The sequence below is a fragment of the Tepidicaulis marinus genome, from assembly GCF_000739695.1.
Classification (GTDB): domain Bacteria; phylum Pseudomonadota; class Alphaproteobacteria; order Parvibaculales; family Parvibaculaceae; genus Tepidicaulis; species Tepidicaulis marinus.
The window spans coordinates 167,050-273,455 of sequence record NZ_BBIO01000003.1; the positions used below are offsets into that span (position 1 = coordinate 167,050).

The window sequence follows — 106,406 nt, forward strand, 5'->3', positions numbered from 1 at the left end:
GGAAAAGCTTGTTCGGATTTTCCCTCATAGATTGTATACTATTTTTCATGCTCTTATTGGTTTACGCTTTCTTAGGCGATAACCGGTAGGCTTGCGGCTGGGTGGAAATGACGTTTATCCGCGCTGCAATGGCAGGCGCGGAGACGCAGCAAGAATGTGAGTGTTCATTCCATTCCCGGCTGCGGAAATAACGGCGTTTGGGCGGCGGGCCCGGGCTTTTGAAGCACGGGCCATGAGGCGGCGACAGGACGTTCGTCATGAGCCCAATTTGCCTCTGCTTCCGGTTCTGCTTCTGCTTTTGGCCATTGCCGTGCCGTTCGCCCGGGCGCGCTGCGCATCTGCTCCGCGGGGCCGGCACCGTTCCGCTTTTCCTCATGCTTCTTTCACTGCCTCAGCCGCTGCGCGCGGCGACCGATAGTGACACGTTTCAGGTAACGGCGAGTGTGCTTGCCGCCTGTTCCATCACCGCGAACGACCTCAATTTCGGCAATTACAATCCCGTCTCGGGCACGCCGCTCAATGCGGCAACGACGCTCGAGATTACCTGCACGAACGGCGCGGCCTATGAAGTGGGCTTGAGCGCCGGGCTCGGGGCAGGGGCAAGTGTCGCCACGCGTTTCATGACGAATGGAGGCAATCAGCTCGCCTATTCGCTTTACAGCGATGCGGCCCGCACCAGTATCTGGGGGGAGACTGCGGGGATCGATACCGTGAGCGGCACGGGCAGCGGCGCGCTGCAAGTGCTGACCGTTTACGGCCAGATACCCGGCGGGCAATCCGTTCCCGCCGGTCTTTATACCGATACCGTCACCGCGACCATCACCTATTGAGGGGGAAAAGATGATCAGGTTCCTTTGTTCCTGGCTGTGCGGCCTGCTTGCCGCCTTGTTCTCGGCGGGGTCTGCTTTTGCCTTCGAGATCGGCCCTGTCTCTCTCGTTTTGCCGCGGGACAATCCGGTCGGCGTTTTCCATGTGGCCAACAATAGCCCGGCGTCTATCAGCATCGAAATGCTGGGCTACCGCTGGCATCAGCAAGACGGGCGTGATTTTTACGAGGAAGAGCCGGCGCTGATCATTACGCCGCCGCTTTTCACTCTGGCGCCGGGCGAGCGGCGGCTTGTGCGCGCGGGTATTATGGAGGCAGGCGATTGGGGGGAGGAAGAAACCGCGTTCCGCGTGCTGGCGCGCGATATTTCACCGCTGGATACTTCCTCGGGCTTGCGCGTGCGCTTGCAGATGCTGCTTCCTGTTTTCCTCGAAGCGGCAAGTGACAAGAGCGCATTGTCGCTCGCGCTTAGCCCGCGCGGCGATGGGGCACTCTGTCTTCATGCGCGCAATGAAGGCAATATTCACGAAAAACTGCTCTGGCTTAAAGCGCCCTCCGGCGCGCGGCTCATGATGCAGCAATATTATCTGCCCGGCGCAGCGGCCCGTGAATGTGTGCCGTGGAACGGCGATGGTGCGGAAGCGCCCTTTCAGGCGGCGCTCATATCCGCCGGCGATACCTCTCCCCGTTTTTACGATCTGGTGCCCGGTGATGATGCGCGCCGTCTTGTCCATAAGTAGCGCGCTAATGCTTGCGGGATTTCTCTTTGCAAGTGCCGGTCTTGCCTCGGGGCTGCAGCGCGTGCCGCTGAGAGGCGCGCTTGATGCGCAGCTTGAAGACGTGACGGGCAGCGCCCCTGAAAGCGGCCAGGAAGAAAAGCCACAGTTCCATTTTCTTCTGCCCGTCATCGATGGCAAGGCCCGTGCGGCGGCGGCCGGCGTGCTGGTTCAGGGCGGCATGCTCTATCTCCCGCTCGAGCTTTTGCGCCGGGAAGGTATCGCGTTTAAAGGCGCGCCCTTGCAGCGCAGCGGCAAGGCATTCGTTGCCGTAGGTCAATTGACGCAGATGCGCGCCTCTTTCGATGCCGAAAAAGGCACGCTCGATCTCATCTGTATTGCCGGGTGTGAAAAGCGGACGCAGCTTTCCGTTCAGCCTTCAACGGCGCGCGCGGCACTTACGGAAGGGGCGGGCGCGTTTTTCAATTACGATGTGTCCGCCGATTGGCGCGAGGGGGAAGGCAGCGGCGGGCTTCTTGGGGAAGGGGTGGTCTTTTCCGGCCTTACCAATGCCCGGACGGTTTTCACCTGCGCTTATGGCGCGGCGCGGCGCTGTACGCGGCTTGAAACGCATGCCACCCGTGATGATCCGGAAAACCTCACGCGGCTAACCTTGGGCGATACGCTGACGCAGCCGCAATTCGGGGAAGCGCCGCTGCGCTTTGGCGGGATAAAGTGGGGCACGGAGTTTTCGCTGCAGCCCGGTTTCATCACGTTCCCGACGCTCGACTTTGCCGGCGATGCGCAATTGCCGGGTGCGGTCGATCTTTTCATCAATGGGGTGCGCCGCTTCCAGGGTGAGCTGCCCGAGGGACCCTTTTCGCTCGGCGATATCCCGGCCGTGCAGGGAAGCGGCGAGGTCACCGTCGTGCTGCGCGATGCGCTTGGCCGGGAGCGGCAGATCACGCAAGCTTATTATGCAAGCCCGCAGCTTCTGCGCCCCGGTCTTGGCGCCTACTCGCTTGAAGCGGGCCTTCTGCGCGAGGGGTTTGCCCGCCGCTCGAATGCGTATGACACGCCCTTTGCCGCAGCGCTCTACCGGCGCGGGCTGACGGCCAATCTGACGCTGGAAGGGCGGGCGCAGGCAGCCTCGTCCTTCCGGTCTTTCGGCGGCGGGCTATCCGCGGCGCTTGCCGGTCTCGGCGCGCTCGACCTTTCCGCCACGCTCAGCCGTTCAAGGGCCGGGAACGGGATAAGGGGCGTGGGGTTTTATGAATGGCGCGCGCGCCCCTTCAGCGCCGCCTTTTCGTATGAGACGGCAACACCCGGCTTCAGGCGGCTTGGGCAGGACGATGCGCCGCCGCGCGCCACGGCGCGGGGCCAGTTTGCCGTGCAGGGCGAGGGCGGACACAGTCTTTCGCTCTCGTTTCTCGATAGGGACGAGCGGGGAAGTGCTGCCGGCTCATTTCGTTCCGATTTCAGAAGCGCGGGGCTTACGCTTTCGGGGCCCATCGGAGGTGCCACCTACCGGCTTTCCGCCTTGCGTCTTCTCAAACCGGAAAAGGATTTCTTTTTCGGCGCCTTTCTTTCCTTTCCTTTGGGCGGGGGCAGTGCCTCGCTTGGCGCCGATTACGACGGGGAAGGCTGGACGTCCGATCTGCGTTACAGGCAACATGCCCTTTCCATCGGCGAGGCGGGGTATTCCGCGCGTCTTTCACGCGGGGCCACGCAGCGGGAGGAAGCGGGGATCGAATACCGTTCTTCCGTTGGTGATGCCGCGCTTTTGGTTACAAGATTTGACGGCACGAGCGCGCTGCGCCTTTCAGCGCGCGGCGCAGCGGTTCTGGCAGAGGGGAAAGCCGCGCTGGCACCGCCCATTACCGGCAGTTTTGCGATTGTCGATGTGGACGCGGGAAAAGACGTGCGTATCTATCAGGACCGGCGGCTTGTCGCCCGCACGGACAGCGCGGGCCGGGCGGTGCTGACCTCGCTGCGCGCTTATGAAGAAAACCGTCTTTCCATCGATCCGCACGATTTGCCGCTGCGCGCAAGTTTCGATGCACTTGAAAAAACCGTCGTGCCGGGCGCGCGCACCGGCCATCTCGTCGCCTTCGAGAAGACCGGACAGAACGGCGTGGTGATTTACCTTGCCCGCGCCGATGGAACGCCCTTTCCGGAGGGCTGGCAGATCACACGTCTTGATGACGGTAAAACGGCTCTCCCGGTGGGGCGCGGCGGGCGCGTTTTTCTTGAAGCGGGGATCGGGCAAGAGATTTCCTTTCAAACGCCGGAAGGAAGATGCCGGATCGCGCCGCAGCCGCAGAAGAAGGACGGGGGCCGCCGTTTTCACCGCTGCGCGGCGCAAAGGCGGGCAGGCCGATGAAGCATTTTCTGAGCGCTGTGATTTTGACCGCCCTGCTTTTCCTTTATCCGGCCGATAGCCGCGCAAGCTGCGTGGGGCTTGGCTGTACCTGCGAGGTGACGGGCGGCGCGCTTACCTTCGGCATGTATAATCCGCTGGCGCCCGGCCCGCTGGATGCGGTGGGTACTGTCTCCGTGCGCTGCAGCGCGCTGGTGCTGGGGGCCGTGGTTTCCTATGACGTGGCGCTCAGTCCCGGCTTGAGCGGGGTCTATGGCGCGCGGGCCATGCAGGCGGGCGGCGAAGCACTTTCCTACAATCTTTATCTCGATGCCGCGCGCAGCCAGGTCTGGGGCGATGGCACGGGCGGCACGGGCCAGGCCGCCAATGCCTATCTGCTCGATGTACTGTTTTTCCGGGTGACGGATTTCCCGGTCTATGGCCGCCTTCCCGCCGGGCAGAACGCCCCGGCGGGCGCTTATAGCGACACGCTGTTCGCAACGGTTATTTTCTAAGGAAGTGGCTCCTTTACCAATGAGGTAATTGTTTCCTGTTTTCGCCCCTTTAGCCTGAGTAAACTTCGTCAAGGAGGATGAGAGATGGGCAAAGCGGCAGCGAAACCGGCAGAAAAGAACGTTTCCGCGATCGGGAAGTACCTTAAAAACTGGCGCACCACGCGGCGGATGAGCCAGCTCGATCTGGCCTGCGAGGCGGATATTTCCGCCCGCCATCTCAGCTTCATCGAGACGGGGCGCGCCGAGCCGAGCCGGGAGATGGTGATCACGCTTTCCGAGGCGCTGGAAATTCCGCTGCGGGACAGGAATGCGCTGCTTTTGGCGGCAGGCTATGCGCCGCTTTACTCGGAAACGGATATTGATGCGCCGGAAATGGCGCATATCCGCACCGTCATCGATTTCATGCTGGAAAGTTACAATCCTTACGGCGCCGTCGCGCTCGATGCGCATTGGAACGTGCTGAAAAGCAACCGGGCGTATGACAAACTTGCCGAAACGTTTTTCCCCGGCCTTTCCGGCGCGCCGGGCGAGCGGCCCAATATGCTGCGCCAGATTTTTTCCGATGAAGGCATGCGGCCCTATATCGCCAATTGGGATGAGGTCGCCTATTACATGATCCAGCGTATGCACCGCGAGGCGATGCACGCGCAGGTCGGCGATCCGACCATGCAGCTGCTCGAAGACCTTCTGAAGCGGGACGATGTGCCCCGCCGCTGGCATCTTTTCGATGTCAGCGCCCCGGCGGAGCTTTTGATCCCCGTGCATTTGAAGATCGGCGATCTCAATGCGCGGCTTTTCTCCGTCATCACCATGCTCGGCACGCCGCAGGACATTACGCTGCAGGAATTGCGCATCGAGGCTTTCATGCCGGCGGATGAAGAAACGCGTCAGGTGATTGCCGCGCTGATGGACGGTTAAGTCTCTTCACTTACCTTCAAGAGAATTGGTTTTCTTCTGCCCTGCGCCAAACTCATCTCCGTCCTTGATGAAAACAGGAGCGGACTGATGAAACTGATCGACGCCTGGGCCGGGACGGCCCCTTTCGATATGCGCAGCCGGCTGCTGCGCCGCGTTCTTCTTTGCAATGCCGGGTCCTCTTTCCTTTTTGCCGTGCTGCTGCTCGGCGCTGGGAGCTGGACGGCAGGTCTTATCGGCGCGCCGGAGGCCGGCCCGCTGCTGCAGGTGCTTGGCGGCGGGCTGTTGGTCTTTGCCCTTGGGGTGGAATGGGTGGCAACGCGTCAGCCCCTTCAGCCCTCTCACGGCTGGGCCGTTGTTGCGCTCGATATTTCCTGGGTTGCGGGCTCGGCGGTTCTGCTGCCCTTCCTGGCCAGCCATATCAATCTCTTGGGCGAGGCGGCCATTATCGCGGTGGCGCTCGTCGTTCTGGGCTGGGCACTCGGCCAGATCCGGGGCTTGAGGCAATTGGAAGGAACGGCGCCGGTGGGCGCGTAAATTTCGGGAACTTCTTTTTGTATTATGCGTTTTTCTGAAACAGCCGGTTTTACGGCGGGCTTGTCCGCCAGCCGTCTATCGCTCCGGCAGTTTCAGGCACGCCCTATCCCCTCGGACCCCGCCGAAAGCCTGAAACAACCGGACATAAAAAGGCCGCCCGAGGGCGGCCTTTTCTTTTGGTCTTTCGCCAAGTTTTAGCGCTGGGCATCCAGTTCCAGGCTCGCCGCCGCTTCAAGCTGGGCGCGGGTCAAATTGACGGTCGGCCCGCCAGCGCCCTGTTCCACGGTCATGTCGTCATAATCGACGGCGACGATTTTCTCGCCCATGTCGAGGAAACCGCCCGTGCCGAGCAGCACATGGCGCGGGGCACCGGTATCATCGATATAGATGTCCTTGACCTCGGCAATTTCCTCACCTGCATTGTTGGACACTTCCTGGCCGGTCAGCTCCAGAATGCTGGTGCTGGAAGCGGCCATCAGTTCGGCATTCGCCGCCTCAGCGTTGTCCTGCGCATAAACGAAGGCCTGCTTTTCCTTCAGCTCCTGCGCCGTGGCCGCCAGGGTGAAGTGATCGAGGCTGCGGTCCTCGAAGGACGGCGTCAGCGAGGAATAGGACACCGCCGTCAGACGCGGGGCGACACCCAGAATGCCGCCGTCGCTCAGGATGGCCTGCGCTTTACCTTCGGCGAGAACCACAATGTCATGCACCGTGGCGATTTCTTCACCGGCGCTGCCAATGACGCTTTTGCCGATGGCATTGCTGCTGCTCAGTCCGCCTTCGGCCTGAAGCTCGGCAACAGTGCGCAATTCGGTTTCACCCGTCAGGGCGTTATCCACGGCTTCGGCGGTTTCTTCCGCGCCTGCCTCGATGGCATTACCGGTGGCTTCCACGCCCTCGCCAATGTCACTACCCAGTTCGTCAAGCGTGTAGTTCTCGCTCGGCTGGGCCTGCGGGGCTTCGGCCCCTTTGCCAGAGTCCATGTCCGCCACGGCCATGGCCGGAACCATAAGGGCGAACGCCGAGACACTCGTGATCAGAAAACGTTTCATCGTCTGTTCCTTTCGTTCATCTCTCTCGTCTCGTACCGGCGCCCCGGATATCCGAAGCAACCTTGCTCCATCAACGGCATCGATGAGTAAAGAGTTTCCGCTCTCTACGAATATTTCCGCCCCCGGAGGAATTGGGCGGAAGTTGGAAAATCAAGGCGGAAAAAAGACAAGCCCTTGCCATCTTCATTTTCAGGCTCGGCGCGGTATATTCATTGCAAAATGAGAAGAGGGTGAGATGGCGAGACTCCAAGAAGATCTTTATGGCGTGCTTACCGGAGACGATGAAGGCCGTGTGTGCCGGGACATTCCGGAAGCTGCGTGCGACGAGCAGCCGGGAAACTTTTCCGCGCATCTTTTCTCTCTGGCTTTGACGAAAATCGGCGACGGGCTCTCCGACCCCAAGATCATTTTGGCTTGGCTGTTGCAGGCGCTGGGCGCGCCCGCCTTCATGGCCGGGTTCCTCGTGCCCATCAGGGAAGCGGGCGCGCTTCTGCCGCAGCTTTTCATTGCCGCCTATATCCGCTCGCTCCGCCGGCGCAAATTCGTCTGGGCGGCGGGCTCTGCCGTTCAAGGGGCGGCGGTGCTCGGTATGGGCGTTTCGGGTCTCTTTCTTAAGGGGGCATGGGCGGGGATATCCATTCTCGTCCTCCTTGCGGTATTCGCCCTGGCGCGCTCGGCCTGTTCCGTCGCCTATAAGGATGTGCTGGGCAAGACGGTTACGAAATCGGCGCGCGGCACCGTGACGGGCACGGCAAACAGTCTGGCGGCAGGCGCGGTGCTGCTTTTTGGGGTGGCGCTTGCCAGCGGGTTTTTGGAGCGCAGTTTCACGGCCGTTCTGGGCGCGCTTTTTCTTGCGGGTCTTTTGTGGCTTACGGCGGCCATTACCTTTCTGCGGCTGAAAGAGGTACCCGGCGCAAGCGAGGGCGGGCGCAACGCGTTTGATGTCGCCCTTTCGCAGATCGGCCTTTTGAAAAGCGACGCGCCGCTGCGCCAGTTCATTCTGGCCCGCGCTTTCTTGATGGCCAGCGCGCTGTCACCCCCCTTTTTGTTGATGCTGGCGCCGGAAGAAGGAGAAACCTTCGGCGCGCTTGGCGCCTTTATCAGTGCCTCGGCGCTGGCGGGTTTTTTGAGCAGTTATGTGTGGGGGCGCCTTTCCGACCGTTCAAGCCGCAAGGTGCTGTTTCTGGCCGGGCTCTTGACGGCCCTTTCTCTTGGCTTGGCCTATGCGGCGCATACTTATGGTCATGTTTTGGGCGATACCGGCTTTCTGCTGCCGTTCTGGCTTTTCGTGCTCATGATCGCGCATCAGGGCGTGCGGCTCGGGCGCTCCACGCATATTGTCGACATGGCGAATGAGGAAACACGCGCGGCCTATACCGCACTCTCAAATACCATTATCGGGTTGTTGCTGGCTGCTGGCGGTGTGTTCGGCCTGCTTGCCGCTATTGCAGGGCCCGCTGCGGTGGTGCTTATTTTCGCGTTGATGGGCGCGGCAGGCGCGCTGAGCGCGCTGCGGATGAAAGAAGTGCAGCGCGATTAAAGGACCGGGCCTTGGGCGGCACCTGGGGCGGCGCCTGGGGCTGGCGCCCGGAAGCGGCGGGCGGCCTTCACCAGGGCGCGGAAAAGTTCGTTCTGATAGCGGTCGAACACCAGAAACTCCGGGTGCCATTGCACGCCGATGAGAAAGCGTTTCGTCGTCGCTTCGATGGCCTGCACCATGCCGTGTTCGTCCCGCGCGGCGACCTGCAATCTTTCTCCCAGCCGGTCGATCGCTTGATGATGGAGCGCGTTGACGCGGCGGCGCTCCTCGCCCTTGAGCAAGTGCTGCAGGCGCGTGCCGGGAACCAGCGAAACGGTTTTGCGCGGCAGAATGGTTTTCTGTTTTTTCAGGCCCGCGTAAACCGCGTAAATATCCTGATGCAGATTGCCGCCGCGCAGCACGTTGATCATCTGCGCGCCGCGGCAAATGCCGAGTACGGGCAGCTTTCGCTCTTCGGCCTCCGCCAGCACGGCTTTCTCAAGCATGTCGCGCGCCGGATCTGTCTTGACGGCAAGGGTCGCTTCGCCTTTGTAAAGTTCGGCGCTGATATCGTCGCCCCCGCCGATGACCAGACCGGTGCATTTGGCGATCTCGGCCCGCGAGGTTTGGGGTGTGACGCGCAATGGTTTTCCGCCTGCCCGCCAGACGGCAAGGCGGTTGAGCTGCCACATCAGCCAGCCGCGCTCATGGGCGCCGGTTATGCCGATCAGGGGCCGGCTCATGTGGCTGCCAATTCCTTGATCCAGGCGGTGCCGGCCTCCGCCCAGCGTTCAGGAGACGGGCTTTCGGCGAGATATGCCGCGGCAAGCCGGGTAAGGCTTTCCCCGTCGGCTGCAAGATGTTCCACGGCGAGCCAGCGCTGCCATTCGCGTGTTACCGGCGCAGGGTGCTGGCCAAGCCGGGAATCGGGCAAACGATAATGAAAAGTCGGCCGGGCTTTGATCAGCGCGTCGCCGACTTTGCGTTTCACCCGGGCTTCGTCCAGATGCGTGAAAAGCGGCAGAAGGTCGAGCTCGCGGTTCCGTGTCGGGTTGGCTTCCAGATAATCGTCGATCAGCCTGTCCAACTCCGGCGCGTAATGAGGATCCAGAATATGCCTGACGTATTCAGGCTCGAAAGGGTCCGCGAAAGGCAGGAACTGGCGCAGCCGGTCTACGTCGATCTCTGCCCGCAGCCAGTCGCGCAAGAGGCAGAAGGCGCGCAAATGCGCCAGGATATAAGAGGCGCTTTCTTCGGCGACTTCGGGGTTGAGTTGCAGGCCGAACGCATAAAAGGGCGAGCCTTTCGTGCCTTGCGCGCCGGCAGCGGCGAGCGCGCCCGTCAACTCGTCGATTTCACCGAGCGCGGTGAAGGGAATGGGCGGGCAAGTGATTTCATTCGGTACGACGGCTTTGCTGACTTCGCCGATCACCTCACGAGCGTTCTTCTGAAGTTTGCCGAGCAGCGGTTCGAGCCCTTCCTGCGCCTCTTCATCGGCAAGCAGTTTTCCCTCTCCATGCGCGTATTGGCTGTCGAGCTCCAGGGAAAACGTGCCGTATTTTGTCTCTTCCACCTGCCAGTAAAAGCGTTCGGCTTCGCATATTTTTCCGCCGAATAGGCGCTGAACGATATGCGCGGCCTCTTGCAGAGGCAGCGCGCCGAACTCGATTTCCACACCGACACGGCGCAGCGCGCCGCTTTTTGTGCGCGCAAAAGGGGGCTGACTGGGAAGTTTCATAAAAAGAATATGCCGCTGGGTGGAAGAGGCGGTCAAGAGAACGCGCCGGCGAAAATCTTCCGCGCCCGCCTGCATGGCCGATAAGGGGCAATCGGGCGGCAGGCAGGCGCGGGAGAGATTTTTAGGAGGCGTAGCTGCCGTGAGCCATACCCGTTTGCGGAACCAGCCGGGTGCGCTGCACGGCGGCGCTTTCAAGCTCGCGCAATTTACGCCGCGCGCGGAAGAGCCGGCTCTTCACCGTGCCGGTGGCAATGCCGAGCTCGCTGGCGACTTCATCATATTGAAGCCCGTCGATGGCAATCAGTTTGAGGATGTTGCGTTCATCCGATTTAAGCTGATTGAAGCAGCGCTGAAAATCGCGCAGCTCGATGGCCCAATGCTGATGCGGTTCGACGGACAGGCCCGACTGCCAGTCTTCCACCGGAACCGTTTCGCCGCGGCGCTTCTGCTTGCGGCAATTGTCGATATGCACATTGTGCAGAATCGTGAAAAGCCAGGAACGCAGATTGGTGCCGGCCGTGAATTGCTGCTTTTTGGCAATGGCCCGTTCCAAGCAATCTTGAACGAGATCGTCGGCTCTCGTTACTTCCCGCGTCAGCGAGCGCGCATAGCGGCGCAGATGGGGGATTTCGGTTTCCAGAGCGTCGAGTTCGAAGTTCTTCATGGGGGGTAAGTCCTTCTCTCGTGTGTCGTGTCATCTCGTTCCGACGCTTTTGAGGCTATCGCCTCTCAAATCTCCTTCAAGTAAAAACGCATGAATTACTTTGTCATGTTAAGTAACGTGATGAAGAGATGTATGTTGATCATTTTTAGTTTCTTATGTTTATTGAGGATAATGATTGAGAAGTGTAACTGACGTATTTTGAGTAAGTTGTGCCGGTGCGGCGTTTGAGCTAGGCTGAGAGCCAGTTACCGCATGATCGGCGCGGGGGCGGGACTCAACTTGACGGTGAATTGACACGGGCTGCGGCGGGGTGAGCGGCAGTCTCGTGCCTATGGGTCAAGTACGTATTGGCCGCACACGTCTGGGGCGTGATAGGAAAAGTCATGGCTGAGAACCGTAAGTTGCACAGAACCGAAAGATTGCAGGTCATGCTGGATGAGCGTGAACTGAACCTGATTGACGAATGGCGTTTCGATAAACGTATTCCCACCCGTGCTGCTGCCATTCGCGAGCTGATTGCCCGGGGTTTGAATGCCCAAAATCTCGAAGACCCGGAGCAGCGCGCGCGCAGCACCGATTACAGCGTGATGGGTGAGAGCGGCGGTCTCTAAACACCAAAGAACCCGTCAGATGCCGTTTCGCCGATAAAAGACGGAACCGGCTGCGCTACATGACGTTTTCTGACATGTACCCCAAGCGTATCGAGTGGCACATGACGGAGAAGCATACGATCAGCTATCAGGACCTATGGGACTATCTGGACGGATTGCTGGACACGCCGCAGGCGCGCCAGGTAATCGAAGCCACGCTGATGCGTGATGAAGCGCTCGCGGCGGAATTCTCGCTGATGCGGGCTCAGCACCGGGTGCTGACGCAAACCTCCGCTTCTGTCGAACACGAGGCGGTTCCTGAACGATTGCTCGAGGTGATCCGCCGCGCGCGCGGCCGGTGCCCGGGCGATATGTGCAGCAACGACAATACGGGCAATGGCTGCACGGGTAATGGCAGCGTGAAAACCGGATAGTGATACCGCGCTGCCATCGCCGGCGTCCATCCGGCCTTCATTGCGCCAGTTGGACGAAGAACTTGCCTGCCGGCTACAGCACATTGCCTCTCATAGCAGGGTTTTATCGGCGCAGCGGTTTCGTTTTCTCCCTCCGGCCCCTATATCTGCCGGAGACCATTTCTCACTCTCCAATGCGTATCTGAAGGAGGACCATATGACTTTCGAGCTCCCCGATCTGCCTTATGCCAAGGACGCGCTTGAGCCGGCCATGTCTGCCAAGACGCTCGAGTTCCACCATGGCAAGCACCATGCCGGCTACGTGAAAAAGCTTAATGCCGCGATCGAAGGCACCGATTACGCGGGCAAGGATCTCGTGGACATCCTGCTGGCCGCCGACAAGAAGGGCGATACGGGTGTTTTCAACAATGCCGCGCAGTCCTGGAACCACGAGTTCTTCTGGAATTGCATGGCCCCGGAAGCAGGCGGCGCGCCCACCGGTAAAATCGGCGCGGCGATCGAAAAGGTGTTCGGCAGCGCCGACAAGTTCCGCGAGGAATTCGTCAAGGCGGGGGCTGGACGCTTCGGCAGCGGCTGGGTCTGGCTTGTGGCCGATGGCGACACGCTGAAGATCGTCTCCACGCCCAATGCCGAAACGCCCCATCTGAAAGGCCAGACACCGCTCCTCGTCTGCGACGTTTGGGAGCATGCCTATTATCTCGATTACCAGAACCAGCGCGACAGCTTCCTGGAAACGTTCCTTGAGAAGCTCGTCAATTGGCGTTTCGTGGAAGCGCAGCTGGAGGCGACGGAGGCGGGCAAAAAGCTCGCCGCTTAAGCGCCAATCCACGCTTTTGACAGAAACGCTCGGGCAAGGCCGCAACGTTGCCCGGGCGTTTTGCATATTTGAACGGCTTAGTGTCTGGACATCGCGACCGCCTTTGCCATGCTTAGGCAAAGCCAAGGGAGGACCGGATGCTCGCCGCGACAGATTTTATCGTCTCTAAAAACGACCTGCATGATTTTGCCTTTACCCCTTCGCAGACAGATGAACTGAAGGAGGGTGAGGTTTTGTTGAAGGTGGAGCATTTCGCTTTCACGGCGAACAACGTGACCTATGCCGCCTTCGGCGAGGCCATGTCTTATTGGTCATTCTTTCCGGCGGGCGCGGAAGACAAGGGGCGCATTCCGGTCTGGGGGTTTGCGACGGTTGCCGCCAGCCGGCATCCGGAGATTGTCGAGGGCGAGCGGCTTTACGGCTACCTGCCCATGTCCACGCATTTGAAGGTCAGCCCCACGCAAGTGAAGAAGGGGTCCTTCTTCGACGGGGCCGCGCACCGGCAAAGGCTTGCCGATGTTTATAATCAATATACGCGCTGCGCGGGCGATCCTTCCTATGAGCCTGCGCAGGAAGCCTATCAGATGCTTTTCAAGCCGCTTTTCACCACCTCCTTCCTGATCGAGGATCAGTTGCGCGATCAGGATTTCTACGGCGCCAAAGCTGTGGTGATTTCCAGCGCCTCGGCGAAAACCTCAATCGGCCTTGCCTTTCTGCTTAAGAAGAACGGCCTGCTCAAGAAAAACGGCGGCATCCGCACCGTGGGGCTCACTTCGCCGGGCAATGCGGATTTCGTGCGTGCGCTCGGCTGCTATGACGCGGTCGTGACGTATGACGGGATCGGCAGCATGGAAAAAGAAAAAGCCGTCTTTGTCGATATCGCTGGCAATGGCGATGTGCGCCGGGCCGTGCATGAGCGCCTTGGCGGCGATCTCGCCTATAGCATGCTGGTGGGCGGCGCGCATTGGGACAAGGGGGCGGGCGGCGCAGGCGATTTGCCGGGGCCGGCGCCGGAATTCTTTTTCGCGCCGACACAAATCGCCAAGCGGCTCGCGGATTGGGGACCGGCCGGATTTCAAAACAGAATTGCCGAAGCGTCGGCTGCTTTCGCCGCCTTTGCGCAAGGCTGGATGAATGTGCGCGAGGGTAAAGGCGAAGAGGCGATCGTGAAAACCTATCGCGCCGCGCTCGATGGCACGATCCGCCCCGACGAGGGACATATTCTTTCGTTCGGATAAAACCGTATTAGGCGGCTTCGACCTGGGAGAGGAATGTTTCGATCTCTTCCTGCAAGAGGCTCGATTGGCCGGTGAGCGTCTGGGCGGCTTCTTCCAGACGCGCCGCTTCGCTGCCCGCCGCATCGGTATCGTTTTTGGCTTCGACGGCGGTGCGCTCCAGAGAATGGGCGGTATCCGTCAACTGCGCCATAAGCTCGTTGATTTCACCTGCCGCACGGTTTTGATCTTCGATGAGATTATGGGTCGCATCCAGCGCGGAATCGATTCGCGTGATCGCCATGCCGACACCCGACATGCCTTCCACCGCCCCGCCGACCGCGTCTTGCACCGCACCGACCTGCGCTTCGATGGACTGAGTTGCCTCGCGGGTTTGAAGCGCAAGGTTTTTCACTTCCCGGGCAACAACGGCAAACCCCTTGCCGCGCTCGCCCGCCCGTTCCGCCTCGATCGTGGCATTGAGGGCGAGCAGGTTCGTTTGGTGGGCAATGGCTGCGATGGTCGTCACGATCTCGCCAATTTCCTCTGAAAGCTTGCCGAGCGTGCCCACTTTGGCGCCGGCTTTTTCCATCCGGGTAACGGCGTCGCTCGAGTGAGCGCGGCAATCGCCGATCTGATTGCCCATTTTACCGGCGCTCTCCATCAGGCTGCGTGTTTCGCCTGCCACTTTCTCAACGGCGCTGCGGGAGGTTTGCGCGGCTATTTCCGCCTCGCGGGTGCGTTCGGCGGATTGGCGCGCTTGCCCGCTCATGCGCTCGGCCGTGCCGCGCAATTGGCCGGCCGCTTCGCTCAACACACCGAACCGCTTTTCCGTTGCCGCATTGAAGGCCTGGATCAGTGCCGCCACCCGGTTTGCCCGGTCTTCCAAGGCTTTCTCGCGCCGTTCCTGTTCGCCTTCCAGATGCCGGCGTTTTTCATTGGCGTTTTTCAGGTGGCTGAGCGCGCCTGCCAGCGCGCCGATTTCGTCCCGCCGCCCGATATAGGGTACCTCCGCCTCCTCGCGGGCGATCAATTTTTGCGCGCTGAGGGAAAGGCGGACAAGCGGCTTCGTGACGATATGGCGCGCGGCGAAGTAAACGGCTGCCGTGGCCGCGAGCGTGACAACAAGGGTGGAGACGACAAGAAGCCAGCGAATGAGCGCAGCGGTTGCCTCTGCCGTCTTGGCCTCTTCGGCAATCTCAGCCATGGCGGTGGACATCTCAGCGCGGGCCTGTTCGGCGGAAAGACTGTCTTCGGCGATCTTCAAATTAAGCGCACTGATTTTCTGCTGAAGCGCGGCGGGATCCGCCATGGCGTTTGCGAACGTCTCCGCTTTTGCTTTTACCTCGGAAAAGGAAGCGTTCTGCAAGATATATTCGCGCGCCGAGGACTGGTAGCGCCCTTCTTCGAATATACCCACGGACACTCGGACGGTGCCGTCCATTTCTTCGACAACGAGGCGGCCGAGGCGCAAATCGCGGCGTTGAGATATTTTCTTGTACCGCGCGGAGAGAGCGCTGCGGCCTTCATGCAATTTCTCCTCGGCCGAATGGGTTTCCATGACCCAGGCGCTCATGAGTTTCAGCGGATCGGCTTCAAGCCTTTGGGGCACGCTGCGATAGGCGGCCTGTAAGTCGAAAATCTCGGCGCGCAATCTGGCGTTCAAACTCTCTAGCGCATCGGCGCGTCCTGCTTCGATTGCCGTAACACGGTCGAGAAAAAGGAGTGTGGTCCCTGCAAAGAGCGCGAGAAGAAGAAAGAGAACGCTGCTCATTACGGTCAGCAGCTTGACGTCGATACGCATCGTCATGCACCCCGGAACTATCTATCATTTACGGACGGTTGGAAATTTGCGCCCTGGCCGACAGCGCCGATTAAGAGCGCAGAGTCCTAACAGCTTATGACTGTCATAAATAATTCACGGGATAATAGCGGGCGCAAAAAAGCCGCTCTCAAGGAGCGGCTTTCTTCGCGTTTGATTTGCCTTTTAATCGGCAGCGAGCGCAATTTTTTCAGATACTTTGCTGAATGCATAATCGTTGGGATGCAGGCGGCGCGTCTCGTGCCAGTAGCGCATGGTAAAGCTCGGCCAGAGCGTGGTGTTCTTGCCATCCTCACGCTGATACCAGCTCGTGCAGCCGGAAGACCAGACGGTCGTCTTGATTTCCTTTTGCAGTTTCTCGTTGAATGCGTCCTGCACGTTCTGGCGCACATCGAGCATATCCGCGCCGCGTTTTTCCACCTCGTCCAGGCATTGGAGAATGTAATTCACCTGCGCTTCGATCATGAAGATGATCGAATTATGCCCAAGGCCGGTATTGGGGCCGGAGAGGAAAAAGAGATTGGGATAGCCGGAAACGGAAATGCCGTAATAGGCCTCCGCCCCATTCTTTTCCCAATGGGCATGCAGATCCTTTCCGTCAGGGCCGATGAACTGGCCCGGATTGATGGGATCGGCCGCTTCAAAGCCCGTGCCATAGATGATCGCGTCGACCTCGATCTCGCGTCCGTCATTGGTGATGATGGAGCTGGCGCGCACTTCTTTGATGCCATCCGTTTCCAAGGTAACATTGGCGCGATTGAGGGCGGCGTAATAATCGTTGGAAATCAGAAGCCGCTTGCAGCCGGGCATATAATCCGGCGTCAGTTTTTCGCGCAAAGCCGGATCGTCGATTTGGGAGGCGATATATTTGCGCCCCATCTCGGCGATTTTGTTCATCAGCTTCGGGTTGACGGTAAAGCCGAGGGCGCGGCTTTCCATGCGCAGATAAATTTGCGAGCGGAAAAGCCGCTGCAGGAAGGGCAGAGCTTTGAAGAGCTTCTGCTCCCAAGGCTTCATGTCCCGGTCGGCTTTGGGCAGAACCCAGGGCGGTGTGCGCTGGAAAAGATGAAGTTCTTCTACCTTTCCTGCGACTTGCGGCACGAACTGAATGGCGCTCGCCCCGGTGCCGATTACCGCGACCCGCTTGCCGGTGAAATCATACTCGTGGTCCCAATGGGCCGAGTGAAAGCTCTTGCCTTTGAAGGTCTCGAGCCCGGCGATTTTCGGATAGACGGGTTTGTGTAACGGGCCCATGCCCGAGACGAGATAGCGGGCGGTGATGATCTCGCCCGTGCCGGTATGCACATGCCAGAGCGCGCTTGCGCCGTCGAATTCGCAGCGCTTCATTTCCGTGTTGAAACGGATATGGGGGCGCAGCCCGTATTTCTCCGTGCAATGGCGGATATAGCGCTGGATTTCCGGTTGCGGGGAATACATCCGGCTCCAATCCGGGTTGGGCTCGAAGGAGAAGGAGTAAAGATGCGAGGGTACATCGCAGGCGCAGCCCGGATAGGTGTTCTCCCGCCAGGTGCCGCCCACATCCTCCGCCTTTTCGAGCAGCATGAAGGAATGCCGCCCCGCCTTTTGCAGCTGAATGGCCATGCAAAGGCCCGCAAAGCCGGTGCCGATGATCAAGGTTTCGACATCGGGAGTAACGGGCGCGGCAGGCGCGTTGAAATAGGCCGGTGCGTTCACGGGTCTCATCCTCCAATTATGACATTTTGTCAGTTATGGTGGATTGACGCCGCGTCTGTCAAGCATTTTGGGTTTTCACCCTAAATATCGGTCAATCTGCTGCGGCCCGCCGGCCGGTGCGCCGGCGCACAATGGGATGGGCCCGCCGCTCGATATGCTGGATGATGAGATCGGCAATGTCTTTGTTGGAGACGGATTCGATCCCTTGCAGGCCGGGGGAGGAATTGACCTCCAGCACTTTCGGGCCGGAATTGGAGCGCAGGAGGTCGACGCCTGCGACCTCGAGGCCGAGAATCTTCGCAGCGCGGATGGCGGCATCGCGTTCTTCTTTGGTGATGCGCACGGAGCGCGCCGTGCCGCCCCGGTGAAGGTTGGAGCGGAAATCGCCGGTCTGAGCTTCCCGGCGCATGGAGGCGACGACCTTGCCGTCCACCACCAGGCAGCGGATATCAACCCCTTCTGCCTCCTTGACGAATTCCTGAACGAGGAAGTTGGCGTTGAGATTGCGGAAAGCGCCGATCACCGATTGAGCGGCTTTTTTCGTTTCGGCCAAAACGACGCCGCGCCCTTGCGTGCTTTCCAAGAGCTTGATGATGATCGGGGTCTGGCCGACCAGCTCGATGAGATTGTCGGAATCCTTCGGTGAAGAGGCAAAAGCCGTTGTGGGCATGCCGATGCCGTGCTTGGCGAGCAACTGATGCGCCAGCAATTTGTCGCGGGAATTGCCGATGGAGGTCGACGTGTTGACGCAATAGGTGCCGAGCGCCTCGAACTGGCGCACGACCGCCATGCCATAGGAGGTAAGCGAAGCGCCGATGCGCGGGATTACCGCGTCGAAACGGGGCAGCGGCCGGCCGTCATAATAAACTTCCGGCGAAAAGGCGTTGATATTCATATAGCAGCGGCGCGTATCGATCAGCTCGACGACATGATCGCGCGCCGTTGCCGCCTCGATCAGGCGCTGAGTGGAATAATTTTCCGGCTCGCGCGTTAGGATCGCGATGCGCAGCGAGCGCTGGACTTCCGGCTTGGAGGCTTGGGGTTTGTAAACATCATAGGAAAGCTCGCCTTGAATGAACGAGCGGCGCGGCTCTACGGCGTCGTCCTTCATCAAGGCATGGCGGCCGATCAGCATGCGGTACTGCATGGATTCGCGGTTGGTGAGCGAGATCTCGATCGGCCATTCGCGCCCGCCGATATTGACCGGGGTTTCGATGATATAGCGCATTTCCGCTTCGCCATTGGAGCTGGTGATTTCCCGCCGGTCGATGACGCGCGCCGAGCAATAAATCTCCACTTCCGGCCGGTTGGGGATGGGGTGCAGGCCAAAGCGCACACGGGGCCTGTCCGGAGAACCGAAGGGCTCGACAGCAAAGGCATGGAGCGAGGAGGTGCGCGCGCCCGTGTCGATCTTGGCTTTGATGGCTGGCAGGCCGAGGCGCGGCAAGCTTGCCCATTCTTCCCAGCCCAGTGTCAGTTTTTCCGTCATATCCGGCCAATCCTTCAAGGTCTTCTGGCGTTGTTTGTGCCCCGTCTAGCTCAGTTCGCTGCTGCTACAAAGGGGAAAGCGGGGAGGGTGCGCGGATTTCGCTTCATCGTCATAAACGCGCCGCGGCGGGAGACGTTTCGCCGCATCTTCCGGCGCTTTTGTCCATTGAAGCCCAGCCTATCGGTATCAGATAATAGGTATTCAAAATGCTTCTTAAAGGTGTGCCGATGCATGTTTCCCCTTCTCCCCAAGCCGGGGCCGTAACGGAGACCATGATACATGATCTCGTGCATGAATTTTACCGGCGGGTCCAGGCGGATGAAGTGCTGGGACCGGTCTTCGCGCGCGCCATCGGCAACCAAGAGAACTGGGGCCCCCATCTGGCGAAAATGTGCGACTTCTGGTCGTCCGTCATGCTGATGAGCGGGCGCTATCACGGCAGGCCGATGGCGGCGCATATGAAGGTCAAAACCATAAGACCCGACCATTTCACCCGCTGGCTGAAGCTTTTCGAGGAAGCTGCTTATGATGTGGCCGGACCCGAGGCGGGCGCGCTTTTTACGGTAAAGGCGCAGCGTATCGCCCATAGTCTGCAGCTCGGGCTTTTCTTCCGGCCGGAAGAGGCGGACGGGGAGCGCCAAACCTAGCCGAGAACAAGCTGAGCATTTGGGATTTATCCAATAAAAAAGGCCGGTGTTTGCGCACCGGCCTTTTCTTTTGCCTCCGGGGAGGCTGGTCGATTAACGCACGCCGAGCTGGCGGATGGCGGCCGGCGTGTACCGGTTCACATCCAGTTCTTCGGCGCCGTAGTTGATCGGCTCACCTTCGTTCTGCAGAGCCAGAGCGAGGTAACGGCCGGCCTGCAGGTCATAGACGATTTCCGCGCCTTTGTTGCAGAGCGGTACGCCATAGTCCTGGCGGCCATGCAGCTCCTGAACGCGCCAGAGCTCGCCGCGGCCGTCATAAAGTTCCGCACCCGTAATGGTCCAGCTGTCCTCATCGAGGTGAGTCACACGGCGCGAATAGACGTGGCGGGTGCCGCTTTTCAGGTTGGCCTCGATGCTCCATACCCGGTGCAGCTCATAACGGACATGGTCCTGATTGAGGTGCAGGGGCTTGAGGTAATCGGCATAGGACGCAAGCGAAGCGTCATAGGCATTGGCCGCAACGAATTTCTCGGACTTGCCGAGAACGGTCCAGTCATAGCGGTCCGGGGCGCCATTGTAGCCGTCGAAGCTGTCCGAAGTGGACAGGCCGTCGGAGTTGGTGCCCGGGTTATCGTAAGCAATGTTCGGGGCGCGGCGCACACGGCGGGTACCGGGCGAATACTGCCAGGCTTTGCGGTCTTCAAGGGCACGGTTCAGCGTTTCGTGCACCAGGATCACGCTACCTGCCGAACGGGCGGGCGCCACGGTGTTGGCGATGTAGTAGAGCGAGATATTGTTCAGCTCTTCCGCGCGTTTTTTGCTCGGGTCCGACCATTGCAGAATGGCTTCATCCTGCACGGTCTGCAGCTCATATTCGCCCGAACGGGTGACTGGGGCCGCGGTGAACTCGCGCGTCAGTTTGAAGGCGCGGTAACGCAGCGTGTGGTTCCAGATGATTTCCAGCGCGTTGTTCGGGATCGGGAAGGGCGAACCCATGATCCCCTCGGACACACCATTGCCGCCCGGCGTCAGTTCGGAAACCTGCGCATTGCGCTTGTTGGCTTCATAGACGAATTCCGGGAAGGCGCAGGAGCGGCGGGTCTGATAGACCTTCATCTTGTAGGTCGGGTAGGTCGACAGCATGGCTTTGTAGCCTTCCGTCAGCTGCCCGTCATACTGCGCCATGTTGCCTGCGGTGACTTCGAACTGAACCGCATCGCCCTTGAACGGGTTCGGCATCAGTTTGTCGGCTGAATATTCGCCCTGCACGCTGGCCGGGACGCTGGACAGGCCGCCGGTCCATGCCGGGATCGCCCCGCCATTGCCTGCTTTTTCCGAGCCCATGGGCGTCAGGTCGGCGCCGAGGCGGTTGACCTGAGCCTCGGGCACCTTGGCCAGAGCCGATCCGGCAACCGTGCCGGCGACCAAGGCAGATACCAAGGCTAAGCTCTTTCTCATTTTCATTATTCCCTCCGTGATTATCGCCGCAGACCGAAGGGAAGAGGAGTGCCAGCACACGGCGTTCTTCTGCCCATTTTATCTGTCTTCTGGCGCGGGCCTCCCCCTTGAAATCCGAGACCCATTTCCATGAGGACGTTACCCTTCTTTCCTGGTTACCTTTCATTAAATGTTTGTAAGGTCTCCGCGCGCCAGCCTTTGCCAATCGTTTGCCTTAAGACAATCTGCTCTAGGATGATCGGGACTCTTATTGATTTGAGCGCCTTAGCAAAAGAAAAGCCGGCTCCCCGAAGGAAGCCGGCTTCAAGCCATTGTGACAGGCTTGCGGTTTAGCGCACGCCGAGGCGGCGAATCGCAGCCGGTGTGTAGCGGTCGGCATTCAGCTCGTCGGCCGCATAGTTAATCGGCTGACCTTCGTTCTGCAGCGCCAGAGCGAGGTAGCGGCCGGCCTGCAGGTCATAGACGATTTCCGCGCCCTTGTTGCAGAGCGGCACGGCATAGGACTGGCGGCCATGCAGTTCCTGCACGCGCCACAGCTCGCCGCGGCCGTCGTAAAGCTCGGCGCCCGTCATGGTCCAGCTGTCCTCATCGAGATGTTTGACCCGGCGCGAATAGACGTGGCGGGTGCCTTCCTTCAGCTTCGCCTCAATGGTCCAGACCCGGTGGTTTTCGTAACGCACATAGTCCTGATTGAGATGCAGCGGCTTGATCAGCTGATCATAGGTCGCAAGCGTCGCATCGTAGGAGTTTGCCGCGACGAATTTCTCGGACTTGCCGAGAACGGTCCAGTCATAGCGGTCCGGGGCGCCGTTATAGCCGTCGAAGCTGTCCGAGGTGGAAAGCCCGTCGGAGTTCGTGCCCGGATTGTCATAGGCAATGTTCGGCGCGCGGCGCACACGGCGTGTGCCGGGCGAATATTGCCAGGCCTTGCGGTCCTCGATGGCGCGGTTCAGCGTTTCGTGCACCAGGATCACGCTACCTGCCGAACGGGCCGGGGCCACGGTGTTGGCGATGTAGTAGAGCGAAATGTTGTTCAGCTCTTCGGCGCGTTTTTTGCTCGGGTCCGACCATTGCAGAATGGCTTCGTCCTGCACGGTCTGCAGCTCATATTCGCCCGAACGGGTGACTGGGGCCGCGGTGAACTCGCGCGTCAGTTTGAAGGCGCGGTAACGCAGCGTGTGGTTCCAGATCACTTCCAGCGCGTTGTTGGGGATCGGGAAGGGAAAGCCCATGATCCCCTCGGACACACCATTGCCGCCCGGCGTCAGCTCGGCGACCTGGGCATTGCGCTTCGTCGCTTCATAGACGAATTCGGGATACGCGCAGGTGCGCCGCGTCTGATAGACCTTCATCTTGTAATCGGGATAGGTCGTCAGAAGCGCTTTATAGCCTTCGGTGAGCTTGTCCGAATATTGGCCCATATTGGCCGAGGTGATTTCGAGTTTGGGCTGGTCGCCGGCAAACGGGTTCGGCATCAATTCGCCGGCCTTGTATTCGCCTTTGACATTGTCGGGGACGCTGGTCAGCCCGCCCGTCCAGGCGGGAATGTCCCCGCCATTACCGGCTTTTTCCGCGCCGATCGGCGTCAGATCGTTCCCAAGCCGGTTCGTTTGAGCTTCGGGCACCTTGGCTGCCGCCGTTCCGGCGAGCGAGCCGGCGAGAAGCGCCGAAGCCAGAGCAATGCTCTTTTTCATGGCTTATTCCTCCAATTTAGTCCCGGTTTCTCCTTTCTCTTTTTGCAGTCTGATCCCCCTCAAACCGGGTGGTTGAGTCTTTGCCGACTGCAAGCGCGGCGCAAATGGCGGCGCGCTGCGGGCTGTTTGATCACGAATTCGTGCCCGCCCTTCATCCTAACCAACCAGAGTGCGCGGCTGCATGAAGAGGGAGTTAAAACTTCGTAATGTTGAAAGGGCCGGAAAAGTGCGATTCAGCGCCGTTTTTTGGTGGAAATATCGGCGTAAAAGCCTTCCACCAGGGTGAGGAAGACCTCACGTCCTTCAGGCACATAAGCGCCGATGGTCAGCAGCATCTGAAAGACGCCGCGATGGATGAGGTCCGGCCCGTCTTCTTCCGGATGGCGCACGGCCCGGTCGTTCATCCAATAGGTCATGAACAGCGTCAGCCGTTCGGCAAGATGGATATGCTCAGTGTCGCCCAGATGGATGAAATCGCGGCCCGCCAGCTCGCGCAGCAAGGCGCCGAGCGCGCGTTCCTTCAAGGCGAGAAGATCGCGGAACCGGCGGGCAAGCTGGGGATAGCGCTGCAGAAGATCGGAGAGATTGCGGTAGAAGAAGCGGAAATCGTAAATTTCCTCGAAGACCACGTAGAGATAGAGCCAATTATCCTCGACCGATAAAGGCTTGGCGACGGGCGCTTCGAGGACGATGTGCATCTCTTCTTCGAAGGCATCGAAGAGCGCTTCGATCAGCACTTCTTTTCCGCGGAAATGATAATAGAGATTGCCGGGGCTGATGCCCACTTCATTGGCGATGTCGACGGTGGAAACGGAAGGCTCGCCCTCTTCGTTGAAAAGGGCGAGCGCCGATTTGAGAATCCGGTCGCGGGTTTTCATGCCGCTTCAGCTTCCCCGCTTCGCATCAGCGTTTCTTCGCGGCGGTTTTCTTTTTTGCCGCCGCTTTTTTTGCGGGTGCTTTTTTCTTTGCGGCAGGCTTTTTTGCTGCCGCTTTTTTTGCCGCCGGTTTCTTCGCCCCAGCTGCACCGAGCGCATCGAGTTTGGCGGAAAGCGCATCGACCTTGGCGGTCAACGCATCCACCTTGCGGGCAAGGTCCGGGTCGTTGCCGCTCATGCCGAACATGGCGCGCATCCTTTCAAGGCGCTCCTCCAGCGAGGCGAGGGCTTTGTCCGACTGCTGGGTCACGCGCTCACGCGCGGGCGCCAGTTTCTTTTCCAGCGTCTCGCCGCGATTGACCAGCTCCTCGAAGACTTTGCTGGTTTCCTCGTTCACCCGTGACATCTGTTCCTGGGCTTCGTCATAGGCCTGGCCGTAGGCGCCGACACCGGCAAGCCAGATACGGCGGGCGAGTTCGCTGGCGCGGTCCACGGGGGTTTTCTGTCGCGTCATGAAGGCCTCCTTTAAAGGTGAATGCGCGGACTAGAGCGCGGGCGCTCCAGCCCCTTCGAATTCCTCGGGTGTATCCAGAAAATCCTGCATGACCGGAATGATTTCATCGGCCCGGCTGACAAGGAAGAGATGCCCGCCGCCGTTGACGACATAGAGGCGGGAGCGGGGAATGAGCGTCTTGAGAATATGCCCGTTGGCGAGCGGCACGATATTGTCCCTGTCGCCCATCATGATCAGCGTCGGATGCGGCAGGAAGGGCAGGAAGGGCACCGAGGTCCAACCCGCCATGGCAAGCAGCTGGAACATATAGCCGCGCGCGGTGGGCGGCAAAATGCTGATGGCGTGTGTTTCGGCCATATCGGGATCATCGCCGTAAAGCTGCTCGAAATTGCGCATCAGATAGGCCGGGTCGAGATAGCGGCGCGGATGGGCGAGTTTGGAAAGCGCCTTGGGTTTGCCCGGCACCATCACCATGCCCGCGGACGTGGCCGCCAGCATCAGCTTGCCGACACGGCGGCGGTACTGCATGGCAAATTGCTGCGCCATCGCCCCGCCCCAGGAAACGCCGAGCACGTCCACTTCGTCATAGCCGTATTCATCGAGCACCTTGCGGGCAAGCCGCGCGGCCTGCCAGGCCCGGTAGGGCCAGCGCGGGGCCGGCGACTTGCCGATGCCGGGCATGTCGAAGGTGATGACGTCGCGGTCGGTAAAAGCCTCGCCCAAAGGCGCTGCCAGTTCCAGATTGGCGCCGATGCCGTTGAAGAAGAGAATTGGCCGGGCCCGTCCCGATCCTTCCCAGATCGCCACGCGCAGCTTTTGTCCGCCGATGGTCGGATAGCGCATCTTCGGCAGATGCGGCGTATGAGACGGGGTTTTGCCTACCGGCATATACTCATCCTTTTCTATTCGAACACATAGCTGCCGGGCGCCGCCTCGATCGGGGGATATTTACGGTTTCCCAGTTTCTTGGGCGCGGGCTTCGGGGCGCCGGAGCGTTCGGAAAGCCAAACCGCCCATTCGTCCCACCAGGAGCCTTTCTTCTCGCTTGCGCCAGCCAGCCATTCTTCCGGATTGTCCGGATTGTGTTCGTTCCAATAAAACTTCGCCTTTGGATTCAGCGGCGGGTTGAGAAGCGCCTGAATATGTCCGCCTGCGGACAGAACGAACTTCACATTGCCGCCCATCAGATGGGTCGTGCGGTAACAGGCTTTCCAGGGGGTGATGTGATCGGTCATGCCGGCAACGATGAAGGTGTCGGCTTTGACTTTGCGCAGATCGATCTTGTTCCCCATGAAATCAACCGTTCCCTGATTCGCAAAAGGCTGTCTTTCATATAGTGCCAGATAGTCCGAATGCAGCGCAGCGGTAAGATTGGTAGAATCGTTGTTCCAGTACAAAATATTGAACGCGGGCGGGTCTTCGCCGAGCAGATAATTGTTGACCACGTAGTTCCAGACGAGGTCGTTAGGGCGCAGCCAGGCGAACATGCGGGCCAGATCGCTGCCTTCCAGAACGCCTTTCTTGGCCGAGCGCTTGCGCGCCAATTCCAGCCCGCGCTTGTTGACGAGCGAGCCCATTTCGCTGTCCGTGCGGCGCGGATCGAGAACGCAGACTTGCAAGGTGACGGTGTTCACGCGCTCGTCATTTTCCGCGGCAAGGTTCGAGAGCAATGTCGAAACCGTGATGCCGCCGGAGCAGGCGCCGGTGATGTTGAGTTTCTTCTGGCCGGTGATCTTCATCGCCACATCGGAGAGCTCCGTCACCGTGCGGATGTAATCGGCCAAGCCCCAATGGGCATGTTCCTTCGTTGGGTTGCGCCAGGAGATGATGAAAACCTGATGGCCGAGCTGGGTGAGGTAATTCACCAGTGACAGTTCGGGGCAAAGGTCGGAAACGTAGAACTTGTTGATCTGGGGCGGCACCATGAAGACCGGGATCTCGTAAACTTCCGGCGTCTGGGGCTTGTATTGAATGAGCTCGGCCATTTCCGTGCGGTAGACGACCGCGCCTTCGCTCAAGGCCAGATTTTCACCCACTTTGAATGGGCGCTTGTCGACCTGGGAGGGCATGCCGCCATTATGAACGATGTCGCTATAGGCGTTTTTCAGCCCTTTGACGAGGGAAAGCCCGCCCGTTTCATAGGCGCGTTTGAGGGCGGCCGGATTGCCGATCAGCGAGTTCGTGGGAGAGAGCGCATCGGTGATCATGTTGAGCACGATCTGCGCGCGGGCCCGTTCCAGCTCGGCAAGTTCCAGATCGTCCACCCAATTGTTCAGGCCCTTTTGCAGCGCCATCCAGCTTTGCATGCCGGCGCGGTAGACCGGGTTGAAGGCCCAGGTCGGGTCTTTGAAGCGCTTGTCCTTCGGCTCGGGGCCGAGCTCGGATTTCCCGCGCACGATATCGACGACATCCTTGCCGAAAGTGCCGGCATGGCGCGCGAAATTTATCGGATGGCGCGCCGTTTCCTTCAGCACGGTGCCGATGGCCGCCAGCAGCTCCTCGCGCGGCAGGCCCACCAGCGGGCTCATGGCAATGGTGTTTTCGTCGGCCTGTTTGCCAAGGTTATGATCCGTGTTCGCCATAGATTATCCCTCCTCACTTGCGCCGGTATTCCGGTCGCTGGCCGCCGGGGCGGCGCTCCTCCGGGATTAAGTAGAACGCATAATCGCCAGTAAATAGAAGTGAAAAACACGCGAGGACCTGTAAGGGTCCTGGTAACTTAAGGTGCAGTGCACAATAAACGGCTTAAAAAAAGGCCCCGGACTTTAGTAAGGCCGGGGCCAGTTTCAGCTTGCGTCAGGGAGGACTCACGCAGCCTTTTTAGCGGTGCGCGGCTTGGCGGCAGCTTTCGGCGCCGCCGGCTTCGCGGCCGTTTTGGCGGCGGCCTTCTTGGCGTTCAGCGCGTTGACTTTGCGGGTCAGGGCATCGACTTCCGCTTCCAGTTCTTTGATCCGGGCATTGGCCGGGAAAACATTGGCGGGAAGCTGGGGAACCGGCAGCGCGTCGCGCAGCTTGGCGATGCGTTCTTCCACCGTGGTCTGCACCTGGGTGCGGGCGGCTTTCAGATTGTCGGTTGCTTCCTTCTGGGCGCGGGTCAGCGTGGAGCGGGTTTCTTTTTCCACTTCCTCGCCTTTGGCCACGAAACCGCTAAACAGGGTCTGGGCGCGTTCGCGCGGCTGTTCGGCGCGCTTCAGCGCTTCGTCATAAAGGCGGCCATAGAAGCCGAGGCTTGCCAGCCACAACGTGCGGGCGGCGGGAAGGGTTGCGAAAAGTTCGCGGGTTTCGGTTTTCTTCGCCATGGTCACTCTCCTGTCCATTGGGGGGAAAGGGCCGGGGCCGCTCGGGCCCCGCCTGGAACACCAGGTTGGGGGGCACCCTTTCCGTTGACCGCAGGTGTAGGACAGGAAGTCTAGAAAGCGCATACTAATCCCGTAAGCGCTTGATTCTTATGGCTTATCCGATGATCGCGGTGGCGGTCCAATAGGTGATGCCCGCGGCCAGATAGGCAATGGCGGTCAGATAGCCTGCCATGAAGAACATCCAGCCCCAGGAGTTCGTCTCGCGCTTGGCAACGGCCAAGGTGGCAAGGCATTGCGGCGCATAGACATACCAGGCCATGACGGCAAGGGCTGTGGGCAGCGACCAGGCGTTTTGCAGGCGGGAGACGAGGCTCGTGGCGATCTGGTCTTCGCTTCCAGAGAGCGCATAGACCGTGCCGAGCGCGCCGACGAAAACTTCCCGCGCGGCCATGCCGGGCACGAGCGAGATCGCGATCTCCCAGGTAAAGCCGATGGGCGCGAAAAGGATTTCCAGCACCCGGCCGATCTGCCCGGCATAGGAATAATAAATATCCGGCAGCGCGGCATCGGCGGGTGCGGCGGGATAGGAGGCCAGCACCCAAAGCACGATCATGGTGGTCAGGATGAACTTGCCCGCCCGCGCTATGAAGATTTTCACGCGCTCGTAAAGGCCGAGCACCAGATCGCGCAGATTGGGGAGCTGGTATTTCGGCAGTTCCATAAGCAGCGACTGGGAAGCGCCTTTCGTGACGGTGCGCTTCAAGACACCGGCCACGATAAGCGCGCTGACGATGCCTGCCAGATAAAGCGCGAAAAGCACCATGCCTTGCAGGTTGAAGACGCCGCCCACGGCCCGGTTGGGAATAAAGGCGGCGATGAGCAGCGTATAGACCGGGATGCGCGCCGAACAGGTCATCAGCGGGGCGATCATGATGGTGGTCAGCCGGTCGCGCGGATTGTCGATGGTGCGCGTTGCCATGATGCCGGGAATGGCGCAGGCAAAGCTGGAGAGCAGCGGAATGAAGGCGCGGCCATTGAGCCCGACGCTTGCCATGATGCGGTCCATCAGGAAGGCGCCGCGGGCCATATAGCCCGAGGCTTCCAGCGCCAGAATGAACGCAAAGAGAATAAGGATCTGCGGCAGGAACACGACGACCGAGCCGACACCCGCGATCACGCCGTCCACAAGCAGGCTGCGCAAGGCATTGTCCGGCAGGCTGGCGATGAGCCAGTCGGCAAGCGCGCCGATGCCCATATCGATCCATTCCATCGGCGTTTCGGCCCAGGCGAAAACCGCCTGGAACATGACGAAGAGCATGGCAAAAAGAATGACGGGCCCGGCGATTTTGTGCAGGAACAAGGCATCGAGGCGGCGCGTCATGACATGTTCGATGCCTTCGGAACGCGTGGCCACTTTGGCGATGCGCCCGGCTTCTTTTTGCAGGGATTTCAGGTCCTGCGGCTGCCAGGCAGGCAGCGGTTTCGTCTTGGCGGCTTCCTCGACAAGATCATTAAGATGGTTTGAGAGTTCGACGCTCAGTTCCTTCACACCGGAGCGGCGCACGGCGACGGTCGGAATGACGGGAATGCCGAGCGCGCTTTCCAGCGCGTCCACATCGATGTCGATCTTATCGCGCGTGGCCAGATCGATCATGTTGAGGGCGATCAGCATGGGCCGGCCGAGCTGTTTCAGCTCCAGGACGAGGCGCAGATGGAGTTTGAGGTTCGTGGCATCGACCACGCATAAAATGACGTCCGGCAGCGGCTCGCTGTCGCGCTGGCCCAGCACCACTTCGCGGGTAACGACCTGGTCGGGACTTGTCGCGGAGAGCGAATAGGTGCCCGGAAGATCGACGACATTCACTTCCAGCCCGTGCTGCGTTTGAAAGCGCCCGGCGCGGCGCTCCACGGTCGTGCCCGGATAGTTGCCGGTCTTCTGGCGGCTGCCGGTCAGAGCGTTGAAGAGAGCGGATTTGCCGGCATTCGGATTGCCGACCAGCGCGAGACGCAGGGCCGAGTTCATATTAGTTTCCGTTCAGGCGTTCGATGATGATGGTGCCGGCATCGGCGCGGCGCAGGGCGATGATGGTGCGGTCGACTTTCACCGACATGGGATCGCCGCCGAAAGGCGAGCGGTGCAGAGCCTCGATCTCCGCCCCTTCCATGATACCGAGTTCGAGCAGGCGCGCGGCCAGGCCCGCATCGTTTTCAGCCGTTTGGCTGGCGATGCTGGCAATACGGCCTTTCTCGCCGTAGCGCATGTCGGCGAGCGTTACCTGGTTTTCAGCAGCGGTCGAAATGTCCGGCATGGTTCACACATCCCTTAGCGCCGCAGCTCTTCAAGCTGGCGCGTTGTTCTTTGCACCATTAATATTGCTACTCACTCGCACTATGCAAGGAAAGTCCGCGTGAGCGGGCAAAGAGTTGGTGCGGCGAAAGCGCCCGGCTGGCTTCTAAAGGCCTCTCAGATCGCTTCTCAAGCCGCTTGGGCGGCGGCCCAGCCATGGATAATGTCCACAAGCGCATCGAGGCCATCGGTCAGCGCGGCGGGGCCGGGCTGCAGGATGATGGTGGATTTGACCTCATGGAGGGCGCCCGCGCGCACCGCTGTCAAGGCCTCGTAGCCGGGTCTGGCGCGCACCGCCTCGGGCTGAAATTTCTTGCCGCACCACGAGCCGATGAAGATATCCGGGTCGGCGGCAAGCAGATCGCTATGGCTGATGATGCGGTTTGACGCGGAAGGCTCTTTGACGAGATGGGGGAAGCATTCCTCGCCCCCTGCAATGCCGATCAGCTCCGACACCCAGCCGATGCCGGTGATCATGGGCTCGTCCCATTCCTCGAAATAAACCTTCGGACGGCGGGGGAGCTTTGCAGAAGCGGCGCGGATGTCGGCAAGGCGCCCCTCAAGGCGCGCGCAGAGCGCTTCGGCTTTTTCCGGCTCGCCGATCAGGCCGCCCAGCATGCGCAGCATGTCGAAGATGCCGGCAATGTCGCGCTGATTGAAGGCATGCACGGCAATGCCCGCTTTCACGAGATCGGCGACGATGTCCGCCTGCAGATCGGAAAAGGTCAGAACGAGATCGGGTTCGAGCGCCAGGATCTTGTCGATCTTGGCGGAGGTGAAGGCGGCGACGCGCGGTTTTTCCCGGCGCACTTGCGGCGGGCGCACGGCATAGCCCGAAACGCCGACAATGCGCGCGTCTTCCCCCATCAGATAAAGCGCTTCGACGGTTTCCTCGGTCAGGCAGACGATACGCCGGGGCGGATACATGGGCACAGTTTCCTTAATTCATGTGCGGGCTTTATTCAGGCGGGCCAGCATAAGCACCCGCGCGCGTGAAGGCCAATGGCGCGGCCTTTTTTGACCGGCGGTTTCTCTGCGCGGGCGCCTCACTTGCTCTTTACCTGCCGCGCTGTTACGCCCATCCTGTCAGGCGCGGCATCTGGCTTGATGTGCGGTACGATATCAGCGGCTCTATGGGAGGCTCGCCACATTATGGGCGCCAAGAAGAAGCACTATCAGACGATCTATGAGAATTTCGGCGCGCCGATTTCCAAAGCGCATGATTGCGGCAAATATTGCGCGCCTTTGAATGGCGGCCAGCCGGTGTGCTGCGATCACGATCATGCCATTCCCGCCGCCTCGCCGCCGGAATGGAAAGTGATGAAAAAGCGCACCGACATGTGGAAGCGCTACAAGCCCAAAGACGCCCACGCAAAAAAGGAAGTCGCGGAGATCGAAGAGACCTGCGTCGCCATCGTCTGCAACGGCGCGAAATATTGCGAGCGCGACAATCGCCTGCTCGCCTGCCGGGCCTTTCCCTTCTATCCCTATTTCACCAAGGACGGGGAATTTGCAGGGCTCGCCTATTACTGGGTTTTCGAGGACCGCTGCTGGGTCATCTCCAATATCGAGGCGGTGGACAAGGCCTATGTGAAGGAGTTCATCGAGGCTTACGATACGCTCACCGATGTGGATGAGGGCGAGTATCTGGCCTTTCACGAACAGTCGGCCAATATGCGCCGGGTCTTTTCGCGCCGGAACGCGCCCATTCCGCTGATCGGGCTGGAGGGGGAATATCTGCAGGTGCTGCCCAAATCCGGCGGCAAGATCGTGCCTGCCGATCCCAAAAAATACCCGAAATTCGGCCCCTACCGCTCGCGCAAGGCCTATGAGAAGGCCGCGAAAGAGGCAGAGGAGATGTACGGGCCCGCCGAATGGGGCGAGATGCCGCCATTTCCGGCCTAAAGCCTTGACCCAGCCTGGGCTCAAACCGGGCGCAGGCTGGGGGCAACCAAAAAACCTATGGTTTTTCACCGATTTTGACCCGTTTGGGCTTGGCCTCGGCGGGCTTTCGATGTGTAATCCGGCCAAACCGAGCCGGGCAAACCGGCCTATACCAATAATCAAACTGTTGCAGGGAGTTTCCCCATGAGTGAAACGGCCGCCAATTCCGCGCCGTGGCCTGCCATGTCGATCGCCGATGCCCATGCGCTGCTGACCGGCGAGGGCTCGCCGCTTGAGATGGAAGAAAAAGAGATCCGCGGCGTGAAGATGCGGGTCTGGAAGAATGCGCCGGGGAGCCTGCGCGAAGTGCTCGAAGTGAGCCGCGGGCACGGCAATCTGGATTTTCTCGTCTATGAAGGCGAGCGCGTCACCTTCGAAGCGCATTACCGGGCGGTGGCCAAGCTCGCTACCGCGCTGCAGAACAAATACGGCATCGAAAAAGGCGACCGTGTCGCCATCGCCATGCGCAATTATCCTGAATGGGTGATCGCGTTCTGGGCGGCGGCGGCCGTCGGCGCCATTGTCGTGCCGCTCAATTCCTGGTGGACGGGTGAGGAGCTGGAATACGGCCTGTCCGATTCCGGCGCCAAGCTGGCGGTGGTCGACGGTGAGCGGCTGGAAAGCATCAAGCCGCATCTGAAGAACCTCGATCTCGGCGGGCTTCTGGTCGTGCGCGGCGTCGGCGATCTTGCCGGCGGCGATGATTGGGAAGAGGTGGTTGCGCCTTATGGGGCCTATGCCGATCTGCCCGACACGAAAATGCCCGATGTTGCGCTCGAGCCGGAAGACAATGCGACGATCTTCTATACGTCCGGCACAACGGGCAAACCGAAAGGCGCGCTCGGCACGCACCGCAATATTTGCGGCAACCTGCTCTCGCTTGCCATCGGTACCGCGCGCTCGATGATGCGCCGGGGCGAGATTCCCCAGCCGCCGGACCCGGATGGGCCCAAGCCCTCGACGCTGATCTCCGTGCCGCTTTTTCATGCCACGGGCTGCCACGCCATTTTGTGCGGCACGACCTTCAGCGGCGGCAAGCTGGTGATGATGTATAAATGGGATCCGCTGAAAGCCATGCAGCTGATCCAGGAAGAAAAGATCAAGGCGTTCGGCGGCGTGCCGGCCATGGTCTGGCAGGTGCTCGAACATCCTCATTTCAAGGATTACGACCTCTCCTCAGTGGAAAGCATTTCCTATGGCGGCGCGCCTTCCGCGCCCGAGCTTGTCACCCGCATCAAGGAAGAGTTTCCCCAGGTGCAGCCCGGCAACGGCTATGGGCTGACCGAAACGTCGTCCGTGACGAGCCAGAACTCGGCGGAAGATTACGTCAACCGGCCGAACAGCGCCGGGCCCGCCATTCCCGTGTGCGACATCAAGGTCGTGGATGCGGAAGGCAAGGAGCTCGGCCCCAATGAAGTGGGCGAGCTTTGGATCAAGGGGCCGAATGTGGTCAGCGGCTATTGGAACAAGCCCGAGGCGACCGCCGAGGCGATTACCGATGGCTGGCTCCATACAGGCGATCTCGTGCGGGTGGATGAGGAAGGTTTCATCTTCATCCTCGACCGCGCCAAGGACATGTTGATCCGCGGCGGTGAGAACGTTTACTGCGTGGAAGTGGAAGATGCCCTTTATGCGCATGAAGACGTGATGGATGCCGCCGTGGTGGGCATTCCCCACAAGGTGCTGGGCGAAGAGGTTGGCGCGATCGTGCAGATCAAGCCGGGCGCCAAGGTGACGGAAGAAAAGCTGCGCGCCTTCGTGGGCGAGCATATTGCCGCCTTCAAGGTGCCGGTGAAGATCGAGCTGCGCACAGAGCCTCTGCCGCGCAATGCCAATGGCAAGATCCTCAAGCGTCAGCTCAAGGACGAGTTCCTGCAAAGCCTCGGCGTCGCCTGAGGTTTCTTGCAAAAGACGAGCAGCCCCGCCCGGTCCGCCGGGCGGGGCTCTTTTTTGACCGGCCTCTCGGTCTTTCGGGCAAAATCGCCTAAACTGGGCCGGTTCTTCTGAAAAGGTATGCGTAACGATGAAGATGAAGGAGCTGGAGCAGGCAGCGGGTGTGGGCCGGGAGACGATCCGCTTCTATATCCGCGAAGGGCTTTTGCCGGAGCCGGAGCGCCCGAAGCGCAATGTCGCGCGCTATGGCGCTGAGCATGTGGAACGGCTGAAGCTGATCAAACAGCTCCAGCAGGAACGCTTTCTGCCGCTCTCCGTCATCAAGCACGTCATCCATGCCCAGGAACAGCGCCGGGGCGGCCAGGTGGAACCGCTGATCGGGCTCGAAGAAGCGCTTTATCCGCTGCTCTCCAATCCCGAAGGCTTGAAGGAGCGCCCGCTTTCGGAGGTTTCCGCGAGCCTTGATGTGCCCGATGCCGATATCGAGGAATATATCGATATGGGGCTCATCCATGTCGAGGAGCGCGATGGCACGCGCTGGATCGATCACCGCAATGCCAGGCTCCTTCAGCTTTGGGACGAAGTGCGCGCGGCCGGCTATACGGACGATATCAGTTACGGCGTGCGCAGCTGGCAGCGCTATGCCGAATTCATCAAGTTTCTGGTCGATGATGAGGTGGCGACCTTCTACCGCAATCTCGGCGACCGCTATGACCAGAAAGATGCCGCCCGCCTTGCCGCCGCCGGTATCCGCCTGATCAACGAAATCCTGCCGCTGATGCGCACCGATGCGATTTTGCGCGAAGTGCGCGCGATTTCCGAACGCGGGAGCCTCGAGCCGGACGAGCAGGAGTAACCTGCCCGCCCGGATGCGCGTCAGGCAGGGACGGCTTTCGCCCCGCGCGGGCGGCGCCCGAAGAGCCAGATCAGGCTTAGAAAGATGACGATCTGCCCCAGCACGAAATAGGGAAAGATGGCCGGGTTCTCCGCGAGCAGGTTTTCCGATCCCTCGAGGTTTGGAAAGTACGAAGTGATCGAGACGAGATTGCCGATCACGATGAGCGCAAAGAGCTTCCAATTGCCTTGCGCGATCCACCAGCAAAAAAGCGCATAAAAGATTTCGGCGGCAAAAGCCCATTGCGGATGGGAGCCGTAAAGACCTGTGCCGAGCATCGGCCCGTCAATGAGCGGGGCGAGCGCCATATCGGGCGCATGGACCGCAAGGTCGAGCAGTGTGTGGGAGAAGACGCCAAGCGCCAGCGCCAGGCCGATGCGCGGGTTCTTGGTAAAGTATATCGCGGCGGCATAAAAGAGCGCGGCAAAGCAAAGACCTGCCAGCACCGAGTGCGACCAGGGCATGTGCACGAGATGCATGTCCATCACGCTTTTGAACGGCACGGCGATTTCCGTGCGTTCGATACCGGCAATGTTGAAGCCGACAAAGGCGATCTCCACAGCTTCGGTGGAAACGAGAAGCCAGCCGAGATTGGCTTCCGGGAAGGCCTTTTTCAGCACGATGGCGGTGATGCCGTGTCCGATTGCATTCATGGGGTCCTCCTGTGCGGTTGGTGAGCAAATGCTAACTCACGGGGTAAATAAAAAGAGACGCGGGGGGACGAGGCTCAGCTCAAGGAGCGCAGCAAGAGTTTCGATAAAGGCTTTGCCCATTTGCCGGCAGGTCTTGCCAGCCCGCCGAGATAGATCATGCGGGAGAACTGCGCGAGCGTGCCGGCAACAAGGACGACGAGCAGTTCTTCTTCTTGCCCGTTCGTGACCGCGCCTTCTTTGCGCCCTGCCGCCAGGATTTCCCGGTAGCGGGTGATGAGTGTGCGCTTCTTCTGGGCGGCGGGCATTTTCGGCCAGAAGGCGGCAAGGTTCTCGTTCACATAGATCGAGGCTTCCGGGCATTTATCGAGGAGCCCGGTATAGGCCGCGATGAGCTTTTCAAAGCGTTCGGGAAAAGGGCCTTCCGTATCGGCAAGGGTGCGGTCGAGCCAGGCGCTCATTTCCCCGTAGCAGCGCTCGAAAAGCGCGAAGGCGAGCTCTTCCTTGCTGGCGAAATGTTTGTAAAGGGCCGGGTTGGAATAGCCCGCTTTTTCCGCCACGTCGCGGATGCTGGTGCCTTCGATGCCGCGCGCGACGAACAGATCGAGGGCCGCCAGCATGATCGCCTTTTTGGCGGGCGGGTCTCGTGTTTCGATCAGAAAGCTCGGCGCGTTTGTCACGGGTTTCTCCTTGAGATAAGCAAGGGTTAGCAAATGCTAACTCACCTGTCAAGAAAAACCGGCAGGCGTGCCGGACGAAGAAAACCGGAAAGCGGGGCTTTCCGGTTTCAGTATCTAAAGAGGTGACGAGCCTTGGCTTTACGAGGTTAGCACCAGCGTGTCTTCGGCCCGCCAGCTTACCCAAAGCTTTTCTCCATTTTCAAAGCCGGGGCCCATGCTGCGCTCGGCATTGGTGATGTCGGCAAGGACGGGCTCCTTCGCGCCGATATCGACAAAGACTTTCGAGTAGCCGCCATAATAGGCGATGTCGGTGACGGGGCCTTGCGCGGCAAGCAAATTGCCGCTCGGTTTTTCCCGGCTGACGCGGACTTTTTCCGGGCGCACGCCGAGCGAGACGGGACCATTGGCATCGCCGCCGAATTCGACTTTTCCGAGCACGGGCGTCTCCACCAGCGTCTTGCCGTTGCCGTTCGCTTTTGCCTGGCCGTCGAAGAGATTGATCTTGCCGATGAAGTCGGCAACGAAACGGCAATTGGGGCTTTCGTAAAGCTCGGCGGGGCCGGCGATCTGTTTTACGACGCCCTGTTCCATCACCGCGATGCGGTTGGCCATGGAAAGCGCTTCGTCCTGGTCGTGGGTGACAATGACGAAGGTGATGCCCACGGTCTTTTGCAGGCGCACGAGTTCGATCTGCATGGCCTCGCGCAGTTTCGCATCGAGGGCGGAAAGCGGCTCGTCGAGCAGCAGCACGCTCGGCCGCTTGATCAGCGCGCGGGCGAGCGCGACGCGCTGGCGCTGGCCGCCGGAAAGCTCGTCCGGCATGCGCCCGCCCAGATGGCCGAGCTTGACGAGGTCGAGCGCTTCTTGCACCCGCTCGGCGATTTCCTTTTTGGGGCGGCCTTCGATTTTCAGCCCGTAGCCGACATTCTGCGCGACGCTCATATGCGGGAAAACCGCATAGGACTGGAAGACCATATTGACGGGGCGCTTGTTGGGCTGCACATCCGCCATGTTCTGCCCGTCGATGAGAAGCGTGCCGCTGGTCGGAATTTCAAAGCCCGCCATCATGCGCAGCAAGGTGGTCTTGCCGCAGCCCGAAGGCCCGAGCAGCGCGAAGAACTCGCCCCGGTTCACATTGAGCGAGACATTGTTCACGGCCTGAACGCCGCCCGGATAGGTCTTGCAGATATTTTCGATGCGAATAATCGGGTCTTGCATGTCTGCCATAATCGTCACGCTTGCATGTTCATATTGTTGCGGTTCTGGAGCCGGAGCGCGATGGCGGTGAGCACCAGCGTCAGACCGATGAGGATGGTCGAGGCGGCGTTCACTTCCGGCGTCACGGAGAACCGGACCATGGAATAGACCTTCACCGGGAAAGTGACGGTGTTGGGGCCGGCGGTGAAGAAGGTGATCACGAAATCGTCGAGAGAGAGCGTGAAGGACAAGAGCGCCCCGGCGATCAGCCCCGGCTTCATGTGGGGCACCACGATGTCCCAGAAGACGCGGGCCTCGGAGGCCCCCAGATCGCGCGCCGATTCGCCCAGTTCCCGGTTGAAACTCTCCAGCCGCGCGCGAATGACGATCGCGGCGAAGGGGAAGGAAAAGGCGATATGGGCGATGGTGATCTGCGAGAGCGAGAGCGGCCAGGGCAAGTCCGAGGGCCAGCCGATGCGCGCGAAGAACGCCATCATCGCCACGCCCATGCAGATTTCGGGGATCACGATGGGCAGCGCGACCGCGCCTTCATAGGCCGCTTTGAAGGGAAAGCGGAAGCGCCAGAGCACATAGGCGGCAAGAGCTGCCAGGATCACCGAAACGATGGTGGTGAAAAAGGCGATGGTAAGCGAATTCGTGAAAGCCTCGATCAACTCGTCGTTTTCCAGTGCCTTTTCGTAATATTTCAGCGTGAAGCCGCGCCAGACGATGTTGCGCCGGCTGTCATTGAAGGAAAAGGCGATGAGCGTCGAAATCGGCCCGTAGAGGAAGATAAGCGTGCCGATCATGATCAGCCGCAACCAGAGCTTGCGGTAATAATCGAGCGGGCCGATGGGCTCGCGCCGGGCACGCAGGCGGGAGAGCAAAGCCATTAGCGGATCCCCCTTTGTTCATTGCGCGACATCAGCGCGCGCACGGCGAGGCCGAAAAAGGTTGCATACATCAGAAGGAAGGAAAGCGCCGAGCCGAAGGGCCAATGATTGGCCGATTTGAACTGGCGCTCGATCACATTGGCGATCATCTGGCTGTCCGGCCCGCCGAGCAGGTCCGGTGTCAGGAACGAGCCGAGTGTGGGGATGAACGTAATGACGATGCCGCTGGCAATGCCGGGCAGGGCGAGCGGCACGACCACGGACCAGAAAGTGCGGATGTGCCCGGCGCCGAGATCGAGGCTCGCCTCGATGTAAGAGCGGTCCAGCCGGTCGAGCGCGGCATAAAGCGGCAGCACCATGAAGGGCAGGCCCACATAGACGAGGCCGATGACCACGGCAGTGTTGTTATAGAGCATCTGCAGAGGCTCGAAGCGTTCGCCCAGCAGGCTGAAACTGCCAAGCCCGATCAGCGTCAGGAAGGAGTTGGCGTGATCCCACATCCATTCCAGCGCGAAATTGACATGGCCGCGGGTGCGCAGCACCGCGATCAGCGCGTAAGTGCGGATCAAGAGGTTCGTCCAGAAGGGAAGAATGACCAGCAGCAAGAGCCACATACGCATTTTGGGCGGCGCGAAGACGATGCCGATGGCGACAGGAAAGCCGACAAGCAGGCAGATGAAGGTCGTGATCGTCGCCATCCAGAGCGACTTGGCGAAAATGCCCAGATAAAGCGGCTCGAGCGCCCGGGCATAATTCTCGAATGTCCAGACGAGGTCGATGTCGATGATGCCGGACTTTTCGCCGAAGCTGAATGCCCAGATCAGGGACAGGGGAACGAAGAAAAAGGCCAGGAGCCAAAGAGTGGGCGGAAGAAAGCCTGCCCAGAAAGCGCCCGCGGATTTACGCCAATGTTCCATTCTCGCCCTTTGCCCCGGCGTGCCTGATTGAAATCGGGCGCCCCCAGAGCGCCGCTAAAAAGGTTTAGAACGAAAGCGGGGCGGATGTTTTCCATCCGCCCCGATTTGCGGCCGCCTTAGGCTGCAAAGATACGCGTGCAGGCTTCTTCAAGCTGCCCGACGACATCCTCACCGAGATATTTCGCCGTCTGCGCTTTGGCAAGCGCTTCTTCGGGCGGGAAGATGGCGGGATTGTCCTTATAGGCCGGGTCCATGCCTTCCACCGCGGTTTTGTTCGGCGATGCATACTGGATGAAGTCGGCGATGAGCCGGTTCACTTCGGGCTCATAGATGTAGTTGATGAAGGCATGCGCGTTTTCAGGATGCGGCGCGTCCTTCGGAATGGCCAGCGCATCTTCCCACAGGAGCCCGCCTTCGGTGGGCAGCACATAGCCGATATCGTCGTCCTCGGCCATGACCTGCGAAATATCGCCGTTCCATTCCATCACGATGTCGCATTCGCCTGAGGCAAGCAGGTCCTGGCCATTGTCTTCGGCGAAGGACTTGATATGCGGCTTCTGCTTGATCAGCAGTTCTTCTGCGGCTTTGAAATGCGCCGGATCGGTGGTGTTGATGTCATGGCCGAGATACTGCATGGCCATCTGCATCAGCGTGCCGCATTCGCCCATCAGCGCGATCTTGCCGGCATATTTGTCCGAATCCATCAGCCATTTCCAGCTGTCCGGCACACCGTCCACGCGCGACTTGCGGTAGCCGATGCCGATCGTGCCCCACATGTAAGGGAGCGAATATTTCCGGCCCGGATCGAAGGACACGTCCTCGCCCAGGAAGCGCGGGAAAAGATGCTTGGTGTTCGGAATCTTCGAATGATCGATTTCTTCCAGCATGCCCGCTTCGGACATGCGCGCCACATAGTCGTTCGAGGGCACGATCACGTCATAGCCCGGATTGCCTTCGCGCAGTTTGGCGAAAAGCTCCGTATTGTCGGCGAAAAGGTCCATCGTGACTTCAATGCCCGTGGCTTCCTTGAAGTCGTCGAGGGTGGTTTCCCCAATATACGTATCCCAGTTGTAGAAATTCAGTTTCTTTTCTTCTGCGGCGGCGAATTTCGGCATGGCCGTGATGGTCACCCCCACAGCCGCTGCGCCGGTCACGAACTGACGGCGCGAAAGCGCCTTCAGCAGACCCGACATGCCTCTGTTGCCATTATTGCGCGTCATAATCCCAATCCTCCGAATTTGCCTGGCTGACCCCCGCCCGCCATAGAAAAAGGCGGGAATTCAACAAGTCTTTCTCTCTTTTGGATTGCGTGCAAGGGGGATGATTGAGCCTAGTTCATGAAAATGTTGATAAAAATGAACAAGTGGCGGCCCTTTCGGGCCGGCAGGCACATCGATTGCGTGAGGGCGTGCTTCACGGCCAAGTGAGCGGGTTTCCGGTGCCTGGTACCGGGCAAATGGTTGCGCTTTAGCCAGGCACCGCCAATATCGACGGCACTTGCATAATCGGCGGGCATGACAGACGAGCCCTCTTCTGCCCGGCTTCACAGAAAACCCGCTCAAGACAACCTGTTTTCGGGGAACTCAAGGAAAAACCCATGATCGATCTTTATACCGCCTCCACGCCCAATGGCTGGAAAGCCTCCGTGACGCTTGAAGAACTCGGCCTGCCTTATGAGGTGAAAGCCATCGACATGCAGTCGGGCGAGCAGAAGCAGGACTGGTTCCTGAAAATCAACCCGAACGGGCGCATTCCGGCGATTGTCGACCGCGAGGAAGGCGATTTTGCCGTCTTCGAAAGCGGCGCGATCATGCTCTATCTCGCCGAAAAGACCGGCAAGCTTCTGCCTGCCGATGCCAAGGGCCGTTCGCAGGTGATCCAGTGGCTGATGTTCCAGATGGGCGGCATCGGCCCGATGATGGGTCAGGCCAATGTCTTCAACCGTTACTGGCCCGAAAAGATCCAGCCGGTGATCGATCGCTATCAAAACGAGTCGCGCCGTCTTTTCGAGGTGCTGGAGCGCCGGCTGGGTGAGAGCGAATGGCTGGCGGGCGATGCCTATACGATCGCCGATATCGCCAATTGGTGCTGGGTGCGCACCCATGCCTGGTCGGGCGCCTCCGTCGAAGGGCTGGATCACCTGCAGCGCTGGATCGACAAGATCGCCGAACGGCCCGCCGCGCAAAAAGGCATCAAAGTGCCGGTCGATATCGACGCGATCCGCCAGGGCAATGGCAAAGAGGCGGAAGAGTTTGCCAAGCGCGCCCGCACGATGGTGCAGCGCTAAAGGGCTGGGCAAGCGGCAGGATCCGCGCCGCATTGCCCGTTTCTCTTCCCTGCTTTAACGGGTTAAAAGAGGGCGCCTTTACCGGGCGCCCTTTTTCGTTGGGAAGCTGTTCTTGAACTACCGCCATATCTACCACGCCGGCAATTTTGCCGATGTCCTCAAGCACAGCGTGCTGACGCTGGCGCTTTCCTATCTCACGCAGAAGGAAAAGCCGTTTTTCGTACTCGACACCCATGCGGGCATCGGGCTTTACGATCTGTCGAGTGAGGAGGCGCAAAAGACCGGCGAGTTTCAGGGCGGCATCGCCAAGCTGCTGGCGGATCCGGCCTGCCCGGAAATTTTCCGCCCCTATCTCGATGCCGTGCGCGCGCTGCAGCCGGAAGGGACGGGCGAGGGCGTGCGGATTTATCCCGGCTCGCCATTCATCACCCGCGGCTTTTTGCGGGCAGGGGATGAGGCGAAGTTCTGCGAGCTGCATGAAAAGGACAAGGAGGTTTTGCTCTCCCGCTTTGAGGGGGACAAGCAGGCGCGGGTTTACGGGCTCGACGGCTATCTGGCGCTGAAATCCTTTTTGCCGCCCAAAGCGCGCCGGGGGCTCGTGCTGATCGATCCGCCCTTTGAAAGGCGCGATGAGTTTTTAGCGCTTACCGCGCATCTGAAAGAAGCGCTCTCCCGCTTTGCCACGGGCACTTACATGATCTGGTATCCGGTGAAGGAGCGGGGCCCTGTGGACCGCTTTGCCCGCGAGGCAGCGGGGCTTGCGGCGGGAAGCTGGCTGCGCGCCGAGCTGATGCTGTACGGGGAGGCGCGCGCGGACCGGCTCAATGGCTGCGGGCTTTTTATTCTCAACCCGCCCTACACGCTCAAAGCCCAGCTTGAAAAAGAAATTCTGCCTTACCTTGTGGCGCGGCTCGGCATTGCGCGGGCGCGCTTTCTTTTGGAGGCGGGCGGGGACTAGGCGTCAGCTTGCTTGCCTCAGCCGTGTGCGCACGGCGATGAAGCGCAGGCCCCGCCGGGCCGTTTCGCCGTCCAGCGCGCGGAATTCTTCCAGCCATTGTTCGGTAATGCTGTCTGGCAGTTTCAACCTTTCGCAGCGCGCCAGGCAGAGCGCGCGGTAGGTCTCTTCCTGCATGCCGAGGGCGCGGCACAAAAGCGCGGGCGCTTCGTTCGCGCTTTTTGCCAGAATGTTGATGACGACTTTTTCCTCGATCCCGGCAACGCTGGCTAGCAGGTGCGCGAGGGCCAGCATCCAGTTTTTTTCACTATATTGGCGCACGATCGTGTCGAGAGAGCGCCGGCCCGCCTTGATTTCCTTGGCGGCAATTTTCGCATGAAGCCGGCGGCGGCGGTATTCGGGCGTGTTGCGTTTGGCGATCTGGGCGGCAATCGCCAGAAGATTTTTGGCCGCCTCCTCGCTTGCATTTGTCAGCTTTTCGAAAATCGCCCGGTGACCTTCCGGCAGGACCGAGATGATATTGGCGAAGGCCTTGCCGCCCTGTTCAGCGCGCATCCAAAGCGCATTCCGCACAAGCGCGTCGTTTTCGGCAAGTTCGGTGAGGTGCTTGCCGCCCCATTCGGAAAATTCCGCATTCGTGTTCGCAGCAAGGGTTTGCTGCACCGGCGCTTCGCCCTTTTCAAGGAGCACGTCCGTCAGCCCGCTTTCCAGATGGGCGCGCCGCGCAATGGCCTGCAAATGCGGCTGACCTTTTGCTTTGGCAAGTTCGATGAGATCGTCCGTCGTCAGCACCGGAGAATATTGCAGCATGGGCGCGGCGATATCGGCCTCGTCATGGGCAAGCTGCAGGGCGAGGCTGCGCGGAGTTTGGCAGAGCGGGGCCAGTTTTTCCGACGTTTCGCGGCGGCCTTCCCGCTCGATCTGGTTGAGCAGGTTCGCCATGATCTCGCCGAATAGCGTGAGTTCCCGGCTTGAATAGGTTTCGGCATTTTCGGTGAAGATATCCGCGACTTGCCCCATCAGTTCGCGGCGTTTGTCGCTGGAAGGTTCCTGGGCGAGGGCAATGAGACGCTGAAACACAGTGACACCTGCATTCTTATATAACCCCACCCTCAACGCGGATCATGTGCGTGAGCCGTTCACGGACGTTTAAAATTTTAGGTAAAGCGCGGTTAAGGTAAGCGCCGTTTTAACGGACCGGAGGGCGCCCGGCCGGTGCGGCAGGTTGAGCGGGCCTGTGCCCGTCTCCCCTCCCCTCACAAGGGTCTCCCCTTACAAGGTAAGGTTTCTTGTTGACAATGGTTCTCAAAAACTATATTTTGAAATCATTCTAATTCGCATAATGGAGCTTGCGATGAGAGACCTGATCAAAACCGCCACTTTCGCCGTCCTGCATTTCGGGGTGGGCTTCGGCGTGACCTTCGCGCTGACAGGCTCTGTTGCCATTGCTACGGGCGTCGCGATGATCGAGCCGACGGTGAACACGCTGGTCTTCTATTTCCACGAAAAGGGCTGGAACGTTTTCTGGCCGGCGAGCGCTGCGGAAAAGGCCGTGCAAGCGGCAGCGCCCGAAAGTGCCCGCGCCCATAATCACGGCTTCAGTCATATCGCCTTCAGCCCGCGCTGAGCTTATTTCCAGGCCCAGACCGGCTGTTCGTAATGGGCGACGCGGGTGACGCGCCCATGCAGCGCAAGCTCCAGAAATTGATACAGCACGGCGGCGGTGGGCGCGTGAATGTTACTGTCTTCGAAATAAAGCCGGATCACGGGCCGCTCGCTTTCGGGGATATTGATGAACTCGGGCGAATCCGGCCGGTCGAATGCTTCAAGGGCAATCGGATGGAGTGAGGCGACTTCTCCTGGATTGGGGCGCATCGTGCCCGTCTCCTGCGCCCAGAAGACGAAAGGCGAGATGAGATAGCCGGAGCGGGTTTCATAATCATCGAGCCGGCCAAGGCAGTGCGTATCTTCCAGATTGAGATTGACCTCCTCGCGCAGTTCCCGGCGCGCGGCCTCGAGCGGGCTTTCGCCTTTATCGATGCGCCCGCCCGGCAGCGCCCATTGCCCGGCATGGGAACTGAGACGCGGCGCGCGCCGGGTGAGCAGAAGCGAGGCCCGGTCCGTTTGCTCCGGGTGGGAGAGAAGCGTCAGACAGACCGCGGCATGTTTAAGATGTGGGGCATCTGCGAGTTGATGCTGAAAGGCGCCGAGGCCCGTTGCCAGCCTGTTTTTGAGAGTGTCGTTGAATTCCGTCATCTTCTTCGTCCGCTGCGCTTTTTCCGCGCGCCTTCATTTCGCTTATCATTTTAAACGCGGGAACAAACAGCCCGCCGGACCGCTCTTGGAGAGCGGGGTTTTTCGCGCCTAGACTTCCTCCATGTTCAGGGCGCGCGCGCCTTCCGGCTCCCGGCGCGGCCCCTCAAGCTTTCAAGAGCTCAAGCTTTAGGAGAATGAGGCCATGCGCATCGGTGTCCCCAAGGAAATCAAGGTTCACGAATACCGGGTCGGCATGACCCCGGCAAGCGTGCGTGAAGCGGTGGTGAACGGCCATGAGGTCGTGGTGCAAAAAGATGCGGGCACCGCGATTGGGCTGTTCGATGAGGCCTATGAGCAGGCGGGCGCGAAGATCGCGGCCAGCGCCGAGGAAGTTTTTGCCGAAGCCGACATGGTCGTGAAGGTGAAAGAGCCGCAGCCTTCCGAAACGAAAATGCTGCGCGACGGGCAAATCCTTTTCACCTATCTCCACCTTGCCGCCGATCCCGACCAGACTCAGGCGCTGATCGATTCCGGCTGTGTGGCGATCGCCTATGAAACCGTGACGGACCAGCGCGGCGGCTTGCCGCTGCTCGCCCCGATGAGCGAGGTGGCCGGGCGCATGTCGATCCAGGCGGGCGCTCACTGCCTTGAAATGGAGCAGGGCGGGCGCGGCCAGCTTCTGGGCGGGGTGCCGGGCGTGCCGGCGGCGAAAGTCGTGGTGCTCGGCGGCGGCGTGGCCGGCACGAATGCCGCGCGCATGGCCATGGGGCTTGAAGCCCATGTCACGGTCATCGACATCAATCTCCACCGGCTTTACGAGCTCGATCTGCAATTCGGGCCGATGCTCAACACGATCTTCGGCACGGTGCAGTCCATCGAGGAACATGTCTTGGGCGCCGATCTCGTCATCGGCGCGGTGCTGGTGCCGGGCGCTGCCGCGCCCAAGCTCGTGACCGAGGAAATGGTGCGCAAGATGAAGCGGGGCTCGGTATTGGTCGATATTTCCATCGACCAGGGGGGCTGTTTCGAAACCTCGAAAGCCACCACCCATGCCGATCCCACTTTCATCAAGCATGACGTGGTGCATTACTGCGTGGCGAATATGCCGGGCGCGGTGGCGCGCACCTCCACCTTCGCGCTTAATAATGCGACGCTGCCTTTCACGCTGGCGCTCGCTAATAAAGGCTACCGCAAGGCGCTGCAGGACGATCCGCATCTGCTGGCCGGGCTCAATGTCCATCAGGGCGAGCTCACATACCGGGCCGTGGCGGAGGCGACGGGGCACCGTTTCATGGAGCCGGCAAAGGCCGTGGCGGCGTAAGGGCCCAGCTGCTTTCAAGGTTAATATTTACTTAAAGAGACGAAAACGCGCTGTGCGGTTTGCAACAGCGCGTTTTGCATTTTAATAAATTGGTACCGATTGGCCGTTAGAGTGGCGGTAGAAATTGAGACGAAACCGCGACTCCGGGGGGACCCATGCGGAACCAGACGACGAAATTCATGCAGATCGTGACGGGCGCGGCGCTGGCCGGCCTTCTTGGCGCAGGCGCAGCGCTTGCTGCCGAAGACACGCTGAAATCCTATGACCGGGAAAGCATGCAGCGCCTCTTCGAACAAATGTCCGAAGGCGGCGCGGCCGGGATCAGCGAAGACGATCTTCTGGTGACCGGCACCGTGAAGTCCGACAAGAAGAGCGACAAAAAAGAAGACGACAAGCGCTAAACTTCTGCATCTGCGCTTACGGCGCAGCGCTCTCGGCCAGGTCGGCAATCAGATCGACCAGCGGCTCCGCATCGTCTTCATAGACGGCGCCCAGCATCACCAGCACCATGTCCTCGCTGGGAAAGATCGCCACAAGCTGGCCGCCGAAGCCTCTCGCCATGAACACATCCGTTGGCAGCCGGTCCGAAAGGGCCGGCTTGCCTGTTTCAGGATTGGGCGCATTCAGCCAGAAATGCGCGCCGTAAAGCCCGCCTGAATGGCGCGCCGGGCGGCGGGCATGGTCTGCCCAGCCTTCCGGCAAGAGCCTTTGGCCGTTCCATTCGCCGTCGCGCAGATAAAGATAGCCGAAGCGCGCCCAGTCCCGCGCGCGCATATGCACGAAGGACGAGCCGATAAAAGTGCCGCTCGCATCGAACTCGGGCACGGCGTTTTCAATGCCGATGGGCTTGAAAAGCTCGTCCTGCATGAAAGCGTTGAAGGCGGCAGCATCTTTCGTGCCTGCCGCCTCTTTCAGGATGCGGGCGACAATATTGCTGGTGCCGCTCGAATAGGACCAATGCGTGCCCGGGTCATGGGCAAGCGGCAAGCTGGCGGCATAGTGGCCCATATCCTTGCGCCCCGAACCGAAAAGCATTTGCAGAGCATGGGATTTCGAGGGCGTTTCGTAATTTTCCAGGAAGGTGAGGCCGGACTGCATGCGCAGCAAATCCTCCAAACGGATCTGCGCGCGCGCATCGCCGTCCCAGCGCTGCCATTCGGGCACGGGGGCAGGCGCCGCGATGTCGAGCTTGCCTTCCCGGCTTAAAATGCCGGTGAGCGCATGGGTAATGCTTTTGGCCATGGACCAGGATTGAAAATGGGTCTCCTGGCCAAAGCCCGCGCGGTAGCCCTCCCCGATCAGTTTGCCGCCGCGCACGACAAGAAGCGCGCGTACGCCTTTCAGATGCGGGTCTTCTTCGTTTGTCAGTACCTCGCGGATGCGGGTTTCAAGCGCTGCAGGTCCCGCCGCTTCCGGCCAGCCGCCATCGGGCCAGCGCGTTTCCTCGGGCTGGTCGGGAAGGGGCGGGAGTTCTGCCTGTGCAGGGGCTGCGGCCAGCGCCAGAAACCAGAGAGCGGCGATCAGCCCTTTTAGGGCGGGCGGGGCAGCGGGAATGGACAGGGCTGGCACGGGCGGGTACTCCTAATCTTGGCCGAAGCAGCCTAAGGATGTGTCCGTGAATATCAAATATCTCGTTTCGGCGGTGGTCCTCGCCGTCCTGATCGGGCTGGTGCTGGGCCCCGTCCGCCGCATTGCCGGGGATGCGGAAGTGGGCGCGCGGGCCGTCGCCAAAACCGCCTGTTCGTGCGTTTTTATTGCGGAGCGCTCTTTGGAAGACTGCCGGAAGGACGATCCGCCGGGTTTCGAGCTGGTCCGGGCCTCGGTGGATGAGCAAGAAAAGCGCATTTCCGCTTCGGTCTTCTGGCTGATCCGGGCGGAGGCGCGCTACCGCGGCGCGGAAGGCTGTCTTCCGGATTGAGGCGCGGGCAGACTGAGGTGTGCGGAAAGGGGCGCGCGGAAAAGGGGAGCGCGGCGCGGTTTTTTGCCGCGAGCCCATAGACGCGGGCCCCATTTGCCGCTATAACGCGCACCCAATGGGGCGCTGGCTCGGATTTGCCGCGCCCTGAATTATTTAAGTCCTTGAAAGATTTGACAGTTTCGGGCCGGACCTGATGCCGGTGTTGAAACGGGAGCGATGAGATGGCTGTTCCCAAGCGGAAAACCACCCCTTCCAAGCGCGGCATGCGCCGTTCCGCCGACGCGCTGACCGCGCCGGCCTATATGGAAGACAAGGAAACGGGCGAGTTGCACCGCCCGCACCATATCGACCTGAAGACGGGCATGTATCGTGGCCGCCAGGTTCTGGAAGCCAAGGACGACATCTAAGTCCTTCGCCTTTTCAGCGATTTATTGAAAAGCGCCGGTTTTCCGGCGCTTTTTCTTTATTCTGGGCTGGATTCTGGGCCCGCTTTTCCGGCTTTTTCTGTCGTAAATAGTTTAAGGGCCTGAGTTTACATGGCCTTGACGGGCACTGCTTGCTACACTTTGGCCAGTGGAGGCCGACCATTTGTAAGGGGGAACAAATATGGGCTCGATGCCGCTTATGGCCATTATCGTCATTGCCTATAACATTATCGCTTTTCTGACCGGACCCAGCCTCGATGCCGAGCTGTTCACCGTTGCGCTCATCTCGGGCGCAAGCTGGGGGGTGGCCGTGAGCGATGCGCTGCTTTCCGCCGGGCTGGTTCTTTTGTTTCTGGAACTTGTCAGCGCCACGCGCACCGGCACGACCTCGATCATCAATCATGCGCTTTCGCTGATCGTGCTGCTTGTCTGCCTGATCGAATTCATCGCGCTGCCGGCCTTCGGCAATTCGACGTTCTTCCTGATCACGCTTCTGGTGCTGCTGGATGTGGTGGCAGGGTTCACCGTCACCATCACGACGGCGCGGCGGGACTTTTCCGTCGGCGAATAAGCCCCGCGCTTATATTCGAGAATTTGGAGACGGCGTCCCGGCAGCGGGGCGCCGTTTTCATTCGCCGTCCGGTTCCTTTGTCGCTTCTTTTTCGAGAAGCGCCAGGTAAGCGGCTTCAAGCTGCCCGGTCAGAGCGTGGTCGGGCAGGGCCTCGCCGTCCACTTTCCGGATGCGCTGCAGGCCGGCCAGCGAGTTCGTCAAAAATGCGCCGTCGCAGCCGCGCAACGTATCCGGCTCGAGCGGTGCCTCGCGGCAGGTAAGCCCTTCTTTCTCGGCAAGCGCGATGATTTGCGCGCGGGTAATGCCGGGCAGCACGCCTTCATCCAGAGACGGCGTAAAAAGCGCCGCGCCTTTCCAGAGAAAAAGATTGCCGATCGTGCCGCAGGCAAGCCGGCCCTTGGTGTTCAGCATTAGCGCTTCGCCCGCGCCTTTCGCATTCGCCTCGCGCCGCGCCAGAATATTGTCGAGATAGGCAAGCGTTTTCATGCGCGCGGCGGGGGAGGTGTCGTTACGCCGGATGGCGGCGGTGATGGCCGTTACGGTATCGGGCGCTTTGCCGAGCGGGGCGGCGGTGATGAGCAAAGTGGGATGCGGGTCTTCAGGCAAAGCAATGCCGCGCGCGCCCGGCCCCCGCGTCAGGGTGAGGCGCAGGCTCGCCCCGCCTTCATCCAGCTTATTGGCGGCAAGAAGCGCGCTCATGCCTTTGCGGATTTTCTTGCGGCTTGCGGGCAAGGGCAGGGCGAGCTCCTCGGCGCTCCGCTCCAGCCGGTCCAGATGCGCATCGAAGAAAAGCGGGCGCCCTTCGCGCGCCAGCAGCGTTTCGAAGAGGCCGTCGGCCAGCAGAAAGCCCCGGTCCGAGGGTTCGATCACGGGCACGCCGGAGCCGGTGAGCGCGCCGTTCAGCCAGACGGTCATGGGGCAGGCTCCTCATGGCGCAGGCGCGGCGCTTTTGAGGGTTTGAGCCCCGAGGCGGCAAAGAAATTGGCAAGCAGCTTGTGGCCGAGCGGGGTGAGCACCGATTCGGGGTGAAATTGCAGGCCCGTTACGGGCAGGCTCTCATGGGCAAGCGCCATGATCTCTCCATCGTCTTCGGCGCGGGCGGTTTCTTGCAACACTCCTCCTTCCGGCAGATCGACGGCGAGGGAATGGTAGCGCGCCGCTTCAAAAGGATTTGGCAGGCCGGCAAAGACTAACGCGCCATTGTGACGGATCGGTGAGGCGCGTCCATGGCGCGGCGCGGCGCGGCGCACGGCGCCGCCGAATGCCTGCGCGATGCATTGATGACCAAGGCAGATGCCGAGAATGGGAAGCTGCGGGGCAAGACGCTTGACCGCCTCGAGGCAAATGCCCGCTTCATCCGGTGTGCAGGGACCGGGCGAGAGGATAAGGGCCTTCGGGCGCATCGCTTCGATCTCGGCAATTGTCACCGCATCGTTGCGCAGCACGCGGCGTTCATAGCCAAGCTCGCCCACATAGCGGGCCAGATTGTGAACGAAGCTATCGTAATTGTCGATGAGCAGGATCATGAGCGCTGCTCTGCTCCTCTGCTCTCTTCTGGGCGTTCTTCGGGCCGGATGCCGAGAAGCGCGGCGCGCATGGCGCTCGCCTTGGCAAGGCTTTCCTCGTATTCCTCCTGCGGATCGGAATCGGCGACGATGCCGCCGCCCGCATTGAAACGCGCCTTGCCGCCCGTAATGCTCATGGTGCGGATGGAAATGTTCATGTCCATGCGTCCGTCAAGGCCGAGATAACCGAAGCTGCCGCAATAGAGGCCGCGCGGTTTTTGCTCGAGCTCCGCGATCACTTCCATGGCGCGGATTTTCGGCGCGCCGGTGATCGAGCCGCCGGGGAAGGCTGCTTTCAAAAGATCGAGCGCGGTTTTTCCCTCGCATAGCTCGCCTTCCACGGTCGAGACGAGATGATGGACATTCGCGTAACTTTCCAGCGCGCAAAGGGCAGGCACGCGCACGCTGCCATCCTTGCAGACACGGGAAAAATCATTGCGCATCAGATCGACGATCATGACGTTTTCCGCCCGGTCCTTGCCGCTTGCCTGAAGCGCGGCGGCAAGGGCGGCGTCTTCTTTCGCAGATCCCCCGCGCGGACGTGTGCCTTTGATGGGTTTCGTCTGCGCGGTTTTGCCGTCCGAGGAGAGAAAGCGTTCAGGGGATGAAGAAAGCAGCGCGCCTTCTTCCAGATTGAAGAATCCGGCAAAGGGGGCGGGCGAATGGGCGCGCAGGCGCCGGTATAGCAGGAAAGGCGTTTCGCCGGGCGTCAGATCGCTTTCAAAACGCTGGCTGAGATTGGCCTGGAAAATATCGCCTGCATGAATATAGGCGATGACCCTGGCGATATCGGCTTTATAAGCATCCGGTGTTTTGAGCGCTCTGACGGAATGGGCAGGCAGCGGGCTGAGCGGCCAGTGCAAGGGGGCAAGGGCGGGATTGAGCGCGATGCGGGCGCGCCATTTGGCGGCCCGCGCTTCGGCCCGCGCGGCGCGGGCAGGCGGTTTTTCCTCACCAAGGCCGGTGGAGATGAGAAAGAGCCTTTGGGTTTGATGATCGAAGGCAAGCACCACGTCGTAAAGCCCGAGGGCGAGTGCGGGAAGTTCATCCCGTGAAAGCGCAGGCAAGTCCTCAAGCGCGCGGGCCATTTCATAGCCAATCGTCCCGGCAAGTCCGCCGGTAAAGGGAATGGCGCGGGCGGCTTCCGGCAGGTCTTCTTGTTCAAGCCGGTGGCGGGCAAGGAGGCGGGCAATGAGATCGAAGACGGGCTCCTGGCACGGCGACCCGTCCAGCAAGGCTCTGCCATCCGGCTCCGCTTTCAGCGTGCAGACGGGATCGGCGGCAATGAAACTCCAGCGGCCATGCAGCGCGGCCTCACGGCCCGGCCCGGCGGTGGCGCTATCGAGGAAAAGCGCGAAAGGCTCATGGGCAAGCGGCGCAAAAAGCGCCAGCGGGTCCACCCAGCCCAGCTCCTCCAAAATCACGCCTTTGTCGCTGATGTCCTTGATCACGGTGCTTTGCCTTGAAACCTCTATGCCCCGCATAGATGGGCGCGCAGGCCTCTTTCTTCCAGTTTCCCGGTTCTAGGCGTCTTCGCGGCGTGCGGCAAGCGGCCCGGTTTTACCCGTCCTTGGCAGGCGGCGCCGGGCTTTGCGCCCCGGCGGCGGGCACATGGCAATCACATTCGCGCGCCTGCATCCGTGCGGCGGGGCCGCGCGGTTTGGCGCCGATGCCGCCGGGGCTGAGGGCGACGTGATGGGCGCGGATATGCTCCAGAATGAGCGGGGTTATTTTTTCCGGCGCGCTATAGGTCAGGGAGTGATCCAGCTGCGGGAACGAAATCAGTTTTGTCTGCGGGGCAAGGCGGGTGAGCGCGGCAGAATGCGCGAAGGGCACCACCTCGTCCTTCTCACCCCAGATGGCGAGCACCGGTACGCTGCTTTCGCCCACGCTGCGGAAGGCGCCCGGCGCGCCGTCCAGCATCGGATAATGGCGCATGGTGGAAATCAGCGCATTCGTATAGCCGCGATATTCCATCTGTTTGGCAAAGCGGGCGGTGAAGGCCTCGCCGCCTTCGCGGGTCTTTTCTTCTTCCGCCAGCCTATTATAGAAAATTTCCTTGCCGAAGACGCGGCCTATCCAGTCGCCTGCGAGCGGCGTGCGCAGCAGATTTACCGCGCCGGAAGGTTCGATGGCTTCCACCCCTGCAGGCGCGATGAGGGTGAGGCTGCGCACACGCTCCGGGTGGCGGGCGGTGAAAAGCCCGGCGGCCGCTCCGCCCATGGAATAGCCGACGAGGTGGATTTTACCTGCGATGTTCAAATGCGCGAGAAGATCGGTGATGAGGCGGTCCGTGCGCGCGGCATCATAGGGCCCGTCCGGACGGTCGGAAAAGCCGCGCCCGTAATTGTCGAAGGCAAGCACCCGGTAACCGGCCTCTGTGAGCGGTGCAAAATGCGCATCCCAGACGAAGGAAGGCACGGAAAAGCCATGCACGAGGAGGATGGTGGGCGCGCTTTCCGGCCCTTCCAGGCGGTAATGCACGGTGCCCTCGCTCAAGGGCGCAAAGTCATGGGCAAGCCCGTCCGCCTTGAGCTGCGCGCGCTCGGCTCCGCTTAGCTCTTTGAGATCTTTGCCCGCCCACCAATAGGCGATGCCGGCCAGAAGAATAAAAAGCGCGAGAAGCACGATGGCTGATTTGAGAATCTTCATGGAAGCCGGCCTTGGATGTGGAACTGTTGGCGGGGAGAGTATGACCGAAAGCCGTGATGAACCCAACTGAGAACCCAACTGCGAACCCGGCATTCCCCTGCGCCCCCTTGCGTCAAGCGTGCCAGGGGCATCATGGCGGCTTGCAAGAGCGCTTCTTGCCCGGTTTAGTGCCTATAGATTTCAACAACAGCAGCTCAAAACGGGGAGAGACACATGGCCAGCATCATCAAGGAAAAGGCGCTTGAAGGGAAAGTCGCCTTCATCGCGGGCGCCTCGAGCGGCATCAATCTCGGCATTGCACAGCATTTCGCCGAACATGGAGCGAAGGTCGCCGTCATCTCGCGCAGTCACGAGAAAATCGCCGCCGCTGCCAAGACCATGACCGACAAGGGGCATGAGGCGATCGGCATGGCGGCGGATGTGCGCGATTTTGACAGCGTCGCTAAAGCCTATGAGGAAACGGTCAAACAGTTCGGCAAGATCGATATCGTCATATCGGGGGCGGCGGGTAATTTCGTGGCGCCCGCGCTCGGCATGTCTTCCAACGGTTTCAAGACCGTTGTCGATATCGATCTCATCGGCACGTTCAATGTGCTGCGTGCCTCTTTCGAACATTTGAACCGGCCGGGCGCCTCGCTCATTTCCATCACCGCGCCGCAGGCGGTGAATGCGATGATGTTCCAGTCGCATGTCTGCGCGGCGAAAGCGGGCATCAACATGCTTACCAAATGCCTTGCCATGGAATGGGGCCCGGCGGGCGTGCGCGTCAATGCGATCTCGCCCGGTCCCATTGCCGATACCGAAGGCATGGCGCGTCTTGCGCCGACGCCGGAAATGGAAGAGGCGGTGAAGTCGCGCCTTGCACTGCGCGATTATGGCACAAAGAAAGATATCGCGGAGACGGCGCTTTTCCTTTCCTCCGATAATGGCGCTTACATCACCGGCACGATCATCGATTGCGATGGCGGCTCGAAGCTCGGCGATGCAAGCGCCGATGCGCTGGCCGGTAATTAAGGCGGGCGCGGGCGTAAAGAGCAGGGGAGGAGAGATGGCGTCTTACAAAATTCACCCGAAAGACTTCGAGTGCGTGCGCTATGAGGTGGACGATCATATCGCAACGCTCACCCTCAACCGGCCGGAGCGGCGCAATGCGCTGAACCGGCGCGCCTATGATGAGGTGGAAGCAGGCTTCCGCTTTGCAAGCCAGGATGAGGCGGCGCGCTGCCTCATCGTGACGGGCGCCGATCCTGCCTTTTGTTCGGGCGAGGATGTGAAGGAAATGATGACGGGCGAGCAGAAGGAAAAAAGCGTCGCCCGGCTGACCGCCGTGCGGCCCGAGCCGACGCCTGCCGCCGTTGCCGCGCTTGAATGCGAAAAGCCCGTCATAGCCGCCGTCAATGGGGCGGCGGTCGGTTGGGGCATGGAGCTGGCGCTTTTCGCCGACATGCGCATTGCCTCGGAAAAAGCAGCCTTCGGGGAAATTTTCATCAAGCGCGGGCTGATTTCCGATATAGGCGGGCTTTGGCGCCTGCCGGCGCTGGTCGGCCCGCAAAAAGCGGCGGAACTGCTTTTCACCGGCGATGTCATCGATGCGGGCGAGGCGGAGCGGATCGGCCTCGTGCTGCGCACCGTGCCTCATGACACGCTTTTGAGCGAGGCGCGGGCGCTTGCCGCGCGCATGGCGGTTAACGCGCCGCTTGCCTTGCGTTATATGAAGGAGGGGCTGCGGCGCACGGCGTATGGCGAACTGCGTGAGATCGGCGGATGGGTGTCGCAGACGCTCGGCACGCTTTTCCAGAGCGAGGATCACCGGGAAGGTGTGGCAAGTTTTCTGGAAAAACGCGCGCCGCAATTCAAAGGCCGCTAAGGCGGCATAAGAAAGGGTGCAAGGGTGGCGCTTTTCTTCGATCAGGACTGGTTCAACACGCGCCTGCGCGCGCTCGGTAAAAACCAGATGGATGTGGCCGCCGTCCTTGGCCTGAGCCCTTCTCAGGTTGCTGAAATCTGGAAAGACCAGCGCGAGCTGATGCCGCAGGAAGTCGCCCAGCTTGCCAAGTTCTTTTCCGTGCCTGCCGCCGAGATCGCCGACAGGGCGGGGGTTTCCACACCGCTTCCTCAAGAAGCGCCCGGGGAGGGCGATATGGGCGCGGTGATGGAAAAGCTCGACGAGCTTGGCGGGCGCATGATGCGCATCGAACGCGCCATTGTCGATTTGAAGGCCCTTATTCTCGATCTGTCCCGCAAGGAGTAAGTTATGCGCGATCTGCATTTCCCGGGCCGCTCACCGGTCTATGCCGTGAACGGCCTGTGCGCCACCTCGCAGCCTTTGGCGGCGGAAGCTGCGATCGCGATCCTGCGTGCAGGGGGCAATGCGGTCGATGCGGCGATTGCCGCTTCCGCCGTGCTTTGCGTGATCGAGCCTTATAATACGGGGATCGGTGGCGACTGTTTTGCGCTCCTTTCCAAAAAAGGCGGCGGGGAGATTATCGGGCTGAACGGTTCGGGCCGCGCGCCCAAATCCCTTTCTCTTGAAAAGCTGCGCGCCAGGGGCGTCGAGCAGCTTTCGCTTAACAGCGTTCATTCCGTCACCATTCCAGGGGCGGTGGATGCCTGGGCGCGGCTTGTGGAAGATCATGGCACGATGGAGCTTGGCCGCCTTTTGGAGCCGGCCATTGCCTATGCCGAAGAGGGCTTTGCCGTTGCCCCGCGCATTGCCATGGAATGGCAATTTCTGGAAGGGCATTTGGCCCATGATAGCGATGCCCCGCGCCAGCTTCTGATCGATGGCAAAGGCCCGCAGGCAGGCGATAAGTTCCGCCTGCCGGTGCTGGCCGAAACGCTGCGCCGGATCGCGAGAGAAGGCCGGGACGGGTTTTACAAAGGCCCTGTCGCCGAAGATATGGTCGCCAAGCTGCAGGCGCTCGGCGGATTTCATGAGCTGGAAGATTTCGCGGAGAACGCGCCCGATTATGTGACGCCCATCAAAACGTTGTACCGGGGCCGCGAGATCCACGAAATCCCGCCGAACGGGCAGGGCATTACCGCGCTCTTGATGCTGAATATTCTCTCGCGGCTCGATATGGGCAGGCTCGATCCGCATGGGGCCGTGCGCTTCCATTATGAAATGGAAGCCGCCCGCCTTGCCTATGATATGCGCGATAAATATGTCGCCGATCCCGATTTCGGCGAAGTGCCGGTGGACCGGCTTTTATCGGACGGGCTTGCGGATGAGCTAGCCGCGCGGATCGATGCGAAGAGCCGCATTTCCGATCTCAGCACGCTGCGCGATCCTTTGAACCGCGAGACGATTTATCTGACAGTGGTCGATAAAGATCTCAACGCGGTCTCCTTCATCAATTCGCTTTTCTTCGGTTTCGGCTCGGGCATTCTTGCGCCGGGTTCCGGCGTCATGTTTCAGAACCGGGGCTCGGGCTTTGTCATGGAAGAGGGGCATTTGAACTGCGTTGCCGGCGGCAAGCGGCCCTTGCACACGATCATTCCCGCGATGATGAGCGAGAAGGGCAAGACGGTGATGCCCTTCGGTGTGATGGGCGGGGCCTATCAGGCGGTGGGGCACGCCCATGTCGTCACGAATATGCTCGATTACGGCATGGATGTGCAGGAAGCGCTGGACAGCCCGCGCGCTTTTCCCGGCGCAGAGACGCTCGATATCGAAAAGGGGCTTTCGGCAGAAACCCGCAAAGGGCTTGAGGCGCGCGGCCATAAACTTGCCGATGCTTTCCTGCCCCATGGCGGCGGCCAGGCGATTTTCATCGACCATGCGCGCGGCACCATGATGGGCGGCTCCGATCCGCGCAAGGACGGCGCGGCGGTCGGCTATTGAGCCATGTTTGCGGGAAGGGCCTAAAGGTCTTTCAGGCGGATGCTGACGGGATAGGGCGAGAGCTCTTCGGCGCTGCGATAGGCGCTGCCGGCATTTGCCTGTTTGCGGGCCGCCTCTTCCTGGCTGACCGGACGGGGGGAGTGCTGATCGACATATTGGGCAAGAAAGGGCGCGGAGGGGCGGTTTGCCCGGCGCTGTGCGAGCGGGGCATTTCTTCCGCGGTTGGCCGGACGGCGTGGTGCAAGAATCTCCACCGGCTTATCCTCAGCACTTCCAGTTGCATGCGCCTCGCGTCTCCGCGCCGGTAGGGCGGGAAAGGCGCTCTGCGTTATGTGCGTTACCCTCGTCATGGTAATCCAGCCGCAAGAGTGCGGCCAGATTTTCCGTTCCGGTTTAATACAAAATCGCAGAATTTTGAGGGCCGGCGGGGCTAAATCTTAACGCTGTGGATCGTTCTGTGCCGGAATGAAACGCTTTTGGAGGCGTCAGTTCTTGTCGGCGAGCTTTTTCAGCATGGACTGCATTTCCGCCATTTGCTTTTTCAGCTCGTCGAGTTCGGCTTTTTCATCGCCGCGCGGCTCCTGTTCGGCCGGGGCTTCGGGCGGCGGGGCGTCTTCGGTTTTTCGCGGCGTGGGCCGGTACTCGCTCCGGTAATCGCCGGTGCTGCGCCCGGCGCCGGCAAAAGGCGCGAACATGCGCATGAACGTGTCTTCGAAAAGCGACATGTTGCGGCGGATCTGTTCTTCCCACTGGTTCATGCGCTCCGGCCCGCCAAAAGCGTCGGTAAAGCGCTCGCGCATACGGTCCTGCTCGCGCGAGAACGTATCCATGGACATGTCGAGATAGGACGGCACGAAGCTCTGCAAACTGTCGCCGTAAAGCGTGATCAGATGCCGCAGAAACTTGATGGGCAAAAGGTTCTGACCTTTCGCTTCCAGCTCGAAAATAATCTGTGTCAGGACGGAGCGGGTAATGTCGTCGCCGGTCTTGGCGTCATGCACGATGAATTCGTCGCCGTCGCGCACCATCTGCGCCAGATCTTCGAGCGTCACATAGGAACTCGTTGCCGTATTGTAGAGACGGCGGTTCGCGTATTTCTTGATTTTGATAACGTCTTTGTCCGTATCGTCCTGCCGTGCCACCTGACCCCCAGTTCACCCTTGCCGCCCGGCTGCTGAAGCCCGGCGTTGGTGTGCCTTATGTTTCTCTAGGTTTGGCGAATTGTCGCAAGGGCCTGTTGCGATGCGCAAGCTTTTTGTGCATTGCAAGATGATAAGTCCGTGAGGAAATCAGCTTTTTGCCTTGGGTGCCGTTTCCGCGTTGCCGCGCTCAACGTCCACCGCGCGCCCTTCGCGGGGCTTTTCCGGCCAGCGCCAGAGGTCTTTCGGGCCGACATCCACATGCACGAAGGGGCGTTTGGTGGGGTAAAAGCCAGCGCCGCCGCGCCCCAGTTTTTTCGCCACCAAAAAAAGCGCTTCGGGATCGCGGAAATCCTGGGTCAGGTCCATGGCCATGCCGCGCATATGGAAACTGGCTTCATCGACGCCTTCGCTCGTCGCCGCCAGCATGGCGTTGGTTTCGGGCGAGCGGTAGCCGGACATCGTATAAAGCGGGTTGTTTGAGCGCGTGTTTTGGTCGATCTCCCAGAGAAGATCGAGCAGGCGCACATCCATTTTGAAACTTTCATGGGTGCGCAGATCGCGCATGAACCAGTTGATGCGGGGCAGCGCGTCCTCGATGTAAGCGCCGTCGGCCCAATAGGTGATGGTGAGTTTTTCACCGGAATTGAGGCTCTGCATTTTCAAGATGCGCTTGTAAGGCGCTTCGGCGCGCACGAGCGCGGGCGTGACAAGCGCGCTTGCTGCAGCTGCCGTGCCCCATTGCAGCGCTTTGCGGCGGCTCAACCCGGATTTGCTGCGGATCTGTTTTTTCATGGGCCAAACGTTAGTCAATCGCTTGCCGGGCGGCAAGTTAAGGTGCGGTGACGGCTTTTTCCGGCAAACCGGCCAGCGTATCCGGGGGTTTTTTGGCGCGCATATGAGCGGCCTTGAACCCCCGGCGCGCCAGCTCGTCGAGGATCATCGGCAGGGCGCTCGCCGTGCGTGTCTTGGTGTCATGCAAAATGACGATGCCGCGCCCCATATAGGCGGCGTTGCGCATCGTGCGTTTATAAACGCTCCAGGCGGAAATGCGCCGCCAATCGTCGCTGCCGAAATCGCAGGAAAAAACGGCGATGTCTTGCGCGGCCAGCCAGGCTTTCAGCCGCGCGCTGTCGTTGAGGCCCGGAAAACGGAAAAAGGGGGCAAGTTCTGCCTCTTTCGTATCCTCTGCCCCTTGCAGGGCGGCTGCAATGGCTTCCTGGCCGCGGGTGATCTGCGCGCGCGCATAAGAGGGCGCGAAGCGGCGCAAATTATTCGGGTGGGAATAGGTGTGGGTTGCAATCGTGTGGCCGCGCCGCCAGGCCTCGCGCACCAGTTCCGGATAGCGCTCGGCGCGCAGGCCGGTAAAGAAGAATGTCGCTTTAAGGCAATGCCGGTCGAGCGTGTCGAGAATTTGCGGCGTCACTACGGGATCCGGGCCGTCATCGAAGGTGAAGAGAATTTCTTTTTCGGCAAGATCGAGGCTGCGGGCATATTGCAGCGTGCCGTAAACGCCGCCGCCTTGCGTCTCCACTTCAATGATGCGGGCAGGGCCGAGCGTTTTACCGGAGGGCGCGCCGGAACAGGGTATTTCCGCGCGGGCGGGCAAGCCCGCCAAAAGCGCCGTGCCAAGGGCTAGAAGCGCGGCGATGGCGCGGGCATGGTTCATTGACCGGGCGTCCAATCTTTGGCGGCAAGTTCGAAGCCGGCAAAATCGAAACCGGGCGCGACGGTGCAGCCGACCAGCGTCCACTCGCCGCAGCTTTCCGCCGCCTGCCAGGCATGGGCGGGCACCACATGCTGCGGGCGCTCGCCATGCACGAGATCGTTGCCGAGCAGAAATTCAGACGCCGGTTTTGCCTCATCCTTGGCAACGCGAAGGCGGAGCGGGGCACCCGCATACCAATGCCAGATTTCGGTGGCATCGACCTTATGCCAATGGGATTTCTCGCCCTTGCGCAGGAGATAATAGATCGCGGTGGAATGGGCGCGCTTGCCGGACGGCGCCTCATCGCGGAAGACCTCCTTGAAATGCCCGCCTTCCGGATGCGGCTCAAGGCCGAGCAGCAGAATGATTTCTTCCGATGACAGCATGAGTTCCCCCTTCTCAGCCGCTTGCTTTTACTGCGCGCCTAGAAACTGTCCTTGCGGGCGCGGGTTTCGGCGAACACATCGACAAGCGGCGCGCCGACAAGGTTCAATGTCTTTTGCACCTCCTCGCTCATCGGCCGCAAAAACGGATTGGTCGCTTTTTCAAGGCCGATCGTGGTGGGCACGGTGGGTTTGCCTTCCGCGCGTTTGGCGTCGATCTCTTTAATGCGCGCTTGCAACGCCTCGTTCGCCGGTTCGATGGTTGCGGCGAAGCGGGCATTGGCTTGTGTATATTCATGGGCGCAGTAAACCACCGTCTCATCCGGCAGGCCCATCAGCTTTTGCAGCGAGCCCCACATCTGCTCCGCCGTGCCCTCGAAGATACGCCCGCAGCCCAGCGCAAAAAGCGTATCGCCGACAAAGGCAATACCGTCTTGCGGGAAGTAATAGGCGATATGGCCGAGTGTGTGCCCGCCCACTTCCAGCACCTGCGCCTTACGGCTGCCGAACTCGCAGATGTCACCGTCCCCCAGCGCGATGTCGATGCCGGGAATGCGCGGTGCTTCGCCTTTCGGGCCGATGATGGTGCAGCCGGTCTTTTCTTTCAGTTCCAGATTGCCGCCCGCATGATCGAAATGGTGATGGGTGTTGAGAATGTGTGTGAGCGTCCAGCCCTTTTCCTCCAGCGCTTTCAGGATGGGGGCGACTTCCGGCGTGTCGATGGCGCCGGTCGCGCCCGTTTCCGGGTCGTGCAGCAGATAGCCGTAATTATCCGAAAGGCACGGGAACTGGTGAACGATTAGCTTGGACATGAGGACCACCACTGGCTGAATGTTTGCCGGGCCAGCCTAGCGCGTCGGGAGCCGGATTTGAACCGGTGCGTGCCGCCCGAAATAAGGCAGAAGGAATACAGAAAGAACCTCCGCCTTTTCGCCGTTTCTGCTAGGCTTTCAGGCATGCATATGGATGTGGCCGACCTCAGGGATTTTTATGCCCGCCCGCTCGGGCGGATGACCCGCCGTCATTTGTCCCGGCGCATCCGCGAAATCTGGCCGGATGTGCGGGGCATGGATGTGGCCGGGTTCGGCTATGCCACGCCCTATTTGCGGCTCTTTCTGGATGAGGCCGAGCGGGTGCTCGCGCTCATGCCGGCGCAGCAGGGCGTGATCTATTGGCCGAAGGAAGGGCCAAACCGCACCACGCTGGTGGAGGAGACCGACTGGCCGCTGCCCGATGACAGTCTCGACCGGTTGCTGCTTGTTCACACGGTTGAAAGTTCCGAGCCGCTCGGCACCATGCTGCGCCAGGCCTGGCGGGTGCTCAAACCCGGCGGGCGGCTGCTTATCGTCGTGCCGAACCGGCGGGGTGTCTGGGCGCGGCGGGAGACGACGCCCTTCGGCCATGGACGCCCGTTCACGCGCGGCCAGCTCATCCGGCTGTTGCGCGATGCGATGTTCAGCCCGACCGACTGGTCGACGGCGCTTTTCTTTTTACCGTTCGATTGGCGTGCGCTTTTGCGCTGGGCTTCCGCCTTCGAGCGGGGCGGGCGGTTTTTCGGCCAGCGCCTTGCCGGGGTCATGCTTGTGGAAGCGGCCAAACAGTTTTATGCAGGCACACCGGTGCCGGTGCGCCGCGCGTCTACGCGGGCCGTGTTGCCCGGCTTGCGGCCCGTTGCCGTGCCGCGCACATCCGCTTCGTCCAATGACTGAAGTTTGAAAAGACGCAGGAGATCGACATGAAACTTGTAGTGGCCATCGTAAAACCTGCCATGACGAATGCTGTGATGGATGCGTTGAGCGCAATCGGCGTGTCCGGCATGACGGTGACGGAAGTCAAAGGGCATGGGCGGCAAAAAGGCCAGACCGAGATTTACCGCGGCGCGGAATATCAGGTCACGCTGGTGCCGAAAGTGCGCTTCGATATCGCGGTTGCCGATGACATTGCCGATAAGGTGGTGGAGACGATCGGCAAGGCTGCGAAGACGGGCAAGATCGGCGACGGCAAGATTTTCGTGCTCGATCTGGAACAGGCCGTGCGTATCCGCACCGGCGAGCGTGACGCCGAAGCCGTGGCGACGTAAGCGCTACTTATTTCCGGTAAAGCAGGAAGACCGCCTGTTCGGCGCGCAAATTGGCGCGGGCGCCGGGATTGTGCTCGGTCCAACTCTTTTCCCCTGCCAGCATCAGCGTTTTTTCGATGGCAAGGTGCTCGGTCTCGCACAGATCGAGAAAATCACGCACGGTGCAAAGATGGATATTGGGCGTGTCGTACCATTCATCCGCCAGCGTCCGGGTGACCGGCATGCGGCCTGAAAGAAGAAGCTGCAGGCGGATTTTCCAATGGCCGAAATTCGGGAAGGAAACGACGACGCGCCGCCCGATCCGTTTCATTTGGCCCAGCACTTCGCGCGGGTTGCGCGTTGCCTGAATGGTCTGGCTGAGAATGACGTAATCGAAGCTGTCATCGGGATAATCCCCGAGGTCGCGATCCGCATCCCCTTGCACGACGGAAAGTCCGCGCGCCACGCAGGCATTGACGCCGGCCTGGCTCAGTTCCACGCCGCGCCCGTCCACTTGCCGTTTATCGCGCAAAAGCTCCAGTAACTCGCCTTCCCCGCAGCCCACATCGAGCACGCGCGATCCTTCCTGCACCAGATCGGCGACGGCGATGAGGTCGATACGGGTTTGGGTATTCGTGTCCAGCGTCATGGCTCTGCCTCCGCTCTTTCTCAGGTCAGCCCGCGCTGGCGTGCGGCGGAGGCGATGAAACCGGCCAGCGTATCGTCCATCACCGGTTCGTCGAGCAGGAAGGCGTCGTGGCCCTTGTCGGTCTCGATTTCCACGAAACTCACATTGGCGCCCGCGGCGATCAGCGCGTGCACGATCTGCTTGTTATAGGCGGTCGGGTAATGCCAGTCGCTGGTGAAAGAGACGACGCAGAAGCGTGTCTTCGTTCCCTTGAAGGCATTGGCAAGCACACCGCCATGGACCGCCGCCAGATCGAAATAATCCATGGCGCGGGTGATGTAGAGATAGGAGTTCGCGTCGAAGCGGTCCACGAAGGTCATGCCCTGGTGGCGCAGATAGCTTTCGATCTGGAAATCCGGCGCGCCGAAATCATAGGTCAGCGTATCGCGGTCCTGCAGATTGCGGTCGAATTTGCGAAAGAGCGCGGTCTCCGACAGATAGGTGATATGCGCGGCCATGCGCGCCACGGCAAGACCTTTGGTCGGGCGCGTGCCGTGATCGAGATAGGTGCCGCCATGCCAGTCGGGGTCCGCCATGATGGCCTGGCGTCCAACTTCGTGAAAGGCAATGTTCTGAGCCGAATGGCGCGCCGCCGTTGCCATGGGAATGGCGCTGAAGACGCGCTCCGGATAAGCGCTTGCCCATTCGAGCACCTGCATGCCGCCCATGGAGCCGCCAATGGCGCAGAAGAGCGTTTCGATGCCCAGATGGTCGAGCAGCATGGCCTGGGCGCGCACCATGTCGGCAATGGTGATGACGGGAAAATCGAGCCCGTAGGGCTTGCCGGTTGCAGGGTTCGTCTCGGTCGGGCCGGAAGAGCCCTGGCAGCCGCCGATCACATTGGGACAAATGACGAAAAACCGGTCCGTGTCGATGGTCCGGCCGGGCCCTACCATGCGCAGCCACCAGCCGGGTTTGCCGGTCTGGGGATGGGCGTTGGCCACATGCTGGTCCATGGTCAGCGCATGGCAGATCAGCACCGCGTTGGACTTGTCGGCGTTGAGCTCGCCGTAAGTGTTATAGGCCAGCGTTACCGGGCTCAGATTCTCGCCCGAATCCAGCCGGAGCGGTTTGTCCGGGCCGAACGTCACCGTCTCGAGGCGCGCTTCGGGCGCTTCAAGGTGGGGGTCTGGCGGCGCGGTGCCGGTATGTGCTCCGGTGGCGGCGGACATGGGCGGTTCCCAGCTCTGCTTTTGCCTGAATTCAGGTCCCGGTCCCGGTTTTCCGGGCCATCTTGCCCGGTCTGCGGCTTTTGGCCGGCAGGCGACGGGCGGCTTGAATAAGCTCGTTAGATGGGGCAGAGGTGCCTGAAATGTCAATGTTTTCTTTGATTTTGGCCGTGTTCGTCCTTATGAATACCGCTCATTTTGCACGGGCTGGGAGACGGGCCGGGACATGGGCCGGGAGAGGCGCGAAACGCCTCCACGGGGTCTGGAAGAAGGCCCGCGATGCGGGAAGCAGGGATGGCGGATCAGGATAGAGGCGAGGTCAAGCAGCTCGGCGATGTGCGCCGCGAGATCGATGCGATCGACGCGCAGATGCACGGCTTGCTTATGGAACGCACCGAGCTCGTGCGCCAGGTGGCCGAAGCCAAAGCGCAGGCGGCGAGCGATGCGGGCGAGGGCAGTTTCATCGCCTTCCGTCCGGGCCGGGAGGCCGAAGTGCTGCGCGCCCTTGCCGCGCGCCATCAGGGGCCCTTGCCGCTTGCCGTCATCTTCCGGCTGTGGCGGGAAATCATGTCCGCCAAAACACGCCTGCAAGGCCCGCTCCGGGTGGAGGTTTTCGGCGGCGCCGACCCGCTGCGCCTGTGGGATTTGGCGCGCGGGTATTATGGCTCGTTCACGCCCATGAACCTGCGTGAGGAAGCAATGGACGTTCTGCGCCGGGTCTCCAAGGACCGCTCGGTGATCGGTGTCCTGCCCGCGCCGCAACCGGATGACGGCGATGCCTGGTGGGCGATGCTGGGGCGCGGGGATACGGCGCCGGTGCGTGTCGTTGCCTGCTTGCCCTTCCTCACCGAGGAAGGCGTGTTGCCTGAAGCTTATGCGGTGGCGCAGGCCGATTTTGAGGAAACAGGCGCGGATACGAGCTTGGTTGTGCTGACCTTCTCAGAAGCGGTGAGCGCGGGCGCGGTGGAGGCGCAGCTGCAGGAGGCCGGGCTTGCCGGCACGCTTTATCTGCGCAAAGAACAAAACGGGCAATATTATGCGCTGATTGGTCTCACCGGTTTCATAAGTGCCGGGGACGGGCGGCTTGAGACTCTCTATAACCAGGACGGCATCGATGGGGTGCAGCTGATCGGCGGCTATGCCGATCCCGTGCGCCTTGCCGGCTGTCTTGAAAAAGGAGAGTAAGCGATGAGCCCCGTTCAGCCCCGGCCCGGCATTCTCGACATCGCCCCTTATGTGGGCGGGCGCGAGAAAGTGGAAGGCACGGCCAAGCAGTACAAGCTGTCGGCGAATGAAACCCCGCTTGGGCCGAGCCCCAAGGCGCGCGAGGCGGCGATGGAAGCGCTCGGCGCCATGGAGCGCTATCCCGATGGCGGCGCGCTGGAACTGCGCAAGGCCATTGCCGGCGTTTACGGGCTCGATCCAGAGCGTATCGTTTGCGGGGCGGGATCGGACGAGCTTTTGCATCTGCTGGCCCAGGCCTATATCGGCCCCGGCGACGAAGCGATTGCGACCCGGCACGGCTTTCTGATCTATCCCATCGTCACGAAAGCGGCGGGCGGAGAGATCGTGCAGGTGCCGGAGAAGAACCTCACCGCGGATGTCGATGCCATTCTGGCGGCGCAGAACGAAAAGACGCGGATCGTTTTTCTTGCCAATCCCAACAATCCGACGGGCACTTATCTTTCTTTCTCCGAGATCAAGCGCCTGCGCGAGGGATTGCGGGAGGATGTGCTTCTGGTACTCGATGCCGCTTACGCTGAATATGTGCGCAGCAACGATTATGAATCCGGGATCGAGCTGGTTGCGACCCATGACAATGTGGTGATGACGCGCACCTTCTCGAAGGTGTACGGCCTTGCCGCGATCCGGCTCGGCTGGGCCTATTGTCCGGCAAGCGTCGCGGATGTGCTGAACCGCATTCGCGGGCCCTTCAACGTCAATGTGCCGGCGATGAAAGCGGGCATTGCCGCGATAGAAGATAAAGAGCACACGGCCAAAGCCGTCGCCCATAACGAAAAGTGGCGTGCCTGGCTGAGCGAGGAGATTTCGGCGCTCGGGCTCGAGGTCGTGCCCAGCGTGACGAATTTCATTTCCTTCCGCTTTCCGCCCGAAACGGGTAAGAGCGCGGCGGAGGCGGATGAGTTTCTCTGCTCGAAAGGGTTGATCCTCCGGCAGATCGCTTCCTACGGGCTGCCGGATTATCTGCGCCTGACGGTGAGCACCGAGGAAGCCAATCTGAAGGTGGTAGCCGCGCTGAAAGAGTTTTTGGGGAAGGCATGAGCAAGAGCGAACCTCTTTTTGGACGCATTGCGCTGATCGGGCTCGGGCTTATCGGCGGCTCCATCGGCCATGCGGTCAAGCGCGCGGGGCTCGCCGGGCATGTTGCCGGCTTTGCCCGCTCCAAGGAGACGCGCGCGCGGGCGCTTGAAATCGGGTTCATCGACAGCGCTCATGAAAGCGCGGCGGAGGCGGCGCAAGATGCCGATCTCGTCATTCTCTGCGTGCCGGTGGGCGCGCTCGGGCCTTCTGCCAAAGAAATCGAACCGGCCTTGAAAAAAGGCGCGATCCTGACGGATGTGGGCTCGGTGAAAACCGCCGTCGTGCGCGATGTCGGCCCTTATGTGCCAAGCGGTGTGCATTTCATTCCCGGCCACCCGATTGCGGGGACCGAGGAATCGGGTCCCGACGCAGGCTTTGCCGAACTTTTCGACAATCGCTGGTGCATTCTCACGCCGGTGCCGGGCACGGAGGCGGAGGCCATCAAAGCGCTGACCGCGTTCTGGGAAGGGTGCGGCTCGAATGTGGATGTGATGGAGTCCAAGCATCACGATCTCGTCTTTGCCATCGTCAGCCATTTGCCGCATCTCATCGCCTATAACATCGTGGGCACGGCGACGGATCTGGAAAAGGTCACGCAGTCCGAAGTGATCAAATATGCGGCGAGCGGCTTTCGCGATTTCACACGCCTTGCCGCCTCGGACCCCACCATGTGGCGCGATGTCTTTCTGAATAACAGGGAAGCGGTGCTGGAAATGCTGGGCCGCTTTTCCGAGGACCTTGCCGCGCTGCAGCGGGCGATCCGCTGGGGTGACGGGGACATGCTGTTCGATCTTTTCACCCGCACGCGTGCGGTGCGCCGCTCCATCATCGATGCGGGCCAGGATACGGATGCGCCGAATTTCGGGCGCAATCCCACCCATGCGAAATCCGTTTCCAAGAAATAAGGCGGCTTAATAAAGCGGCTCGAGGCGGCCGATAGAGACGGGCCCCAGAAACACCACGCCTTCATGGAAGGCAAGCGGCAGATGCATGCGCCCGTCCTGCGGCTTACCTTGCAGGGCGGAGATGATGCCGGCGCCGGCAAAGATGACGGGTGCGCTTTCTTTCTTCACGATGCCGGTTTCAACGAGCCGCGCGATCAGCTCTTCCACCTTGCCGAAGCTCGCCTCGATGCGCCCGCTCGGGCGGCCTTTGGCATCGAGCGTCAGCTCGCCCTGGCCCTTCATGTCGATGGGGCCCCAGAGAAGCTGAAGATCGGAAATGGTGATGCGCCCGCCTGAAGCTGCCCAGGCGCGTGCGCCGGTATCGAGATCGGCAGGCAGGCGCCCCGGCACTTCATAGCCGCGCATTTGGGCTTCAAAGAGCGCGATTTCCGGCTCGAGCCAGCCTGTGACGGGGCCGAAATCCCAGGCAATATCCGTGGCTTTGAGCGCCAGGTCGTAGGTGCGGGGCAGCGGCGGCGCGTCTTCTTCGGTGGCCTCAGGGTCGGGCGCCGGGCGGGTGTGGAGCTGCAGGCTGCCCGCGCTTGCCGAGCCGATAAACGTGCCGCTGTCTTCGCTCAGGCCGGAAGCCGCCCAATCTTTTATTTCGATGGCAAGCCGCCCGGCGCTTTCCTTGCCCGCAACATAGCTGCCCCAAAGGGTTTCGGCCTTCGAGATGAAACGCCGCTTGCCATCCGGGCCTGTCAGCGTCAAATCCTGTTCGCCGTTCACATCGACGATGAAATGGCCGGGCCTATAGGGCAGCATCTGGGCGCTGATTTCAGGCAGGGCGAGCGACCAGGCGGTCTTGCCGCGATCGCGGGTAAGCGTTGCCTCTTTCAGCGTCACGCCCATGCGGTAGGGAAAGCCGTGCATCTCATGGGCGCGCCAATCGGCCTTCACCCCGTTCTCCTGCACGCGGCCTTTATAGGCGAGCAGTTCTTCTTCCAGATTGCCTGCAAGCGTGAACCAGAAAATGCTATAGGCCCCTGCGATCAGCGCTAGCGCGCCGAAGGGGGCGGCGATTTTCCAGGGGAAACGGGGGGCTGTGTCGGCGCTTTTTGCCATTTATGAATCGGTCCGGCTTTTATTGCTGCCCTCAAGTCTGCCCGCTAGGGTCTGGCGGAGCAAGTAAGAGGTATCATGCAAGATCTCTGGGTATTTGGATATGGCTCGCTGATGTGGCGGCCGGGTTTCGATTTCGTGGAACGGCGCGATGCGCGCCTTTACGGCTATCACCGGGAGTTCTGTGTTTTCTCCCATGTCCATCGTGGCACGCCGGAAAAGCCGGGCCTTGTCTTCGGCCTCGACAGGGGCGGGGCGTGCCGGGGCGCGGCCTTCCGCGTGGCCGGTGAAAAGGCCGCCGAGGTCTATGCTTATCTGCAGGAGCGCGAACAGGTCACGAGTGTCTATCTCGATGTGATGCGCCCGGTGCGGCTTTTGGAGACGGGCGAGAAAGTGACCGCGCTTTGCTTCATCGTCGACCGCGCGCATCTGCAATATGCAGGCAAGCTCTCTTTCGACGATCAGGTCCGTCTCATTGCGGAAGGGAAGGGCCAGTCCGGGGCCAATCCCGATTATCTTTTCGGCACGCTCACGCATCTGCGCGAGATCGGCATCAAGGACGCCCGTCTTGAAGCTTTATGGCACGCCGTATTGCAGCGTCTGTCTTGACCGTCTCTGCGCCTGAAAATTTGGCAAGCCGCGCCAGCGCCTTGCGGAAGGCTTCTTCGCGGGCGCTTGTCCATTTGACGCCGGGCTCGAGCCAGAGGCCCTTCACTTCCAGAACGCCTTCCTTGCGGTGGACCTTCATATCCGCGCGGCCGGTAAAACGCGCGCCTTCTAAAATGGGCAGGACATAATAGCCATATTGGCGTTTCTTTTCGGGGACGAAAATCTCGATCCGGTAATCGAAGCCGAAAATGCGCTCGGCTCTTTTCCGGTCCCGAAGCACGGGGTCGAACGGGCTGAGAAAGCGCAGGCGCGTGGGCGGGGCGGGGGCCTCCAGGCGCTCTTCGATATCTTTGAAAGCCAGGGCGGCGCGTTTCGTCCCATCCGCACCGGTGATTTCCACCTCGCACAGCGCGCGCGCATTCTCCGCCAGCCATTTTTTGACTTCCGCCGGCGGCAGGCTGTCCCAAAAGGCGGCGATTTCTCCAGGCGTTGCCGTGCCCAGCCGTTTCAGGGCCTCGCGGCATTTCCAGTCGCGGATTGCCGCAGCGCTCGGGGTGTGCGTGCGGTGACCCTCCGGGATAACGCGTTCGGCCAAATCATAGACTTTCTGAAAGCCCTCGCGCCGGGAGATGGCAAGATCGCCCGTGCGCCAGAGAAATTCCAGCGCGGTTTTGGACGGGCCCCAGCCCCACCAGCCGCCCGCGCCTTTGTCTTCAAAGTCGCGGGCCATGAGCGGGCCTTCTTTCTCGATCCGCTGTTTGACGTTTTTGATGATCTTGGGGCCGTGCGGGCCGAGCCGCGTTTTCCAGGCCCCGTCTTTCAGTTTCTGCCGGGCGGCTTTGAAGCGTTCCTGCCAGTAAGGATAAAACTCGATGGGGATGAGGCAGGCATCATGGGTCCAATGTTCGAAAAGCGCCCTGTCGCTTTCATGCAGCCCGTGCAAATCCTCGCGTTTATATTTTTCCGCGCGCGAGAAAAGCATCATGTGATGGGCGCGCTCGACGGCATTGACGGAATCGAGCTGCAAATAGCCGAGCTTGCCGATCAGGGCACGCAGCTCTTCTTTTGGAAGCGGCGCGGCGGGTTTGCGCGTCAGGCCCTGCAGGTCGAGAAGCAGATGGCGGGCCTGACGGTTGGTGATTTGAAGCGGCATCAGGCAGCGTAAGGTTCGTAGACGAATTCAAGCTTCAGCCCGTCGGGATCGGCGAAAAAGACGGCGTAATAATCCGGGCCGTATTCGGGATAGGCGGCGGGGGCATCCAGAATTTCCGCGCCGATTTCTTGCAGCAGCGCATGGAGCCCGTCGACGTCTTCCCGGCTTTGCGCATGCCAGGCGACGTGATGAAGGCCGGGCGCATAGCGGTTGTGTTTTTGCCCCGCGCTTTCCGCTTTAGCGCGCAAAATGCCGATGGAGATATAAGCGCCTGCGGGCCGCGCCGCCCAATCGACGCTGTCGGCGTCTTCATCGACGCGGGCATAGCCCATAAAACCCAGAACGGCATCGTAAAAGGGGGCGGAGATGGCGGGGTCTTTAACGGTCAGGTCGAGATGATGAATGGCGCCGCGCATTATCGTTTTTGTCCTTTGCCCTTAGCTGCATTTGGAATAGCCGCAGGAGGTGCAGGTATCGCAGCCTTCCTGACGCACCAGCCCGCGCTCACCGCAGCGCGGGCAGCCTTTCATCCCCGTTACCACCGCCCCTTCAAGCAATTTGCCCTCGCTGAGCGGTTTGCCGTCTTTTTTGGTGATAAAGCCGATATCGATCATGTGCCGTTCGATCGTCTCGCCGATGGCGGCCAGAAGCGAGGGTACATAGCGCCCGTTCATCCAGGAGCCGCCGCGCGGATCGAACACGGCTTTCAATTCTTCGACGACGAAAGTCACATCGCCGCCGCGCCGGAAGACGGCGGAGATCATCCGCGTCAACGCCACGGTCCAGGCATAGTGCTCCATGTTCTTCGAGTTGATGAAAATCTCGAAGGGCCGGCGGCGCTTGTCCTGAATGATGTCGTTGAGCGTGATGTAAATGGCATGATCGCTTTCGGGCCATTGCAGCTTATAGGTATAGCCGGGCAGTACCGCATCGCGCTCGAGCGGTTTGGACATATAGACGACGCCGTCTTTGACCTCGAAAACGGGCGCGCCGCTTTCTTCCTCCGCCGGGCTTTCGGAAGGGCTAAGCGAGAGCACGGAGCCGCGCACCTCGCTCGGGCGGTAAGTGGTGCAGCCTTTCAGGCCTGCTTTATAGGCGCTGGTGTAAATATCCTTGAACGCCTCGAAACTGATATCGGCGGGGCAATTGATCGTTTTGGAGATCGAGCTGTCGATATAAGGCTGCACGGCGGCCTGGACGGCAATATGGGCGTCCGGGGTCAGGTCCTGCGCGGTGGTAAAGGCCTCGGGCAGCGGCGCATCCGCGCCATGCAGGGCGCGGTATTCGGCAAGGGCGTAGTCCACCACCTCTTCCTCGCGCGTGCTGCCATCGGCAAGGCGCACCTTGCGCCTGTAGCTCGGCGCGAAAATCGGCTCGATGCCGCTTGAGACATTACCCGCGAAAAGCGAGATCGTGCCGGTGGGCGCGATGGAGGTCAAAAGCGCGTTGCGGATGCCGTGATGCGCAATCGCATCCTGAAGATGCTGGGGCAATGCCTTGATGGTTTCCCCTGCCAGATAGGGCTCCTTCTCGAAAAGCGGGAAGGGGCCCTTTTCCTTGGCAAGCTCCACGGAGGCGGCATAAGCGGCGTGTTGCAGCCGGCTCATCCAGCGGTGAATGAGCGTCAGGCTTTCCGGCGCCCCGTAGCGCGCGCCGCACATCAGGAGCGCATCGGCAAGGCCCGTCACGCCAAGGCCGATGCGGCGCTTGGCTTTTGCCTCATGCTCCTGCTCGGGCAGGGGAAAGCGCGAAACGTCGATCACATTGTCCATCATGCGCACGGCGGTATGGACGAGATCGGCAAGCTCGTCTTCATCGATATGGGCTTCGGCGCCGAAGGGGTGTTTGACGAGAGCGGCCAGGTTGAGCGAGCCGAGCAGGCAGGCGCCATATGGCGGCAAGGGCTGCTCGCCGCAGGGGTTCGTCGCCTGAATGCTTTCGCAATAATAGAGGTTGTTGCGGGCATTGATGCGGTCGATGAAGATCACGCCGGGCTCGGCATAGGCGTAGGTCGAGGCGGTGATGTGGTTCCAGAGCGCGCGGGCGCGCAAGGTTTTGTAGACCTTGCCTTCGAAAGTGAGCTGCCAGTCGCCGTCTTCTTCCACCGCCTGCATGAAGGCGTCGGTGACAAGGACGGAAAGATTGAAATTCGTCAGCCGTCCCGCTTCGCGTTTCGCGTCGATAAAGTCTTCGATGTCCGGATGATCGCAGCGCATCGTCGCCATCATCGCGCCGCGCCGCGCGCCCGCCGACATGATGGTGCGGCACATCGCATCCCACACATCCATGAAGCTCAAGGGACCGGAGGCATCCGCCCCCACGCCTTTGACCGGCGCGCCCTTGGGGCGCAGCACCGAGAAGTCGTAACCGATGCCGCCGCCCTGCTGCATGGTCAGCGCGGCTTCCTTCAAATGATCGAAGATGCCCGCCATCGTGTCCGGGATGGTGCCCATGACGAAGCAGTTGAAGAGCGTGACGTCGCGCCCGGTCCCCGCGCCCGCCAGAATGCGCCCGGCGGGCAGGAACTTGTAATCCTCCATCGCCTGATAGAAACGCGCCGCCCAGCCCACCCGGTCATGGGGTTCGGCCAGCGCCAGGGCGGAGGCGACCCGCGCCCAGCTGTCAGGCACAGAGGCATCGCCCCTGCCGTCTTGGGGATTTTCCTCCGGGGTGCGGAACCGGTATTTCAGGTTCCAGATTTCCTCTGCAATGGCCGGGCGTTCACCCATTTCATTCTCCTTGCGCGGGCTCTCCCGCAGGGCCCTATAAGCTAGGGAGCCGGACCCTTATCGTCAATGAATGTTCTTTTAATGTTCACGGGTTTGCGGCCCGCCTGCGCCAATCCCTTTTCCTGGGGCGCGATAGGCGGGCTTAAGTTTAGGCCGGGAGAGTTGCAGGGGTGTTACTTTAGGCGTGTCGCCGCCGCGCGGCTTCAGCCGGAAAACCCTGCCTCGGCCAGAAGCTTATCGGTCGCAGGCTCGATGCGGCCTTCAAGCTCGGCCATGAAGGCTTTCCGGTTCATACCCGGCGGGATGGGGGGCAGGAATTCCAAGACGATGGTGCCCGGCCTGCGCAGGAACTTGCGGCGCGGCCAGTAGAGGCCGGAATTGAGCGCCACGGGCACGCAGGCAATGCCGAGCTGGCTGTAGAGCCCGGCCACGCCCGGCTTATAAGGGTTGTGCGATCCGGGCGCAGCGCGCGTGCCCTCGGGAAAGATCACCAGGTGGCGGTTCTGCGCCAGCGCGTTCTTGGCATGGAGGATGAGATTGCGCAGGGCGCTGGCGCCCGAGGTGCGGTCCACCGGCACCATCTGCGCTTTGATCGAATACCAGCCGTAATAGGGGATATAGAGCAGCTCTTTTTTGAGCACGATGGCCGGGTCGTTCAAAATCGCCGCGTAGATGATCGTGTCCCACATGGACTGGTGCTTTGAGGCGATAAGCGCCGGTTCTTTCGGCAGGTTTTCAAGTCCCCGCACTTCATAGCGCGTGCCCGCGATGACGCGCAGCAGCCACATGGTCCAGCGCGACCAGGCGCGCATGCAAAAGACGATAACGCCGCGCGGCAGAATGAAAGCCGGTGTCACCGCAATGCAGATGATTGCCGAGGAAACGTAAAAGGTCAGGTTGAAAAGAGCCGAACGCAGAAAGAGCACGGGAACCGTCCTATGGAATGCGCCTTAAGAGCCGGGCACCGGCGGGGCAAGGTAAGTACGGGCGAAGGAAACAAGATATTTCGTATATTCGGAAACGAGAAGCTTTGCCGTCCCGGGATAAGCCCACCAATCATCGAGGCGGACCTGATCCTGGAAGACGGGATAGCCGGTCAGCTCGGCCTCCGGCATGGCGCTTTGCAGCTCGCGCAGCGCGCGGGGCAGATGATAGGCGCTGGTAACGACGATGAGGCGCTGCATGGCGTTTTCCTGTGCCCAGGTTGCTGTCTCGATGGCATTGCCGATGGTGTTCTCCGCCCGCCAGTCGAGATCGACGCAGCAATCGAACAGCGCTTGGTCGGCTTTCAGCGCGGCGCGCAATTCCTCGCGGGTGACTTCCGGATTGACGCCGGAGACGAGCAGCCGCTTCGCCTTGCCGCTGTCGAGGAGGCCCATGGCTTCGGAAAGCCGTTCGGGTGTGCCGGTCAGCACGACAATGCCGTCCGCCGGGGCAAGGGCTGCGGGCGCTTTCTTTTCCAGGGACTGAATGAAACCGATCAGGCCGATGAGATAGGCCAGAAGCGCGGCAAGCAGCAGCGTGCCTGCCAGGCGCAATAGCCAGACTGCCGTCTCGTTCCTTGCTTGCCGGCCGGCCGCCGCCATTTCCAGCTCCTCCACTTCGTCTCCCGGTGTCCCGTGCGGGCCTCTGGGAGCCCTGACCTTTTCAGCCTATTGCGGGTGAGTATACAGGGGCTGAACGGGCCGCGTCACATCATCCGTCCGAGCACCCTAAGCACGGTAAAGCGGGCCGTGGCGGCCACCACAAGGGCAAGGGCGGCGGGCACCACCATCAGCCAGAGATAATGCAGGGCGGAAAGCGAAGGAAGCGGCACCAGAAAGAGCGCCCCGTCCGCCGCCAATATTTCCATGAGTAAGAACGTGAAAAGCGCAAGAGCGAAGCCGATCAGGCCGCCCCGCCAGCCCAGATCGAAGAAATGGCGCTGGATTTCGGCGGCGATGAAGCCGTCCCGCGCCCCGCACAGATGCAGCACTTCCACTACTTCCTGATTGGCTGAGAGCCCCGCCCGAGAGGCGAAAATGACCAGCGCAATGGTGGTCGCCGAAATGATCACCAGCACCGCAAAGGCAAGAAAACGGGCCGCCGAGGTTGCCCCCAGAAGATCTTCGAGCCATTGGCGGTGCGTGTCGAGGACAAGGCCGGGGGCGGCACCGGCAAGGCGCGCGGCAAGCGCTTCCATATCGACCGGGACGCCTTTTTCAAGCTCCACATCGATGAGGCGCGGCAGCGGCAAGCTCTCGGAAATCGTGCCGGCGCCGAGCCAGGGCTCGATCAGCGCGGCGGTCTCCTCGGCTCCCAGCGCTTCGGCTTTCACGATGCCGGGGGTGGCGAGCAGAATGGAGCGGGCGGCGGCGATCTGGTCTTCCGCGCTCACGTCATCTGAAGGTTTGACCTGCACGGTCAATGTGCCGGTGAGATCGCTTTCCCAGCCGCTGGCCGCTTTGGAGACGATGAGCGAGGCCCCGAGCGCGAGACATGCCAGAAAGCTCATCGCGGCAATGACGAGCACCAGCGTCGGCCCGGTCGTGCCGGCGGCGGGCATGACGCCTTTTTGCGGCGCGGCCATGCGGTGCAGCTGCTCGCTCCAGGATGGGACTTTTTCTTCGCCCGGGGTGCCCGCGCTTTCAGCCATGATAGACAAGCTCCCCGTTTTGAATGAGGAGGACGGGCGCGCCGACCTGTTCGACCAGCGAATGGTCGTGGGTGGCGAAGAGGATCGAGGTGCCGAGCCGGTTCAGTTCTACGAAAAGCCGCATCAGGCGCTGGCCCATTTCCGGATCGACACTGCCGGTCGGCTCATCGGCCAGCAAAAGCTCGGGCTGGGCGACGACGGCGCGGGCAATGGCGGCGCGCTGTTTTTCCCCGCCTGAAAGCGTGGGCGGTTTGGCATCCATGCGCTCGCCCAGGCCCACCCAGGCCAAAAGTTCGCGCACATCGGCCCGGTAGCTGGCTTCCTCGCGCCCGGCCACTTTCAGCGGCAGGGCAATATTTTCATATGTTGTAAGATGGTCCAGCAGCCGGAATTCCTGAAAAACAATGCCGATGCGCCGGCGCAGGCTTGGCAGATCCTTGCGGTCGGTGGTTGCGATGTCGTGCCCGAACATGGAAATCAGCCCGCGCGAGGGCTTGTGCGCCAGAAACATGAGCTTCAAAAGCGAGGTCTTGCCCGCCCCGGACGGGCCGGTGAGAAAATGGAACGACCCCGGCTCCAGGTGAAACGAGACATCGCGCAACACTTCCGGTCCCATGCCGTAACGCATGCCCACATTTTCGAATCGCACCATAAAGGGTCTCCGGCTGTGTTTTGGGTTCTACCTTAACCCCCTCTTAACCGTGTATGGTCGTTAAATAAAGGGCTTGGACCTTTGTCCGGCGGGCCGTTCCGGCGCCGGTTTTCCGTGCCATCCGCGTATCCTGGATGGCAGGGCTCCGCTTGTTTCACCACGCACTGTGTGCGAAGAACATATAGGCCACTCGCTAGTCGAATCGCATGATTATAACGTGCCCATCCTGTGATACGCGTTACAACGTGGATGCCGCCGGTTTCGAACCGTCGGGCCGCAAGGTCCGCTGCGCGAAATGCGGCGAGCATTGGCATCAGGAACCGGAAAGCGCGCAGGCCAAGGAAGACGCCGAAGAGCTGGAGAGCGCTGCTGCCGTAGAAGCGGAGAGCGGCGATGCAGAGAGCAGCGATGATGTACCGCCGCCCCCGCCGCCGCTCGATCCCGATTTCGGCAAACCGGCCAGGAAATCCCAAAGTGCCGATGACGAGGAAGACGAGCCTGCGCCCGCGCGCAGCCGTCCGCGCCACCAAATGCCCATCAAGGCGCGCGGCAGCCGCACGCTGCAGGTGGCAGGCTGGGTGGCGCTTATCGCGTTTGTCGCGGGCTCCGCGCTTGGCGCCGCCGCCTTCCGCAGCGAGATCATCCGCCTTTGGCCGGCCACGCAGACGCTTTATGCCGCCTTCAACGATCCCGTCGATATCGACGATATGGCGTTTCAGAACGTGTCCTATGAATACCAGTTCGAAAACGGGCTGCCGGTGCTCTCCATCCGCGGGGAAGTGATCAATGAAGGCGAGGCGCGCATTCCGCTTCGCCCGGTTCAGATCGATCTGCGCGGGGAAAACCGCGAGCGGCTTTATCATTGGACGTTCCGTCTGCCCGAAACGGCGCTCGATCCTGCAGAGCGGGCCGAATTCGTCACCCGTCTTTCCAGCCCGCCTCTTGAGGCGCGCGATCTCGTCATCCGTTTCACCGAAGAAGAGGACGCTACGCCAGAGGCAGGGGCAGAGGCGGAAAAAGGCGGTGCGGAAAAAGATGAGGCGGCCCGGTGAGCAAGGGCGCCGCAGACGGCATGCCCCGCATCGAAGTGCTTTTCAGCGCCGCTGAAATCGGCGACCGGCTGGGCGCGCTCGCCCGCGAGATCGTGGCCGATTTCGGCCCGGATTTCCTGATCGTGCCCGTGCTCAAAGGCAGTTTCATTTTCGCAGCTGATCTCGTGCGCGCGCTGCATTTTGCGGGCGCCAATCCGCGTGTCGATTTCCTGTCGCTGGCCAGCTACGGCGCGGCCACGTCTTCGTCCGGTAAGGTCGAGGTGCTGCGCGATCTGGAAGCGGATGTCGGCGCCGACAAGGTGCTGCTGATCGACGATATTTTGGAATCGGGCCGCACGCTGGAATTTGCCGCGGGGCTTTTGACCGGACGCGGCGCCGCCAAAGTGGCGTCCTGCGTGCTGCTCGATAAACCGGGCAAGCGGGCGGCATCGTTCCAGGCGGATTATGTGGGCTTTGAGTGCCCCGATAAATTCGTCATCGGCTATGGCATGGACCTCGCTCATGCCTATAGGGCGCTGCCCTATATCGGCTATCTGCCGGATGCGTAATTAAAAGCGCCGCAGCAATCTTTCCAGATAATCAAGTTCGATTTGCGGGCGGCCCATTTCGGCGGCGCGGCGGCGCAGCTCGTTCAGGATTTCCCGCGCGCGCTCCGCGTCGATTTCGTCGGGCACTTGCACGTCATCGCCGAAATCGGGTCCGGCGGAGCGGGTCGGGCGGCCCAGGGGATCGGTATTGGCATTGCCGCTGCCTTGCCCGGAATTGCCGGAGCGGGCCATGCCGCCTGCCATGCGCTCCAGCATCTGGTTGGCCATGGACTGGGCGCCCGCGCGCAGCTGGTCGATGGCCTGGCCTTGCGCGCCTGTCGCCCGTTCGGCCCGGCCCTGTTTCAAGCGGTCGTCCGCCTGATCCATCGCGCGCTCGGCATGTTCAAGGGCGGAGGGCACTTCCTCACCGCTATTGTGCAGTTCTTCCATGAGCGCGCGCAGCTTGTCGCGCAGCGCTTGCTGGCGCCCGCGCAGGTCCGGATAACCGCCCGTGCCGCTGCCTTGCTGCGCGCCTTGGCGGGCGCCGCCCTGCTGCGTGCCGTTTTGCTGGCTGCCGCTTTGGCTGCCACCGCTTTGCCCCGAGCCTTGCTGGTTGGAGCTGAGGCCCTGGCGGCCTTGCTGATCGAGCGGGCGGGCCTCTTCCTTCTTGGCCTCGCCGAACGTGTCGTCCATGAGCTCGCGCTGCTCGCCGATCATCTCGCCCATTTCATTCAGCGCTTCGGAAAGGGCGGAAGGGGCCTCGGCGTTCTGGTTCTGCCCATCGCCGGTTTGCAGGTTTTCCAGAATATTGCCGAGCTGGGAGAGCATGTCCTGTGCCTGCTCGCGCGCGCCGGTGCGGGCGAGATCGCCGATCGCCTCCAGCATTTTTTCAAGGTCCGAGCGCTCCAGCGCCTGGGTCTCGGGGTTCTGCGGCATGGCGGGCAATTGTTCGGCCATATTGCCCATCTTTTCCGAAAGCGCATCGAGATAGCGGGCGAGCGCCGATTTCAGCGCCTCCATGGCCGCTTCGATTTCTTCATCCGAGGCGCCTTCGGCCAGCGCTTCGGCCAGCTTCTCGCGCGCATCGCGCAGATCGCGCTCGGCAAGCGAAAGATCGCCGTCCTCGATATGAAGCGCCAGATCCCAAAGGAGGTCGAGCACGCCGTCCAGATCGGCCAGATGCCGCGCCTTGGTCAGCCGCCAATAGGCCGCGCGCAGGCCGAGAAAGACGGTCATGTCGCCGCCATGGCGCTCCAGATCCTGGGAAAAGGCGCTGAGAAATCCGGCAATATTCATGCGCGAATCCGGATAAAGGGCAAGGCGGCGGCGCTGCTCGGCAATGGCGGCGGCCAGCGGCTCGTTGAACTGGCGCGCGGGCAGCACCAGGCTGCGTGTTTCGCTTTTCCCCGTTTGGCCTGCATCGTCTTGCGCAATCAGCCAAAGCTCGACGGGCAGTCCCGCCCAGGGATGGGCGGTCAGATCGCGGAAAACTTCCTGGGAAACTTTTTTGGGCCGCAGGCCCGGCAAGGGCAATTCGACCAGAGGCGGGGGCATCAGCACATTGTTTTGTGCGCTTGCGTCTTCTTTCTCTGCCGCGTTTTCAGCCCGCTCGAACAGCGGATCGCTGCCTGCCGTTTGAAAGAGCGTGCGCTCCTGCAGGACGACGGAGGGCCCGAGCGCCATGCGCGCCTGAACCGATTTCAGGCCGTAGTCGTCGCTTGCCTCATAACCAAGGCGCAGCGCCTTGCGCAGCGTGTCTTCGAGCGGGCCGTCGAATGCGATCTCGGGCGCATCGTCCGGAATGATCTTGAAGTCCCAGCTATAAAGATCGTTGCTTGCCCGGCTGAGGGTGAGCGAGGTGTCCTCGCTAAGCGTTACCTGCGCTTCATAGGCGTTTTCGCCGAGCGTCTTGAAGGCGGTCTCGCTGGCGCCAGCAAGCTCATAGGCGGGCCGGGGGCCGGGGCCATGTACGCGCAAGGTCAGGACGGAGCCTTCGGGAATCTCGAATTCGGTTTTACCCTTGGGTGCGCCTTTGGCACCGGCCAGAAAGAGCGGCGGGCGGCCGGTATAGGCTGGCGGGTTCACCCAGGCATCGACGCTTGTTGCGGTGTCCGGCATGCCAAGGCCTGGCCAATAGGTGCGCGCCAGCCGCTCCCCCGTTTCAGGGCCGAGGATGACCGTAAAAACAAGAAGGGCGGTGACGAGCGCGGCGCGCAGCGCATATGGGTCGGCGGCGGCAAGGCTGGCGCGGGGCAGGCCGACACGGGCTTTGACGACTTTTTCCGCGATCCAGGCGCGGTGGGCGGCCCAAAGCGCGGCTTCACCCGTGCCCTCGGCGGCTTCATCATTGAAAGCGGAAAGCGGGCGGTGGGAGAGGCCGGAGATATGCTCCATCCGGCGCAGCGCTTCCTCCCGGCTTGGCGGGTAAAGCGCGGTGCGGCGCTGCCAGAGCAAAAAACCGGCAGCGGCGAAACTCGCGCACCATAAAAGCCAATGGGCGGCGAGCGGCAGGCTGCTTAAAAAGCCGCTGAGGCCCGCCAGCGTGAAAAGGCCGAGAACGGCAAGGCTTGGCCAAAGGGCAGGCCAAAGCCGCTCCCAGAACAGCGCAAGGCGGCTTGCGCCCACGCGCCGCTCGATCGGCGCAGGCAGGCCGGGCTTTTGCAGGCCAGGCTTTTGTGAGGCGTCTTGCTCTGCCAAGCCGAGGGCTCCTCTTCCCGCATGCGTTCCGCTGCCCCCTGATCAGATAGATCTTCCTTAAGGGGCCAGCCAGTCCGGTATCTTATCCTGCCCAAGCATTGCGTCATAATCTGGGCGCGGGCGGATCACGGCCATGTGTTCGCCGGAGACCATGATTTCGGGCACCAGAGGCCGGGTATTATAGGTCGAGGAAAGCACCGCCCCATAGGCTCCCGCCGACATGAGCGCGATGAGATCGCCGGATTTCAGGGGGGGAAGCTGGCGCCCCTTGGCAAAGAAATCCCCGGTCTCGCAGACGGGCCCGACGACGTCATAGGTGACGGGGGCGGCATCCGGGACTTCCTTGACGGGCAGAATGTCGTGATGGGCGTCATAAAGCGTCGGGCGGATAAGGTCGTTCATCGCCGCATCGACAATGAGGAAGGCCCGGTCGGTGCCGTGCTTCTCATAGATGACGGAGGAAACGAGGATGCCGGCATTACCGGCGATCATGCGCCCCGGCTCGAACATCAGCGTGCAGCCCAGATGCCCGACCGTGCGCGCCACCATCGCCGCATATTCGCTGGGGTGCGGCGGCACGTCATTCGTGCCCCGGTAGGGAATGCCGAGCCCGCCGCCAAGGTCGAGCCGCTTGATGTCATGGCCTGCCGCGCGCAGCCGTTCGGCCATTTCCGCCACGCGGGTAAAAGCGGCTTCAAAGGGGGCAAGGTCGGTCAGCTGGCTGCCGATATGCACATCGATGCCCGCCACCTCGATGCCGGGAAGCGCGGCGGCGCGGTCATAGACGTCCGGCGCGCGCTGCCAGGAAATGCCGAACTTGTTTTCCGCTTTCCCGGTGGCGATTTTCTCATGGGTCTTGGCATCGACATCCGGATTGACGCGCAGCGCGATAGAGGCGGTCTTGCCCATGGCGGCGGCAACCTTGGAGAGCTGCTCCAGTTCCGGTTCCGATTCCACATTGAATTGCAGGATGCCCGTTTCGAGCGCGAAACGCATTTCCTCCTGCGTCTTGCCGACGCCGGAGAAGACGATTTTTTCAGGCGCAATGCCCGCCGCCAGCGCGCGGCGCAGCTCGCCCTGCGAGACGACATCGGCGCCCGATCCCAGATCCGCCAGAAGTTTGATAACGGCAAGATTGGAATTGGCTTTGACCGAATAGCAGATCAGCGTGTCGGTGCCTTTGAAGGCATCGGCGAAGACCTGATAATGCCGCTCGATCGTGGCGCGCGAATAACAATAGAAAGGCGTGCCGATCTTTGCGGCAATATCGCTGAGCGCGACATCTTCGGCATGAAGCACGCCGTTCTTGTAGGCAAAATGATGCATAAGATTCTCTGCGGCAGCGCCAGTTTAAAGCGCCAGTTTTAAGAGGCCTGCTCCTCCTGCTGCGGGGCGGGCGGGTCTTGGAGGTTGCCCTTCTTGCCGCAAGCGGCAAGGCCGAGCGCCAGGGTCAGAGCGGTGGTCAGCGCAATGGTCAGTGTGCGTGTGCGTTTCATGGTTTTGCCGATCCGTTTTTGTTTTCCCCGGCCAGCGCCTTTTCCCAGAACGCGGCCATGGCCTTGACGTTATCCGGCGCCGTGCCGCCGAAGCTCGTGCGGCTTTTGACGGAATTGTCGATGCCGAGCACGGAATAGACTTCCTCGGTGATGCGCGGTTCTGTTTCCTGCATTTCGGCCAGGGAAAGCCCGTCGAGATCGCAGCCTTTTGCCTCCGCCTTCGCCACCAGCGTGCCGGTGACATGGTGCGCGTTGCGGAAGGGCATGTCCAGCGTGCGCACCAGCCAGTCGGCAAGGTCCGTGGCGGTGGAAAAGCCCTTGGCGGCGCTGGCGCGCATCGCTTCTTCGTTCACCTTAAGGCGCGTCACCATGGCGGTCATGGCGGCGATGCAGAGCGAGAGGGAATCGAGCGCGTCGAAGGCGGTTTCCTTGTCTTCCTGCATGTCCTTGGAATAGGCGAGCGGCAGGCCCTTCATCACGACGAGGAGCGAGGTCAGACCGCCGATCACCCGGCCGGTCTTGGCGCGCACGAGCTCGGCGGCATCCGGGTTCTTTTTCTGCGGCATGATGGAGGAGCCCGTGGTCAGGCTGTCCGGCAGGCGTACGAAATCGAACCCGGGCGTCACCCAGATCACCAGCTCCTCGGCAAGGCGCGAGAGATGCACGGCCGTGATCGCCGCCGCGCTCAAGGTTTCGAGCACGAAATCGCGGTCCGACACGCTGTCGAGCGAATTGCGCGTCGGCCCGTCGAAGCCGAGTGCCGCGGCGGTCTTTTCCCGGTCGATGGGAAAGGAGGTGCCGGCAAGGGCGGCCGCGCCGAGCGGGCTTTCGTTCAGCCTTTTGCGCGCATCGGCAAAGCGGCCCCGGTCCCGGCCCGCCATTTCCACATAAGCCAGACAATGATGGCCGAAGGTGACGGGCTGGGCGGTCTGCAAATGCGTAAAGCCCGGCATGACGGTTGCCGCATGCGCCTTGGCTTTGGCCACCAGCGCTTCCTGCAAGGCGTGCAGCTGGCCGTCCAGATGATCGAGCGTGTCGCGGATATAGAGCTTGAAATCCGTCGCCACCTGGTCGTTGCGCGAGCGGGCGGTGTGAAGGCGGCCTGCGGCCTCGCCCACGGTTTCTTTCAGGCGCGCCTCGATATTCATGTGAATATCTTCAAGCGCGCGGGAGAATTCGAATGTGCCTGCCTCGATTTCCACGCTGATCGCGTCGAGCCCCGCGACAATTTGATCTGCATCCGCCTTTGCAATAATTCCCTTTTCGGCGAGCATATGGGCATGCGCTTTCGAGCCCCTTATATCCTGGGCGGCAAAACGCTTGTCGAAGCCGATGGAGGCATTGATTTCCTCCATGATTTCATCGGGGCTCTCGCCGAACCGGCCGCCCCACATTTTGTTGCTCATTCGTTTTCTCCGGCGTACTGCCCGCGCCGGGGCGTGGGAGGTAAATTGATGACCCGGTCCAAGATATTGCTGCCGCTCGGAGCCCTGGCTTTGGCGGGGATCATTGCTTTAGGGGTCATATACTTGATTGAGCCGGGCGGGCGCAATCTTGAAGGGGGACCGGCTTCCGGGCCGCTCGCCGCCTATTCGGTGGGCGAAATGAAGGGATTTGTCAGTTTTCCCCAGCTTGAAGCCCCCGATCCTGTCAGTTTCCGCAATGCGGCGGGTGAGGAACTGGGCCTTGACGCCTTCAAGGGCAAGGTCGTGCTGCTCAATCTCTGGGCGACCTGGTGCGGGCCCTGCCGCCATGAAATGCCGGCGCTCGACCGGCTGCAGGCCGACCTTGGGGGGCCTGATTTCGAGGTTGTGGCCCTCAGCCTCGACAAGGGCGGCATGGAGGGCCCGAAGGCTTTCTATGAGGAAGTGGGGGTGAGGAACCTCGCGCTTTACCAGGACCCGTCCGCCCGGGCGGGCGTCACGCTCGGGGCTTTCGGCCTGCCGCTGACGATGCTGCTCGATAAGCAAGGGCGGGTGGTCGGCCGCCTCGTCGGGGCCGCGGAATGGGATTCGCCTGATGCCAAGGCGCTGATCAAGGCCGTGCTGGAACGGGAATAGGCTTTTCAGGCTTCCGTTGCCATCAGGCCAATGGCCTGCTCCATGCGCCCCGGTGTTCCGGCTGAAAGTGGCAGGGCGGCAATATGGAGCACGCGGTGATTGTCGGCGTGATAATCCATGCGGGTGCGCAAAAAGAGCGGGGCTTGCGCGGCCACCAGCCGGGTGATGACGACTTTCCAACGTTCCTGGGATTTTTGCGCAAGCTCAGGCGGGCGGTTGCGGCCGATTTCGGTGCGGCCCGTGCCGGTGCGTTCTTCTCCGGTCAAATAGGCAAGCTCGGAGCCGAAAAGCCGGACACGGAAATCGCCTTCGGCGGTGAGCGAATTGACCAGCAGAATATTCGGTAGAAGGCGGGGGATCTCGATCGGGTCGATATCGGTGCGGTCCGGCATCGCCCGGCCGGCGGCTTTTTCCCGCCAGTAATCATGGAGCTGGATGGTAAGGGGATGGAGCGGCACGTCCATCCATTGCAATCCGGCTGGAATTCTATTGATCGGTCCGCATGTCATGCCGTTTCCCCGGGTCCCCTGTTTCGCCTGGCGTTTGCTGCGCGTTGCAGGTTGTTTTACGACTCGTTTTTCCAAGAGGATCATGTATCGGCGCGAAAGAACAAAACTGTGGCTCCGATTTTGGTTTTCTCTCAGATGAAGCCCGGCGTTTCTGCGCCGTAAGGCACGGGCGGGGGCAGCAGCTCGTCGGCAGAGCGGGGCAGCGTGACGAGAATGCCGAGTATCTGTTTCATCTCCTCGCTTTCCGGCCCGCAAAGCGGCAGGCAGGCGCCGTGAAAGATCATGAAGTCGCGCCCGCTATTGTTCATGGGCGCCTTGACGAAAGCGGGTGCTTTTTCCGCAACGGTCAGATGAAAAATATTGAGCCAGCGCGAGCGGATGTTCTGCGCCGATTGTTCCTGCTTCTCGCACTTGATCTGTGAGAGGCGCATGCCGGTGCGGTCCTCGCCCAGCATTTCGCTGAGCTCGGAGCCGAAGACGCGGATCTGCCCGTCCTTGCCGCCGTCCAGAATATCGAAAAGCACGAGATGGGGCATGAGGCGGGGAATGTCGGTGGGCGAAACATCGCCGCGGGCCGGCATGGCGCGGCCGCTGCCCCGTTTTTCCTGCCAGTAATCCAGAAGCAAAGCGAGCTGGGGATGCTGCGGCTCGGCCAGCCGTTCGAGCGCGGCGCCTTCCGCGCCCGGTACAGTGCCTTGGGGCGCATGGTGCGCGTCCTGCCATCCAAACCAGCGCATGTTCTCGCCCTCCCCTGCAAGATCAGCCCACATTGAAGTGTGGGGCGGTAATCTAACCAAAATCTAAACAGGCAAAGGTTTTGTAAGGATCAAAGAAAAGGCCCCGTGCGGGGCCTTAACCTTGTTTTCTGCGCGGTGTCTAGCGTGTGGGTACCGGATGATCGCCCCGGTAATCATAAAAGCCGCGCCCGGCTTTGCGCCCGAGCCAGCCGGCTTCCACATATTTCACGAGCAGCGGGCAGGGCCGGTATTTGGAATCAGCAAGCCCGTCATAAAGCACCTGCATGATGGAAAGGCAGGTATCGAGGCCGATAAAGTCGGCAAGCTGCAAGGGGCCCATCGGATGATTGGCGCCGAGGCGCATGGCCTTGTCGATGCCTTCCACGCTGCCAACGCCTTCATAAAGCGCATAGACGGCTTCGTTGATCATGGGCAGAAGGATACGGTTGACGATGAAGGCGGGGAAATCTTCCGCGCTTGTCCATTGCTTGCCAAGCCGTTCGGCGAGGGTGCGCACCGCCTCGAAGGTTTCGTCCGACGTGGCGATGCCGCGCACCAGCTCCACGAGTTCCATCACCGGCACCGGGTTCATGAAGTGCAGGCCCATGAATTTTTCCGGCCGGTCGGTTGCCGAGGCAAGGCGCGTGATGGAAATGGAGGAGGTGTTCGTGCAGATGATGGCATCATCTGAAATCAGCGGGCAAATCTCGGTAAAGATCGAGCGTTTGACTTCTTCGCTTTCCGTCGCCGCTTCCACGACGAGATCTGCCTGATTGATCTGGTCATACGTGTCGGCGGGGCGGATGCGGTCGAGTGCTGCCTCGCGCTCGCTTTCGGATATGCGCCCGCTCGTCACCTGGCGGTTCATATTGCCCGTGATGGTCGCGATGCCCGCCTCGGCCCGGTCCATCGTCATGTCGATCAATTGCACCTTGTAGCCGGCCAGGGCGCAGACATGTGCAATGCCGCTGCCCATCTGCCCGGCGCCAATGACCGCAATCTCATTGAAACTCATTCCCAGCACCTCGTCGCATGTTTGCGTGTCGTGTGTTTTTGCGAGCCTACACGAAAACGGCGCCCCCGGATATTTTCCGGCGGCGCCGCTTCATGGCATGGCTTAGGACATAAGCCCTGTCTTAAAGACCGGCTTTGCCCAGCTCTTCTTCCAGCTCCGGCACCGCCTTGAAGAGGTCGGCGACCAGGCCGTAATCGGCCACCTGGAAGATCGGCGCTTCTTCGTCCTTGTTGATGGCGACGATGACTTTGGAGTCCTTCATGCCGGCAAGGTGCTGAATGGCGCCGGAGATGCCGACGGCGATGTAAAGCTCGGGCGCGACGACCTTACCGGTCTGACCGACCTGATAATCGTTCGGCACGAAGCCTGCGTCCACAGCCGCGCGGGACGCGCCGACAGCGGCGCCGAGCTTGTCGGCGATCTTGTCGAGCATGTGGAAATTGTCGCCGGACTGCATGCCGCGGCCGCCGGAGACGATGATCTTGGCCGAGGTCAGTTCCGGACGGTCCGACTTCGTCAGTTCTTCGTTCACGAATTCGGAAAGGCCGGGATTGTCGGCTGCCGGCGCGTTTTCCACGGAAGCCGAGCCGCCTTCGCCCGCCGCCGGGAAGGCGGTGGTGCGCACGGTGATGACTTTCTTGGCGTCTTTCGACTTCACCGTCTGCATGGCGTTACCGGCATAGATCGGACGCTCGAACGTGTCCGCGGAAATGACGCCCGTGATGTCGGAAATCTGCATCACGTCGAGCAGAGCTGCGACGCGGGGCATGACGTTCTTGCCCACGGTGGTGGCCGCCGCGACGATGGCGTCGTAATTGCCGGCCAGGCTGACGATCAGAGCCGCCAGCGGTTCGGCAAGGCGGTGGCCGTACTGCGCATCTTCGACGAGCAGCACCTTGGCGGCGCCGTCGAGCTTGGCTGCTGCATCGGCAACCGCCGCGCAGCCTTCCCCGGCCACGAGCACATGTACATCCGCGCCCAGCGCTTTTGCCGCCGACATGGCTTTTGCCGTGGCATCGCCCAGCTTGGCGTTATCGTGTTCTGCGATAAGAAGGGTTGTCATCCGATCACTCCCGCTTCCTTGAGCTTCGAAACCAGTTCGCCCACCGTTTCAACCTTGATACCGGCTTCACGCTGGGGCGGTTCGGCGACTTTCTGCACTTCAAGGCGCGGCGTGATGTCGACGCCGTAATCGCCCGGCTCTTTCGTGTCGATCGGCTTCTTCTTCGCCTTCATGATGTTGGGAAGGGAAGCGTAGCGCGGCTCGTTGAGACGCAGGTCGGAGGTGACGACCGCCGGCATGGTGATCTTGATGGTCTGCAGACCGCCGTCGATCTCGCGGGTCACGGCTGCCTTGTCGCCTTCGATGTCGATTTTCGAGGCGAAGGTACCCTGCGACCAGCCCAAAAGGGCCGAGAGCATCTGACCGGTCTGGTTGCAATCGTCATCGATGGCCTGTTTGCCGACGATGATGAGATCGGGTTTTTCTTCTTCTGCCACTGCTTTGAGCAGTTTTGCCACGCCCAGCGGCTCGACCGTGTCATCGGTCTTGATCAGGATGCCCCGGTCGGCGCCCATGGCGAGCGCGGTACGGATGGTTTCCTGTGCCTGCTGCGGGCCGACGGAGACGACCACGATTTCCGTGGCTTTGCCGGCTTCTTTCAGGCGGACGGCCTCTTCGACGGAAATTTCGTCGAAGGGGTTCATGGACATTTTGACGTTAGCGAGCTCGACACCGCTCTGATCCGATTTCACCCGGATCTTCACGTTATAGTCGACCACCCGCTTGACGGGAACGAGGACTTTCATTGAGCTGAACTCCTGCGCGTTGCCAGACGCTGGTCTCGGGGTTGCCGTTTTCCCGATCAGCGGCGCGAGGCTGAAGCTCTTTCAAGCGGCTCAGGCCCTGCCATCAATCGAGGGAAACTGCGACTATACGGAGCAAAGACAAGGGTTTGTCCGTCGCTCCGCTGTTGCGGTGCGGCAACCTAGTCCGGGTGCAAGGCCCTGTCAATGAAGCGGGATAGGAGGAGGGGCGATCTTTCCGTTTCGCCCGCAAAGACCCCGTTGAGGGCGCTGCGGCAGGGTCGCGGGGGCGCGGCGGGTGCCGGTTCTGGGGCGATTTGACGCGCCTTTGCTTTCTCCTGCTTTGCCCGGCCTACCGGTTGGCGCCCGGAACCCAGAGAATATCGTCCTTGCCGCCATTATTGGCATGGCGCGCTGCGACAAAAAAGAAATCGGAGAGCCGGTTTACATATTTCAGGGCCGGGGCGCCAACCCCGTCCGGATCGCGCTCCTTCAGCGCCGTCATGATACGCTCGGCCCGGCGCGAGACGGTGCGGGCAAGGTGCAAATGGGCTGAGAGGGGGCTGCCGCCGGGCAGGATGAAGGAGTTCAGCGGCGCCATCTCCTTGTTCATGGCGTCGATCTCCCGCTCGAGGCGGGCCACCTGCTCCTCGCCGATGCGCAGCGGCTCATAGCCTTCCATCATCTCGGGCAAGGGCTCGTTGGGCGGAATGCACAAATCCGCCCCGAGGTCGAAAAGGTCGTTCTGGATGCGGCCCAGCATCCCGCCCATGCCGGGAACGGCGCCTGCATGAAGGCGGGCAAGGCCCACCACCGCGTTCAGCTCATCCGTCGTGCCATAGGTTTCGATGCGCAGATCGTGCTTGGGCAGGCGCTGGCCGGTGCCGAGCGCGGTCGTGCCTTCATCGCCCGTGCGGGTATAGATCTTGTTCAAAACGACCATGGCTCTTCCTTTCCGCTTTGCCGCCCCGGGCTGTTGCAAACCGGCTTACACCTTGGCGAAAGGCAGCATCCTTCTCAGTACCACATCTTTGCGGATGAAGTGATGATAGAGCGCGGCGGGAATGTGCAGAACCAGCAGCGCGATCAGGATCATCGCGTTCACGGCATGGGCGGTATGGAAAATACCGAAAAGCTGTTCGTTCTCTTCGATCTGCAGCGGGCCGAGGCCGAAGGGGCTTACCGGAAAACCGGCAAAGAGCGATTGGCCGATGCCCCAGATGGGCTGCAGGAAGAGAAAGAGATAAAGACTGTGATGCACGGCTTTGGAAAGCACCACCTGCCAGCGCGGCAGATCGGCGGGAAGCGCCGGTGCGGGATGTGTGAGGCGCCAGGCAAGGCGGGCCGTCATGAGAATGAGCACGGAGACGCCGAGCGAGGAATGGATGACCAGCGTTTCGATGTGTTCTTTTTCCGGCAGATCGCCCAGCGTCCAGCCGAAAATCAGCATAACAAGGACAAGCAGCGCGATCAGCCAGTGCAGCGCTTTGGCTGTGCCCGTATAGGCGCGGACGGTTCCGGTATCTTGTGACATGGTGCATCCCCTCCCAGTCTTATGTTTCAAGAGGATGCGCCGGAGGGCAGGCCGGATCAAGTCATGTCGAGGCTGAGATGCAAACGCCGCCCTTCGTGAAGAAGGGCGGCGCTGGTTTTCCTGTTTGTCCGTGCCTTAAAGATGGCTGCGCCACTGAGCAATGGCCTTGCCGATTTCATGGGGGCTATCTTCCTGAATGAAATGCGAGCCTTTGACGGTAACCTCCGTCTGGTTCTTCCAGCTGCGGCAAAACTCGCGCTGCGCGCCGATCAGAATCGCGCCGGGATCGGCATTGATGAAAAGCTTGGGCAGATCGTTTTGCGCCATCCAGTCCGCATAGGACTGAACGATTTCCACCACATCCGCCGGCTCGCCCGCCAGCGGGATCTGCCGCGGCCAGGTGAGCGTCGGGCGGCGGTCTTCGCCCGCCTTTGCAAAGGGGCGGCGGTAGACGGCCATCTCTTCTTCGGTCAGGCCGCGTAGCACGGAGCCTGGAAGCACGCGTTCGACGAAGATATTTTTCTCCAGCACCATCTCCTCACCGGCGGGTGAGCGGAAGCCTTCGAAAACCGGGCGCGCATCCGCGTTCCATTCGTCCCATGTCATGGGCCGCACGATCCCTTCCATATAGGCAATGGCTTTTACAGCGCCGCGGTGGCGGTTTGCCCAATCGAAGCCGAGCGCCGAGCCCCAATCGTGAATGACAAGGGTGAGATTGTTGCCGATACCGAGCGCCTCGATAAAGCCGTCAAGATACTCGCGGTGTTCCTTGAACGTGTAGCGGCCGGGCCCAGGGCTTTCCAGTTTCTGCGAATCGCCCATGCCGATCAGGTCAGGCGCGATGCAACGCGCCCGGTCCGTCAGATGCGGCATGACATTGCGCCAGAGATAAGAGGATGTCGGGTTGCCATGGAGAAAGAGAATGGGCTCGCCATTTGCCGGGCCAAGGTCCACATAGGCCATGGACTTGCCTTTGACGGTGACGGTGTTTTTCGGATGCTCGGCGGTGGAAATGTCGCTCATTCTTTTTCCTGTCTTTTACTGCGGGTCTTAACTGAGATCGTTATCGGAGAGCCCTGTGTCAGGCCGGTTGCTGGCGGCCATAGGTCAGGGCGGCCTCTAGAATGCGGTTGGAAAGGGCGGGGTCGTCCACGGCGCGGGCAAGGCTCATGGCCCCGACGCACAGGCTGAGAAGGCCGATGACTTCGCTCTCGCAGGAAGCTGCATCGGCGTTGCCGTCTTTGTCGCCGAGCAAGGCCGTGAGCCGGTTCAGCGTGGTTTCGATCTCATCGGCAAAGGCGCGGCGCTGGTCGGCGGTGCCATGGGCAAATTCCTGGGCGCAGGCGGCAAAGGCGCAGCCTGCCGCCGGGCGGTCGCGGTGTTTGGCGTTGAGATAGCCTTTAAGGAGGCGCGGCACGCGCTCGTGCGCGGGCGCGCTTTCTGCAGCGGCAAGCCAGCTTTCCCGGTAATTGAAGGCGGCGCGGAAGGCGGCCTCGATCAGTGCGTCCTTGTCGGGGAAATGGGAGTAGAAGGCGCCGTGGGTCAGGCCCGCGCGGGCCATGACATCGGCGACGGAAAAACCGCCGCCCCCTTCCTCGCGCAGCATGTCGGCGGCGGCGGCGAGAATCCGCTGGCGGCTTTCATCCTTGCTTTCGGCCCTTTTGCCGGACGGCTTGTGCTCTTTTGCGTTCATCTCTCCCCCTTTGAGAGAGGAGACGCTAATGGGCGCCGTTTGCCGCGTCAACATTCGCATGATGATCATCATGCGAGTTGGGGGCTTAAGGCACGCCCCGGCAGACCTGCCGCCCGACGCAATAATCCTTGTTGCTCACCGGCTTGCCGTCCTTGTCATAGGCGGTGCAGTTGGGGGCATTCTGGCAGAGATCGCGGGCGAATCTCTCGCGCGCGGCCTGGCTGCAGGCTGTCAGAAGCACGGCGGCAAGAAGAACCAGAAGCGCCGGTTTCATTCCGCCACCTCCCTGCCGAGGGGTGAAGGCGGCCCGTTGGAAGGTTCATAGACGAGGAGATCGCCCGGCTGGCAGGTAAGCGCACGGCAAATGGCCTCAAGCGTTTCAAAGCGCACACCCTTCACCTTGCCCGATTTCAAAAGCGAGAGATTGGCCTCGGTAATGCCGATCTCGCGGGCAAGCTCCTTGGAGCGCATTTTCCGGCGGGCCAGCATGACATCCAGCGTAACGGTAATGGGCATGGCAGTTCCTTAGACGAAGGCGGCGTTTTCTTCCTGAAGGCGCACGGCATCGGCCATGACCCAGGAAATGACCAAAAGCACGATGCCGGTCAGAAGCATGGTGAGCTGGGCGGAGGAAAGAGAGATGGCAAGCTCCCGCTGCCCGGCCGGATTGTCATAGGAAAGGGCGACGGAAAGCGCCGCGCCCGTCAGGATGCCCGCCGGCGTTGCCGCGACAAGCGCCCAGGCCATGTTCGTGAAGCAGCGCACGGTGGCGGGCGTGAAATAGACCCCTGCCGAATAGAAGCTGAAAAGCCGGCGCAGATTGATGAGCGCAAAGAGGGTGATGGCCAGCGGGATCAATGAGAGCCCAAGGCCGAGGCCCCGCTCCAGCGGCGTGTCGGGCCCCATGGCAAAGCCCGGACCGAAACGGGCGGGATCGGGCTCGGCGAAGACCAGCCAGAAGGCAGCAAGGCCGAGGGGGAGGGTGATCAAAAGGAAGCTGCAGGCATGTTTCGTGACGGCGCTGAGGACGGTAATGCGGCGGGTGCGGTCGGTCATAGAACTCTCCCTTGAGGTCGGGAGAAATTGTATTGAGGAAATTAATTTCTGTAAAACAATAATTTAAAATTGTGCCGCCTGACCTTCAAGCAACAAAAAACGGGGCCGAAGCCCCGTTTTCCGAAATCCATATCCGTCCGGCTTAGAAGCGGTAGCCGTAGCGGATGCCGACATTCGTCAGGCCTTCATTGTCATCGCACAGGCTTGCGTTGGAGATGTGCTCCAGCGTCAGCATCAGGCGGTGATTGTCGGTGAGGTTATAGCCGAGCGAGGCGCTTTCATGGAACGCCCAGGCGCAGCCGAGTTCGTTTTGCTGTTTTGAGGAGCCGGTTTCGCCGTCATGCAGGGCTGCGCCGAACGCGCCTTCCACGAAAAGCGGACCCCAGAAATTCCAGTCCCAGGCAAGGCCGGTATAGATGAAGCTGGTGGAATCTTCATGGGTCGCGATGGTAGCGCCGAGATGCGGGCGCGGGGAGCCGGCCCATTCCAGCCAGTCCGGAGAGGTGAAGAGCACTTCGCCGTTAATGTCGGCGCCGTCTTCATCCGTCTCGTCGCGGAACAGGGACAGTTCATGGTTCAAGACGCCGAGGCGCACTTCATCGACGATCGAATCTTCTGCGGCAAATGCTGGGACAGCGCCAAGGGTCGCAAAGAGCATGGCGCAAGCAAGGGTCTTTCTAAGGATCACGGGAGCCCCCTTCATATAAATTCACTCTGCGCTACCCCAGAACAGCGCAGCAATTCCTGATCCCATCCTATCTGAAGGAAGGGAATTGAGGAGTTAATAATGGTTACGGGAGGGGCTTGTCCAAAGCAAGTGCGGGGGAGACCGGTCGGTTTCCCGAGGGGCGTTGCCAATCTGCATCAGATTGGTTCCGGGTCATTCGCTCCGCCTGCGCTCTCTCACGCGGCCGTGAAGTAAAACGCCGCCATCAGCACGCAGATGGCCGCGAATTGCAGAGCGACTCGCCAGCGCATCAGGGTCTGGGAGCGCGAGGCGGAACCGCCGCGCATCATGTTCCAAAGCCCGGCCAGGAGAACGACCAGCACGGCGGCGAGGGAAAGGGGAATGAGATAGTCGAAAATATCTGTCATGGGTTTGATCTAGTCGAATGAGCCTGTTTGTCCAGCTTGTTCCGTTTCCCGCCCGGCCGTTGCGCGCCGGGCCGTTTCCCGATCAGCCGTTTGCCGGGTCTCATGGCCGGTCGCCGCCAGAAAAAGATCGATCTGGTGCATCGTGGCGTCGGGGTGCAGCAGATAAGCGCGCCCATGGGTGCCCCAGCGCCCGGCGGGGCCCATGGCCGGATGGTCGGCGGGCACATCCGGGGCGAGCCAGAGTTTCGTCCGTTTGTTGAGGCGGGTGAATTCTTCGGCAAAGCGGCGCTGGGTCACGGGGTCGCCCGCATCCTGGAGGATGAGGATGGGCAGGCTCACCTGCGAGGCCCGCTCCAGCGGCCGGTCGGCTTTTCCGGGAAAATCGTAGAACCGTTCCGCGGTCCAGATGGCGGGCCCCGCCATCGCCCCTGGAATGCCCGTCACCGCATAGGTGCCGGCGCGCGTTGCGCTTTCATAATCGAGCAGCGGGTCGAGCAGAATCAGCCCTTGCAAATCTTCCCTGAGCGCTTCGCCCGTCTCCTCATCGGTGAGCGCATGAATGAGCGAGGCCCCGCCCATGGAAAGGCCGAAGGCGTAAAGCGGCTTGCCGGGCAGGCGCGCTTTCAGGGCAGCAAGGCCCGCGCGCACATCGTGGCGTTCTTTCAGGCCGAGCTCGAAGCGGCCTGTACCGTCCCCATCCGACTGGCCGTGATTGCGCAGATCGATGGCAAGAATGGAAAAGCCGCGCGCGTTCATGTCCTTGTAAATGCCAAGGCCCTTGGTGGCACGCATCTCGCGCGTGCCGCCGGCACCGTGAATGGCCAGGAGCCCGGCTTGTGGATTGGCTGCAGGCATCCACCAGCCGCGCAGTTTGAGCGGGGCATCTTCCGGCTCCACCACGGCTTCTTCGAAGTCGAGGCCGACGGCGCGCGGGGTTTCGGTGATGGGCTGGCGGGCGGCGACCGCAAGCTGAGAGGGCATATAGACAAGAAAGATCCCGGCCCAGAGAAGACCGAGAAAAAGGGCCGTGCCGCTCAACACCCAGACAATTTTCCGCATGAAATGTTCCGCCCGCTACTATCCGCCAGACCCGCCCTATGCGTCAGACCTGTTTTGGCGCGAGCCTATCCCGGCGGGCAGCTTTCGAACAGGACCGATTTCAGCGCCGCGCTCAGTTCACCCCATCGAGGAGGCGGCGGGCGATGACCTGGGCCTGAATTTCCGCGGCCCCTTCGAAGATATTGAGGATGCGGGCATCGCAGAGCACGCGGCTGATCGGATATTCGAGCGCAAAGCCGTTGCCTCCGTGGATCTGCAGCGCATTGTCCGCTGCCGCCCAGGCAACGCGCGCGCCGAGCAGTTTCGCCATGCCCGCTTCCAGATCGCAGCGCCGGCCCTGATCTTTTTCGCGCGCGGCAAAATAAGTGAGCTGGCGGGCGATCAGAATTTCCGCCGCCATCAGCGCAAGTTTCGTGAAGACGCGCGGGAAGGAGAAGATCGCCTTGCCGAATTGCTGGCGCTCCTGCGCGTATTGCAGGCCGATCTCCAGCGCGCTTTGGGCAACGCCTATGGCGCGGGCGGCGGTTTGAATGCGCGCGCTCTCGAATGTCACCATAAGCTGTTTGAAGCCCTGGCCTTCCGCCCCGCCTAAAAGATTTTCCGCTTTCACCTCGAAATCGTCGAAGCCGATCTCGAATTCCTTCATGCCGCGGTAGCCGAGCACTTCAATCTCGCCGCCGCTCATGCCTTTGGCGGGGAAGGGCTCATCGTCATCGCCGCGCGGCTTTTCCGCCAGCAGCATGGACAGGCCTTTATAGCCCGGCGCGTCATTGGTGCGCGCCAGCAGCGTCATGACATCGGCGCGGGCGGCATGAGTGATCCAGGTCTTGTTGCCGGTGATCTTGTAAACGTCGCCGTCTTTCTTGCCGCGCGTGCGCAGCGAGGCAAGGTCGGAGCCGGTATTGGGTTCGGTGAAGACGGCGGTGGGCAATATCTCGCCGGAGGCGATTTTCGGCAGCCAGTGATTTTTCTGCTCCTCCGTGCCGCCGCCCAGAATGAGCTCGGCGGCGATTTCCGAGCGCGTGCCGAGTGAGCCGACGCCGATATAGCCGCGCGAAAGCTCTTCGGAGACGACGCACATGCTTTCCTTGCCAAGGCCAAGCCCGCCGAATTCTTCCGGGATGGTGAGGCCGAACACGCCAAGCTCGGACATTTCCGCAATCACGTCGAGCGGGATATAGGCATTGTCGAGATGCCATTGATGGGCATGGGGCAGCACTTTTTCATCGGCAAAGCGGCGCATCTGCTCGCGGATCTGGCTCAGCGTTTCATCGAGGCCGCTATCGCCGAAGCTCGCCGTGCCCGCCTGTTCGGCCATGAGCTGGGCAAGGCGCGCGCGCACGGCAGGCGTATTGCCTTCTACGCAAAGTGTGCGCACGTCTTTCGTATGGAAGGCGGCATGCACCTCATCTGGAATGTGAAGATCATGCGGGCGCACGATCTCCGTCTGGTTCATCTGGATGCCGCCCGAGATTTGGTTGAGATATTCCCCGGCCCCGATCTGCGCCAGAAGCTGCTCGATCTCGCCGAAGCGGCCTTCTTCTTCCATGCGCGCGGCATAGGCGTGAAGCTGGCGCAGCGCCTCTACATAAGTCGCAAGCCATGCCAAGCCGTGGCAGGCAAACTGTTCTTCATCGAGCCGGGCTCTATCCGGCTTGCCGTCCACGGCCACAAGATCGAAAACGCCTCGCCGCGCCGCCGCCAGCATTTTTTCGGCTTCTTGGCTGCCCGCTGCAAGAAGGCGGGTCAGGTCGGGCAAAATCACGGATGCGGTCATGGCAGGGCAGGCCCCATTTGCTGAAAGGAAGGACAGGTTGCCGGGTATATATCCCGCCAGGTCCCTTGCGGCAAATCGGCGGCAGGGCCGATATTCGGCTGGCCTAGCAAATGGGCCTCCCAAATAGGCCTCACAAAAACGTGGCTGGCGGTAGGGCGGGGCGGTGCCCACTTTACCCTCTGTTCAAAGGCGCTGCGGCGCCCGATTACATGAGGGGCATTGAATGAAACCACTATCTTTGTTGCTGCTGCGTCTGTCGACGGGGCTTTTGCTGTTGATCTGGGCGATCGTGCGGCTCGGCGCGACCAAGGAGGCGATCGGCGTTTCGGACAAATATTATGGCGGGCTGTTGAGCAATGAGACGCTGCAATATGTGCTGGGCACCGGCCAGACGCTGCTGGCGCTTTGCGTGATCTTGGGGCTTTTGCGCTCCATCGCTTATCCCGCGCAGTTTATTTCGCTGGCGCTCGGCGCCGCCGCGATCTGGCCGTCGCTGGTTGACCCGCTCGGCCTGATTTTTGGGCGCGAGGCGGTGAATATCCTCTTCTTCCCCTCGCTCTGCGTCGTCTCGGCGACCGTGGCGCTGATGGCGTTCAAGGATGAGGACAAATGGGCGCTCGATGTGAAGTTTTTCGGTTCGCGAAGCTAAGCATCCACCCGGGCACAAAGCGGGCGGAGCGGCGTTGATGGGGTTAGATGAACAAACTCAGGGAGTTTCCCATGACGCGCCGCACTGCCCGCCCCGGCTGCTCTGGCCGGCCTGAAAAACCCGTTTCCTTTCTGCGCGCCTTTTTCGGGCCCCGCCTTCTGCTGGCGGTTGTCCTTGGCTTTTCGGCCGGACCGGCGATGGCCAAGAGCGACAAGGCGCCGGGCCATGCAGGACCGCCCGGCCATGCCAAGCAAGGGGCCGAGGGTAGCGGCGATGTCGATCTTGGCCTTCATGCCGAAATCCGTTTCGGGGTCAATGAAACCGAGATCATCCGCGACTATTTCGGCCGCCACGGCATGACCAGCAAGCCCTTGCCGCCGGGTATCGCCAAGAATCTCGCGCGCGGCAAACCGCTGCCGCCCGGCATTGCCAAGCGCTATTTGCCGCAGGACCTCCAGCTGCGCCTGCCCGTCTATGAAGGCTATGAGCGGCTGATCGTCGGTGATGACGTGCTGCTTGTGGCGGCGGCGACGGGCATCATCGTCGATATTCTCTCCGACGTGCTCTAGGGCCACTTCTCCTTAAGAGCCCGGAAAACGCAGCGTCGCGCGGGCCGTCAGGGTTTGGCGGCGCGGGCGCGCTGTGCTATTGGCTCCGGAAACATGCCCACCCGGAGATGGCAGATGGCCGAGACGCCCTTTCAGCACGAAAAAGACCGCCCCTGGATTTTCCGCACCTATGCGGGCCATTCCACGGCCAAGGCCTCGAACGCGCTTTACCGGGAAAATCTGGCGCGGGGGCAAACGGGTCTTTCCGTCGCCTTCGATCTGCCGACCCAAACGGGCTATGACAGCGACCATGTGCTGGCGAAAGGCGAGGTCGGCAAGGTGGGGGTGCCCGTCTGCCATATCGGCGACATGCGCGCGCTTTTCGACCGGATCCCGCTCGAGCAGATGAACACCTCCATGACGATCAATGCGACGGCGGCCTGGCTCTTGGCGCTTTATATCGCGGTGGCGGACGAGCAGGGCGCGGACCGGGCAAAGCTCACCGGCACGGTGCAGAATGACATCATCAAGGAATATCTCTCGCGCGGCACTTACGTCTTCGCGCCGAAACCTTCCATGCGGCTCATCTCGGATGTGATTTCCTATACCTACCGGGAAGTGCCGAAATGGAACCCCACCAATGTCTGCTCCTATCATTTGCAGGAGGCGGGCGCGACGCCGACGCAGGAGCTCGCCTATGCGCTGGCGACCGCCATTGCGGTTCTCGATGCGGTGAAAGCGGGCGGGCAGGTGCCGGAGGCGGATTTTGCCCGCGTCGTCGGGCGCATCAGTTTCTTCGTCAATGCGGGCGTGCGTTTCGTTACCGAGATCGCGAAGATGCGCGCCTTCACCGAACTTTGGGACGAGATTTGCCGGGCGCGCTACGGCGTTGAAGATGAAAAGCTGCGCCGCTTCCGCTACGGGGTTCAGGTGAACTCGCTGGGTCTCACCGAACAGCAGCCGGAAAACAACGTTTACCGCATTCTCATCGAGATGCTGGCCGTGACCTTGTCCAAGAATGCGCGGGCCCGCGCCGTGCAGCTTCCCGCCTGGAACGAGGCGCTCGGCCTGCCGCGCCCCTGGGACCAGCAATGGTCGCTGCGCGCCCAGCAGATCCTCGCTTTCGAAACCGACCTTCTGGAATATGAAGATATTTTCGAAGGCTCCGCGGTGATGGAAAAGAAAGTCCGTGAGCTGAAAGAAGCGGCGCTTGAGGAGCTGCGCCTGATCGAGGAAATGGGCGGGGCGGTGGCCGCCGTCGAAAGCGCCTTCATGAAAGAGCGCCTCGTGCAGTCGAACGCGGCGCGCCTGGAGGCCATCGAAGAAGGCTCGCTTTCCGTTGTCGGCGTCAACAAATATGTGGAAACCGCGATTTCCCCGCTGACGGCAGGCGAAGGCGCGATCTTGACGGTGGAAGAAGGTGTGGAGGCTGAACAGGTCGCCGCGCTCAAAGCCTGGCGGGAGGCGCGCGATGCGGGCGCGGTGAAAGCCGCGCTCGATGATTTGCGCGCCGCGGCGAAAGAAGGCCGCAATATCATGGAGCCCTCCATTGCCTGCGCGAAAGCGGGCGTGACGACGGGCGAATGGGGCGACGTCTTGCGCTCGGTTTTCGGTGAATACCACGCCCCGACCGGCGTTTCCAAAGCCGCGCGCAACGATGCGGGCGGGCTTGACGGACTGCGCGCGGCGGTGGATGCGGTTTCGGCGAAACTCGGGCGGCGGCTCAAATTTCTCGTCGGCAAGCCCGGCCTCGACGGGCATTCCAACGGCGCCGAGCAGATTGCCGTGCGCGCGCGCGATGCAGGCATGGATATCGTTTATGAAGGCATCCGCTTGACGCCGGAGCAGATCGTTGCCTCCGCGCGCGACGGCGATGTGCATGTGGTCGGGCTCTCGATCCTTTCGGGCTCCCATGTGCCGCTTGTTGCCGATGTCATGACGCGGATGCGCGCGGCGGGTCTCGATCATATCCCGGTCATTGTTGGCGGCATCATTCCGGCCGAAGACGAAGCGCGCCTGCGCGAGGCAGGCGTTGCCGCCGTCTATACGCCCAAGGATTTCGACCTCAACAAGATCATGGCCGATGTCGTCACCCTCGTGGACCCGGACGAGCGGGCGGCGTGATCCCTTCTTGCGTCAGCGAGTTTGATGCAGAGAAGTTTGAAATGAGTTTTGGATGGCTGCAAGCCAAGTTTGAGTTTGAGGGTCCACCGTTTTCCGAAAGGCGCGTTCCAGGAACATTCGGTATTCCCTTGCATCGTTCTCCATCTCTAACATTTTTTCGATTTCGTCACTGCGCTGATCGCTGGTTGATGCCAACTCCTTACTTAGTGTCGCGCTCAATGTGGGATCACGGTCAAAATCGTTTTGGGTGAGTGCAAAAATTATCTGCCTCATGAATTTCAATGTCCCAAAGTGATCTTCCTTTAAGTTCTCTGTTTTGTTGTCGAAGTATCGAAGAAAATGTTCGGCAGAAATCTCTGCGTTGGCAAGTTTCTCGAAGTTGCCATTTTCACTAACTCTCAAGAAGCAATAAACGCCGAATACATCTCCTAGGTGCGGTTGTCTTATGTTCAACACGCGTAGCGACAGGCTGATATTGGAAATTTCTTGTTCCAAACTTCTGAGTGATGTGTTTTCCGCGATTGCGCCCGTGCTGCAAAATTCGATGAAGTTTGAAAAGTCTCGTTCGTGGTGGATTACTTCTTGCATACTCAATTGGCGGCACGTGTGAAGAACAAAGTCCGCACCTTTTTGTGAGGGGAGTGTTGTGCGCCAGTCTATAAACTTCCGGAGATATGCATCGGTATCGAGTTTTTCACTATAGACAGAGGCAATACAGCCCGCTAAGTGCGTCTTGTCATATGCTATGACAAAAACGAGGCCTTCGACGCTGAAGAAGTGTTTAATGCATTCCAGCATTTCGATGGCGTAGTCGGGTCGGCATCTGTCAAGCTCGTCGATGATCACAACAAACTTGTGATCTTGTGAGATTTCTTCTCTAGATCTGTTAACTAGCTCAGAAAGCTTGTTTCTAAATTCCTTTATCGAGTTTACTGCTTTCGAATGTTGTGCAATTTCCTCTCTGGCTATCGCTTCTACCAATTCGGCTGATTGCGCGGATACAGAATTGGTAAGATTGTCTCCGACCAGCTTCTTAAGATCAGCGAAATCGAATAATCCGCTCGTTGCGATCCGCAGGGCAACAGGCAGACCTTTTTGGTAAAGATGGACACCCGCAGCTTTGCTAAGATCACTGACTCTTTTTTTCAATGTTGTGTCGGAAGTCTTTTTGAGTGTGTGTTCAAACTCCGCTACGAATGCTACTAGTGGACTGTCTGAGAAATCAGTGGCCCAAGCGTCTATGTATATTGCGGTGTGTTCTTTTAATAAGAGGTCTTTTCTCCAGCGGCTCAAAAAGTATGATTTTCCCGAGCCGTATGGTGCCTCAATACCAATTACAAACGGCTGGTTTGTTGACTCAACAAGACGCGTCAATTGATCCGCGAATTTCTTTCGGTCGAGCCGGTCAGAAGACCAGTGATTGCCTTCCTCGTCTTGTGGTGGCTGGGTTTTTCTAAGTATGGGTTCTGACATGGCATTTGTGACCTCGATGATTTTCCAATTTCACTATTCGGCGAGTCGTTGAAGCGGTCAATTTTGTTGTGGGCTCCGGGTTATAGGTTCCGCTACCGGAATGTTCGGGTTCGGTTCGCCTCACGCTTTCGTTGATTGCTGGTGAAGTGCCGCCGCTTCAGGCTGTCTCCTCGCAAATTGCAGGAGGATGGTATGAGCGCAGCCGGGAAATTGTTTGAAATCAGCCGTAGGAAGCTTGCCGCACTTTTGTTTGGGTTTGCTGCGCTGGCCGGTGCCGGAGCGCTTCCCGCTCACGCGCAAGACCTGCCGGAGGTCGAAACCGTCAAACTGACGGACACGCTTTACATGCTGATCGGGCAGGGCGGGAATATCGGTGTTTCCGCCGGGCCGGACGGGGTTTATCTCATCGACGATCAGTTTGCGCCGATGACGCCGGCCATTCTGGAAGCGGTGCGCGCGATTTCTTCCGGGCCTATCCGTCTGGTGGTCAACACCCATTGGCATGGCGACCATACGGGCGGGAACGAGAATCTGGGCAAGGAAGGCGCGCTCATCTTCGCACATGAGAATGTCCGCTCCCGGATGGAGAAGGGGCAGGAGATCACCGCCTTCGAGCGCCCGGCGCCGCCTGCGCCGAAAGCCGCCTTGCCGCATCTGACCTATAATGACCGCTCGGCCATTCACCTGAACGGGGAAGAAGCGCAGCTTATTCATGTGCACGGCGCGCATACGGATGGCGACACGTTCATCCATTGGCCGCGCTCGAATGTGGTGCATACGGGCGATCTTTTCTTCAACGGCTTTTATCCGGTGATCGATGCCTGGTCGGGCGGCGGCATTGACGGGGTGATCGCCGCGCTTGGCGATGTGCTGGCGAAAACGAATGAGGAAACGCGCTTCATGCCGGGCCATGGGGCCCTTGCCACGCGCACCGATCTCATCGCCTTCCGCGAGATGCTGAAAACCGCCTCCGCCAGCGCCCATGGCGCGCGGGGTAAGGGTCTTTCCTATGCGGATTGGGTGGCCTCCAAGCCCTTCGCCGCGCTCGATGCGGAATGGGGCGACGGGTTTTTGAAAGCCGAGCAGTTCGCCCGCATGGTCTGGGCGGGGATCGAAAAGCAGGGCGAATAGGCGCCGTACCCTCGAAATTACCGCCGGGCTTTCCTGCCTGTTTGACCGCCTGCGCGGCGGGCAAATGCCGCCTTTGCGGGCAGATTGGTGTGTCTGGAGCCCGGTGCGGCATGGCGATCTGCAAAAAGATCACATTTCAGCCGCATTTCAGGACTGGTTTCGTCATATTGATTGCGCAAAAGTAAAGAGCTTCCGGTCTTGTGCGGCGTTACCGGAAGCAAGGCTTTCAGGCGCATCGACAGGCGCGGTGAAAGCGGGCCGGGGGGCCGAAACGCTGATGTGCCGCCCGCCCTTCACATGCAGACCGGCGTTCGCGCCGGAGACGAGCCCGCCCTCCCGCGCGGGCAGCAAGGAAGAGGTGAGACATGGCGCAGGCAAGCCGATCCTATTCATCCGCCGGAAAAGCCGCAGGTGCCGGGCGCACGCTCGATGCCGCTTATGATTATGGCCGCAACGGCGAACCGCTTCCCGACATTCACATCTATGCCTCGCTCACCGCGCTCGATGAGGCCTATATGAGCGAGCTGCACGGGCTGCGCGCGCGCCAGGAAGTGCTGGAGCAGGAAATCGTGGGGCTCGCCAAACGCCTTGCCGCGCCGCTCGAGGATGAGCATCCGAAGACGGGCGGGTTTTGGGACCGCTTCCGCCGCTCTTCCACCAAAAAACAGGCGTGAGGAGGGCGAGATGAGATTTCAGATGAATTCCCTTATCAGCGACGGCACCCGCGCGCAGATCCAGAACAATTACATTGCAAGCGAGCGCCAGGCGCGCTTCCGCCCCTTCTATATGGGCGCGGTCGTTCTGGCGGTGCTGGTGACCTGCGGCGCGCTTTTCGTCGATTACGCCATCGTCACGGAGTTCTGGACGCGCGCTCTTGCCAATGAGTTTCTGGAACTGCCGGGCACGCTGGCAACCTCCGTCACGTTCAAATCGCTGCAAGTGCTCTTCGCCACGATCGCCGCGCATATTCTCATCGAACATATGTCGGGCTTCGGGCGCGGCATTTTCGTGCGCGTCGTTTTTCTGCTCGCGCTCTTGATGCTGGGCGGCGTCGGCTTTCTTCTGGCCATGATGTCGCTGCCGAACGGGCTTGCGGAAGTGGGTGCGGGCGGCTCCGGCGGCTCGCTCGGCGGGGCCCTGGCCGAGCTCGGGCTTGAAACGGACGCAACGCGCGGGGCGGAAGCCGCCGCCGGTTCCGTTGCCACGGTGCGCGGTTATCAGCCGATTTTCTGGATGACCTCGCTCGGCGTGATCTTTCTGGTGGTCACGGGCGTTGCGGCCATGTGTCTTCACTTCGCGCTCAACAATCTGCGCCGGCTTTTCCTGACGCGGGATTTCGTGCAGCGCAAGCGTGACATGGCCCGCCTTGCCCAATTGGAAGAAGAATATGCGGAAAGCCGCGAGCGCCTCTCCGAAATGGAAGGCACCGAAAACCGCCGCCATGCGCTTTGGGCCGGGCTAATGCGCGAGTGCCAGGCTTATGAACAGGGCCTGTCGGAATCGCGCCGCCGCCTTGCTTCCACGCAAAAGGCGCTGCCTGCCCCGCGCTGGGGCCGCAAAGGGAAAGCGGACGCGCAGCCCGCGCCCGCCCCGCAGCTTGCCGAAAAGTCGCATACGGTCACCCGCTACGAAGAAGCCTTCCGGGCCTGGTGGGATAAATATTCGCGCCATGCCATGCAGGCCGGGCGCGTCACACAGGAGGGCCTGCGGGAACCCGCCGGTGACATTCTGCCTCCCTTTCGCGGTCCGCGGGAGGTTCCGGCTCCGGGTGGTTACAAGCGTGCGGCGGAATAGGCCGATGCGGGGACTGGCACTCCTTGGCGCGTTTTTCTTCGGTGCGTCTCTCATGGGCGCACCGGGCGCCGCGCTCGCCGTCGATGCGGGGCGCACCGAGGCGGACGGCGCGCGGCAAATCCTGGTCGGGCTCGATCTTTCCAAATCCAATCCCTTGATCACCGATGCAGGTTATGCAGCGCGCGTTGCCGCCCGGCTGGGTGAAGAGCTGGATGCCCTGCCTTTGCGCTCGCGCGTCATGGTGCGCACGTTCGGCGTTTACGATGCCTCGTCCAATCATTTGAAAATCGATCAGGTGATTTCCGCGCGCGCCCGGCCTGAAGATGTCGCCGAGGGCATTCAAACGCTCGTTGCCAATCTTCCCGCGCTTGTCAAAGAGGGCAAGCTCGAGGCGCAGATGAAAACCAACATCGTGCCCTTTCTCGACACGATGGCGCAGGTCGTCGATTGCAAGGCCATGCCCACCACCGTGGTGCTGCTTACCGACGGGGCGGAAGATTCCGATTATGGCAAGCTGACGAAATGGGGCGGTAAGCTCCCTGTCCCGCAAGAGGCGCATTACGAAGGCTGCGAGGAACTTGTGATCCTCGGCCTCGGGCAAGGCTTCAACAGCCCGAAAACGACGGCGCGCTTCCGCACCGCCTGGCAGGCTTATGCGGAAGGGGCGGGCTTTAAAAGCTTCACCGGGCTCTATGACTGGTAGGCGCCTCACCTGCATTGGTCCTCTTCCTCCGATTTGACCATATGAGCCCGCGCCGCTAGGGTCCGCGCCGTTGCGGGGCCTCTCCCGCTTCTTTGCGGGTGATCAAATGGAAGCGGGTATCCATCTCGTTCTGCCGATCTTCGGTGTGATCGGCGTCGGCCTTCTGGCGGCCAGATTCGGCATACTTTCCGACAAGGCGATCGACGGCATCGACAAATATGCCTTCACCTTCGCGCTGCCCGCGCTGCTCTTCCGTGCGCTCGCCAATACCGAGCTTCCCGCCGAACTGCCTTGGGGGCTCTGGCTTTCCTATTATGGCGGCGTGCTTATCGTCTGGGCGCTTTGCGGGGCGGCGGCCTTTCTGTTTTTGCGCCGCTCGCCCGCCGACAGCGTGATCGTCGGTTTCGGCGGCGGGTTTTCCAACACCGTGATGCTCGGCATTCCCATTATTCTCACAGCTTATGGGGAAGAGGCGGGCGTGCCGCTTTTCTTTATCCTTGCCTTTCACGGGCTGACCATTTTCACCATCGCGACGTTTTTGCTGGAAACGACGAAGCCGCGCGGCGGTAAGCGCCTGGCGCCGCGTGCGATTTTGGGCGAGAGCCTGAAAGGCATGGTGACGAACCCCGTCATCGTCGCGCTGGCTTTGGGGATTACCTACGGCCAGCTCGGGCTCGGCATTCCGGGTCCCGCCGACACGGCTTTGGAAATGTTCGCCCGCACGGGCATTCCTTGCGCGCTCTTCTCGCTCGGGGCGACATTGACACGTTATGAGATCAAGCGCTCGGTCGGCACCGCGGCGACGATTTCCTTCTTCAAGCTCGCGGTGCATCCGCTCATCGTCTTCGTGCTATCGTTCTACGTTTTCGGGCTCTCCCCGCTTTGGGTGAAGGTCGCAACGACCATGGCGGCCATGCCGACGGGGGTTTTCTCTTTCGTGCTTGCCTCACGCTATCAGGCGGCGCCGGGGGCGGCCTCTTCCGCCGTCGTGCTGGCAACGGCGCTCAGCCTCGTTACCTTGACGGTGATGCTGAATATTTTTCTTTAAGCCCGTTCGGCCTCATTGAGACCGACCATGGCGCGGATGTCCTGAGGGCTGAGCCCTTCGCTGCGCAACTCCCGTATCCCCATATCCTTGGCGGTCTTGGAAAGCCGCCGCCCGGTTTCATCGCGGATAAGCGGGTGATGGCGGTAGATGGGTTCGGGCAGATCGAGCAGCACCTGCAAGAGCCGGTGGATATGGGTCATATAGAAAAGATCTTGGCCCCGGCTGATATGGGTCACGCCTTGCGCGGCGTCATCGACGCAGACGGCTATGTGATAAGAGGTCGGCACGTCCTTGCGGGCGATAATGGTGTCGCCGTAAAGCTCGGGCTCAATGGCAAGGCGGCCGGTTTCCCCGCGGGGGCCTGCGCCGTCTTCCTGAAAGGTGATGGGGCCGCCCTGTTTTTCTTCCGCCAGGGTCTTCGCCTTTTCGATGTCGAGGCGCCAAGCGTAGCTCACCCCTTCCCACATCAGCCGGCTGAGCTCACGCGGCGGCAGGTCCTTGTAAAGGCCGGGGTAAAGCGGCGCGCCGTCGGGGTCGCGCGGCCAGCGGTCGAGGCCGATGCCCGATTCTTCGATGGCGCCGATGATTTCCTTGCGGGTGGCAAAGCAGGGATAGACAGTGCCGAGCGCGCGCAGTTTTTTCAGCGCCGCTTCATAGGCTTCAAAGCGGGTGGATTGGCGCAGGACCGGCTCTTCCCAGGTCAGGCCGAGCCAGGCGAGATCCTCGAAAATCGCCTCTTCATATTCCGGCCGGCAGCGGCCCGTGTCGATATCCTCGATCCTGAGGAGAAAGCGCCCGCCCGCCTCTCTTGCCGCTTCGGCCCCAACCAGCGCAGAATAGGCATGGCCCAAATGCAGGTAGCCATTGGGGCTCGGGGCGAAACGGAAGACGGGCGGGGAGGGGCGATCGCTCATTATTTTTCGGGCTTCTTGGCTTTTGACCAATTCTCGCTATTTCACAAGAGTGTTGCACAAG

The 106,406-nt window shown here is 61.0% G+C and carries 112 protein-coding genes; 44 read left to right on the forward strand and 68 right to left on the reverse strand.

The genetic code is table 11. The annotated features are described in order from the left end of the window. Positions 1-374 precede the first annotated feature (374 nt). The 6 genes from M2A_RS04345 (at position 375) to M2A_RS04370 (ending at position 5,868) form a co-directional block, all read left to right on the forward strand. Complete coding sequence (locus M2A_RS04345; RefSeq protein ID WP_045443786.1) at positions 375-830, forward strand: Csu type fimbrial protein; 456 nt, start codon at positions 375-377, stop codon at positions 828-830. 10 nt (positions 831-840) lie between these two features. Next, entirely contained in the window at positions 841-1,566 is a 726-nt protein-coding gene (locus M2A_RS04350; protein WP_045443424.1) for a fimbrial biogenesis chaperone, read from the forward strand. Positions 1,567-1,573: 7 nt separating this feature from the next. Continuing rightward, positions 1,574-3,925, forward strand: coding sequence for a fimbria/pilus outer membrane usher protein (locus M2A_RS04355; protein WP_045443427.1), 2,352 nt, complete (start codon positions 1,574-1,576; stop codon positions 3,923-3,925). Then, a complete protein-coding gene (locus M2A_RS04360; protein ID WP_045443430.1) occupies positions 3,922-4,416 on the forward strand; it encodes a Csu type fimbrial protein in 495 nt (164 codons plus the stop codon). Before M2A_RS04355 ends, M2A_RS04360 begins: the two co-directional genes overlap by 4 nt. Before the next feature lie 84 nt (positions 4,417-4,500). Continuing rightward, positions 4,501-5,334 (forward strand): helix-turn-helix domain-containing protein, encoded by an 834-nt coding sequence (locus M2A_RS04365; protein ID WP_045443433.1) that lies wholly within the window; start codon positions 4,501-4,503, stop codon positions 5,332-5,334. 87 nt (positions 5,335-5,421) lie between these two features. After that, the gene (locus M2A_RS04370; protein WP_045443436.1) at positions 5,422-5,868 is read left to right on the forward strand and encodes a hypothetical protein; all 447 of its coding nucleotides are present in this window, start codon (positions 5,422-5,424) and stop codon (positions 5,866-5,868) included. 194 nt (positions 5,869-6,062) lie between these two features. Here the strand turns inward: M2A_RS04370 and M2A_RS17125 are convergent, their stop codons facing one another. Continuing rightward, positions 6,063-6,917 (reverse strand): PRC-barrel domain-containing protein, encoded by an 855-nt coding sequence (locus tag M2A_RS17125; RefSeq protein WP_052379195.1) that lies wholly within the window; start codon positions 6,915-6,917, stop codon positions 6,063-6,065. A 235-nt stretch (positions 6,918-7,152) separates the two neighbouring features. Here M2A_RS17125 and M2A_RS04380 point away from each other — a divergent pair, with 235 nt between their 5' ends. Further along, complete coding sequence (locus tag M2A_RS04380) at positions 7,153-8,457, forward strand: MFS transporter (RefSeq protein WP_045443439.1); 1,305 nt, start codon at positions 7,153-7,155, stop codon at positions 8,455-8,457. Here the strand turns inward: M2A_RS04380 and M2A_RS04385 are convergent. From M2A_RS04385 to M2A_RS04395, 3 genes are all read right to left on the reverse strand, one after another. After that, entirely contained in the window at positions 8,454-9,179 is a 726-nt protein-coding gene (locus M2A_RS04385) for a gamma-glutamyl-gamma-aminobutyrate hydrolase family protein (RefSeq protein WP_045443443.1), read from the reverse strand. The two genes, M2A_RS04380 and M2A_RS04385, sit on opposite strands and share 4 nt — an antisense overlap. Next, entirely contained in the window at positions 9,176-10,174 is a 999-nt protein-coding gene (locus M2A_RS04390) for an amidoligase family protein (RefSeq protein WP_045443792.1), read from the reverse strand. The genes M2A_RS04385 and M2A_RS04390 overlap by 4 nt, the downstream gene beginning before the upstream one ends. A 121-nt stretch (positions 10,175-10,295) precedes the next feature. Continuing rightward, positions 10,296-10,838, reverse strand: a complete 543-nt coding sequence (locus M2A_RS04395; RefSeq protein WP_045443446.1) for a sigma-70 family RNA polymerase sigma factor — start codon at positions 10,836-10,838, stop codon at positions 10,296-10,298. A 383-nt stretch (positions 10,839-11,221) separates the two neighbouring features. Between M2A_RS04395 and M2A_RS04400 the strand changes: the two genes are divergently transcribed. From M2A_RS04400 to M2A_RS04415, 4 genes are all read left to right on the forward strand, one after another. Beyond that, positions 11,222-11,449, forward strand: a complete 228-nt coding sequence (locus M2A_RS04400; protein WP_045443450.1) for a hypothetical protein — start codon at positions 11,222-11,224, stop codon at positions 11,447-11,449. A gap of 59 nt (positions 11,450-11,508) precedes the next feature. Continuing rightward, positions 11,509-11,862, forward strand: coding sequence for an anti-sigma factor (locus tag M2A_RS04405; RefSeq protein ID WP_121881737.1), 354 nt, complete (start codon positions 11,509-11,511; stop codon positions 11,860-11,862). A 196-nt stretch (positions 11,863-12,058) separates the two neighbouring features. Then, the gene (locus M2A_RS04410) at positions 12,059-12,679 is read left to right on the forward strand and encodes a superoxide dismutase (RefSeq protein ID WP_045443458.1); all 621 of its coding nucleotides are present in this window, start codon (positions 12,059-12,061) and stop codon (positions 12,677-12,679) included. A 137-nt stretch (positions 12,680-12,816) separates the two neighbouring features. After that, entirely contained in the window at positions 12,817-13,917 is a 1,101-nt protein-coding gene (locus M2A_RS04415; RefSeq protein WP_052379198.1) for a DUF2855 family protein, read from the forward strand. A gap of 7 nt (positions 13,918-13,924) precedes the next feature. Here M2A_RS04415 and M2A_RS04420 read toward each other — a convergent pair whose 3' ends face one another. The 3 genes from M2A_RS04420 to rimK all read right to left on the reverse strand — a co-directional run bounded on the left by M2A_RS04420 (position 13,925) and on the right by rimK (position 18,899). Continuing rightward, positions 13,925-15,697 (reverse strand): methyl-accepting chemotaxis protein, encoded by a 1,773-nt coding sequence (locus M2A_RS04420; RefSeq protein WP_197052837.1) that lies wholly within the window; start codon positions 15,695-15,697, stop codon positions 13,925-13,927. Between the two features lie 183 nt (positions 15,698-15,880). Beyond that, the gene (locus tag M2A_RS04425; RefSeq protein ID WP_197052838.1) at positions 15,881-17,410 is read right to left on the reverse strand and encodes a flavin-containing monooxygenase; all 1,530 of its coding nucleotides are present in this window, start codon (positions 17,408-17,410) and stop codon (positions 15,881-15,883) included. Between the two features lie 91 nt (positions 17,411-17,501). After that, on the reverse strand, positions 17,502-18,899 hold the full coding sequence (gene rimK, locus M2A_RS04430; RefSeq protein ID WP_045443467.1) for a 30S ribosomal protein S6--L-glutamate ligase: 1,398 nt from the start codon (positions 18,897-18,899) through the stop codon (positions 17,502-17,504). Positions 18,900-19,171: 272 nt separating this feature from the next. On the opposite strand from rimK, the gene M2A_RS04435 reads away from it, so the two are divergent. Then, entirely contained in the window at positions 19,172-19,546 is a 375-nt protein-coding gene (locus tag M2A_RS04435) for a group III truncated hemoglobin (RefSeq protein ID WP_244444376.1), read from the forward strand. A gap of 93 nt (positions 19,547-19,639) precedes the next feature. On the opposite strand, the gene M2A_RS04440 is transcribed toward M2A_RS04435, so the two are convergent. From M2A_RS04440 to M2A_RS04485, 10 genes are all read right to left on the reverse strand, one after another. After that, a complete protein-coding gene (locus tag M2A_RS04440) occupies positions 19,640-20,986 on the reverse strand; it encodes a DUF1329 domain-containing protein (protein ID WP_197052839.1) in 1,347 nt (448 codons plus the stop codon). A gap of 347 nt (positions 20,987-21,333) precedes the next feature. Continuing rightward, positions 21,334-22,698: a DUF1329 domain-containing protein gene (locus M2A_RS04445; protein WP_045443470.1), complete on the reverse strand. Its 1,365-nt coding sequence runs from the start codon at positions 22,696-22,698 to the stop codon at positions 21,334-21,336. 233 nt (positions 22,699-22,931) lie between these two features. Further along, on the reverse strand, positions 22,932-23,576 hold the full coding sequence (locus tag M2A_RS04450) for a TetR/AcrR family transcriptional regulator (RefSeq protein ID WP_045443473.1): 645 nt from the start codon (positions 23,574-23,576) through the stop codon (positions 22,932-22,934). A gap of 25 nt (positions 23,577-23,601) precedes the next feature. Continuing rightward, a complete protein-coding gene (locus tag M2A_RS04455; RefSeq protein ID WP_045443476.1) occupies positions 23,602-24,087 on the reverse strand; it encodes a phasin family protein in 486 nt (161 codons plus the stop codon). Between the two features lie 30 nt (positions 24,088-24,117). Then, positions 24,118-24,975: an alpha/beta fold hydrolase gene (locus M2A_RS04460; RefSeq protein ID WP_045443478.1), complete on the reverse strand. Its 858-nt coding sequence runs from the start codon at positions 24,973-24,975 to the stop codon at positions 24,118-24,120. A 14-nt stretch (positions 24,976-24,989) separates the two neighbouring features. Beyond that, positions 24,990-26,669 carry an alpha/beta fold hydrolase gene (locus tag M2A_RS04465; protein ID WP_045443480.1) on the reverse strand — a complete coding sequence of 560 codons (1,680 nt, stop codon included), beginning with the start codon at positions 26,667-26,669 and terminating at the stop codon, positions 24,990-24,992. Positions 26,670-26,894: 225 nt separating this feature from the next. After that, complete coding sequence (locus M2A_RS17130; protein WP_052379200.1) at positions 26,895-27,386, reverse strand: phasin family protein; 492 nt, start codon at positions 27,384-27,386, stop codon at positions 26,895-26,897. Between the two features lie 154 nt (positions 27,387-27,540). Next, positions 27,541-29,409: a ferrous iron transporter B gene (gene feoB, locus M2A_RS04475; protein ID WP_045443482.1), complete on the reverse strand. Its 1,869-nt coding sequence runs from the start codon at positions 29,407-29,409 to the stop codon at positions 27,541-27,543. 1 nt (position 29,410) lies between these two features. Continuing rightward, complete coding sequence (locus M2A_RS04480) at positions 29,411-29,695, reverse strand: FeoA family protein (RefSeq protein ID WP_045443484.1); 285 nt, start codon at positions 29,693-29,695, stop codon at positions 29,411-29,413. A gap of 167 nt (positions 29,696-29,862) precedes the next feature. Further along, entirely contained in the window at positions 29,863-30,666 is an 804-nt protein-coding gene (locus M2A_RS04485) for a cobalamin-binding protein (RefSeq protein ID WP_197052840.1), read from the reverse strand. A gap of 219 nt (positions 30,667-30,885) precedes the next feature. Between M2A_RS04485 and M2A_RS17135 the strand changes: the two genes are divergently transcribed. The 3 genes from M2A_RS17135 to M2A_RS17140 all read left to right on the forward strand — a co-directional run bounded on the left by M2A_RS17135 (position 30,886) and on the right by M2A_RS17140 (position 34,426). Further along, positions 30,886-31,638 (forward strand): hypothetical protein, encoded by a 753-nt coding sequence (locus tag M2A_RS17135; protein ID WP_052379201.1) that lies wholly within the window; start codon positions 30,886-30,888, stop codon positions 31,636-31,638. A 183-nt stretch (positions 31,639-31,821) separates the two neighbouring features. Beyond that, positions 31,822-33,573 carry a class I adenylate-forming enzyme family protein gene (locus tag M2A_RS04495; protein WP_045443488.1) on the forward strand — a complete coding sequence of 584 codons (1,752 nt, stop codon included), beginning with the start codon at positions 31,822-31,824 and terminating at the stop codon, positions 33,571-33,573. 127 nt (positions 33,574-33,700) lie between these two features. Beyond that, on the forward strand, positions 33,701-34,426 hold the full coding sequence (locus tag M2A_RS17140; RefSeq protein ID WP_052379202.1) for a MerR family transcriptional regulator: 726 nt from the start codon (positions 33,701-33,703) through the stop codon (positions 34,424-34,426). A gap of 20 nt (positions 34,427-34,446) precedes the next feature. Here M2A_RS17140 and M2A_RS04505 read toward each other — a convergent pair whose 3' ends face one another. The 6 genes from M2A_RS04505 to M2A_RS04530 form a co-directional block, all read right to left on the reverse strand. Next, on the reverse strand, positions 34,447-35,118 hold the full coding sequence (locus tag M2A_RS04505; RefSeq protein WP_045443491.1) for a metal-dependent hydrolase: 672 nt from the start codon (positions 35,116-35,118) through the stop codon (positions 34,447-34,449). Positions 35,119-35,192: 74 nt separating this feature from the next. Then, the gene (locus M2A_RS17145) at positions 35,193-35,795 is read right to left on the reverse strand and encodes a TetR/AcrR family transcriptional regulator (RefSeq protein WP_052379203.1); all 603 of its coding nucleotides are present in this window, start codon (positions 35,793-35,795) and stop codon (positions 35,193-35,195) included. A gap of 138 nt (positions 35,796-35,933) precedes the next feature. Further along, positions 35,934-37,022, reverse strand: a complete 1,089-nt coding sequence (locus M2A_RS04515) for an ABC transporter ATP-binding protein (protein WP_052379204.1) — start codon at positions 37,020-37,022, stop codon at positions 35,934-35,936. A gap of 5 nt (positions 37,023-37,027) precedes the next feature. Then, the gene (locus M2A_RS04520) at positions 37,028-37,885 is read right to left on the reverse strand and encodes an ABC transporter permease (RefSeq protein ID WP_045443493.1); all 858 of its coding nucleotides are present in this window, start codon (positions 37,883-37,885) and stop codon (positions 37,028-37,030) included. Beyond that, entirely contained in the window at positions 37,885-38,802 is a 918-nt protein-coding gene (locus M2A_RS04525) for an ABC transporter permease (protein WP_045443496.1), read from the reverse strand. Before M2A_RS04525 ends, M2A_RS04520 begins: the two co-directional genes overlap by 1 nt. Positions 38,803-38,918: 116 nt before the next feature. After that, positions 38,919-40,022, reverse strand: coding sequence for an ABC transporter substrate-binding protein (locus tag M2A_RS04530; protein WP_121881707.1), 1,104 nt, complete (start codon positions 40,020-40,022; stop codon positions 38,919-38,921). Positions 40,023-40,399: 377 nt separating this feature from the next. Between M2A_RS04530 and M2A_RS04540 the strand changes: the two genes are divergently transcribed. Continuing rightward, positions 40,400-41,089: a glutathione S-transferase family protein gene (locus tag M2A_RS04540; protein ID WP_045443502.1), complete on the forward strand. Its 690-nt coding sequence runs from the start codon at positions 40,400-40,402 to the stop codon at positions 41,087-41,089. A gap of 112 nt (positions 41,090-41,201) precedes the next feature. Continuing rightward, positions 41,202-42,047, forward strand: coding sequence for a 23S rRNA (adenine(2030)-N(6))-methyltransferase RlmJ (locus tag M2A_RS04545; protein WP_045443505.1), 846 nt, complete (start codon positions 41,202-41,204; stop codon positions 42,045-42,047). Positions 42,048-42,050: 3 nt separating this feature from the next. Here the strand turns inward: M2A_RS04545 and M2A_RS04550 are convergent, their stop codons facing one another. Beyond that, entirely contained in the window at positions 42,051-43,124 is a 1,074-nt protein-coding gene (locus M2A_RS04550; protein ID WP_052379205.1) for a DUF2336 domain-containing protein, read from the reverse strand. A 274-nt stretch (positions 43,125-43,398) separates the two neighbouring features. Here M2A_RS04550 and M2A_RS04555 point away from each other — a divergent pair, with 274 nt between their 5' ends. Then, entirely contained in the window at positions 43,399-43,671 is a 273-nt protein-coding gene (locus M2A_RS04555) for a DUF2061 domain-containing protein (RefSeq protein WP_081875396.1), read from the forward strand. 2 nt (positions 43,672-43,673) lie between these two features. Here M2A_RS04555 and M2A_RS04560 read toward each other — a convergent pair whose 3' ends face one another. Beyond that, positions 43,674-44,300 (reverse strand): NUDIX hydrolase, encoded by a 627-nt coding sequence (locus M2A_RS04560; protein ID WP_045443508.1) that lies wholly within the window; start codon positions 44,298-44,300, stop codon positions 43,674-43,676. A 202-nt stretch (positions 44,301-44,502) separates the two neighbouring features. On the opposite strand from M2A_RS04560, the gene ald reads away from it, so the two are divergent. Together ald and M2A_RS04570 are read left to right on the forward strand one after the other, a co-directional pair. After that, entirely contained in the window at positions 44,503-45,621 is a 1,119-nt protein-coding gene (ald, locus tag M2A_RS04565) for an alanine dehydrogenase (protein WP_045443511.1), read from the forward strand. A 155-nt stretch (positions 45,622-45,776) separates the two neighbouring features. Beyond that, positions 45,777-46,022, forward strand: a complete 246-nt coding sequence (locus tag M2A_RS04570) for a hypothetical protein (RefSeq protein WP_045443513.1) — start codon at positions 45,777-45,779, stop codon at positions 46,020-46,022. A 16-nt stretch (positions 46,023-46,038) separates the two neighbouring features. On the opposite strand, the gene M2A_RS04575 is transcribed toward M2A_RS04570, so the two are convergent. Beyond that, complete coding sequence (locus M2A_RS04575) at positions 46,039-47,190, reverse strand: serine hydrolase domain-containing protein (protein WP_052379206.1); 1,152 nt, start codon at positions 47,188-47,190, stop codon at positions 46,039-46,041. Positions 47,191-47,236: 46 nt separating this feature from the next. Here M2A_RS04575 and M2A_RS04580 point away from each other — a divergent pair, with 46 nt between their 5' ends. From M2A_RS04580 to M2A_RS04590, 3 genes are all read left to right on the forward strand, one after another. Next, positions 47,237-47,539: a hypothetical protein gene (locus tag M2A_RS04580; RefSeq protein WP_156101671.1), complete on the forward strand. Its 303-nt coding sequence runs from the start codon at positions 47,237-47,239 to the stop codon at positions 47,537-47,539. Between the two features lie 221 nt (positions 47,540-47,760). Beyond that, positions 47,761-47,946 (forward strand): 50S ribosomal protein L32, encoded by a 186-nt coding sequence (rpmF, locus tag M2A_RS04585; protein WP_045443516.1) that lies wholly within the window; start codon positions 47,761-47,763, stop codon positions 47,944-47,946. A 199-nt stretch (positions 47,947-48,145) separates the two neighbouring features. Further along, complete coding sequence (locus M2A_RS04590) at positions 48,146-48,535, forward strand: hypothetical protein (RefSeq protein WP_045443518.1); 390 nt, start codon at positions 48,146-48,148, stop codon at positions 48,533-48,535. 57 nt (positions 48,536-48,592) lie between these two features. Here M2A_RS04590 and M2A_RS04595 read toward each other — a convergent pair whose 3' ends face one another. The 4 genes from M2A_RS04595 to M2A_RS04610 form a co-directional block, all read right to left on the reverse strand. Further along, positions 48,593-49,450 (reverse strand): aminotransferase class IV, encoded by an 858-nt coding sequence (locus M2A_RS04595; protein ID WP_045443522.1) that lies wholly within the window; start codon positions 49,448-49,450, stop codon positions 48,593-48,595. Beyond that, the gene (locus M2A_RS04600) at positions 49,447-50,061 is read right to left on the reverse strand and encodes an anthranilate synthase component II (protein WP_045443525.1); all 615 of its coding nucleotides are present in this window, start codon (positions 50,059-50,061) and stop codon (positions 49,447-49,449) included. The genes M2A_RS04595 and M2A_RS04600 overlap by 4 nt, the downstream gene beginning before the upstream one ends. Beyond that, positions 50,058-51,551, reverse strand: a complete 1,494-nt coding sequence (pabB, locus tag M2A_RS04605; RefSeq protein ID WP_244444377.1) for an aminodeoxychorismate synthase component I — start codon at positions 51,549-51,551, stop codon at positions 50,058-50,060. Before pabB ends, M2A_RS04600 begins: the two co-directional genes overlap by 4 nt. A gap of 109 nt (positions 51,552-51,660) precedes the next feature. Continuing rightward, positions 51,661-52,752 (reverse strand): alpha/beta fold hydrolase, encoded by a 1,092-nt coding sequence (locus tag M2A_RS04610; protein WP_045443528.1) that lies wholly within the window; start codon positions 52,750-52,752, stop codon positions 51,661-51,663. 213 nt (positions 52,753-52,965) lie between these two features. Between M2A_RS04610 and M2A_RS04615 the strand changes: the two genes are divergently transcribed. The 4 genes from M2A_RS04615 to ggt are packed head-to-tail and all read left to right on the forward strand — an operon-like array spanning position 52,966 to position 56,596. Then, the gene (locus M2A_RS04615; RefSeq protein ID WP_045443531.1) at positions 52,966-53,766 is read left to right on the forward strand and encodes an SDR family oxidoreductase; all 801 of its coding nucleotides are present in this window, start codon (positions 52,966-52,968) and stop codon (positions 53,764-53,766) included. A gap of 34 nt (positions 53,767-53,800) precedes the next feature. Continuing rightward, positions 53,801-54,619 carry an enoyl-CoA hydratase/isomerase family protein gene (locus M2A_RS04620; protein ID WP_045443534.1) on the forward strand — a complete coding sequence of 273 codons (819 nt, stop codon included), beginning with the start codon at positions 53,801-53,803 and terminating at the stop codon, positions 54,617-54,619. Positions 54,620-54,643: 24 nt separating this feature from the next. Then, positions 54,644-55,003: a helix-turn-helix domain-containing protein gene (locus M2A_RS04625; protein WP_045443537.1), complete on the forward strand. Its 360-nt coding sequence runs from the start codon at positions 54,644-54,646 to the stop codon at positions 55,001-55,003. A 3-nt stretch (positions 55,004-55,006) separates the two neighbouring features. Next, the gene (ggt, locus tag M2A_RS04630) at positions 55,007-56,596 is read left to right on the forward strand and encodes a gamma-glutamyltransferase (RefSeq protein WP_045443539.1); all 1,590 of its coding nucleotides are present in this window, start codon (positions 55,007-55,009) and stop codon (positions 56,594-56,596) included. A gap of 20 nt (positions 56,597-56,616) precedes the next feature. Here ggt and M2A_RS04635 read toward each other — a convergent pair whose 3' ends face one another. The 6 genes from M2A_RS04635 to gloB all read right to left on the reverse strand — a co-directional run bounded on the left by M2A_RS04635 (position 56,617) and on the right by gloB (position 60,638). After that, entirely contained in the window at positions 56,617-56,850 is a 234-nt protein-coding gene (locus M2A_RS04635) for a hypothetical protein (RefSeq protein ID WP_045443542.1), read from the reverse strand. A 231-nt stretch (positions 56,851-57,081) separates the two neighbouring features. Continuing rightward, positions 57,082-57,738, reverse strand: coding sequence for a polyhydroxyalkanoate synthesis repressor PhaR (gene phaR, locus M2A_RS04640; protein WP_045443545.1), 657 nt, complete (start codon positions 57,736-57,738; stop codon positions 57,082-57,084). Between the two features lie 147 nt (positions 57,739-57,885). After that, positions 57,886-58,530, reverse strand: a complete 645-nt coding sequence (locus tag M2A_RS04645; protein ID WP_052379208.1) for a peptidoglycan L,D-endopeptidase MepK — start codon at positions 58,528-58,530, stop codon at positions 57,886-57,888. A gap of 37 nt (positions 58,531-58,567) precedes the next feature. Further along, positions 58,568-59,404: a polysaccharide deacetylase family protein gene (locus M2A_RS04650; RefSeq protein WP_052379209.1), complete on the reverse strand. Its 837-nt coding sequence runs from the start codon at positions 59,402-59,404 to the stop codon at positions 58,568-58,570. Further along, the gene (locus tag M2A_RS04655; protein WP_045443548.1) at positions 59,401-59,829 is read right to left on the reverse strand and encodes a cupin domain-containing protein; all 429 of its coding nucleotides are present in this window, start codon (positions 59,827-59,829) and stop codon (positions 59,401-59,403) included. Before M2A_RS04655 ends, M2A_RS04650 begins: the two co-directional genes overlap by 4 nt. Before the next feature lie 38 nt (positions 59,830-59,867). After that, on the reverse strand, positions 59,868-60,638 hold the full coding sequence (gene gloB, locus M2A_RS04660; protein WP_045443550.1) for a hydroxyacylglutathione hydrolase: 771 nt from the start codon (positions 60,636-60,638) through the stop codon (positions 59,868-59,870). Between the two features lie 150 nt (positions 60,639-60,788). On the opposite strand from gloB, the gene M2A_RS04665 reads away from it, so the two are divergent. Both M2A_RS04665 and M2A_RS04670 read left to right on the forward strand, forming a co-directional pair. Next, positions 60,789-61,535 (forward strand): class I SAM-dependent methyltransferase, encoded by a 747-nt coding sequence (locus M2A_RS04665; protein ID WP_244444378.1) that lies wholly within the window; start codon positions 60,789-60,791, stop codon positions 61,533-61,535. A 26-nt stretch (positions 61,536-61,561) separates the two neighbouring features. Then, positions 61,562-61,906 carry a P-II family nitrogen regulator gene (locus M2A_RS04670; RefSeq protein ID WP_045443556.1) on the forward strand — a complete coding sequence of 115 codons (345 nt, stop codon included), beginning with the start codon at positions 61,562-61,564 and terminating at the stop codon, positions 61,904-61,906. Positions 61,907-61,913: 7 nt separating this feature from the next. On the opposite strand, the gene metW is transcribed toward M2A_RS04670, so the two are convergent. Continuing rightward, positions 61,914-62,534 (reverse strand): methionine biosynthesis protein MetW, encoded by a 621-nt coding sequence (metW, locus tag M2A_RS04675; RefSeq protein ID WP_045443560.1) that lies wholly within the window; start codon positions 62,532-62,534, stop codon positions 61,914-61,916. A 20-nt stretch (positions 62,535-62,554) separates the two neighbouring features. After that, positions 62,555-63,745 carry a homoserine O-acetyltransferase MetX gene (metX, locus tag M2A_RS04680; RefSeq protein ID WP_081875389.1) on the reverse strand — a complete coding sequence of 397 codons (1,191 nt, stop codon included), beginning with the start codon at positions 63,743-63,745 and terminating at the stop codon, positions 62,555-62,557. Between the two features lie 291 nt (positions 63,746-64,036). Between metX and pheA the strand changes: the two genes are divergently transcribed. Genes pheA through M2A_RS04695 form a run of 3 tightly spaced genes read left to right on the forward strand, consistent with a single transcriptional unit; the run spans position 64,037 to position 66,969 of the window. Continuing rightward, positions 64,037-64,927, forward strand: coding sequence for a chorismate mutase (gene pheA / locus M2A_RS04685; protein WP_045443563.1), 891 nt, complete (start codon positions 64,037-64,039; stop codon positions 64,925-64,927). 3 nt (positions 64,928-64,930) lie between these two features. Continuing rightward, positions 64,931-66,025: a histidinol-phosphate transaminase gene (gene hisC / locus M2A_RS04690; protein WP_045443566.1), complete on the forward strand. Its 1,095-nt coding sequence runs from the start codon at positions 64,931-64,933 to the stop codon at positions 66,023-66,025. Continuing rightward, entirely contained in the window at positions 66,022-66,969 is a 948-nt protein-coding gene (locus M2A_RS04695; RefSeq protein ID WP_045443569.1) for a prephenate/arogenate dehydrogenase family protein, read from the forward strand. The genes hisC and M2A_RS04695 overlap by 4 nt, the downstream gene beginning before the upstream one ends. 6 nt (positions 66,970-66,975) lie before the next feature. Here M2A_RS04695 and M2A_RS04700 read toward each other — a convergent pair whose 3' ends face one another. After that, complete coding sequence (locus M2A_RS04700) at positions 66,976-68,073, reverse strand: DUF2125 domain-containing protein (protein ID WP_045443572.1); 1,098 nt, start codon at positions 68,071-68,073, stop codon at positions 66,976-66,978. A gap of 75 nt (positions 68,074-68,148) precedes the next feature. On the opposite strand from M2A_RS04700, the gene M2A_RS04705 reads away from it, so the two are divergent. Further along, the gene (locus tag M2A_RS04705; protein WP_045443575.1) at positions 68,149-68,679 is read left to right on the forward strand and encodes a gamma-glutamylcyclotransferase; all 531 of its coding nucleotides are present in this window, start codon (positions 68,149-68,151) and stop codon (positions 68,677-68,679) included. Here M2A_RS04705 and M2A_RS04710 read toward each other — a convergent pair. The 7 genes from M2A_RS04710 to ftsE all read right to left on the reverse strand — a co-directional run bounded on the left by M2A_RS04710 (position 68,624) and on the right by ftsE (position 75,848). After that, positions 68,624-69,832 carry a winged helix-turn-helix domain-containing protein gene (locus M2A_RS04710; RefSeq protein ID WP_045443578.1) on the reverse strand — a complete coding sequence of 403 codons (1,209 nt, stop codon included), beginning with the start codon at positions 69,830-69,832 and terminating at the stop codon, positions 68,624-68,626. The two genes, M2A_RS04705 and M2A_RS04710, sit on opposite strands and share 56 nt — an antisense overlap. Continuing rightward, complete coding sequence (locus tag M2A_RS04715; protein ID WP_045443580.1) at positions 69,832-70,248, reverse strand: VOC family protein; 417 nt, start codon at positions 70,246-70,248, stop codon at positions 69,832-69,834. The genes M2A_RS04710 and M2A_RS04715 overlap by 1 nt, the downstream gene beginning before the upstream one ends. A gap of 21 nt (positions 70,249-70,269) precedes the next feature. Continuing rightward, on the reverse strand, positions 70,270-72,561 hold the full coding sequence (locus M2A_RS04720) for an adenosylcobalamin-dependent ribonucleoside-diphosphate reductase (protein WP_045443582.1): 2,292 nt from the start codon (positions 72,559-72,561) through the stop codon (positions 70,270-70,272). Positions 72,562-72,764: 203 nt separating this feature from the next. Then, on the reverse strand, positions 72,765-73,487 hold the full coding sequence (locus M2A_RS04725) for a lysophospholipid acyltransferase family protein (RefSeq protein WP_045443584.1): 723 nt from the start codon (positions 73,485-73,487) through the stop codon (positions 72,765-72,767). A 24-nt stretch (positions 73,488-73,511) separates the two neighbouring features. After that, positions 73,512-74,147, reverse strand: a complete 636-nt coding sequence (locus M2A_RS04730; protein ID WP_045443843.1) for a YdcF family protein — start codon at positions 74,145-74,147, stop codon at positions 73,512-73,514. 104 nt (positions 74,148-74,251) lie between these two features. After that, positions 74,252-75,196: a cell division protein FtsX gene (locus M2A_RS04735; RefSeq protein ID WP_052379211.1), complete on the reverse strand. Its 945-nt coding sequence runs from the start codon at positions 75,194-75,196 to the stop codon at positions 74,252-74,254. Further along, positions 75,189-75,848 carry a cell division ATP-binding protein FtsE gene (gene ftsE / locus M2A_RS04740; RefSeq protein WP_045443586.1) on the reverse strand — a complete coding sequence of 220 codons (660 nt, stop codon included), beginning with the start codon at positions 75,846-75,848 and terminating at the stop codon, positions 75,189-75,191. Before ftsE ends, M2A_RS04735 begins: the two co-directional genes overlap by 8 nt. A gap of 206 nt (positions 75,849-76,054) precedes the next feature. Between ftsE and M2A_RS04745 the strand changes: the two genes are divergently transcribed. Further along, on the forward strand, positions 76,055-76,900 hold the full coding sequence (locus tag M2A_RS04745) for a zinc-ribbon domain-containing protein (RefSeq protein WP_081875391.1): 846 nt from the start codon (positions 76,055-76,057) through the stop codon (positions 76,898-76,900). Continuing rightward, positions 76,897-77,448, forward strand: coding sequence for a hypoxanthine phosphoribosyltransferase (gene hpt / locus M2A_RS04750; protein WP_244444379.1), 552 nt, complete (start codon positions 76,897-76,899; stop codon positions 77,446-77,448). The genes M2A_RS04745 and hpt overlap by 4 nt, the downstream gene beginning before the upstream one ends. Here the strand turns inward: hpt and M2A_RS04755 are convergent, their stop codons facing one another. Genes M2A_RS04755 through argH form a run of 4 tightly spaced genes read right to left on the reverse strand, consistent with a single transcriptional unit; the run spans position 77,449 to position 83,026 of the window. Further along, entirely contained in the window at positions 77,449-80,124 is a 2,676-nt protein-coding gene (locus M2A_RS04755; protein WP_045443591.1) for a TIGR02302 family protein, read from the reverse strand. It abuts the gene before it with no gap. Between the two features lie 57 nt (positions 80,125-80,181). Continuing rightward, positions 80,182-81,450 carry a diaminopimelate decarboxylase gene (gene lysA / locus M2A_RS04760; protein ID WP_045443593.1) on the reverse strand — a complete coding sequence of 423 codons (1,269 nt, stop codon included), beginning with the start codon at positions 81,448-81,450 and terminating at the stop codon, positions 80,182-80,184. Between the two features lie 38 nt (positions 81,451-81,488). After that, a complete protein-coding gene (locus tag M2A_RS18455) occupies positions 81,489-81,620 on the reverse strand; it encodes a hypothetical protein (protein WP_280113598.1) in 132 nt (43 codons plus the stop codon). After that, positions 81,617-83,026 (reverse strand): argininosuccinate lyase, encoded by a 1,410-nt coding sequence (gene argH, locus M2A_RS04765; RefSeq protein WP_045443597.1) that lies wholly within the window; start codon positions 83,024-83,026, stop codon positions 81,617-81,619. The genes M2A_RS18455 and argH overlap by 4 nt, the downstream gene beginning before the upstream one ends. 123 nt (positions 83,027-83,149) lie before the next feature. Between argH and M2A_RS04770 the strand changes: the two genes are divergently transcribed. After that, positions 83,150-83,680 carry a TlpA family protein disulfide reductase gene (locus M2A_RS04770; RefSeq protein WP_244444380.1) on the forward strand — a complete coding sequence of 177 codons (531 nt, stop codon included), beginning with the start codon at positions 83,150-83,152 and terminating at the stop codon, positions 83,678-83,680. Positions 83,681-83,685: 5 nt separating this feature from the next. Here M2A_RS04770 and M2A_RS04775 read toward each other — a convergent pair whose 3' ends face one another. The 16 genes from M2A_RS04775 to M2A_RS04850 form a co-directional block, all read right to left on the reverse strand. After that, on the reverse strand, positions 83,686-84,189 hold the full coding sequence (locus M2A_RS04775; RefSeq protein WP_197052841.1) for a PAS domain-containing protein: 504 nt from the start codon (positions 84,187-84,189) through the stop codon (positions 83,686-83,688). Positions 84,190-84,320: 131 nt separating this feature from the next. Beyond that, the gene (locus M2A_RS04780; RefSeq protein ID WP_045443606.1) at positions 84,321-84,926 is read right to left on the reverse strand and encodes a PAS domain-containing protein; all 606 of its coding nucleotides are present in this window, start codon (positions 84,924-84,926) and stop codon (positions 84,321-84,323) included. Positions 84,927-85,065: 139 nt separating this feature from the next. Beyond that, a complete protein-coding gene (locus tag M2A_RS04785; RefSeq protein ID WP_045443614.1) occupies positions 85,066-85,941 on the reverse strand; it encodes a 3-hydroxybutyryl-CoA dehydrogenase in 876 nt (291 codons plus the stop codon). A 121-nt stretch (positions 85,942-86,062) separates the two neighbouring features. Further along, positions 86,063-87,004, reverse strand: a complete 942-nt coding sequence (locus tag M2A_RS04790) for an electron transfer flavoprotein subunit alpha/FixB family protein (protein ID WP_045443616.1) — start codon at positions 87,002-87,004, stop codon at positions 86,063-86,065. Further along, positions 87,001-87,750: an electron transfer flavoprotein subunit beta/FixA family protein gene (locus tag M2A_RS04795; protein WP_045443619.1), complete on the reverse strand. Its 750-nt coding sequence runs from the start codon at positions 87,748-87,750 to the stop codon at positions 87,001-87,003. The genes M2A_RS04790 and M2A_RS04795 overlap by 4 nt, the downstream gene beginning before the upstream one ends. Before the next feature lie 349 nt (positions 87,751-88,099). After that, entirely contained in the window at positions 88,100-88,690 is a 591-nt protein-coding gene (locus tag M2A_RS04800; RefSeq protein WP_045443621.1) for a cob(I)yrinic acid a,c-diamide adenosyltransferase, read from the reverse strand. 45 nt (positions 88,691-88,735) lie between these two features. Further along, positions 88,736-89,281 carry a cytochrome b gene (locus M2A_RS04805; protein ID WP_045443624.1) on the reverse strand — a complete coding sequence of 182 codons (546 nt, stop codon included), beginning with the start codon at positions 89,279-89,281 and terminating at the stop codon, positions 88,736-88,738. A 135-nt stretch (positions 89,282-89,416) separates the two neighbouring features. After that, positions 89,417-90,304 (reverse strand): haloalkane dehalogenase, encoded by an 888-nt coding sequence (locus M2A_RS04810; RefSeq protein ID WP_045443626.1) that lies wholly within the window; start codon positions 90,302-90,304, stop codon positions 89,417-89,419. A gap of 58 nt (positions 90,305-90,362) precedes the next feature. Next, positions 90,363-90,974 (reverse strand): TetR/AcrR family transcriptional regulator, encoded by a 612-nt coding sequence (locus M2A_RS04815; RefSeq protein WP_045443851.1) that lies wholly within the window; start codon positions 90,972-90,974, stop codon positions 90,363-90,365. 85 nt (positions 90,975-91,059) lie between these two features. Continuing rightward, positions 91,060-91,248 carry a hypothetical protein gene (locus tag M2A_RS04820; RefSeq protein ID WP_045443629.1) on the reverse strand — a complete coding sequence of 63 codons (189 nt, stop codon included), beginning with the start codon at positions 91,246-91,248 and terminating at the stop codon, positions 91,060-91,062. After that, positions 91,245-91,490 (reverse strand): helix-turn-helix domain-containing protein, encoded by a 246-nt coding sequence (locus tag M2A_RS04825; RefSeq protein WP_045443632.1) that lies wholly within the window; start codon positions 91,488-91,490, stop codon positions 91,245-91,247. The genes M2A_RS04820 and M2A_RS04825 overlap by 4 nt, the downstream gene beginning before the upstream one ends. A gap of 9 nt (positions 91,491-91,499) precedes the next feature. Then, positions 91,500-92,030, reverse strand: coding sequence for a DUF2975 domain-containing protein (locus M2A_RS04830; protein ID WP_045443635.1), 531 nt, complete (start codon positions 92,028-92,030; stop codon positions 91,500-91,502). A 142-nt stretch (positions 92,031-92,172) separates the two neighbouring features. After that, complete coding sequence (locus M2A_RS04835) at positions 92,173-92,718, reverse strand: acyloxyacyl hydrolase (RefSeq protein WP_158597246.1); 546 nt, start codon at positions 92,716-92,718, stop codon at positions 92,173-92,175. A 215-nt stretch (positions 92,719-92,933) separates the two neighbouring features. Next, positions 92,934-93,125, reverse strand: a complete 192-nt coding sequence (locus tag M2A_RS04840; RefSeq protein ID WP_045443640.1) for a twin transmembrane helix small protein — start codon at positions 93,123-93,125, stop codon at positions 92,934-92,936. 9 nt (positions 93,126-93,134) lie between these two features. Further along, positions 93,135-94,184 carry an alpha/beta hydrolase gene (locus M2A_RS04845; protein ID WP_045443643.1) on the reverse strand — a complete coding sequence of 350 codons (1,050 nt, stop codon included), beginning with the start codon at positions 94,182-94,184 and terminating at the stop codon, positions 93,135-93,137. Positions 94,185-94,296: 112 nt separating this feature from the next. Next, entirely contained in the window at positions 94,297-95,961 is a 1,665-nt protein-coding gene (locus M2A_RS04850) for an acyl-CoA dehydrogenase family protein (protein ID WP_045443646.1), read from the reverse strand. 223 nt (positions 95,962-96,184) lie between these two features. Between M2A_RS04850 and M2A_RS04855 the strand changes: the two genes are divergently transcribed. From M2A_RS04855 to M2A_RS04865, 3 genes are all read left to right on the forward strand, one after another. Further along, entirely contained in the window at positions 96,185-96,610 is a 426-nt protein-coding gene (locus tag M2A_RS04855) for a hypothetical protein (protein ID WP_147446346.1), read from the forward strand. A gap of 71 nt (positions 96,611-96,681) precedes the next feature. Further along, entirely contained in the window at positions 96,682-97,179 is a 498-nt protein-coding gene (locus M2A_RS17150) for an anti-virulence regulator CigR family protein (protein WP_052379213.1), read from the forward strand. A gap of 114 nt (positions 97,180-97,293) precedes the next feature. Further along, complete coding sequence (locus M2A_RS04865) at positions 97,294-99,282, forward strand: protein meaA (RefSeq protein ID WP_045443653.1); 1,989 nt, start codon at positions 97,294-97,296, stop codon at positions 99,280-99,282. A 12-nt stretch (positions 99,283-99,294) separates the two neighbouring features. Here M2A_RS04865 and M2A_RS04870 read toward each other — a convergent pair whose 3' ends face one another. Beyond that, positions 99,295-100,755, reverse strand: coding sequence for a KAP family P-loop NTPase fold protein (locus M2A_RS04870; protein ID WP_045443656.1), 1,461 nt, complete (start codon positions 100,753-100,755; stop codon positions 99,295-99,297). A gap of 192 nt (positions 100,756-100,947) precedes the next feature. Between M2A_RS04870 and M2A_RS04875 the strand changes: the two genes are divergently transcribed. From M2A_RS04875 to M2A_RS04895, 5 genes are all read left to right on the forward strand, one after another. Then, a complete protein-coding gene (locus M2A_RS04875; protein WP_052379214.1) occupies positions 100,948-101,886 on the forward strand; it encodes an MBL fold metallo-hydrolase in 939 nt (312 codons plus the stop codon). A gap of 365 nt (positions 101,887-102,251) precedes the next feature. Next, entirely contained in the window at positions 102,252-102,560 is a 309-nt protein-coding gene (locus M2A_RS04880; protein WP_045443659.1) for a hypothetical protein, read from the forward strand. Positions 102,561-102,570: 10 nt separating this feature from the next. Further along, entirely contained in the window at positions 102,571-103,680 is a 1,110-nt protein-coding gene (locus M2A_RS04885; RefSeq protein WP_156101673.1) for a hypothetical protein, read from the forward strand. 4 nt (positions 103,681-103,684) lie between these two features. Further along, positions 103,685-104,383, forward strand: a complete 699-nt coding sequence (locus M2A_RS04890) for a vWA domain-containing protein (RefSeq protein ID WP_045443665.1) — start codon at positions 103,685-103,687, stop codon at positions 104,381-104,383. A 106-nt stretch (positions 104,384-104,489) separates the two neighbouring features. Beyond that, positions 104,490-105,431 carry an AEC family transporter gene (locus M2A_RS04895; protein ID WP_045443667.1) on the forward strand — a complete coding sequence of 314 codons (942 nt, stop codon included), beginning with the start codon at positions 104,490-104,492 and terminating at the stop codon, positions 105,429-105,431. Here the strand turns inward: M2A_RS04895 and gluQRS are convergent. Next, the gene (gene gluQRS, locus M2A_RS04900; RefSeq protein ID WP_045443669.1) at positions 105,428-106,345 is read right to left on the reverse strand and encodes a tRNA glutamyl-Q(34) synthetase GluQRS; all 918 of its coding nucleotides are present in this window, start codon (positions 106,343-106,345) and stop codon (positions 105,428-105,430) included. The two genes, M2A_RS04895 and gluQRS, sit on opposite strands and share 4 nt — an antisense overlap. Positions 106,346-106,406: the final 61 nt, after the last annotated feature.

Excerpts from the sequence above, each read along its gene's own strand:
- M2A_RS04355 (WP_045443427.1), top strand. The coding sequence starts at position 1,574 with ATGCTTGCGGGATTTCTCTTTGCAAGTGCCGGTCTTGCCTCGGGGCTG.
- M2A_RS04850 (WP_045443646.1), bottom strand. The coding sequence starts at position 95,961 with ATGACCGCATCCGTGATTTTGCCCGACCTGACCCGCCTTCTTGCAGCG.
- M2A_RS17140 (WP_052379202.1), top strand. The coding sequence starts at position 33,701 with ATGAAGATGAAGGAGCTGGAGCAGGCAGCGGGTGTGGGCCGGGAGACG.
- M2A_RS04555 (WP_081875396.1), top strand. The coding sequence starts at position 43,399 with ATGAGAGACCTGATCAAAACCGCCACTTTCGCCGTCCTGCATTTCGGG.
- M2A_RS04820 (WP_045443629.1), bottom strand. The coding sequence starts at position 91,248 with ATGAAACCGGCGCTTCTGGTTCTTCTTGCCGCCGTGCTTCTGACAGCC.
- gluQRS (WP_045443669.1), bottom strand. The coding sequence starts at position 106,345 with ATGAGCGATCGCCCCTCCCCGCCCGTCTTCCGTTTCGCCCCGAGCCCC.
- M2A_RS04395 (WP_045443446.1), bottom strand. The coding sequence starts at position 10,838 with ATGAAGAACTTCGAACTCGACGCTCTGGAAACCGAAATCCCCCATCTG.
- M2A_RS04825 (WP_045443632.1), bottom strand. The coding sequence starts at position 91,490 with ATGCCCATTACCGTTACGCTGGATGTCATGCTGGCCCGCCGGAAAATG.
- M2A_RS04695 (WP_045443569.1), top strand. The coding sequence starts at position 66,022 with ATGAGCAAGAGCGAACCTCTTTTTGGACGCATTGCGCTGATCGGGCTC.
- M2A_RS04895 (WP_045443667.1), top strand. The coding sequence starts at position 104,490 with ATGGAAGCGGGTATCCATCTCGTTCTGCCGATCTTCGGTGTGATCGGC.
- M2A_RS04800 (WP_045443621.1), bottom strand. The coding sequence starts at position 88,690 with ATGGTCGTTTTGAACAAGATCTATACCCGCACGGGCGATGAAGGCACG.
- M2A_RS04385 (WP_045443443.1), bottom strand. The coding sequence starts at position 9,179 with ATGAGCCGGCCCCTGATCGGCATAACCGGCGCCCATGAGCGCGGCTGG.
- metX (WP_081875389.1), bottom strand. The coding sequence starts at position 63,745 with ATGTCCGCCGCCACCGGAGCACATACCGGCACCGCGCCGCCAGACCCC.
- M2A_RS04410 (WP_045443458.1), top strand. The coding sequence starts at position 12,059 with ATGACTTTCGAGCTCCCCGATCTGCCTTATGCCAAGGACGCGCTTGAG.
- M2A_RS04870 (WP_045443656.1), bottom strand. The coding sequence starts at position 100,755 with ATGTCAGAACCCATACTTAGAAAAACCCAGCCACCACAAGACGAGGAA.
- M2A_RS04365 (WP_045443433.1), top strand. The coding sequence starts at position 4,501 with ATGGGCAAAGCGGCAGCGAAACCGGCAGAAAAGAACGTTTCCGCGATC.
- M2A_RS04495 (WP_045443488.1), top strand. The coding sequence starts at position 31,822 with ATGAGTGAAACGGCCGCCAATTCCGCGCCGTGGCCTGCCATGTCGATC.
- M2A_RS04775 (WP_197052841.1), bottom strand. The coding sequence starts at position 84,189 with ATGACATGCGGACCGATCAATAGAATTCCAGCCGGATTGCAATGGATG.
- M2A_RS04705 (WP_045443575.1), top strand. The coding sequence starts at position 68,149 with ATGCAAGATCTCTGGGTATTTGGATATGGCTCGCTGATGTGGCGGCCG.
- M2A_RS17135 (WP_052379201.1), top strand. The coding sequence starts at position 30,886 with ATGGGCGCCAAGAAGAAGCACTATCAGACGATCTATGAGAATTTCGGC.
- gloB (WP_045443550.1), bottom strand. The coding sequence starts at position 60,638 with ATGTCCAAGCTAATCGTTCACCAGTTCCCGTGCCTTTCGGATAATTAC.
- M2A_RS04560 (WP_045443508.1), bottom strand. The coding sequence starts at position 44,300 with ATGACGGAATTCAACGACACTCTCAAAAACAGGCTGGCAACGGGCCTC.
- M2A_RS04865 (WP_045443653.1), top strand. The coding sequence starts at position 97,294 with ATGGCCGAGACGCCCTTTCAGCACGAAAAAGACCGCCCCTGGATTTTC.
- M2A_RS04450 (WP_045443473.1), bottom strand. The coding sequence starts at position 23,576 with ATGAAAACCCGCGACCGGATTCTCAAATCGGCGCTCGCCCTTTTCAAC.
- M2A_RS04885 (WP_156101673.1), top strand. The coding sequence starts at position 102,571 with ATGAGATTTCAGATGAATTCCCTTATCAGCGACGGCACCCGCGCGCAG.
- M2A_RS04840 (WP_045443640.1), bottom strand. The coding sequence starts at position 93,125 with ATGACAGATATTTTCGACTATCTCATTCCCCTTTCCCTCGCCGCCGTG.
- M2A_RS04855 (WP_147446346.1), top strand. The coding sequence starts at position 96,185 with ATGAAACCACTATCTTTGTTGCTGCTGCGTCTGTCGACGGGGCTTTTG.
- M2A_RS04525 (WP_045443496.1), bottom strand. The coding sequence starts at position 38,802 with ATGGAACATTGGCGTAAATCCGCGGGCGCTTTCTGGGCAGGCTTTCTT.
- M2A_RS04880 (WP_045443659.1), top strand. The coding sequence starts at position 102,252 with ATGGCGCAGGCAAGCCGATCCTATTCATCCGCCGGAAAAGCCGCAGGT.
- M2A_RS04645 (WP_052379208.1), bottom strand. The coding sequence starts at position 58,530 with ATGAAAAAACAGATCCGCAGCAAATCCGGGTTGAGCCGCCGCAAAGCG.
- M2A_RS04400 (WP_045443450.1), top strand. The coding sequence starts at position 11,222 with ATGGCTGAGAACCGTAAGTTGCACAGAACCGAAAGATTGCAGGTCATG.
- M2A_RS04810 (WP_045443626.1), bottom strand. The coding sequence starts at position 90,304 with ATGAGCGACATTTCCACCGCCGAGCATCCGAAAAACACCGTCACCGTC.
- M2A_RS04715 (WP_045443580.1), bottom strand. The coding sequence starts at position 70,248 with ATGCGCGGCGCCATTCATCATCTCGACCTGACCGTTAAAGACCCCGCC.
- M2A_RS04455 (WP_045443476.1), bottom strand. The coding sequence starts at position 24,087 with ATGACGCGACAGAAAACCCCCGTGGACCGCGCCAGCGAACTCGCCCGC.
- M2A_RS04505 (WP_045443491.1), bottom strand. The coding sequence starts at position 35,118 with ATGAATGCAATCGGACACGGCATCACCGCCATCGTGCTGAAAAAGGCC.
- M2A_RS04670 (WP_045443556.1), top strand. The coding sequence starts at position 61,562 with ATGAAACTTGTAGTGGCCATCGTAAAACCTGCCATGACGAATGCTGTG.
- M2A_RS04515 (WP_052379204.1), bottom strand. The coding sequence starts at position 37,022 with ATGGCAGACATGCAAGACCCGATTATTCGCATCGAAAATATCTGCAAG.
- M2A_RS04795 (WP_045443619.1), bottom strand. The coding sequence starts at position 87,750 with ATGAAAGTCCTCGTTCCCGTCAAGCGGGTGGTCGACTATAACGTGAAG.
- M2A_RS17150 (WP_052379213.1), top strand. The coding sequence starts at position 96,682 with ATGACGCGCCGCACTGCCCGCCCCGGCTGCTCTGGCCGGCCTGAAAAA.
- M2A_RS04610 (WP_045443528.1), bottom strand. The coding sequence starts at position 52,752 with ATGAAGATTCTCAAATCAGCCATCGTGCTTCTCGCGCTTTTTATTCTT.
- ald (WP_045443511.1), top strand. The coding sequence starts at position 44,503 with ATGCGCATCGGTGTCCCCAAGGAAATCAAGGTTCACGAATACCGGGTC.
- M2A_RS04370 (WP_045443436.1), top strand. The coding sequence starts at position 5,422 with ATGAAACTGATCGACGCCTGGGCCGGGACGGCCCCTTTCGATATGCGC.
- M2A_RS04350 (WP_045443424.1), top strand. The coding sequence starts at position 841 with ATGATCAGGTTCCTTTGTTCCTGGCTGTGCGGCCTGCTTGCCGCCTTG.
- feoB (WP_045443482.1), bottom strand. The coding sequence starts at position 29,409 with ATGAACTCGGCCCTGCGTCTCGCGCTGGTCGGCAATCCGAATGCCGGC.
- M2A_RS04390 (WP_045443792.1), bottom strand. The coding sequence starts at position 10,174 with ATGAAACTTCCCAGTCAGCCCCCTTTTGCGCGCACAAAAAGCGGCGCG.
- M2A_RS04590 (WP_045443518.1), top strand. The coding sequence starts at position 48,146 with ATGGGCTCGATGCCGCTTATGGCCATTATCGTCATTGCCTATAACATT.
- M2A_RS04405 (WP_121881737.1), top strand. The coding sequence starts at position 11,509 with ATGACGTTTTCTGACATGTACCCCAAGCGTATCGAGTGGCACATGACG.
- ggt (WP_045443539.1), top strand. The coding sequence starts at position 55,007 with ATGCGCGATCTGCATTTCCCGGGCCGCTCACCGGTCTATGCCGTGAAC.
- M2A_RS04790 (WP_045443616.1), bottom strand. The coding sequence starts at position 87,004 with ATGACAACCCTTCTTATCGCAGAACACGATAACGCCAAGCTGGGCGAT.
- M2A_RS04620 (WP_045443534.1), top strand. The coding sequence starts at position 53,801 with ATGGCGTCTTACAAAATTCACCCGAAAGACTTCGAGTGCGTGCGCTAT.
- M2A_RS04380 (WP_045443439.1), top strand. The coding sequence starts at position 7,153 with ATGGCGAGACTCCAAGAAGATCTTTATGGCGTGCTTACCGGAGACGAT.
- M2A_RS04845 (WP_045443643.1), bottom strand. The coding sequence starts at position 94,184 with ATGCGGAAAATTGTCTGGGTGTTGAGCGGCACGGCCCTTTTTCTCGGT.
- M2A_RS04600 (WP_045443525.1), bottom strand. The coding sequence starts at position 50,061 with ATGATCCTGCTCATCGACAATTACGATAGCTTCGTTCACAATCTGGCC.
- M2A_RS04830 (WP_045443635.1), bottom strand. The coding sequence starts at position 92,030 with ATGACCGACCGCACCCGCCGCATTACCGTCCTCAGCGCCGTCACGAAA.
- ftsE (WP_045443586.1), bottom strand. The coding sequence starts at position 75,848 with ATGGTGCGATTCGAAAATGTGGGCATGCGTTACGGCATGGGACCGGAA.
- M2A_RS04595 (WP_045443522.1), bottom strand. The coding sequence starts at position 49,450 with ATGACCGTCTGGCTGAACGGCGCGCTCACCGGCTCCGGCGTGCCCGTG.
- M2A_RS04435 (WP_244444376.1), top strand. The coding sequence starts at position 19,172 with ATGATACATGATCTCGTGCATGAATTTTACCGGCGGGTCCAGGCGGAT.
- metW (WP_045443560.1), bottom strand. The coding sequence starts at position 62,534 with ATGACGCTGGACACGAATACCCAAACCCGTATCGACCTCATCGCCGTC.
- M2A_RS04420 (WP_197052837.1), bottom strand. The coding sequence starts at position 15,697 with ATGCGTATCGACGTCAAGCTGCTGACCGTAATGAGCAGCGTTCTCTTT.
- M2A_RS04815 (WP_045443851.1), bottom strand. The coding sequence starts at position 90,974 with ATGAACGCAAAAGAGCACAAGCCGTCCGGCAAAAGGGCCGAAAGCAAG.
- M2A_RS04735 (WP_052379211.1), bottom strand. The coding sequence starts at position 75,196 with ATGGCTGAAAGCGCGGGCACCCCGGGCGAAGAAAAAGTCCCATCCTGG.
- M2A_RS04445 (WP_045443470.1), bottom strand. The coding sequence starts at position 22,698 with ATGAAAAAGAGCATTGCTCTGGCTTCGGCGCTTCTCGCCGGCTCGCTC.
- M2A_RS04480 (WP_045443484.1), bottom strand. The coding sequence starts at position 29,695 with ATGCCGGACATTTCGACCGCTGCTGAAAACCAGGTAACGCTCGCCGAC.
- M2A_RS04360 (WP_045443430.1), top strand. The coding sequence starts at position 3,922 with ATGAAGCATTTTCTGAGCGCTGTGATTTTGACCGCCCTGCTTTTCCTT.
- argH (WP_045443597.1), bottom strand. The coding sequence starts at position 83,026 with ATGAGCAACAAAATGTGGGGCGGCCGGTTCGGCGAGAGCCCCGATGAA.
- M2A_RS04720 (WP_045443582.1), bottom strand. The coding sequence starts at position 72,561 with ATGGGTGAACGCCCGGCCATTGCAGAGGAAATCTGGAACCTGAAATAC.
- M2A_RS04780 (WP_045443606.1), bottom strand. The coding sequence starts at position 84,926 with ATGCGCTGGTTTGGATGGCAGGACGCGCACCATGCGCCCCAAGGCACT.
- M2A_RS04710 (WP_045443578.1), bottom strand. The coding sequence starts at position 69,832 with ATGCCGCTTCAAATCACCAACCGTCAGGCCCGCCATCTGCTTCTCGAC.
- M2A_RS18455 (WP_280113598.1), bottom strand. The coding sequence starts at position 81,620 with ATGAAACGCACACGCACACTGACCATTGCGCTGACCACCGCTCTGACC.
- M2A_RS04805 (WP_045443624.1), bottom strand. The coding sequence starts at position 89,281 with ATGTCACAAGATACCGGAACCGTCCGCGCCTATACGGGCACAGCCAAA.
- M2A_RS04730 (WP_045443843.1), bottom strand. The coding sequence starts at position 74,147 with ATGGCGGCGGCCGGCCGGCAAGCAAGGAACGAGACGGCAGTCTGGCTA.
- rpmF (WP_045443516.1), top strand. The coding sequence starts at position 47,761 with ATGGCTGTTCCCAAGCGGAAAACCACCCCTTCCAAGCGCGGCATGCGC.
- M2A_RS04345 (WP_045443786.1), top strand. The coding sequence starts at position 375 with ATGCTTCTTTCACTGCCTCAGCCGCTGCGCGCGGCGACCGATAGTGAC.
- M2A_RS04890 (WP_045443665.1), top strand. The coding sequence starts at position 103,685 with ATGCGGGGACTGGCACTCCTTGGCGCGTTTTTCTTCGGTGCGTCTCTC.
- M2A_RS04650 (WP_052379209.1), bottom strand. The coding sequence starts at position 59,404 with ATGAACCATGCCCGCGCCATCGCCGCGCTTCTAGCCCTTGGCACGGCG.
- rimK (WP_045443467.1), bottom strand. The coding sequence starts at position 18,899 with ATGACGGAAAAACTGACACTGGGCTGGGAAGAATGGGCAAGCTTGCCG.
- M2A_RS04875 (WP_052379214.1), top strand. The coding sequence starts at position 100,948 with ATGAGCGCAGCCGGGAAATTGTTTGAAATCAGCCGTAGGAAGCTTGCC.
- M2A_RS04655 (WP_045443548.1), bottom strand. The coding sequence starts at position 59,829 with ATGCTGTCATCGGAAGAAATCATTCTGCTGCTCGGCCTTGAGCCGCAT.
- M2A_RS04460 (WP_045443478.1), bottom strand. The coding sequence starts at position 24,975 with ATGCCGGTAGGCAAAACCCCGTCTCATACGCCGCATCTGCCGAAGATG.
- M2A_RS04415 (WP_052379198.1), top strand. The coding sequence starts at position 12,817 with ATGCTCGCCGCGACAGATTTTATCGTCTCTAAAAACGACCTGCATGAT.
- M2A_RS04520 (WP_045443493.1), bottom strand. The coding sequence starts at position 37,885 with ATGGCTTTGCTCTCCCGCCTGCGTGCCCGGCGCGAGCCCATCGGCCCG.
- M2A_RS17130 (WP_052379200.1), bottom strand. The coding sequence starts at position 27,386 with ATGGCGAAGAAAACCGAAACCCGCGAACTTTTCGCAACCCTTCCCGCC.
- M2A_RS04530 (WP_121881707.1), bottom strand. The coding sequence starts at position 40,022 with ATGACGCGCAATAATGGCAACAGAGGCATGTCGGGTCTGCTGAAGGCG.
- M2A_RS04465 (WP_045443480.1), bottom strand. The coding sequence starts at position 26,669 with ATGGCGAACACGGATCATAACCTTGGCAAACAGGCCGACGAAAACACC.
- pheA (WP_045443563.1), top strand. The coding sequence starts at position 64,037 with ATGGCGGATCAGGATAGAGGCGAGGTCAAGCAGCTCGGCGATGTGCGC.
- lysA (WP_045443593.1), bottom strand. The coding sequence starts at position 81,450 with ATGCATCATTTTGCCTACAAGAACGGCGTGCTTCATGCCGAAGATGTC.
- hisC (WP_045443566.1), top strand. The coding sequence starts at position 64,931 with ATGAGCCCCGTTCAGCCCCGGCCCGGCATTCTCGACATCGCCCCTTAT.
- M2A_RS04745 (WP_081875391.1), top strand. The coding sequence starts at position 76,055 with ATGATTATAACGTGCCCATCCTGTGATACGCGTTACAACGTGGATGCC.
- M2A_RS04700 (WP_045443572.1), bottom strand. The coding sequence starts at position 68,073 with ATGGCAAAAAGCGCCGACACAGCCCCCCGTTTCCCCTGGAAAATCGCC.
- M2A_RS04785 (WP_045443614.1), bottom strand. The coding sequence starts at position 85,941 with ATGAGTTTCAATGAGATTGCGGTCATTGGCGCCGGGCAGATGGGCAGC.
- M2A_RS04570 (WP_045443513.1), top strand. The coding sequence starts at position 45,777 with ATGCGGAACCAGACGACGAAATTCATGCAGATCGTGACGGGCGCGGCG.
- M2A_RS04540 (WP_045443502.1), top strand. The coding sequence starts at position 40,400 with ATGATCGATCTTTATACCGCCTCCACGCCCAATGGCTGGAAAGCCTCC.
- M2A_RS17125 (WP_052379195.1), bottom strand. The coding sequence starts at position 6,917 with ATGAAACGTTTTCTGATCACGAGTGTCTCGGCGTTCGCCCTTATGGTT.
- M2A_RS04615 (WP_045443531.1), top strand. The coding sequence starts at position 52,966 with ATGGCCAGCATCATCAAGGAAAAGGCGCTTGAAGGGAAAGTCGCCTTC.
- M2A_RS04665 (WP_244444378.1), top strand. The coding sequence starts at position 60,789 with ATGGATGTGGCCGACCTCAGGGATTTTTATGCCCGCCCGCTCGGGCGG.